The sequence below is a fragment of the Actinomadura sp. 9N407 genome, from assembly GCF_044326315.1.
Taxonomy (GTDB): Bacteria; Actinomycetota; Actinomycetes; order Streptosporangiales; family Streptosporangiaceae; genus Spirillospora.
In genome coordinates, this window is sequence record NZ_JBIRAW010000008.1 from 225,214 (window position 1) to 335,062 (window position 109,849).

The 109,849-nt window shown below is 70.8% G+C and carries 120 protein-coding genes, 2 tRNA genes, 1 pseudogene and 1 riboswitch (2 of these 124 running past the window's edge); of the genes and pseudogenes, 72 read left to right on the plus strand and 51 right to left on the minus strand.

The window, feature by feature from the left end; genetic code table 11:
* Together ACH34Q_RS15340 and ACH34Q_RS15345 are read right to left on the minus strand one after the other, a co-directional pair.
* On the minus strand, positions 1-187 hold the 5' end (the start) of the coding sequence (locus tag ACH34Q_RS15340) for a TetR/AcrR family transcriptional regulator (RefSeq protein WP_395983583.1). 428 nt of this gene lie to the left of the window's left edge; the window shows 187 of its 615 coding nt (coding positions 1-187); it begins with the start codon at positions 185-187; the stop codon falls past the left edge of the window.
* Between the two features lie 53 nt (positions 188-240).
* Positions 241-1,062 carry an SAM-dependent methyltransferase gene (locus tag ACH34Q_RS15345; protein WP_395983584.1) on the minus strand — a complete coding sequence of 274 codons (822 nt, stop codon included), beginning with the start codon at positions 1,060-1,062 and terminating at the stop codon, positions 241-243.
* A gap of 220 nt (positions 1,063-1,282) precedes the next feature.
* Between ACH34Q_RS15345 and ACH34Q_RS15350 the strand changes: the two genes are divergently transcribed.
* Together ACH34Q_RS15350 and ACH34Q_RS15355 are read left to right on the plus strand one after the other, a co-directional pair.
* Positions 1,283-3,892 carry a BTAD domain-containing putative transcriptional regulator gene (locus tag ACH34Q_RS15350; RefSeq protein WP_395983585.1) on the plus strand — a complete coding sequence of 870 codons (2,610 nt, stop codon included), beginning with the start codon at positions 1,283-1,285 and terminating at the stop codon, positions 3,890-3,892.
* A 74-nt stretch (positions 3,893-3,966) separates the two neighbouring features.
* Positions 3,967-4,605: a TetR family transcriptional regulator gene (locus tag ACH34Q_RS15355; protein WP_395983586.1), complete on the plus strand. Its 639-nt coding sequence runs from the start codon at positions 3,967-3,969 to the stop codon at positions 4,603-4,605.
* 9 nt (positions 4,606-4,614) lie between these two features.
* Here the strand turns inward: ACH34Q_RS15355 and ACH34Q_RS15360 are convergent, their stop codons facing one another.
* Positions 4,615-5,430, minus strand: a complete 816-nt coding sequence (locus tag ACH34Q_RS15360; protein WP_395983587.1) for a serine hydrolase — start codon at positions 5,428-5,430, stop codon at positions 4,615-4,617.
* Between the two features lie 653 nt (positions 5,431-6,083).
* On the opposite strand from ACH34Q_RS15360, the gene ACH34Q_RS15365 reads away from it, so the two are divergent.
* The gene (locus ACH34Q_RS15365; RefSeq protein WP_395983588.1) at positions 6,084-6,914 is read left to right on the plus strand and encodes an STAS domain-containing protein; all 831 of its coding nucleotides are present in this window, start codon (positions 6,084-6,086) and stop codon (positions 6,912-6,914) included.
* Between the two features lie 33 nt (positions 6,915-6,947).
* A complete protein-coding gene (locus ACH34Q_RS15370) occupies positions 6,948-8,195 on the plus strand; it encodes a PP2C family protein-serine/threonine phosphatase (protein WP_395983589.1) in 1,248 nt (415 codons plus the stop codon).
* Between the two features lie 178 nt (positions 8,196-8,373).
* On the opposite strand, the gene ACH34Q_RS15375 is transcribed toward ACH34Q_RS15370, so the two are convergent.
* Entirely contained in the window at positions 8,374-8,601 is a 228-nt protein-coding gene (locus ACH34Q_RS15375; protein ID WP_395983590.1) for a hypothetical protein, read from the minus strand.
* A 34-nt stretch (positions 8,602-8,635) separates the two neighbouring features.
* Positions 8,636-9,559 carry a LysR family transcriptional regulator gene (locus tag ACH34Q_RS15380; RefSeq protein WP_395983591.1) on the minus strand — a complete coding sequence of 308 codons (924 nt, stop codon included), beginning with the start codon at positions 9,557-9,559 and terminating at the stop codon, positions 8,636-8,638.
* A 99-nt stretch (positions 9,560-9,658) separates the two neighbouring features.
* Here ACH34Q_RS15380 and ACH34Q_RS15385 point away from each other — a divergent pair, with 99 nt between their 5' ends.
* Together ACH34Q_RS15385 and ACH34Q_RS15390 are read left to right on the plus strand one after the other, a co-directional pair.
* Positions 9,659-10,111: a nuclear transport factor 2 family protein gene (locus ACH34Q_RS15385; RefSeq protein ID WP_395983593.1), complete on the plus strand. Its 453-nt coding sequence runs from the start codon at positions 9,659-9,661 to the stop codon at positions 10,109-10,111.
* 8 nt (positions 10,112-10,119) lie between these two features.
* Positions 10,120-10,788 carry an SDR family oxidoreductase gene (locus ACH34Q_RS15390; RefSeq protein ID WP_395983594.1) on the plus strand — a complete coding sequence of 223 codons (669 nt, stop codon included), beginning with the start codon at positions 10,120-10,122 and terminating at the stop codon, positions 10,786-10,788.
* 115 nt (positions 10,789-10,903) lie between these two features.
* On the opposite strand, the gene ACH34Q_RS15395 is transcribed toward ACH34Q_RS15390, so the two are convergent.
* From ACH34Q_RS15395 to ACH34Q_RS15405, 3 genes are all read right to left on the minus strand, one after another.
* Positions 10,904-11,131 carry a hypothetical protein gene (locus ACH34Q_RS15395; RefSeq protein WP_395983595.1) on the minus strand — a complete coding sequence of 76 codons (228 nt, stop codon included), beginning with the start codon at positions 11,129-11,131 and terminating at the stop codon, positions 10,904-10,906.
* 247 nt (positions 11,132-11,378) lie between these two features.
* Complete coding sequence (locus ACH34Q_RS15400) at positions 11,379-12,224, minus strand: SAM-dependent methyltransferase (RefSeq protein WP_395983596.1); 846 nt, start codon at positions 12,222-12,224, stop codon at positions 11,379-11,381.
* 217 nt (positions 12,225-12,441) lie between these two features.
* Positions 12,442-12,514 (minus strand) — tRNA-Arg (locus ACH34Q_RS15405).
* 294 nt (positions 12,515-12,808) lie between these two features.
* On the opposite strand from ACH34Q_RS15405, the gene ACH34Q_RS15410 reads away from it, so the two are divergent.
* The gene (locus tag ACH34Q_RS15410; protein WP_395983597.1) at positions 12,809-13,156 is read left to right on the plus strand and encodes a hypothetical protein; all 348 of its coding nucleotides are present in this window, start codon (positions 12,809-12,811) and stop codon (positions 13,154-13,156) included.
* A 66-nt stretch (positions 13,157-13,222) separates the two neighbouring features.
* A complete protein-coding gene (locus ACH34Q_RS15415; protein WP_395983598.1) occupies positions 13,223-14,245 on the plus strand; it encodes a D-alanyl-D-alanine carboxypeptidase family protein in 1,023 nt (340 codons plus the stop codon).
* 175 nt (positions 14,246-14,420) lie between these two features.
* Here the strand turns inward: ACH34Q_RS15415 and mscL are convergent, their stop codons facing one another.
* The 4 genes from mscL to ACH34Q_RS15435 all read right to left on the minus strand — a co-directional run bounded on the left by mscL (position 14,421) and on the right by ACH34Q_RS15435 (position 18,785).
* The gene (gene mscL, locus ACH34Q_RS15420; RefSeq protein WP_395983599.1) at positions 14,421-14,825 is read right to left on the minus strand and encodes a large conductance mechanosensitive channel protein MscL; all 405 of its coding nucleotides are present in this window, start codon (positions 14,823-14,825) and stop codon (positions 14,421-14,423) included.
* A gap of 45 nt (positions 14,826-14,870) precedes the next feature.
* Positions 14,871-15,422, minus strand: coding sequence for an SAF domain-containing protein (locus tag ACH34Q_RS15425; protein WP_395983600.1), 552 nt, complete (start codon positions 15,420-15,422; stop codon positions 14,871-14,873).
* A gap of 167 nt (positions 15,423-15,589) precedes the next feature.
* Positions 15,590-16,417: an S-methyl-5'-thioadenosine phosphorylase gene (locus ACH34Q_RS15430; protein ID WP_395983601.1), complete on the minus strand. Its 828-nt coding sequence runs from the start codon at positions 16,415-16,417 to the stop codon at positions 15,590-15,592.
* Between the two features lie 232 nt (positions 16,418-16,649).
* On the minus strand, positions 16,650-18,785 hold the full coding sequence (locus ACH34Q_RS15435) for an MMPL family transporter (protein WP_395983602.1): 2,136 nt from the start codon (positions 18,783-18,785) through the stop codon (positions 16,650-16,652).
* Positions 18,786-19,112: 327 nt separating this feature from the next.
* Between ACH34Q_RS15435 and ACH34Q_RS15440 the strand changes: the two genes are divergently transcribed.
* Both ACH34Q_RS15440 and ACH34Q_RS15445 read left to right on the plus strand, forming a co-directional pair.
* Positions 19,113-19,727 carry a nitrate reductase molybdenum cofactor assembly chaperone gene (locus ACH34Q_RS15440; protein ID WP_395983603.1) on the plus strand — a complete coding sequence of 205 codons (615 nt, stop codon included), beginning with the start codon at positions 19,113-19,115 and terminating at the stop codon, positions 19,725-19,727.
* Positions 19,724-20,032, plus strand: a complete 309-nt coding sequence (locus ACH34Q_RS15445; protein ID WP_395983716.1) for a hypothetical protein — start codon at positions 19,724-19,726, stop codon at positions 20,030-20,032. Before ACH34Q_RS15440 ends, ACH34Q_RS15445 begins: the two co-directional genes overlap by 4 nt.
* Positions 20,033-20,046: 14 nt before the next feature.
* Here ACH34Q_RS15445 and ACH34Q_RS15450 read toward each other — a convergent pair.
* The 4 genes and pseudogenes from ACH34Q_RS15450 to ACH34Q_RS15465 all read right to left on the minus strand — a co-directional run.
* Positions 20,047-20,187, minus strand: a pseudogene (locus ACH34Q_RS15450) (FmdB family zinc ribbon protein); the annotation flags it as partial.
* A 157-nt stretch (positions 20,188-20,344) separates the two neighbouring features.
* Positions 20,345-21,829: a potassium/proton antiporter gene (locus ACH34Q_RS15455; protein WP_395983604.1), complete on the minus strand. Its 1,485-nt coding sequence runs from the start codon at positions 21,827-21,829 to the stop codon at positions 20,345-20,347.
* A gap of 104 nt (positions 21,830-21,933) precedes the next feature.
* Positions 21,934-22,941, minus strand: a complete 1,008-nt coding sequence (locus tag ACH34Q_RS15460) for an NAD(P)-dependent oxidoreductase (protein WP_395983605.1) — start codon at positions 22,939-22,941, stop codon at positions 21,934-21,936.
* Positions 22,942-22,964: 23 nt separating this feature from the next.
* Positions 22,965-23,546, minus strand: a complete 582-nt coding sequence (locus tag ACH34Q_RS15465; protein WP_395983606.1) for a 5-formyltetrahydrofolate cyclo-ligase — start codon at positions 23,544-23,546, stop codon at positions 22,965-22,967.
* Between the two features lie 33 nt (positions 23,547-23,579).
* Here ACH34Q_RS15465 and galU point away from each other — a divergent pair, with 33 nt between their 5' ends.
* From galU to ACH34Q_RS15485, 4 genes are read left to right on the plus strand one after another with little or no spacing between them, the layout of a single operon-like run.
* Positions 23,580-24,515 (plus strand): UTP--glucose-1-phosphate uridylyltransferase GalU, encoded by a 936-nt coding sequence (galU, locus tag ACH34Q_RS15470; protein ID WP_395983607.1) that lies wholly within the window; start codon positions 23,580-23,582, stop codon positions 24,513-24,515.
* Positions 24,512-25,720 (plus strand): gephyrin-like molybdotransferase Glp, encoded by a 1,209-nt coding sequence (gene glp, locus ACH34Q_RS15475; protein ID WP_395983608.1) that lies wholly within the window; start codon positions 24,512-24,514, stop codon positions 25,718-25,720. Before galU ends, glp begins: the two co-directional genes overlap by 4 nt.
* Before the next feature lie 2 nt (positions 25,721-25,722).
* A complete protein-coding gene (gene moaC, locus ACH34Q_RS15480) occupies positions 25,723-26,199 on the plus strand; it encodes a cyclic pyranopterin monophosphate synthase MoaC (RefSeq protein ID WP_395983710.1) in 477 nt (158 codons plus the stop codon).
* 34 nt (positions 26,200-26,233) lie between these two features.
* Complete coding sequence (locus ACH34Q_RS15485; protein ID WP_395983711.1) at positions 26,234-26,707, plus strand: molybdenum cofactor biosynthesis protein B; 474 nt, start codon at positions 26,234-26,236, stop codon at positions 26,705-26,707.
* 23 nt (positions 26,708-26,730) lie between these two features.
* Here ACH34Q_RS15485 and ACH34Q_RS15490 read toward each other — a convergent pair whose 3' ends face one another.
* Genes ACH34Q_RS15490 through ACH34Q_RS15500 form a run of 3 tightly spaced genes read right to left on the minus strand, consistent with a single transcriptional unit; the run spans position 26,731 to position 29,776 of the window.
* A complete protein-coding gene (locus tag ACH34Q_RS15490) occupies positions 26,731-27,792 on the minus strand; it encodes a gluconokinase, GntK/IdnK-type (protein WP_395983609.1) in 1,062 nt (353 codons plus the stop codon).
* A gap of 1 nt (position 27,793) precedes the next feature.
* Entirely contained in the window at positions 27,794-28,372 is a 579-nt protein-coding gene (locus tag ACH34Q_RS15495) for an isochorismatase family protein (protein ID WP_395983610.1), read from the minus strand.
* 51 nt (positions 28,373-28,423) lie between these two features.
* Positions 28,424-29,776 carry a nicotinate phosphoribosyltransferase gene (locus ACH34Q_RS15500; protein ID WP_395983611.1) on the minus strand — a complete coding sequence of 451 codons (1,353 nt, stop codon included), beginning with the start codon at positions 29,774-29,776 and terminating at the stop codon, positions 28,424-28,426.
* Positions 29,777-29,879: 103 nt separating this feature from the next.
* Between ACH34Q_RS15500 and clpS the strand changes: the two genes are divergently transcribed.
* From clpS to ACH34Q_RS15555, 11 genes are all read left to right on the plus strand, one after another.
* Complete coding sequence (clpS, locus tag ACH34Q_RS15505; RefSeq protein WP_395983612.1) at positions 29,880-30,176, plus strand: ATP-dependent Clp protease adapter ClpS; 297 nt, start codon at positions 29,880-29,882, stop codon at positions 30,174-30,176.
* A gap of 25 nt (positions 30,177-30,201) precedes the next feature.
* Positions 30,202-30,744, plus strand: coding sequence for a DUF2017 domain-containing protein (locus tag ACH34Q_RS15510; RefSeq protein WP_395983614.1), 543 nt, complete (start codon positions 30,202-30,204; stop codon positions 30,742-30,744).
* Positions 30,745-30,867: 123 nt separating this feature from the next.
* Positions 30,868-31,770, plus strand: a complete 903-nt coding sequence (locus ACH34Q_RS15515; RefSeq protein WP_395983615.1) for an MEDS domain-containing protein — start codon at positions 30,868-30,870, stop codon at positions 31,768-31,770.
* Positions 31,771-31,905: 135 nt separating this feature from the next.
* A complete protein-coding gene (locus ACH34Q_RS15520) occupies positions 31,906-32,886 on the plus strand; it encodes an MEDS domain-containing protein (RefSeq protein WP_395983616.1) in 981 nt (326 codons plus the stop codon).
* Positions 32,883-33,959, plus strand: a complete 1,077-nt coding sequence (locus tag ACH34Q_RS15525) for an anti-sigma factor RsbA family regulatory protein (protein WP_395983617.1) — start codon at positions 32,883-32,885, stop codon at positions 33,957-33,959. Before ACH34Q_RS15520 ends, ACH34Q_RS15525 begins: the two co-directional genes overlap by 4 nt.
* Before the next feature lie 10 nt (positions 33,960-33,969).
* Positions 33,970-34,386, plus strand: a complete 417-nt coding sequence (locus ACH34Q_RS15530; protein WP_395983618.1) for a Mov34/MPN/PAD-1 family protein — start codon at positions 33,970-33,972, stop codon at positions 34,384-34,386.
* Positions 34,387-34,648: 262 nt separating this feature from the next.
* Positions 34,649-34,921 (plus strand): MoaD/ThiS family protein, encoded by a 273-nt coding sequence (locus ACH34Q_RS15535; protein ID WP_395983712.1) that lies wholly within the window; start codon positions 34,649-34,651, stop codon positions 34,919-34,921.
* Between the two features lie 15 nt (positions 34,922-34,936).
* The gene (locus tag ACH34Q_RS15540) at positions 34,937-35,884 is read left to right on the plus strand and encodes a PLP-dependent cysteine synthase family protein (protein ID WP_395983619.1); all 948 of its coding nucleotides are present in this window, start codon (positions 34,937-34,939) and stop codon (positions 35,882-35,884) included.
* A 127-nt stretch (positions 35,885-36,011) separates the two neighbouring features.
* Complete coding sequence (locus ACH34Q_RS15545) at positions 36,012-36,809, plus strand: thioesterase family protein (protein WP_395983620.1); 798 nt, start codon at positions 36,012-36,014, stop codon at positions 36,807-36,809.
* Positions 36,810-36,980: 171 nt separating this feature from the next.
* Positions 36,981-37,889: a glutamate racemase gene (gene murI, locus ACH34Q_RS15550; protein WP_395983622.1), complete on the plus strand. Its 909-nt coding sequence runs from the start codon at positions 36,981-36,983 to the stop codon at positions 37,887-37,889.
* A 42-nt stretch (positions 37,890-37,931) separates the two neighbouring features.
* Entirely contained in the window at positions 37,932-38,681 is a 750-nt protein-coding gene (locus tag ACH34Q_RS15555) for an MBL fold metallo-hydrolase (RefSeq protein ID WP_395983623.1), read from the plus strand.
* Here ACH34Q_RS15555 and ACH34Q_RS15560 read toward each other — a convergent pair.
* Positions 38,669-39,379 (minus strand): aquaporin, encoded by a 711-nt coding sequence (locus ACH34Q_RS15560; RefSeq protein WP_395983624.1) that lies wholly within the window; start codon positions 39,377-39,379, stop codon positions 38,669-38,671. The two genes, ACH34Q_RS15555 and ACH34Q_RS15560, sit on opposite strands and share 13 nt — an antisense overlap.
* Before the next feature lie 151 nt (positions 39,380-39,530).
* Here ACH34Q_RS15560 and rph point away from each other — a divergent pair, with 151 nt between their 5' ends.
* The 5 genes from rph (at position 39,531) to ACH34Q_RS15585 (ending at position 42,549) form a co-directional block, all read left to right on the plus strand.
* Positions 39,531-40,250, plus strand: a complete 720-nt coding sequence (rph, locus tag ACH34Q_RS15565; protein ID WP_395983625.1) for a ribonuclease PH — start codon at positions 39,531-39,533, stop codon at positions 40,248-40,250.
* On the plus strand, positions 40,247-40,891 hold the full coding sequence (rdgB, locus tag ACH34Q_RS15570; RefSeq protein ID WP_395983626.1) for an RdgB/HAM1 family non-canonical purine NTP pyrophosphatase: 645 nt from the start codon (positions 40,247-40,249) through the stop codon (positions 40,889-40,891). The genes rph and rdgB overlap by 4 nt, the downstream gene beginning before the upstream one ends.
* A gap of 120 nt (positions 40,892-41,011) precedes the next feature.
* A complete protein-coding gene (locus tag ACH34Q_RS15575; protein WP_395983627.1) occupies positions 41,012-41,563 on the plus strand; it encodes a hypothetical protein in 552 nt (183 codons plus the stop codon).
* 22 nt (positions 41,564-41,585) lie between these two features.
* Entirely contained in the window at positions 41,586-42,107 is a 522-nt protein-coding gene (locus ACH34Q_RS15580; RefSeq protein ID WP_395983628.1) for a SigE family RNA polymerase sigma factor, read from the plus strand.
* Positions 42,097-42,549 (plus strand): hypothetical protein, encoded by a 453-nt coding sequence (locus tag ACH34Q_RS15585; RefSeq protein WP_395983629.1) that lies wholly within the window; start codon positions 42,097-42,099, stop codon positions 42,547-42,549. The genes ACH34Q_RS15580 and ACH34Q_RS15585 overlap by 11 nt, the downstream gene beginning before the upstream one ends.
* Positions 42,550-42,554: 5 nt before the next feature.
* Here ACH34Q_RS15585 and ACH34Q_RS15590 read toward each other — a convergent pair whose 3' ends face one another.
* The 4 genes from ACH34Q_RS15590 to ACH34Q_RS15605 are packed head-to-tail and all read right to left on the minus strand — an operon-like array spanning position 42,555 to position 46,416.
* A complete protein-coding gene (locus ACH34Q_RS15590; RefSeq protein WP_395983630.1) occupies positions 42,555-43,451 on the minus strand; it encodes an MEDS domain-containing protein in 897 nt (298 codons plus the stop codon).
* A gap of 15 nt (positions 43,452-43,466) precedes the next feature.
* Complete coding sequence (locus ACH34Q_RS15595; RefSeq protein ID WP_395983631.1) at positions 43,467-44,405, minus strand: anti-sigma factor RsbA family regulatory protein; 939 nt, start codon at positions 44,403-44,405, stop codon at positions 43,467-43,469.
* Entirely contained in the window at positions 44,402-45,409 is a 1,008-nt protein-coding gene (locus ACH34Q_RS15600; RefSeq protein WP_395983632.1) for an MEDS domain-containing protein, read from the minus strand. The genes ACH34Q_RS15595 and ACH34Q_RS15600 overlap by 4 nt, the downstream gene beginning before the upstream one ends.
* A gap of 20 nt (positions 45,410-45,429) precedes the next feature.
* Positions 45,430-46,416, minus strand: coding sequence for an anti-sigma factor RsbA family regulatory protein (locus ACH34Q_RS15605; protein WP_395983634.1), 987 nt, complete (start codon positions 46,414-46,416; stop codon positions 45,430-45,432).
* Positions 46,417-46,625: 209 nt separating this feature from the next.
* On the opposite strand from ACH34Q_RS15605, the gene ACH34Q_RS15610 reads away from it, so the two are divergent.
* Positions 46,626-46,710 (plus strand) — tRNA-Leu (locus tag ACH34Q_RS15610).
* A gap of 27 nt (positions 46,711-46,737) precedes the next feature.
* Here the strand turns inward: ACH34Q_RS15610 and bcp are convergent.
* Positions 46,738-47,205, minus strand: coding sequence for a thioredoxin-dependent thiol peroxidase (gene bcp, locus ACH34Q_RS15615; RefSeq protein ID WP_395983635.1), 468 nt, complete (start codon positions 47,203-47,205; stop codon positions 46,738-46,740).
* A gap of 138 nt (positions 47,206-47,343) precedes the next feature.
* Between bcp and ACH34Q_RS15620 the strand changes: the two genes are divergently transcribed.
* Entirely contained in the window at positions 47,344-47,655 is a 312-nt protein-coding gene (locus ACH34Q_RS15620; RefSeq protein ID WP_395983636.1) for a DUF3618 domain-containing protein, read from the plus strand.
* Here the strand turns inward: ACH34Q_RS15620 and ACH34Q_RS15625 are convergent.
* The 7 genes from ACH34Q_RS15625 to ACH34Q_RS15655 all read right to left on the minus strand — a co-directional run bounded on the left by ACH34Q_RS15625 (position 47,612) and on the right by ACH34Q_RS15655 (position 54,524).
* Positions 47,612-47,878: a zf-HC2 domain-containing protein gene (locus ACH34Q_RS15625; protein WP_395983637.1), complete on the minus strand. Its 267-nt coding sequence runs from the start codon at positions 47,876-47,878 to the stop codon at positions 47,612-47,614. The two genes, ACH34Q_RS15620 and ACH34Q_RS15625, sit on opposite strands and share 44 nt — an antisense overlap.
* Before the next feature lie 60 nt (positions 47,879-47,938).
* Entirely contained in the window at positions 47,939-49,252 is a 1,314-nt protein-coding gene (locus ACH34Q_RS15630) for a glycoside hydrolase family 4 (RefSeq protein ID WP_395983638.1), read from the minus strand.
* A 2-nt stretch (positions 49,253-49,254) separates the two neighbouring features.
* Complete coding sequence (locus ACH34Q_RS15635) at positions 49,255-50,394, minus strand: carbohydrate kinase family protein (RefSeq protein WP_395983639.1); 1,140 nt, start codon at positions 50,392-50,394, stop codon at positions 49,255-49,257.
* A 14-nt stretch (positions 50,395-50,408) separates the two neighbouring features.
* Positions 50,409-51,080 carry an SIMPL domain-containing protein gene (locus tag ACH34Q_RS15640; RefSeq protein ID WP_395983640.1) on the minus strand — a complete coding sequence of 224 codons (672 nt, stop codon included), beginning with the start codon at positions 51,078-51,080 and terminating at the stop codon, positions 50,409-50,411.
* A gap of 136 nt (positions 51,081-51,216) precedes the next feature.
* The gene (locus tag ACH34Q_RS15645) at positions 51,217-52,401 is read right to left on the minus strand and encodes an amino acid deaminase/aldolase (RefSeq protein ID WP_395983641.1); all 1,185 of its coding nucleotides are present in this window, start codon (positions 52,399-52,401) and stop codon (positions 51,217-51,219) included.
* A gap of 66 nt (positions 52,402-52,467) precedes the next feature.
* Entirely contained in the window at positions 52,468-53,424 is a 957-nt protein-coding gene (locus ACH34Q_RS15650; RefSeq protein ID WP_395983642.1) for an alpha/beta hydrolase family esterase, read from the minus strand.
* Positions 53,397-54,524 carry an LLM class flavin-dependent oxidoreductase gene (locus ACH34Q_RS15655; RefSeq protein WP_395983643.1) on the minus strand — a complete coding sequence of 376 codons (1,128 nt, stop codon included), beginning with the start codon at positions 54,522-54,524 and terminating at the stop codon, positions 53,397-53,399. Before ACH34Q_RS15655 ends, ACH34Q_RS15650 begins: the two co-directional genes overlap by 28 nt.
* A 142-nt stretch (positions 54,525-54,666) precedes the next feature.
* Between ACH34Q_RS15655 and purU the strand changes: the two genes are divergently transcribed.
* From purU to ACH34Q_RS15740, 17 genes are all read left to right on the plus strand, one after another.
* Entirely contained in the window at positions 54,667-55,515 is an 849-nt protein-coding gene (gene purU / locus ACH34Q_RS15660) for a formyltetrahydrofolate deformylase (protein ID WP_395983644.1), read from the plus strand.
* A gap of 160 nt (positions 55,516-55,675) precedes the next feature.
* A complete protein-coding gene (locus ACH34Q_RS15665) occupies positions 55,676-56,296 on the plus strand; it encodes a DUF6286 domain-containing protein (protein ID WP_395983645.1) in 621 nt (206 codons plus the stop codon).
* Positions 56,297-56,311: 15 nt separating this feature from the next.
* A complete protein-coding gene (locus ACH34Q_RS15670; protein WP_395983646.1) occupies positions 56,312-56,872 on the plus strand; it encodes a hypothetical protein in 561 nt (186 codons plus the stop codon).
* Positions 56,873-57,286: 414 nt separating this feature from the next.
* The gene (locus ACH34Q_RS15675) at positions 57,287-59,053 is read left to right on the plus strand and encodes an ATP-binding protein (protein WP_395983647.1); all 1,767 of its coding nucleotides are present in this window, start codon (positions 57,287-57,289) and stop codon (positions 59,051-59,053) included.
* Positions 59,050-59,727, plus strand: a complete 678-nt coding sequence (locus ACH34Q_RS15680; RefSeq protein ID WP_395983648.1) for a response regulator — start codon at positions 59,050-59,052, stop codon at positions 59,725-59,727. The genes ACH34Q_RS15675 and ACH34Q_RS15680 overlap by 4 nt, the downstream gene beginning before the upstream one ends.
* 136 nt (positions 59,728-59,863) lie before the next feature.
* Positions 59,864-60,436, plus strand: coding sequence for an Asp23/Gls24 family envelope stress response protein (locus ACH34Q_RS15685; RefSeq protein ID WP_395983649.1), 573 nt, complete (start codon positions 59,864-59,866; stop codon positions 60,434-60,436).
* Positions 60,433-60,768 carry a hypothetical protein gene (locus ACH34Q_RS15690; protein WP_395983650.1) on the plus strand — a complete coding sequence of 112 codons (336 nt, stop codon included), beginning with the start codon at positions 60,433-60,435 and terminating at the stop codon, positions 60,766-60,768. The genes ACH34Q_RS15685 and ACH34Q_RS15690 overlap by 4 nt, the downstream gene beginning before the upstream one ends.
* A complete protein-coding gene (locus tag ACH34Q_RS15695; RefSeq protein ID WP_395983651.1) occupies positions 60,768-61,010 on the plus strand; it encodes a hypothetical protein in 243 nt (80 codons plus the stop codon). Before ACH34Q_RS15690 ends, ACH34Q_RS15695 begins: the two co-directional genes overlap by 1 nt.
* A gap of 90 nt (positions 61,011-61,100) precedes the next feature.
* Positions 61,101-61,304 carry a hypothetical protein gene (locus tag ACH34Q_RS15700; protein WP_395983652.1) on the plus strand — a complete coding sequence of 68 codons (204 nt, stop codon included), beginning with the start codon at positions 61,101-61,103 and terminating at the stop codon, positions 61,302-61,304.
* Positions 61,301-61,783 carry an Asp23/Gls24 family envelope stress response protein gene (locus ACH34Q_RS15705; protein ID WP_395983653.1) on the plus strand — a complete coding sequence of 161 codons (483 nt, stop codon included), beginning with the start codon at positions 61,301-61,303 and terminating at the stop codon, positions 61,781-61,783. Before ACH34Q_RS15700 ends, ACH34Q_RS15705 begins: the two co-directional genes overlap by 4 nt.
* A complete protein-coding gene (locus ACH34Q_RS15710) occupies positions 61,780-62,445 on the plus strand; it encodes a DUF6286 domain-containing protein (protein ID WP_395983654.1) in 666 nt (221 codons plus the stop codon). Before ACH34Q_RS15705 ends, ACH34Q_RS15710 begins: the two co-directional genes overlap by 4 nt.
* 13 nt (positions 62,446-62,458) lie before the next feature.
* Complete coding sequence (gene amaP / locus ACH34Q_RS15715; RefSeq protein ID WP_395983655.1) at positions 62,459-63,037, plus strand: alkaline shock response membrane anchor protein AmaP; 579 nt, start codon at positions 62,459-62,461, stop codon at positions 63,035-63,037.
* 55 nt (positions 63,038-63,092) lie between these two features.
* Positions 63,093-63,920, plus strand: coding sequence for a maleylpyruvate isomerase family mycothiol-dependent enzyme (locus tag ACH34Q_RS15720; RefSeq protein WP_395983657.1), 828 nt, complete (start codon positions 63,093-63,095; stop codon positions 63,918-63,920).
* A gap of 356 nt (positions 63,921-64,276) precedes the next feature.
* Positions 64,277-65,680 (plus strand): MFS transporter, encoded by a 1,404-nt coding sequence (locus tag ACH34Q_RS15725; protein WP_395983658.1) that lies wholly within the window; start codon positions 64,277-64,279, stop codon positions 65,678-65,680.
* Positions 65,681-65,690: 10 nt separating this feature from the next.
* Positions 65,691-66,143, plus strand: a complete 453-nt coding sequence (locus ACH34Q_RS15730) for a winged helix-turn-helix transcriptional regulator (RefSeq protein ID WP_395983659.1) — start codon at positions 65,691-65,693, stop codon at positions 66,141-66,143.
* Positions 66,144-66,169: 26 nt separating this feature from the next.
* Complete coding sequence (locus ACH34Q_RS15735) at positions 66,170-66,796, plus strand: class I SAM-dependent DNA methyltransferase (protein WP_395983660.1); 627 nt, start codon at positions 66,170-66,172, stop codon at positions 66,794-66,796.
* The gene (locus ACH34Q_RS15740; RefSeq protein ID WP_395983661.1) at positions 66,793-67,329 is read left to right on the plus strand and encodes a hypothetical protein; all 537 of its coding nucleotides are present in this window, start codon (positions 66,793-66,795) and stop codon (positions 67,327-67,329) included. The genes ACH34Q_RS15735 and ACH34Q_RS15740 overlap by 4 nt, the downstream gene beginning before the upstream one ends.
* Here ACH34Q_RS15740 and ACH34Q_RS15745 read toward each other — a convergent pair.
* Both ACH34Q_RS15745 and ACH34Q_RS15750 read right to left on the minus strand, forming a co-directional pair.
* A complete protein-coding gene (locus ACH34Q_RS15745) occupies positions 67,326-67,841 on the minus strand; it encodes a GNAT family N-acetyltransferase (protein WP_395983713.1) in 516 nt (171 codons plus the stop codon). The two genes, ACH34Q_RS15740 and ACH34Q_RS15745, sit on opposite strands and share 4 nt — an antisense overlap.
* Before the next feature lie 423 nt (positions 67,842-68,264).
* Positions 68,265-68,639 (minus strand): nitroreductase family deazaflavin-dependent oxidoreductase, encoded by a 375-nt coding sequence (locus tag ACH34Q_RS15750; protein WP_395983662.1) that lies wholly within the window; start codon positions 68,637-68,639, stop codon positions 68,265-68,267.
* Positions 68,640-68,855: 216 nt separating this feature from the next.
* Here ACH34Q_RS15750 and ACH34Q_RS15755 point away from each other — a divergent pair, with 216 nt between their 5' ends.
* The 3 genes from ACH34Q_RS15755 (at position 68,856) to ACH34Q_RS15765 (ending at position 70,989) form a co-directional block, all read left to right on the plus strand.
* Complete coding sequence (locus ACH34Q_RS15755; RefSeq protein WP_395983663.1) at positions 68,856-69,491, plus strand: TetR/AcrR family transcriptional regulator; 636 nt, start codon at positions 68,856-68,858, stop codon at positions 69,489-69,491.
* 47 nt (positions 69,492-69,538) lie between these two features.
* Positions 69,539-70,021: an NUDIX domain-containing protein gene (locus tag ACH34Q_RS15760; protein WP_395983664.1), complete on the plus strand. Its 483-nt coding sequence runs from the start codon at positions 69,539-69,541 to the stop codon at positions 70,019-70,021.
* A gap of 218 nt (positions 70,022-70,239) precedes the next feature.
* Positions 70,240-70,989 carry an ankyrin repeat domain-containing protein gene (locus ACH34Q_RS15765; protein WP_395983665.1) on the plus strand — a complete coding sequence of 250 codons (750 nt, stop codon included), beginning with the start codon at positions 70,240-70,242 and terminating at the stop codon, positions 70,987-70,989.
* 148 nt (positions 70,990-71,137) lie between these two features.
* Here the strand turns inward: ACH34Q_RS15765 and ACH34Q_RS15770 are convergent, their stop codons facing one another.
* The gene (locus ACH34Q_RS15770) at positions 71,138-71,713 is read right to left on the minus strand and encodes a TetR/AcrR family transcriptional regulator (RefSeq protein ID WP_395983666.1); all 576 of its coding nucleotides are present in this window, start codon (positions 71,711-71,713) and stop codon (positions 71,138-71,140) included.
* A gap of 82 nt (positions 71,714-71,795) precedes the next feature.
* Between ACH34Q_RS15770 and ACH34Q_RS15775 the strand changes: the two genes are divergently transcribed.
* Both ACH34Q_RS15775 and ACH34Q_RS15780 read left to right on the plus strand, forming a co-directional pair.
* Complete coding sequence (locus tag ACH34Q_RS15775; RefSeq protein ID WP_395983667.1) at positions 71,796-72,200, plus strand: nuclear transport factor 2 family protein; 405 nt, start codon at positions 71,796-71,798, stop codon at positions 72,198-72,200.
* Complete coding sequence (locus ACH34Q_RS15780) at positions 72,197-73,030, plus strand: NAD(P)H-binding protein (protein ID WP_395983668.1); 834 nt, start codon at positions 72,197-72,199, stop codon at positions 73,028-73,030. The genes ACH34Q_RS15775 and ACH34Q_RS15780 overlap by 4 nt, the downstream gene beginning before the upstream one ends.
* A 345-nt stretch (positions 73,031-73,375) precedes the next feature.
* Here ACH34Q_RS15780 and ACH34Q_RS15785 read toward each other — a convergent pair whose 3' ends face one another.
* The 5 genes from ACH34Q_RS15785 to gcvT all read right to left on the minus strand — a co-directional run bounded on the left by ACH34Q_RS15785 (position 73,376) and on the right by gcvT (position 80,179).
* Positions 73,376-75,019 (minus strand): DUF222 domain-containing protein, encoded by a 1,644-nt coding sequence (locus ACH34Q_RS15785; protein ID WP_395983714.1) that lies wholly within the window; start codon positions 75,017-75,019, stop codon positions 73,376-73,378.
* Positions 75,020-75,777: 758 nt separating this feature from the next.
* The gene (locus ACH34Q_RS15790; RefSeq protein WP_395983669.1) at positions 75,778-77,151 is read right to left on the minus strand and encodes an L-serine ammonia-lyase; all 1,374 of its coding nucleotides are present in this window, start codon (positions 77,149-77,151) and stop codon (positions 75,778-75,780) included.
* A 208-nt stretch (positions 77,152-77,359) separates the two neighbouring features.
* The gene (glyA, locus tag ACH34Q_RS15795) at positions 77,360-78,616 is read right to left on the minus strand and encodes a serine hydroxymethyltransferase (RefSeq protein ID WP_395983670.1); all 1,257 of its coding nucleotides are present in this window, start codon (positions 78,614-78,616) and stop codon (positions 77,360-77,362) included.
* A 2-nt stretch (positions 78,617-78,618) separates the two neighbouring features.
* Positions 78,619-79,011, minus strand: coding sequence for a glycine cleavage system protein GcvH (gcvH, locus tag ACH34Q_RS15800; protein WP_395983671.1), 393 nt, complete (start codon positions 79,009-79,011; stop codon positions 78,619-78,621).
* A gap of 19 nt (positions 79,012-79,030) precedes the next feature.
* Positions 79,031-80,179 (minus strand): glycine cleavage system aminomethyltransferase GcvT, encoded by a 1,149-nt coding sequence (gcvT, locus tag ACH34Q_RS15805; RefSeq protein ID WP_395983672.1) that lies wholly within the window; start codon positions 80,177-80,179, stop codon positions 79,031-79,033.
* Between the two features lie 174 nt (positions 80,180-80,353).
* A riboswitch (glycine riboswitch) is annotated at positions 80,354-80,449 on the minus strand.
* Positions 80,450-80,636: 187 nt separating this feature from the next.
* Here gcvT and ACH34Q_RS15810 point away from each other — a divergent pair.
* Positions 80,637-81,929 carry a M50 family metallopeptidase gene (locus tag ACH34Q_RS15810; protein ID WP_395983673.1) on the plus strand — a complete coding sequence of 431 codons (1,293 nt, stop codon included), beginning with the start codon at positions 80,637-80,639 and terminating at the stop codon, positions 81,927-81,929.
* Here ACH34Q_RS15810 and ACH34Q_RS15815 read toward each other — a convergent pair.
* Entirely contained in the window at positions 81,904-83,028 is a 1,125-nt protein-coding gene (locus ACH34Q_RS15815) for a PLP-dependent cysteine synthase family protein (RefSeq protein ID WP_395983674.1), read from the minus strand. The genes ACH34Q_RS15810 and ACH34Q_RS15815 overlap by 26 nt on opposite strands.
* A gap of 70 nt (positions 83,029-83,098) precedes the next feature.
* Between ACH34Q_RS15815 and ACH34Q_RS15820 the strand changes: the two genes are divergently transcribed.
* Complete coding sequence (locus tag ACH34Q_RS15820; RefSeq protein ID WP_395983675.1) at positions 83,099-83,992, plus strand: hypothetical protein; 894 nt, start codon at positions 83,099-83,101, stop codon at positions 83,990-83,992.
* Positions 83,993-84,080: 88 nt separating this feature from the next.
* On the opposite strand, the gene ACH34Q_RS15825 is transcribed toward ACH34Q_RS15820, so the two are convergent.
* Positions 84,081-85,682, minus strand: a complete 1,602-nt coding sequence (locus ACH34Q_RS15825; protein WP_395983676.1) for an ATP-dependent DNA ligase — start codon at positions 85,680-85,682, stop codon at positions 84,081-84,083.
* A 183-nt stretch (positions 85,683-85,865) separates the two neighbouring features.
* On the opposite strand from ACH34Q_RS15825, the gene ACH34Q_RS15830 reads away from it, so the two are divergent.
* Together ACH34Q_RS15830 and ACH34Q_RS15835 are read left to right on the plus strand one after the other, a co-directional pair.
* On the plus strand, positions 85,866-86,636 hold the full coding sequence (locus ACH34Q_RS15830) for a hypothetical protein (RefSeq protein WP_395983677.1): 771 nt from the start codon (positions 85,866-85,868) through the stop codon (positions 86,634-86,636).
* 352 nt (positions 86,637-86,988) lie between these two features.
* Complete coding sequence (locus ACH34Q_RS15835) at positions 86,989-87,741, plus strand: 4'-phosphopantetheinyl transferase family protein (protein WP_395983678.1); 753 nt, start codon at positions 86,989-86,991, stop codon at positions 87,739-87,741.
* On the opposite strand, the gene ACH34Q_RS15840 is transcribed toward ACH34Q_RS15835, so the two are convergent.
* From ACH34Q_RS15840 to ACH34Q_RS15850, 3 genes are all read right to left on the minus strand, one after another.
* The gene (locus tag ACH34Q_RS15840; RefSeq protein ID WP_395983679.1) at positions 87,715-88,695 is read right to left on the minus strand and encodes a diiron oxygenase; all 981 of its coding nucleotides are present in this window, start codon (positions 88,693-88,695) and stop codon (positions 87,715-87,717) included. The two genes, ACH34Q_RS15835 and ACH34Q_RS15840, sit on opposite strands and share 27 nt — an antisense overlap.
* A 31-nt stretch (positions 88,696-88,726) precedes the next feature.
* The gene (locus ACH34Q_RS15845) at positions 88,727-89,590 is read right to left on the minus strand and encodes an SDR family NAD(P)-dependent oxidoreductase (RefSeq protein WP_395983680.1); all 864 of its coding nucleotides are present in this window, start codon (positions 89,588-89,590) and stop codon (positions 88,727-88,729) included.
* A gap of 173 nt (positions 89,591-89,763) precedes the next feature.
* Positions 89,764-90,870, minus strand: coding sequence for a ferritin-like domain-containing protein (locus ACH34Q_RS15850; RefSeq protein WP_395983681.1), 1,107 nt, complete (start codon positions 90,868-90,870; stop codon positions 89,764-89,766).
* A 130-nt stretch (positions 90,871-91,000) separates the two neighbouring features.
* Between ACH34Q_RS15850 and ACH34Q_RS15855 the strand changes: the two genes are divergently transcribed.
* A complete protein-coding gene (locus ACH34Q_RS15855) occupies positions 91,001-91,699 on the plus strand; it encodes a TetR/AcrR family transcriptional regulator (RefSeq protein ID WP_395983682.1) in 699 nt (232 codons plus the stop codon).
* 123 nt (positions 91,700-91,822) lie between these two features.
* On the opposite strand, the gene ACH34Q_RS15860 is transcribed toward ACH34Q_RS15855, so the two are convergent.
* The gene (locus ACH34Q_RS15860; RefSeq protein ID WP_395983683.1) at positions 91,823-92,440 is read right to left on the minus strand and encodes a TetR/AcrR family transcriptional regulator; all 618 of its coding nucleotides are present in this window, start codon (positions 92,438-92,440) and stop codon (positions 91,823-91,825) included.
* Between the two features lie 96 nt (positions 92,441-92,536).
* Here ACH34Q_RS15860 and ACH34Q_RS15865 point away from each other — a divergent pair, with 96 nt between their 5' ends.
* Positions 92,537-94,009 carry a flavin-containing monooxygenase gene (locus tag ACH34Q_RS15865; RefSeq protein ID WP_395983684.1) on the plus strand — a complete coding sequence of 491 codons (1,473 nt, stop codon included), beginning with the start codon at positions 92,537-92,539 and terminating at the stop codon, positions 94,007-94,009.
* Between the two features lie 73 nt (positions 94,010-94,082).
* On the opposite strand, the gene ACH34Q_RS15870 is transcribed toward ACH34Q_RS15865, so the two are convergent.
* The 4 genes from ACH34Q_RS15870 to ACH34Q_RS15885 all read right to left on the minus strand — a co-directional run bounded on the left by ACH34Q_RS15870 (position 94,083) and on the right by ACH34Q_RS15885 (position 97,035).
* The gene (locus ACH34Q_RS15870; RefSeq protein ID WP_395983685.1) at positions 94,083-94,733 is read right to left on the minus strand and encodes a TetR/AcrR family transcriptional regulator; all 651 of its coding nucleotides are present in this window, start codon (positions 94,731-94,733) and stop codon (positions 94,083-94,085) included.
* Between the two features lie 62 nt (positions 94,734-94,795).
* Positions 94,796-95,497 (minus strand): TetR/AcrR family transcriptional regulator, encoded by a 702-nt coding sequence (locus ACH34Q_RS15875; RefSeq protein WP_395983686.1) that lies wholly within the window; start codon positions 95,495-95,497, stop codon positions 94,796-94,798.
* Positions 95,498-95,535: 38 nt separating this feature from the next.
* A complete protein-coding gene (locus tag ACH34Q_RS15880; protein ID WP_395983687.1) occupies positions 95,536-96,168 on the minus strand; it encodes a lytic transglycosylase domain-containing protein in 633 nt (210 codons plus the stop codon).
* A gap of 330 nt (positions 96,169-96,498) precedes the next feature.
* Complete coding sequence (locus tag ACH34Q_RS15885; protein WP_395983688.1) at positions 96,499-97,035, minus strand: MarR family winged helix-turn-helix transcriptional regulator; 537 nt, start codon at positions 97,033-97,035, stop codon at positions 96,499-96,501.
* 283 nt (positions 97,036-97,318) lie between these two features.
* On the opposite strand from ACH34Q_RS15885, the gene ACH34Q_RS15890 reads away from it, so the two are divergent.
* The 10 genes from ACH34Q_RS15890 to ACH34Q_RS15935 all read left to right on the plus strand — a co-directional run bounded on the left by ACH34Q_RS15890 (position 97,319) and on the right by ACH34Q_RS15935 (position 107,254).
* Positions 97,319-98,122: an MlaE family ABC transporter permease gene (locus ACH34Q_RS15890; RefSeq protein WP_395983689.1), complete on the plus strand. Its 804-nt coding sequence runs from the start codon at positions 97,319-97,321 to the stop codon at positions 98,120-98,122.
* Positions 98,122-98,976, plus strand: a complete 855-nt coding sequence (locus ACH34Q_RS15895; protein WP_395983690.1) for an ABC transporter permease — start codon at positions 98,122-98,124, stop codon at positions 98,974-98,976. Before ACH34Q_RS15890 ends, ACH34Q_RS15895 begins: the two co-directional genes overlap by 1 nt.
* Before the next feature lie 43 nt (positions 98,977-99,019).
* On the plus strand, positions 99,020-100,078 hold the full coding sequence (locus ACH34Q_RS15900; protein ID WP_395983691.1) for an MCE family protein: 1,059 nt from the start codon (positions 99,020-99,022) through the stop codon (positions 100,076-100,078).
* Positions 100,075-101,139, plus strand: a complete 1,065-nt coding sequence (locus tag ACH34Q_RS15905) for an MCE family protein (protein ID WP_395983692.1) — start codon at positions 100,075-100,077, stop codon at positions 101,137-101,139. Before ACH34Q_RS15900 ends, ACH34Q_RS15905 begins: the two co-directional genes overlap by 4 nt.
* Positions 101,139-102,170, plus strand: coding sequence for an MlaD family protein (locus ACH34Q_RS15910; protein ID WP_395983693.1), 1,032 nt, complete (start codon positions 101,139-101,141; stop codon positions 102,168-102,170). The genes ACH34Q_RS15905 and ACH34Q_RS15910 overlap by 1 nt, the downstream gene beginning before the upstream one ends.
* A complete protein-coding gene (locus tag ACH34Q_RS15915) occupies positions 102,170-103,264 on the plus strand; it encodes an MCE family protein (RefSeq protein ID WP_395983694.1) in 1,095 nt (364 codons plus the stop codon). The genes ACH34Q_RS15910 and ACH34Q_RS15915 overlap by 1 nt, the downstream gene beginning before the upstream one ends.
* Entirely contained in the window at positions 103,264-104,367 is a 1,104-nt protein-coding gene (locus ACH34Q_RS15920; protein ID WP_395983695.1) for an MlaD family protein, read from the plus strand. The genes ACH34Q_RS15915 and ACH34Q_RS15920 overlap by 1 nt, the downstream gene beginning before the upstream one ends.
* Positions 104,364-105,662 carry an MCE family protein gene (locus tag ACH34Q_RS15925; RefSeq protein ID WP_395983696.1) on the plus strand — a complete coding sequence of 433 codons (1,299 nt, stop codon included), beginning with the start codon at positions 104,364-104,366 and terminating at the stop codon, positions 105,660-105,662. Before ACH34Q_RS15920 ends, ACH34Q_RS15925 begins: the two co-directional genes overlap by 4 nt.
* 25 nt (positions 105,663-105,687) lie before the next feature.
* A complete protein-coding gene (locus ACH34Q_RS15930; protein ID WP_395983697.1) occupies positions 105,688-106,704 on the plus strand; it encodes a hypothetical protein in 1,017 nt (338 codons plus the stop codon).
* Between the two features lie 76 nt (positions 106,705-106,780).
* On the plus strand, positions 106,781-107,254 hold the full coding sequence (locus ACH34Q_RS15935) for a MarR family winged helix-turn-helix transcriptional regulator (RefSeq protein WP_395983698.1): 474 nt from the start codon (positions 106,781-106,783) through the stop codon (positions 107,252-107,254).
* A gap of 29 nt (positions 107,255-107,283) precedes the next feature.
* Here the strand turns inward: ACH34Q_RS15935 and rpsD are convergent, their stop codons facing one another.
* Positions 107,284-107,889, minus strand: a complete 606-nt coding sequence (gene rpsD / locus ACH34Q_RS15940) for a 30S ribosomal protein S4 (RefSeq protein WP_395983699.1) — start codon at positions 107,887-107,889, stop codon at positions 107,284-107,286.
* Positions 107,890-107,982: 93 nt separating this feature from the next.
* Between rpsD and ACH34Q_RS15945 the strand changes: the two genes are divergently transcribed.
* On the plus strand, positions 107,983-108,816 hold the full coding sequence (locus ACH34Q_RS15945; protein ID WP_395983700.1) for a DUF2470 domain-containing protein: 834 nt from the start codon (positions 107,983-107,985) through the stop codon (positions 108,814-108,816).
* 291 nt (positions 108,817-109,107) lie between these two features.
* Positions 109,108-109,849, plus strand: partial view of a trans-sulfuration enzyme family protein gene (locus ACH34Q_RS15950; RefSeq protein ID WP_395983701.1) — the 5' portion only. Its footprint extends 452 nt past the window's final position; only the first 742 of its 1,194 coding nucleotides appear in the window; its start codon is at positions 109,108-109,110; its stop codon lies beyond the right edge, outside the window.

A 109,849-nucleotide genomic window follows, 5' to 3' on the forward strand; every position in this document is an offset into this window, starting at 1 on the left:
TCGCGTGCCCGAGCAGTTCGGCCTTGGTGCCGTAGTTGGAGTAGATGGCGCCCACCGACAGCCCGGCCCGGCGCGCGATCTCGCCGGTGCTCGCGCCCTCGTACCCGCGCTCGTGGAAGACCTCGGCGGCCGCGGCGAGCAGCCGCTCCCGGACGACCTGCGAGCTGACTCCGGCGACGCGTCCCATCGCAAAAAAATAACACCCACTCTTTTCCCTGCCAACCCCGGGAGGGCGGCGGGTCAGTGGGGAGAGTGCTGCTTCTGCAGGCCGATGCCGGCGTACATGAGGGAGGGGCCCGGTGGCCAGGCACCGCCGTTCGGGCGCCAGAGCGAGAGGGGTGCCAGGCCCGGGCCGGCCGGGGTGAGGTCGCCGAAGAACGGCATGATCCCGGCCCGGTCGCGCAGCACGAGCGGCGCGGAGCAGCCGGCGCTGTAGATCCGGGCGGCCTCGGCCAGCGTCTCGGGGGCGAAGTCGGCGGTCGCGTGCGAGATCACCAGGGCGCTGCCGGGAGCGAGCGCCGCGCGCAGTTCCGCGACGGCCTCGTACGGGCGGTCGGCGGCGGTGAGGAAGTGCAGGACCGAGGTCAGCAGCACCGCCACCGGACGGTCCCGGTCGATCAGCCCGCACGCGTCCACGCCGGCCAGCAGCCCGGCCGGGTCCCGCAGGTCGGCGTGGACGGCGGCGACATCGCCGCACGCGGCCAGCAGCGCCCGCGCGTGCGCCAGCACGATCGGATCGTGGTCGACGTACACGACCCGGCAGCCCGGATCCTGTCCCGACGCGATCCGGTGGACGTTCTCGCCGCCGGGCAGGCCGCAGCCGATGTCGAGGAACTGCCGGATCCCGCGCCGGGCGAGCGTGCCGACCGCCCGGTACAGGAACGCCCGGCCCTCCCGGGCGGCCGTGTCCAGATGCGGTAGGACCCGCAGCAGCTCGTCCACCAGGTCGCGGTCGGCGGCGTAGTTGTCCTTGCCGCCGAGCAGGTAGTCGGAGACGCGCGCGGGGCTGGCGGTGGCGGGGGAGCGGACGAGCGTGTTGAAGGTCTCGTGCGTGGATGTCATCCCGTCCCCGTTCCGGTGACTGCGCTGCTGCCCGCGCACTCTAGGGAGAGAAGGTCAGCCAAAGGTCAGTGCGGCACGGTCAGCGCGGCGCGGTCGGTGCGTCAAAGTCCTTGCATCGCTTTGATCGCCCTGGCGTGCGGCCGAAATAGGCCTGCTGTTCCGGGTGCATTCTCCATTACCGTGGCACTCCACTCGTTCCCCGGCTCCCGTTTGAGAGGTCATGGAATTCCACCTTCTCGGCCGGCTGATCGTGCGTTCCGACGGCGGGGAGCCGATCACGGTCTCGCAGCCGCTGCTGCGCTCGGCGATCTGCGTCCTGGTGCTCAAGGCGGACCGCCCGCTCACCTCCGCCGAGCTGGAGGAGCTGCTCTGGGACCAGGACGCGGGCCTCAAGTCCGGCGCGCTCAAGACCGGGCTCAGCGAGGTGCGGCGGCTGCTGACCACGGCGCGGCTGCCGCCGGGGCACGGCGGCTATCAGCTGCGCCTGCATGACGGAGACTCGCTCGACCTGCGGGAATTCCGCGCACTGGCGGTACGGGCACGCGGAGCGGCCGAACGCGGCGAGGCGCCGCTCGCCGCCGGTCTCTACGAGCGCGCGCTCGCCCGATGGCGGGATCCACCCCTGGAGGATCTGCCCAAGACGCTGGCGATGTCCGGCATCACCACCGCGCTACTCGCAGAACGGCGCCTGGCCCGCGAGGAACTCGCCGAGGCGCGGCTCGAATCGGGACGGCATCGCGAATTGCTTCCCGAACTGCGTTCCTGGCTGGCCGAAGAGCCACTGAACGAGCACTTCTGGTCCCGATTGCTGCTCGCCCTCTACCGTTCAGGACACAAAGCGGAGGCGTTGCGGACCTACGGAGAAGCACAGGACGTGCTGGTCAGGGAGACCGGTGCGGAACCCGGCCCCGAACTGCTGCGGATATGGCATCGAATCAAGGCCGATGACCCCGGCCTGGCGTTCCGTACGAGCCAAGTGGCGGCGGTCGCGATGCCGCTGGCGCGCCAGCTCCCGCCCGACATCCGCGACTTCACCGGCCGCGAGGACGAGTGCGAGCGGCTCCGCCGGGTGCTGTCGCTGGCACCTTCCGCGCCGGCGCCGCCCATCGTCTCCATCACCGGCGCGCCCGGCCTGGGCAAGACCGCCCTCGCCGTACACGTCGCACACACCGCGGCGGCCTCGTTCCCCGACGGCCAGCTCTACCTCCAGCTCGCCGGTGCCACCGCCAGCCCGCGCGACCCCGCCGTGGTGCTCGACGAGGTGCTGCGCGCAATTGGGGCGGCTCCGTCCGACATTCCCGACACGCTGGCGGAACGGTCCGCGATGTTCCGCTCGCGCCTCGCCGGCCGGCGCGTCCTGGTCGTGGCCGACGACGCGGCGAGCCCGGAGCAGATCAGGCCGCTGCTGCCCGGCGCCCCCGGCTGCGCGGTCATCGTCACCAGCCGGATCCGCTCGCCGAGCCTGGACGGCGCCCATCTGGTCGATCTCGAACGGCTGCCGCCGCCGGACGCCGTCCGGATGCTCACCAGGATCATCGGCCGGGACCGGATCGCGTCCGACCGCGCCGCCGTGGACCGCATCGTCGCCGCCTGCGACGGCTTCCCGCTGGCCGTACGGATCGCGGGCGCGCGGCTCGCGGCCCGCCCCTCCTGGCCGCCGGCCCATCTGGCGAAGCTGCTCCTCGGCGAGGGCCGCAGGCTGGACCACCTCACCGGCGTGCGCGCCCACATCGCGGACGCGTACGACTCGCTCGACGAACCGGCGCGCCGGACGTTCCGGATGCTCGCGCTGACCGGCCCGCACGACGTCGCGCCGTGGGTCATCGAGGTGCTGCTCGGCGATCCCGCCGCCGCCGAGGTGGTCGACGGCCTCGCGGACCGGTCCCTGCTGACCACGGCCGGGATCGACCGGGCCGGCCAGCCCCGCTACCGGCTGCACGACCTGCTGCGCGAGTTCGCCGCCGAACGCCTCGCCGGCGACCCGGAGCGCGAGCCGGCCCTGGAACGCCTGACGCTCGGCTGGCTGGAACTGGTCGACGCCGCCGACGCCCGCGTCCCGCGCGACCCGTACTTCCCGGCACCGGCCCGCTTCGAGCCGCGGGTCGTCATCGGCGACGACCTGATCGCCCGGCTGATCGAGCCCGATCCGGGCGCCTGGCTGGACAGCGAGACGGCCAACCTCCGTACCGCCGTCGAGACCGCCTGCGCGGGCGGCCGGTTCAGGCTGGCCACCGGGCTGGTCCTGCGGATGGCCGCCTCCCTGCGCCTGCGCCGCCGGCACGACGAGGCCGAGCATCTGTGGCGGACGGTGATCGCCGCCGCCGACCGGCAGGGCGACGCCCGCGTCGCCGCCCACGCCCGGCTCCGCGCCGGTACGGTCCTCGCCGCCGATCGCGGCAGGCCGGCCGAGGCCGTCCCCCTGCTCGACGCGTGCATCGAGGTGCTGGAGCCCGAACCGTACGCCGAGGACCTCGCCCGTGCCCTCGCCTTGCGCGCGTACAGCGCCCAGATACTCGGCGACCCCGAACCCGCCCGCCGCGACGCCGAACGCGGCCTCGCACTGGCCCGTGACAACGACGACCACCACGCCGCGTTCACGTGCCTGCGCGTCCTCGGCCTGGTGTCCAGCGAGTCGGGCGACCACGAACGCGCGGTGCGGTGGGCCGCCGAATGCCTTGAGGTCGCGCGCCGCGCCGGTACGGAGGCGTCGCAGGACATCGCCCTCCACGTCCTCGTACGGGTCAAGCTCGCGGCGGGCCGGTTCGACGAGATCCCGGCCCTGTACCGCCGCGTACGGCGACTACGGGCCGCGCTGCCCGAAGAACCCTGACGGAGGGCCCCGGCCGCCGTAATCTGGGCTGGACGGAGAACTCCGCCATATCGCGTGCCCAAAGGGAGAGTACGGTGCCTACGCAGGCGGAACGTTCGGCGACGACCCATCGGCGACTGCTGGAAGCCGCCGTCGAGCTGTTCGCCACCAAGGGGTATCAGAGCACGACCGTGGCCGAGATCGGGGCCCGCGTCGGGCAGAGCCGCGGAGCCGTGACGCTGCACTTCGGCTCCAAGGACGGGCTGCTGTCGGCCATCGTCGAGATCCTCAAGGACGAGTGGGAAGAGGGAACGTTCCTACCGCACCTGGAGGCGCGCGGCGGCAGCATCGAGGAGGCGGTGGACGCCGCGTTGCAGGCCCACCGCCAGGCGTTAGAGGAGGACCCCACCTTCTTCGCGCTCTACGACGCGCTGCTGTACGAGGCCGTCGGCCCGTCCTCGGCGATCCGCTCGGACTTCGCCGCCCTGCACCGGCGGCTGCGCGAGCGGATCGCGATCCACGTGGAGTCGGGCCAGAAGGCCGGACTGATCCAGCCGGACGTGGACCCCGAGGGCCTGGCGATCTGGCTGCTCGGCTCGCTGCGCGGCATCGTCCACCAGTACCTGATCGAGTCCAAGGCGCTGGACCTGGACGCGGCGTACGCGGAGCTGAAGCGCGCCACGCTGGCCCGCCTGGTCATCGCGGCGGCCGAATCGGCCGAGTCGGCGGGGTGAGCGCCGGCATCAGCGCGTGCCGGCGTCATCGCCGGCGCGCGCTAGAGCGCTGACCACGGTCGCGCCGGCATGCTCGACCGCCTCCACCCCTTCGGCCATCGAGGCGTGGTGGTCGGACACGACGGCGATCAGGTAGTCGTGGCCGCCGTCGTGGATGCGTCCGATGCTGTTGACCGTCCAGGCGCCGCCGTCCGCGACGCGCGGGAGCCAGCCGTTCTTCAGCGCGACCTCGGCACCGTCACCGGCGGCGGCGCTCACTCCCCAGGCCTGCTCAGGCACCACGTTCCGCATCAGGCCGAGGACGTGGTGGCGGTCGCGCGAGCTGAGCGGGCCGCCCGCCGAAGTGAGCGCCGCCAGGAGTCGTACTTGGTCGGTGGCGCTGGTCGTGGTCGCACCCCAGGCCGTCCCCTGGCCGGGCTCGGTGTGCTTCAACCCGAGCCTTCTCCCGGCCTCGGCCAGCCCCGCGCCGCCGCCGATCGCGCGCCAGAGCGCGGTGGCCGCGTCGTTGTCGCTGACCACGATCGCCCGTTCGGCCAGGTCCCGCTCGTCCGAGGTGAGCATGCGCTCCTCGCGCCGCGCCTGGAGCAGCAGCGCCATGACGATCTGCACCTTGACGATGCTGGCCGTCCCCGGCCGCAGCTTCGTGCCGTGCGCGTACGAGAGTCCGGTGGCCAGGTCGCGTACCGCCACCGACACCCGTCCGGGGCGTTCGGCCAGATAGCGGTTCAGGGAACGGCGGAGCCCGGAACGGTCGAACGCGGCGCGCCGCGTTACCCCGCCGTTCGCTCCGCCAACCGTGCCCGCCCGTCCCGCGTCAACCGCCATAACGGTGGAATTGCCGAGCGACGACACAAGTATGGTCGTCTTTTTCATCGGCACGCTCTTTTCCTTGCCCGGTTCGGGTAGGTCCTTTCAAAGTTCAAGGTTCCTCCGGCGCCTTCGACGCCCCGGAGGACGGGAGCCCGATGTGTGATTCGGCTCGAGGGATCCGGCCAGAGTGTCGCGATCCGGCTCGAGTGATCCGGCTCGAATGTGATCGGAGGGGGCAGTGGACCGTGAGGCAGTGCAGCATCAGGCAATGCCGGTGCCGGTCGGGGGAACGCGCGAGGTCCTGGTGGCGGGCCTGCACGCCGACTTCGCCGAGATGCCCGTCGAGACCGTGCGCCGCTGCATAGAGGATATCTGGAGCTGCTGCGTCCATCTCGGAATCCGGCCGGAAGCGGAGACGATAGAAGGTCTCGCGCTGTCCCGCCTCACCGGAATGGCCATGGGTGCCAAGAACTCGGGTGCCAAGCGCTCGGGCGCCAAGCGCTCGGGTGCCAAGAGTCCGGGCACCAAGAGTCCGGCTGGAAAGAGTCCCGGCGCGCCGGCCGGGCGGACGCCCCCGCCGACATCTCGCGCGCGTTCCGTCCCCCTCTCGTCCCGGCTCCAGGGAGCCGATGCCATGGCCGTATCCGCGTCGACAAGAGAAATGACCGATGAAAAAGACTTCCGTGCAAGGTCTGCGGACCAGGACCGTTCAAGGCTTCGCCGTGCTCACGCTGCCACCGGAAACGGGGTGGCACAACTACGCGGCGATCCGGGAGGCCCTGTGCGAGGCGTTGACCACGGAGTCGGGACGCGGCCGGTCGGGGCTGGTGGTCGACTTCAGTGACACCGTCCTGCTGGACGCGGCGGGCCTCGTCCTGCTGGCCCGTACCCAGACCAGGGCGAACCTGCTCGGCCGTACGCTGCGGATCGTGGTGCCGACGCTGGCCCTGCGCACCCGGCACGCGCTGCATGTCACCGGGCTCGCCCGGCTGGTGCCGCTGTACCCGCACATCGAGTCCGCGACCGTACCGCCGCCGGCCCGGCCGCACCGCCGCCGAGCCGCGGCCGACGGCACGCATGTGCTCGACGCGATCCGGGCGCTGTACCCGGAGGACACCCGGCTGTCGCTCTATCTGCCGGACGCCGAATTAACGATCACGACGGCGCCGGTCCCCGACGACGACCATCTGCTGGTCCAGGTCGCCGGCGTACTGGACGAGATCACGACCAGCCAGCTCGGCGAGGCGCTCACCTCGATGATCGAGAAGAACACGCACCATCTGATGCTGAAGATGCACGACCGGATCCGGGTCCGCTGCGATCCGTTCCCCGTCCTGCTCGGCATCCGCTGGCGGGCCAGCGCCGAGGGCGGCTGCCTGTCGCTGGCCGGGGTACCGCCGCGGCTGCGGCAGATCATCGACCGCGAGGGGCTGCGGTCGGCGTTCCAGTCCTGCCGCCGCCTCGCCGCACCGGTCCCGAGCACCGTCACGGCGCTCTGACTCCCGCGTACCCGGGGAGGGGAGGCCACCGGGATGGGCGGTCCGTCGGGGCGCGAGCGGATGCTCGCCGGGCTGGTGAGGGCCGGCCATCTGATCACGTTCGAGCAGCTGCCGGACGCGGTGGTCGAGCACGCCGCCGAGGCCGCCCTGACCGATGTGCTGGTGTACCTGGTGGACCTCCAGGAGGAGATCCTCTTCCTGCTCACCGGGCACGGCATCGACGCCAACGAGGAGTCCGGCGAACGCCCGGCCGACATGCCGGTCGAGGGCACGGTGCCGGGTCGCGCCTTCCAGCACGGGGAGATCGTGCCGGGGTCACCGGGCGAGCCGGGTCCCGCGCGGTGGTGGGTCCCGCTGCTGAACGGCACGGAGCGGCTGGGCGTCCTGCGCGTCACCACCCGGACGGCCGACGACCCGCCCTTCGAGGGCATGCGGGAACTGGCCGCCGTCGTCGCGCTGCTCGTGGTGACCAAGCGCGGGGTGAGCGACGCGCACGCCCGGCTGGTCCGGCGCCGGCAGATGAACGTGGCGGCCGAGATGCAGTGGCGGCTGATCCCGCCCCGGACCTGCGCGACCGACCAGGTGATGATCAGCGCCGTGCTGGAACCCGCGTACGAGATCTCCGGCGACGCCTTCGACTACGCGTTCAGCGGCGGGACCGTCCATCTGAGCATCTTCGACGCGATGGGCCACGACGCCGCGTCCGGCCTCACCGCCAACCTCGCCGTCGCCGCCTGCCGCAACCACCGCCGCCAGCATGAAGGCCTGAACGGCATCGCCGAGCGGATCGAGGAGATGGTGCAGGAGCAGTTCCCCGACGCCCGGTTCGTCACCGGCATCATGGCCGAGCTGGACGTGGTGAGCGGGACGCTGACCTGGATCAGCCGCGGCCACCATCCGCCCGTGATCATCCGCAGGCGCCGCACGCTGCCGCTGGAATGCCCGCCCGCGCCCCCGATGGGCCTGGGGCTCGGGGTCACGGCCACCGTCTGCCACCAACAGCTCGAACCCGGCGACCGCCTGCTGCTCTACACCGACGGCATCACCGAGGCCCGCAGCCCCGAGGGCCGCGAGTTCGGTCTCGACCGCTTCACCGACTTCATCATCCGGCACGACGCCGACGGGCTACCGGTACCCGAGACCCTGCGCCGCCTCATCCGCCACCACCTGAACTACCACGACGGACAGCTCAGCGACGACGCCACGGTCCTGCTCCTCGAATGGCACGGCCCCGCCCCGTTCCACACCGGCGAAGCCGAAGCCCTGGTCGGCCTCCCCTGACCGGACGCGTGTTCCTAAGACCCGGCCCACGCTGCTCGCCTGGCGGCTCGCACCGTGACCGGTTCTTGTGCGAGCGCGGCATCGCTTCGCGATCTGGCCGGTGAGGCTCGCCTTCGGCTTTGCCTCCCCGGCCAGGTAATGCGCTCGCGCGGTGGCTGAGGCCACTTTGAGACAGTCCCTAGGCGAGGCGCTGCTTGAGGAACTGCTTGCCCTGCTCGGCGCCCTTGCGGCTTTCGCCCTGGGCGCGTTTGAAGAACTCGGCCAGTTCGGTGTCGCCGTCGCGCTTGGCGTCCGCGATGTAGGTCTCCAGGCGTAGCGCGTTGCTGAGGCACGCCTCGACGAACCAGATGATGTTGTAGTCCTTGTCCTTGGTACCCGTGACCTGACCGGTCTCCTGGGTCGACATGGAACCTCCCCTTGTTCGGCTGGTTTCCGGGCGCCTACCCCTGCATCGGCGGATGAACCGAACCGGCCGCAGATCGTTCGGGCTGGGGGAGCGCTTCGATGAAGGAGCGGATCGCGGGACGGTGGTCGCCGGGATTCCAGGCGATGGCGAGTTCGCTGGGGGACAGGCCGGAGACGGGGATGGCCTGGATTCCCGTCCGCTTGTAGATGGCGGCGTTGCCGGACGCGAGCAGCGCGACGCCGCTGCCCTCCTCGATGGCGGTGAACGTCTCGTCGGCATTGGTGACCGTGCCCGCGATGGTGGCGGGACGGCCGCCGCGATGGTCGAGGGCGAGCCAGTGGTCGCGCAATGGCCCGGCGCTCTCGGGCAGGGCCAGGAACGGCTCGTCCAGCAGTTCAGCGAAGTCGACCTCGCGGCGCCCGGCGAGCCAGTGGTCGTCCCGGAACGCGATCCAGCGGGGCTCCTCGGCCACCACCCGCAGGTTGAAGGCGTCCTGGCGCGGGATGGGGAGCCAGACGAACGCCAGGTCGACCTCACCGTTCGCGAGTCCCGCGGTGGCGTCGTCCCAGTTGATCTGGCGCAACTTGAGCCGCCAGGTGGGACACCGTTCCTCGAAACGGGCCCGTACCGCGGACATCAGGCCCCGGCCCACACTGGTGGACAGCCCGACGGTGAGGACGGCGGACTCGGCGGCGGCAGCGTCGCTGACCGCCCGCTGCGCCTCGTCCCAGGTACGCAGCAGCTCCTGCGCGGCCGTCAGCAGCGCTCGCCCGGGTGCGGTCAGGGTCACGGCACGCCGGTCGCGGTCGAGGAGCTTGACCCGCATGGCCTCCTCGAGCCGGCCGATCTGCTTGCTGAGGGCCGGCTGGGAGACGTACAGCCGTTCGGCGGCGCGGGTGAAGCTCAGCTCCTCGGCCACGGCGCAGAAATACCGAAGATCCCGCAGATGGGCGTCCATAACCGATGGTTATCACGGCTTCTATTGGACGCGCCACGCCCGCACCAGCATGATCGACATGCCCGGGCAGAGCGCCGGGGCAGCGAGGGGAAATGCGACATGGCCACTGCCGAGGACCGCCTGGACGTCATCGAGACCTGCACGCGGATGGGATGGCATGCCGACCGGCGCGAATGGGACCTGCTCGCCACCGTCTTCGCCGGGAAGGTCCTGCTCGACTACACCAGCCTCAACGGCGGCGAGCCCGTCACGCTGACGCCCGAGCAGATCGTCGCGGGCTGGACCGGCGTGCTCGGCGGTTTCGACGCCACCCAGCACCTGATCACCGGCCACCTGGTCACCGTGGACGGGGACACCGCCGTCTGCACCGCCTCGTTCCAGGCCACGCACCGGCTGGCGAACCCGTTCGGCTCGCCGCTGTGGACGCTCGGCGGCACCTACCGCTTCGACCTGGTCCGCGACGGCGGCTGGAAGATCAGCGGCGTGGTGATGACCGCCACCTGGGCCGACGGCAACCGGGATCTGATGGCCCTGGCCGCGGGCACGCCATGATCGCGCTGGTGACCGGCGCGAACCGGGGCATCGGCCGCGACGTCTGCCGCCGGCTCGCCGCCCTCGGGCACACCGTCCTGCTCACCGCCCGTTCCCCGGAGGCGGCCAAGACCGCCGCCACCGAGCTGGGCCCGAACGTCCACCCCCTGCACCTGGACGTCACGTCCGACGACGACGCCACCCGGGTGGCCGCGGAGGTCGCCGAACGGTTCGGGACGCTGGACGTGCTGGTCAACAACGCCGCCATCACGTACGACACATGGCAGCGCGCCGCCACCGCCGACCTCGACATCGTCCGGGAGGCGGCCGAGACCAACCTGTACGGCCCGTGGCGCCTGGTGCAGGCCTTCCTTCCCCTGCTGCGCGAGAGCGCCCACCCGCGGATCGTGAACGTCTCCAGCGAGGCGGCCTCGCTGACCAACATGGGCGGCGGTACCCCCGCGTACAACGCCTCGAAGGTCGCGCTCAACGCCTTGACCCGGATGCTGGCCGCCGAGCTGCGTACCGACCGCATCCTGGTCAACGCCGTGTGCCCGGGCTGGGTCGCCACCGACATGGGCGGACCGGGCGGCAGGCCCGTGTCCGAGGGCGCCGCGAGCGTGGTGTGGGCGGTCACCCTGCCCGGCGACGGCCCCACCGGCGGCTTCTTCCGCGACGGCCGCCCCCTTCCCTGGTGAACGGAGGATTCGCCGAGCTGCGCCGCCTGCGTCACCCGCTCATGAGCGACCCGCCATGCGACTCGACGTAACGTCCCATCACGCTGTGCGCTTGATCGGAATCCCGGCGGCCGCCTCACCGCCGTCGTCCGGGCTCCTCGTCGAGCGCGGGATCGAAGACGCCCGCGACGCTCATCACCAGGAGGGCCAGGGTGACGGTGCCCGCGAACGCGGTGCCCCCGGTGAGGATGGCCTGCGGTACGGAGTTCCCGGCGGCTCCGGTGAGAATTCCCGCCACGAGGGCGACGATGACGCCGAGCAGTATGGCGATCAGGATGAACAGGAATCTGATCCTGCGGTCCATGAAGGCCCCCTTCCCTGCGGACGCACTGATGGGGATGTGCCACCACCGGAAGGACAAAATCTACCCAGGGAAAGACCCGTCGCTTTGTGTGACTACCCGGGCCTCGGTAAACGTAACCCCCGAGTCCTGATTGGGTAGATCTCTCCTGAGACGGCGGGACACCGCCCCTGATTTCCCGAATGGAAATGCCCCCGCTCCAAAAGCGAAGCGGGGGCGGACCGGCACATTCGACGGTTTCCGGCGGCTGTCAGGACTTGCGGAGCAGGCCGCCGTATTCGTAAACGGAGGGATCCAGGGCCGAGCGGCCCACGTACTTCTGGAGTTCGGCGGGCACCGGGTCCAGCGCGGGCTGGCCGGGATCGGGGCGCCAGTCCTTGACGTTCACGAGGCCGGGCTCCACCCGCTCCAGCGCGGGCAGCATCTCGGCGACCTCCTCCGGGGAACGCATCCGCATCTGCAGTCCGGCGCCGTTGAACCGGGCGTTCATGTCCACGCGCTGAGGGGTCCGGTCGCAGACCATCTGGCTGAACGCCAAGTGGCTGCCGGGGGCGGCCCGTCCGATGATCTCACCGAGGACCCGGGCGGGATCGTCCTCGTCCATCAGGTGATGGCCGACCGACAGGAACAGCATGCCCACCGGCTCGTCGAAGTCGATCAGCCGCTGCAGCGCCGGCTCCGCCAGCAGCGCCTCCTGCTCGCGGAAATCGGCCTGGATCATCGTGGTGCTCTCGTCGGTCGTCAGCAGGGCGCGCCCGTGCGCGAGGACGATCGGATCGTTGTCCACGTACACGACACGGGACTCGGGCGCGAGCGCCTGGGCGACCTGGTGCACATTGTTATTGGTCGGCAGCCCGCAGCCCATGTCGATGAACTGCCGGATGCCCCCATCGCTCACCATGTGCCGAACGGCCCGGTAGAGGAACCGGCGATTCTCCCGGGTGATGTCCACGCCGGCGTGGAACTCCTCCAGCATTCCGATGGTGAACTGCCGGTCCACCTCGAAATTGTCCTTGCCACCCAGCATCCACCCGTACGTGCGCGCCGAGGTCGGCACGTCCTCCGGAATATGAACCTGCCCGTAACCGTCGGTCATCGCTTTTCCTCCCGGGTGAGGAGGACAGTCTAGAACGATCTTCGGGTGAAAATAGGGTGATTTCTCCCGGCCGCGAGACGGCGTCCATCAGGCCGATGGCGCCTTGGGATCCGATGCGCCTGGATCCGGACGGCGGGACGCTCGCGGGGACTGCCGGGGGACAGTCGGGGGACCGCCGGAGGCCGGTCGCGATCCCGGGACCGGCCTCTGACCTGGGCGCCCCCGGCAGGATTCGAACCTGCGGCACCCGCTTTAGGAGAGCGGTGCTCTATCCCCTGAGCTACGGAGGCATGTCGTCGCTCGCCGGATGAGCGTAGCGGACGGCACCTCACAGGGTAAGGGAACGCGGGCGCGGACGCTCCTTCTTATGGAGTGGGATGGGCCATGCCGGGCTGGCGTGGGCGGAGTGGGATGGGCCATGCCGGGCTGGAGTGCGCCAGGGGGGCGGAGCGGGACAGCCGAGTCCGGGTGCAAGCGGACGGTTCAAGTCCGGGTGCAGGTGCAGGGGGCCATGTCCGGTTGTAGTGGGATGGGGGATGTCCGGTATTAGGTCCAATGGCGGGTGGGTCGGTACGCTACGGTCCGTGCGGGTGAAGTGGGTGTACGTGATCGGCGGGGCGGTCGCCGTGATCGTGCTCGCTCTGGTCGTGGTGGGAGTACGGGGCGGCGGTGGATCCGAGCCCGTGGCGGGGCCGCGGAACGTTGATGTGCGGCCCAGTACGCCGCAGGCGCCCGAGACCCATCCGACGCAGGGTGAGTACGTACCGCCGCGGCCGGTGCCGAAGACGCGGGCGCCGGAACGGGTGGTGCCCACCAAGAGCCGTCCGAAGCCGCGGCCCGAGCGGCGGTACCGTGGTGACTGCCCGAGGAAATGGGCAGGGATCCCGTTCCTCAGGAAGTGGTGCGAACGGAACGGTTACCGGACTCGGTGAAGTCGTCTGTGAACATGTAGTAACGTTCCTGCCGCTGTCGTGCTTTTGGGCATCAGGAGGAACACTGTGCCAATCCCCCGGTCGGCGGTGCTGACCGCGGTCTTCCTGGTGATGGTCGTCGGACTGCCGGGCGTGGCCACCGCGCGCGAGGATCCGGTCAAGCAGCTGCGGAGCGCGGCTTCGAAGGCGCGGGCCGAACTGGAGAAGGCGACCGGGCAGATGGAGAAGCGCAAGAAGGATCTTGCGAGCTCCCAGGACAAGCTGCGGGCCACGCTCAAGGACCTGGCCAAGGCCGAGGCGGATCTCAACCGGATCCGCGGGCCGCTGGCCCGGCTCGCGAACGCCTCGTACCAGCAGCCCGGGGCGGCCGGTTCGATGTCGATCTTCGGCGGCGGGGACGCGGGCCAGGCGCTGCGGGCGACGGCCGATGTCACCCATCTGGCCAACGGGCAGCAGACGCTGGTGCGGCAGGCGGACGAGCTGCAGGCGCGCCGGCAGCGGCTGACGTCGACGGCGCAGGAGCTGCAGTCGCGGAACGCCGTGGAGCAGACGAAGCTGCAGCAGGACATCGACGGGCTGAAGAGCAGGTCGGAGGGGCTCACCAAGGAGCTCAGCGCCATGCTCAAGAAGGTGGAGTCCGACCGGGAGCGGCGGCTGCTGGCCAAGTGCGACCGGGACGGGGCGGCGAACGCCAAGAACTTCCCTAATGGGCTGATCCCGAACAAGTACCTGTGCCCGCTGCCCCAGCAGGGCGAGCAGCTGCGGGCCGACGCGGCGATCGCCTTCTACAAGCTGAACGCCGCGTACAAGCGCAGGTTCAGCCGCGACATGTGCGTCACGGACTCCTACCGCAGCCTGCCCGACCAGCAGCGGGTGTACTCGCAGCGGCCCGGGTTCGCGGCGGTGCCGGGCAGCAGCAACCACGGCAAGGGGCAGGCCCTCGACCTGTGCGGGGGGATCGAGAACGCCAGCAGCGCCCAGTTCAACTGGCTGGAGGCCAACTCGAAGAAGTACGGGTGGTTCCACCCCGCGTGGGCCTACAGCAACCCGTACGAGCCCTGGCACTGGGAGTACGGGACCGAGGGCTAGGGGGCTTGTCTCAAAGTGGCCTCAGCCACCGCGCGAGCGCGTTACCTGGCCGGTGAGGCGATGCCGGAGGCGAGCGTCATCGGGCAGATCGCGGAGCGATGTCGCGCTCGCACAAGAACCGGTCACGGTGCGAGCCGCCAGGCGAGCACCGTGGGCCGGGACTTTGAGACACAGGCTAGTGCGCGCCGATGGTCAGCTCCGAGGTACAGAACCGGCAGCGGCTCGCCTTGATCGGGATGTCGCTGAGGCAGTGCGGGCAGGGCTTCTCGGTGGCCTCTTCGGCCTTGACCAGCCGTTCCAGCAGCTTGGACATCGGCAGCACGACCATGAAGTAGATGACGGTCGCGACGATCAGGAACGAGATCAGCGCCGTGACGAAGAGCCCGTACGGGAAGACGGTGCCGCCGAGCGTGAAGGACAGGCGGTCGAAGTCCGGCTCGCCGCCGATCAGGGCGATCAGCGGGCCGATGAAGGACTTCACGAACGACGTGACCAGGCCGCTGAAGGCCGCGCCGACGACGACCGCGACGGCCAGCTCCACCAGGTTGCCGCGGAAAAGGAACTTCTTGAAGCCGCTCATGGATCCTTCTGTGACTTATGGTGATGGACGGGTCGCGCAAAGACACTACCAACTCCTCGTCATGCTCACGGCCAGGTGGGAGCCTGCGCCCGCGAGCGCGGCCGCCTGCGGGCGGGTGGTGGCGAGCACGATGAGGGCGCCCTGGCCGGGGCTCCGGCGGGGGATCGCCACGATCGGGACCGCGGCGGCCACGAGAGTGCCGGCGGGCGGCCGTACCGCCAGCACGTCGACGCGGTCGCCGATGTGGAGCAGTTTCACCGTGGCGGCGTCGGCGATGCGGACGGGTGCGGCGACGGTGTCCCTGCCGTAGCCCTCCAGGAGGTCGTCGGACGTGATCCGGGCGTCGGTGAGGGGTTCGCCACGTCTCATCGGCCCGTTGAGCGGACGGTCGGGTCGGGCGCGCAGGGCCCCGGCGGGGATGGCGGAGGACGGCAGCGTCGTGCTGCGCACGTCTCCTGGACGGAGCGTGGCCCCGGCCGGGAGATCGCGGGCTGCGACCAGGACCTCGGTGCCGGGAGTCTGAACGGCCAGCAGCGCGCAGCCCGTGCCGGTGGCCGCGGTCAGAGCTGCGAGGGGTCTGCGGAATCTGACTTTCAACGCGATCTCCTCACGGGCAGGGGAAACGCATGTCCGGGCGGGGCAGGGCCTCACAGGCAGGCTGTGCGACCACGGCTGTACGGGCAGGGTCGTACGGGCACCGCTGTACGGGCAGGGCTGTGACGCGGGCCCGCGTGGAACGCGGGTGCCGCTCGGTGTACGGGGCGCTAGGGAAGTTCGATAGGGGGCTTCATGCCGTCCAGGGAACGGGAGCAGGGGCAGGTGCGGTCGGCGGGAAGGGATGTGATCACGTCGGCGACCAGGGTGCGGAGGCGTTCGATGTTCTCGCCGAAGACGCGGAAGACCTCGTCCATCGTGACGCCCTCGCCCTGCTCGATGCCGGCGTCGAGATCGGTGACCAGGCACAGCGGGGTGTAGCAGAGGGCGAGCTCGCGGGCCAGGACGGCCTCGGGGTGGCCGGTCATGCCGACCAGCGTCCAGCCCTGCGCCGCGTACCACCGCGACTCGGCGCGGGTGGAGAAGCGCGGGCCCTCGATGACGACGAGGGTGCCGCCGTCGACCGGGGACCAGCCCGCCTCGCGGGCGGCGGACACGGCGATCTCCCGCCCGGCGGGGCAGTAGGGGTCGGCGAACGAGAGGTGGATCGCGGCACCCTCGTCGTAGTAGGTCTGCGCGCGGCCGGAGGTGCGGTCGACGAGCTGGTCGGGGATCGCGAGCGTGCCCGGGCCGTACCGGGTGGTCAGGGAGCCGACGGCGCTGGGGGCCAGCACCTGGCGGACGCCGAGCGAGCGCAGCGCCCAGAGGTTGGCCCGGTACGGGATCTTGTGCGGCGGGTGGCGGTGGTCGCGCCCGTGCCGGGGGACGAAGGCGACCCGCCGCCCGGCCAGCATGCCGATCGCGATCCGGTCGCTGGGCGGGCCGTACGGGGTGTCGATCTGCACCTCCTCGACGGAGTCGAGGAACGAGTAGAAGCCGGAGCCGCCGATCACCCCGAGATCGGCGGCGGACTGGGACGCGGAAGGCGGTCGAGACATGGCGCCGACACTAACGAGGCCTCGCGAGGCGGCGGGAGGGGGCGCACAGATTGTGGATAACCCGGGTGGATAACTCGGGTGGACGAGCGCGCGGGTGGACGAGCGCGGGGCAGCCCAGCGAAGTGACTTCAGGCCCCGCCGTCCTGGGGGCACCAGGACGGCGGGGCCTGAAGGGTCGGCGGGCCGGCTCACCAAGGACCTCAGGTCACGAGGAGGTCAGGTCACGAAGAGGTCAGCTGACCAGGACCTTCGGGCGTTCGGCCGGGACCGGCGGCTGGTCGGCCTTGGCCAGGCCGCTCGGGGCCCAGATGCGGCGGCCGATGTCGAACGACAGGGCCGGCAGCAGCAGCGACCGGACGATGATCGTGTCCAGCAGCACTCCGAAGGCGACGACGAAGCCCATTTCGGCCATGCTCACCAGCGGCAGCGTGGCGAGCGCGGCGAAGGTGGCGGCCAGCACCAGACCGGCCGAGGTGATCACGCCGCCGGTGACGGTCAGCCCGCGGACCACGCCGCGGCGGGTGCCGAGGGCCTGCGATTCCTCCCGGACGCGGTGCATCAGGAAGATGTTGTAGTCGACGCCGAGGGCGACCAGGAAGATGAACGCCAGCAGCGGGAAGCCCGCGTCGGTGCCCTCGAAGCCGAACACGTGCTTGAAGATCAGCGCGCAGGCGCCCAGCGAGGCCAGGAACGACAGCACGACCGAGCCCATCATCAGCAGCGGTGCCACCAGCGCCCGCAGCAGGGCCACCAGGATGAGGAAGACCACGATCAGCACGATCGGGATGATGACCCAGTTGTCGCGCTCGGAGGCACGGGTGATGTCGAGGGTGGTGGCGGTGGTGCCGCCGACCTTGGCCTCGGCGCCGGGTACGGCGTGCACGGCCGTGCGCAGCCGGTCGATGGTGCCCTGCGCGGCCTTGCTGTCGGCCGGATCGCGCAGCGTCGCCTCGAACTGGACGAGGCCGGCGGCGGTGACCGGTTCGCTCACCTTGGCGATGCCGTCGGTGCCGCTGACGGCGGCGGCGACCGGGCCGGCGGCCGGGGCCTGGGCGATGATGACGGCGGGCGCGCCGGAACCGGCCGGGAAGTGCCGGCCGAGGATCTCGGCTCCTGCGATGGAATCGGGCTTGTCGACGAACTGGCCGGCGTCCGACAACCCGTTGGCGTTCAGCGAGCCGAGCCCCAGGGTCATCACGACCAGGCCGATGGAGGTGGCCGCCCAGATGAGCCGCGGGCGGGCGCTGACCAGCCGCGCGACCCGGCTCCAGATGCCGTGCTCGGCCTCGTACGCCTCGGGCTCGAGGTACTTGGCGTCGTGCCGGGGGACCAGCGGCCAGAAGATCCAGCGGCCGAAGATGACCAGCAGCGCGGGCAGCAGGGTGGTCATGGCGGCCAGCGCGGTGATGACGCCGGCGGCGGCGACCGGGCCCATCCCGGCGGTGGAGTTCATGTCGGCGAACAGCAGGCACAGCAGGCCGACGGCGACGGTGGCGGCGGAGGCGATGATCGCGGGACCGGCGCGGTGCAGCGCGTACGCCATCGCCTCGTGCCGGTCGTGGTGGCGGTGCAGTTCCTCGCGATAGCGGGCGACGAGCAGGAGGGCGTAGTCGGTGGCCACGCCGAACACCAGGACCGTCAGGATGCCCGCGCTCTGCCCGTTGACGGTCAGGTCGGCGTTCTTGGCCAGCAGGTAGACCACGGACTGGGCGAGGCCGAGGGCGAACACCGCGCTCAGCACCGGGACGAACCACAGCAGCGGGCTGCGATAGATGAACAGGAGCAGGATGATCACGACGCTGCCGGCGGCCGCCAGCAGGAAGCCGTCGATGGTCTCGAAGACCTTGAACATGTCGGCGCCGCCACCCGCGGGCCCGGTGACATGCGCGGTCAGTCCGGGCGGGCCGCGCTCGACCAGGGCGCGGGCGTCGTCGACGGCCTTGACGAGGTCGGCGTCGGTCAGCGGTACGAGCGTCTGCAGCGCCTTGCCGTCCGTGGACGGGAACGGGCCCTGCGGCCGCTGCGCGCCGGGCAGCTGGGCCAGCTCGGCGACGTCGGCCTTGGCCTTGGCCTGGTCGGCCGGGGTGATGCCGCCGGAACGCTCGTAGACGACCATCGCGAGCATGGTCTCGTCCTGGCGGAACCGTTCCTGCAACTCGACGACCTGGGTGGACTCGGCCCCGCTGGGCAGCCACGCGGCGGCGTCGTTCTCCTCGACGTCGCCGAGCTTGCCGGCCAGGGGACCGAGGGTGGCCAGCAGGATCACCCAGAAGGCCAGTACGGCCCATTTGGTGCGGCGGCCGGAGACCATGGCGGCGAGGCGGTAAGCCCGTGTTCGCGGCGGCGGGGCCGGACTTGGTGTGCTCATGTGGTCTGCTCCCAGCGGATCATTTCGAGATATGTCGCAACAAGGAGGCTTCAGAGTCTCTCGCTCATCGAGAGTTGTCAAGTACTATCGCGTTTCCCGGGAAGGTGCCGGAATTCTGCCCGCTCTGTTCGCCCTGTTCTCCTCGTGCGGTCTCATCGTCGCCGGGGGAAGGGGTCCGGCGCGTCCGGCGGAAGGTGTGAGCGGTACTACGCCTCCCGGCTCATGGGGCACGGCCCGGCTACTGCCAGAGAAGTAGGGAACGGCGATCGGCGCGCGGCCGTCCAACCCTGCGATCACTGACCGACCGCTCGGGGTAACGGGGGACCGGTGGACTTCGTGGTATGGCGGGCGGCGTCGCTGCTGCTCGTGTTTCCCGACCAGCGCTTTTACGACCGGCGGCCGATGCTGCGGGCCGCCGTCGCCGACCTGCCCGACGGGGTGGCGCGGCGCTGCCTGGACGCCTTTCTCGACCATGTCGACCGGACGCCGCCGATCCGCATGCTCGCCCACTACCTGGAGATATGTCGCGAGGGCCGGCTCCTCCTCACACAGGATGACGACGACGCGCGACGTCGTTCCGTGCGGGCGCGCCTCGCCGGGCTCTACCGGGACGCGGACTGGGATTTCGAGGACGGGCCCGAGGATTCGCTGCCGAGCATGCTGGAGTACGCGGCGCTCTGCGCGGACGACTGGCTGCTCCGGGAGCACCGGGCCGCACTCGAACGGCTGCACCGGACCCTGGAGGCGGACGGGACGCCCTATGCCGTCCCAGTGGAGGCCGTACGCGCCACGCTGGCACCGCACCTAGCGCCCCCGGCGCCACCACTGCCGGCCCCGCAAGGACCGGCATCGCCCGTACCGCAGCCGGAGCCTGTACGGCGCTCCGCGCGAACCCTCACGGCACACCGGCATGACGAAGGCCGGAGGATCATCAACGTGTGATCCTCCGGCCCCGACGGTGCTGGTGGTACGGGCCGTGCTGGTGGAACGGGGGTCAGGCGACCTTCTCGGAGGACGAGCTCGACGAGGAGGACGAGGAGCCCGACGACTCCGACTTGGAGGCCGAGCCAGAGGAACCCGAGCCAGAGGAACCCGAACCCGAGTCCGAACCCGAGTCCGAAGACGAGGAAGAAGACGACGAGGAGTCGGAGCCGCCGGAGTCACCCGAGCCGCCCGATTCGCTCGACGACGCCGAGGTCGAAGATCCGTTGGTCGACTTGCCCGAGCCGCGGCTGTCCGTCCGGTAGAAGCCGGAACCCTTGAAGATGATCCCGGCGGCGGAGAAGACCTTGCGGAGGCGGCCGGTGCACGCCGGGCATTCGGTCAGCGTCTCGTCGCTGAACTTCTGCACGACTTCCAAGGGCTGCTCGCACTCGGTGCAAACGTACTGATACGTCGGCACGGTTCCTCCTCGCTGACTCCGCCAGGCCGATCCCGGCTGGTCGGGTTGTTCCGGCTGGCAGTCCTACCGAACGACTGCTAAATGGTACCCGGATCTAGGAACAGGTTGCGTCGCGGGGATGTTCCCACGGCGTTCGGACGACGGTCCCACGGTGTGATCACGTACCGGTCTCGCCGAACCACCCGGCGAGCTTGCCGCGCCGGCTGACCGCCCGCAGCCGCCGCTCGGCCGCGCTCCGCGCCTTGTCGGTGGTGACCACCAGCAGGGTGTCGCCGCCGCGCAGCGGGGTCGTGGTCTCCGGTACGAAACTGGAGCCGTCCCGGACGACGAGGGTGATCGAGGCGCCCTGCGGCAGCCGCAGCTCGAAGATCTCCACGCCGTTCAGCTGGGAGTCCGGCGGGACGCGGATCTCCAGCAGGTCGGCGTGCAGCTCCTCCAGTGGCGCGGCCTCCACGTTCAGCTCGCGGGCCTCCTCGTCGGACTTCAGCCGGCACCAGCGGGCGACCAGCGGCAGCGTGGGGCCCTGCAGCGCGGTGAACAGCACGACGATGTTGAAGACGATCGAGAACAGCTCTTCGGAGCCGGGCACCTGCGCCACCATCGGAATGGTGGCCAGGACGATCGGCACGGCTCCGCGCAGCCCCGCCCACGAGGCGAACAGCTTCTCGCCCAGCGTCAGCCGGAAGCCGATCGTGGCCAGCAGCACCGACGCCGGCCGGGCCACCAGCAGCAGGACGAACCCGATGACCAGGGCGGGCAGGATGTGGTTCGGCAGCTCACTCGGGGAGGCCAGCAGCCCCAGCATCACGAACACGCCGATCTGGGCCAGCCAGGCGATGCCCTCGGCGAAGCCGCGGGTGGCGGGACGGTGCGGCAGCCGGGAGTTGCCGAGGACGAGCGCGCTCACGTACACCGCGAGGAAGCCGCTGGAGTGCGCCATCGCCGCCGCGCCGTACGAGCCGACCGCCAGCGACAGCACCGCGATGGGGTAGAGGCCGGAGGCGGGCAGCGCCATCCGGCGCAGCGCGGCCGCGCCGAGCCAGCCGATCAGGATCCCGATCAGGCCGCCCGCGACCAGCTCGTACACCATCACGGCGGCCAGCTCGCCCAGGTTCGGCATCCCCGCGTGCGCGCTGAGCGTGATCACCACGATCACGACGGGCGCGTCGTTGAAGCCGGACTCGGCCTCCAGCAGCCCGCTCAGCCGGGACGGCAGCGGCAGCCGGCGCAGCACGGAGAAGACCGCGGCCGCGTCGGTCGGTGCCAGCACGGCGGCCAGCAGGAACGCCAGCCGCCAGTCCATGCCGAGCAGCCAGCCGGCGGCCCCGGCGACGATCCCGATGCTGATCAGCGTGCCGAGGGTGGACACGGCGAGCGCGGCGGGCACCGAGGGGCGGACGTGCCGCCAGTTGGTGGTGATCCCGCCTTCGGCGAGGATCAGGACGAGCGCGGCCAGCCCGAGCGTCTCGGCGAGCTGGGCGTTGTCGAAGTTGAGATGGAACGGGCCGCCCTCGCCGATGAAGAGCCCGATGCCCATGTACGCCAGCAGGGTCGGAAGGCCCGCGCGATGCGAGATGCGCACGGCGACGATCGCGCAGAGTACAAGAGTCGCCCCGCCGAGTAGCCAGATGTCGAGATGCACATCCCACCCTTCGGGCCGCGGAAAACTGATCGTTTAGGGATCCTACAGATACGTGCGGGCTTCACATAATTTTGGTTGAGTGTCCGCGGCCCGCCGGGACCGGCTCAGTGCCGCCTGACCTGCGGGTCCAGACCGTTCACCACGTTCGTCACAGCGCGCCCCTGCACGGCCGCACCGATGTTGTCCCGGACCGTCGAGATGATGTTGAGCTGTGCCTGCCCGGTGGCCCCGGCCGCATGCGGCGACAGCAGCACGTTCTCGTGCGAGCGCAGCGGATGGTCGGCGGCCGGCGGCTCCTCCTCGAAGACGTCCAGCGCCGCGCCCGCCAGCCGGCCCGACTCCAGCGCCTGCAGGACGGCGGCGTCCGACACGATCCCGCCGCGCGCCACGTTCACCAGCAGCGCGTTCGGCGGCAGCAGGTCCAGCCGCCCGCCGTCCAGCAGCCCGGCGGTCTCGGCCGTCAGCGGGACGGCGAGCACGAGGATGTCGGACGTGCCGAGCAGGTCGTCCAGTTCCCGGTACGTCGCGGACGCCTCGGGACGGCGGCGCCGCGACCAGTACGACACCGGGCTGCCCAGCGCCTCGAACAGCCGGGCCGCCTCCGCGCCGATCGCGCCGTACCCGATGATGCCGACGCGCTGGGTGTGGATCTCACGGGTGCCACGGGCGATCAGTTCGTGCTGCGGCCACTTGCCCGCCCGCACGCCCCGGTCGCCCCAGACCAGATGGCGGCAGAGCGCGAAGGCGGCGCCGACCGCCCACTCCGCGACCGCGCGGGCGTTGGCGCCCGCCGTGTTGGCCACCGGAACGCCCGCCGCCGTCAGGGCGTCGACATCGAGGCTGTCGAACCCGACGCCCGGCATCTGGACGAACGCCAGGTTGGGTGCCGCCGCCACGGCCTCGGCGTCCAGCGCCAGCAGCGCGGTGAAGTCGCCGATGACCAGTTCGGCGTCCCCGAGCGCGGCGTGCAGCCCGTCCCGGTCACGGGTGGCCGGGAAGTCCAGCGCGACGGCGTCGCCCAGCGGCGCGAACAGCCCGCTCACCATGTCCTTGCCGAGAGGGGAAAGGGTCAGGATCCGCCACGGCGCCCGCATCGGGAAATCTGCCGCCATCGAGATACCTCCTGAAGATCGGCCTAGGGAAGCCGCACGAAGCCGCCTGACGGGGTCACGGCGGCCCGAACGTGCTGGTCGTGCGGCTCGAAAGGTAGCTCGTCGATCAGTTCGTCGTCATATATCAGACCAACGGTGAGAATCGCCGGACCGACTCTGGCCAGCGCCCGGTCGTACGATCCGCCACCGCGCCCGAGCCGTACACCCCTGCGGTCCACGGCCAGTGCCGGTGCGATCACCACGTCCGCGCTCGCGATCGCTCCGGTGCCCCGCGCGGGCTCGGTCGGCTCCAGCAGGCCGCGCGGCCCCGGGGCGAGCGAGTCGGGTCCCTCGTACGACGCCCAGTCGAGGTCGCCGTCCGGCAGCAGGCGCGGGAGCAGCACGTACGTGCCCCGCTTCCACATCGCGAACAGCAGTCCCCGGGTGTCGGGCTCGGCCCCGATCGCCACGTACGCCGCGACCGTCCCGGCCATCTCCAGCTCCGGTACGCCGAGCAGCGCGTCGCGGATCGCCCGCGCCGCCGCCGATCGATCCTGCGGTGCCATCGCCGACCGCCTGGCCAGCAGTTCCGCACGGTGGCCGGTCTTAGAGCCGATGTCCTGCACGCTGTGGACCTCCCGGATGGCTAGGGTCTCTACATGACCGACTTTGAACCTGTCCTCAAGGCGGTCGTCCCGGCGGCCGGCCTCGGTACCCGATTCTTGCCCGCCACCAAGGCGACTCCCAAGGAAATGCTCCCGATCGTCGACAAACCGGCGATCCAGTACGTCGTCGAAGAGGCCGTCGCCGCCGGCCTCACCGATGTGCTGATGATCACCGGCCGGAGCAAGCGATCCATCGAGGACCACTTCGACCGGGCCTACGAGCTGGAGGAGGCGCTGCGAGCCAAGGATGACGAGAAGCGCCTGGCCGCCGTCCGGGAGTCCAGCGACCTCGCCATCATGCACTACGTCCGGCAGGGCGAGCCGCGCGGTCTCGGTCATGCCGTGCACTGCGCCCGCCAGCATGTGGGCAACGAGCCGTTCGCGGTGCTGCTCGGCGACGACATGATCGACGCCAGGGACGCGCTGCTCACCCGCATGATCGACGTACGGCAGCGGCTGGGCGGCAGCGTGGTGGCGCTGATGGAGGTCCCGCCCGACCAGGTCTCGGCGTACGGCTGCGCCGCGATCGAGGCCACCGGCGAGGACGACATCGTGCGGATCACCGACCTGGTGGAGAAGCCGCCGGCCGGCGAGGCGCCGAGCAACTGGATCATCATCGGCCGGTACGTGTGCGACCCCGCGGTGTTCGACGTGCTGGAGAAGACGCCGCCGGGACGCGGCGGCGAGATCCAGTTGACCGACGCGCTGCGCACCCTGGCCGACATGCCGCGCGAGGACGGCGGCACGGTGTACGGGGTGAAGTTCCGCGGCCGCCGCTACGACACCGGCAACAAGATGGAGTACCTGCGTACCGTCGTGCAGTTCGCCTCCGAGCGTCCCGACCTGGCCGAGGAGTTCATGGCCTGGCTGCGGGAGTTCGTCCGCAAGCATGACGAGCAGGCCCACGAGGGCGAGCCCGCCGGATCATGAAGTCGGTCGACGAGCATCTCGCGGGCATCCTGGCCGCCGTACCGCTGCTGCCACCGCTGGAGCAGGCGCTGCTGGAGGCGGCGGGCGGGGTCCTGGCCGAACGGGTCGAGGCCCCGGTCCCGCTGCCGCCGTTCGACAACTCCGCCATGGACGGGTACGCGGTCGTCGCGGCGGACGTCGCGGCCGCCACCGAGGACAAGCCGGTCACGTTGCCCGTCATCGGCGACATCGCCGCGGGCGACTCCGGGATGTCGGCGCTCCGTCCCGGCCTGACCGCCCGCATCATGACGGGCGCGGCCATGCCGGCCGGAGCCGACGCGGTCATCCCGGTGGAGTGGACCGACGGCGGCACCGCCACGGTACGGATCACGCGTTCCGCCCCTCCCGGCCACTACATCAGGCGGGCCGGGGAGGACGTACGCGCCGGACAGGTCGTGGTGGCCGAGGGCACCAGGCTGGGAGCACCCCAGCTCGGCATGCTCGCCGCTGTGGGCCGTTCCCACGTTCTCGTACGGCCGCGCCCGCGCGTCGTCGTGCTGTCCACCGGCAGCGAGTTGCGTGCCCCCGGGACACAGCTCGCTCCCGGCCAGATCTGGGACTCCAACAGCTTCATGCTGACCACCGCCGTCATGGAGGCGGGCGCCAAGGGCTACCGGCAGGCGACCGTCGGCGACGAGGCGGAGGAGGTCCGCACGACGCTGATGGACCAGCTCGTCCGGGCCGACGCGATCATCACCTCGGGCGGCGTCTCGATGGGCGCCCGCGACGTGATCAAGGAGATCTTCGAGCGGGACGGGGAGATCGAGTTCGGCAAGGTCGCGATGCGGCCGGGCAAGCCGCAGGGCTTCGGGCTGCTGGAGGGCGTCCCGGTCTTCACGCTGCCCGGCAACCCGGTCAGCGCCTACGTCTCGTTCCAGGTGTTCGTCCGGCCCGCGCTGCGCGCCATGCAGGGGCTCCCGCCCGACCACCTGCCCACGCTGAGCGCCGTGCTCACCGAGGACGTCACGTCCCCGGACGGGCTCCGGCACTTCCTGCGCGGACGGCTGACGTCCGATCGCGGCGAGCACTCGGTCGCCCCGGCCGAAGGCCAGGGATCGCACCAGCTGCAGTCGCTGTCGTCGGCCGACTCGCTCATCGTCCTGCCGGAGGACGCGACGCGGGTCCCGGCCGGTTCCAGAGTCGACGTGATGAGGTTGCCATCGTGAGCATGGGCTCGGAGTTCACCCATCTGGACTCGTCGGGCGCCGCCCGGATGGTGGACGTCTCCGCCAAGAACGTCTCCGCCCGTACGGCCAGGGCCAGCGGCTTCGTCCGGCTGTCGGCCCGTACGGTCGAGATCATCCGGTCCGGCGAGGTCCCCAAGGGCGACGCGATCGCGGTGGCCAGGATCGCCGGGATCATGGCGGCCAAGCGCACCCCCGACCTGGTCCCGCTGTGCCACCCGATCGCCGTGCACGGCGTCGAGGTGGATCTGCAGATCGAGGACGGCGGGGTCGCCATCACCGCGCAGGTCCGTACCGCCGACCGTACGGGCGTGGAGATGGAGGCGCTCACCTCGGTGATGGTCACGGCACTGGCGCTGATCGACATGGTCAAGTCCGCCGATCCCGCCGCCGTGGTGACCGACGTCCGGGTCGAGGAGAAGACCGGCGGCAAGACGGGAACGTGGACCCGTGGGTCATAGCGAGGAGCCCGAGGTGCGCAGGCTGATCCGGGCGATGGCGGTCACGATCTCCAACCGCGCGGCGGCCGGGGTCTACGCCGACACGTCGGGGCCGGTGCTGGTGGAGATGCTGGAGGACCTCGGCTGCCAGGTGGACGGCCCGGTCGTCGTCCCGGACGGCGAGCCGGTCGCCGGGGTCCTGCGCGACGCGGTCGAGCAGGGGTACGACGTCGTGGTGACCTCCGGCGGGACCGGCCTGACCCCGACCGACGAGACGCCCGAGATGACCCGCCGGGTGATCGAACGGGAGGTCCCCGGCATCGCGGACGCGATCCGGCTGGAGGGCCGCGACAAGGTACCGGCGGCGATCCTGTCGCGCGGGCTCGCCGGGGTCGCGGGCCGCACGCTCATCGTCAACCTGCCCGGCTCGAAGGGCGGCGTCCGGGACGGGATGACCGTGCTGGGCCGGGTGCTCGCGCACGCCGTCGACCAGATCGGCGGCGGCGACCACCCCCGTACCGAGGACTAGAGCCGGCCGGGAGAGGGCCCGGTTCAGCCGCCGGTGGTGCCGTCGATCCGCTCGCGCAGCAGGTCGGCGTGGCCGTTGTGGCGGGCGTACTCCTCGATCATGTGCAGGTACAGCCAGCGCAGCGAGCGCACGCCGTCCCGGAACGTGAACGTGGCGTCCAGCGACGCGCCGCTCGCGGCCTCGTCGGCCAGCCGGCACTCCTCGATGAACCGGGCCAGCTCGGCCGGGGCCCGCTCGGAGGACAGATCCTCGAAGTCGGCGTCCCGCCAGCCGGGCGTGGAGTAGGCGTTCTCGACGGGCTGGCCCGCGAACCGGATGCGGTACCAGATCCGTTCGACGTAGGTCATGTGCCGGACCAGCCCGAGCAGCGTCAGGTTGGACGGCGGCGCGGACTCCTGGACGAGCTGCTCGCCCGTCAGCCCGGTGCACTTGCGCAGCAGCGTCGCCCGGTGCGAGTCGAGCAGGCCCTGCAGCATGGGCCGCTCGGGGCCGTCCATCGGCTCGCGGGTCCGCTCGAACTCGGGGGCGGTCCAGCCGGCGAGGTCCAGGGACGGGTCGCCGGGAACGAGGCCGAGGCGGTCCAGGATCAGCGTGACGGTCTCGTCCGGGGTACCGGTGATCGGGACGACCACGCCCCGCTCGCCCGGTTCGGCCGGCTCGAAGGCCTTCAGCTGGCCGTCCAGCATCGAGGACTTGAAGAAGTGCCCCAGCCGATCGGCCATCCGGTCGGCGATCAGCGCGCGGTCGCCGTCCAGGAAGATCAGCCGTACCTCGGGACGCCCGCCGGTCAGGATCTCGCGGTACGAGCGCTTGAGCGCCGAACTGCTGGCCACGCCGGGGACGCCGGCCCGGACCCGTCCCTCGACCCAGCCCGCGATGGCGCGCAGCCAGGGCCCGCGGTCCTCGTCGGTGAGCGGGGTCCCGGTGCGCATCTTCTCGACGTTGGCGGGCGGATGGAAGTCGTCGGCCTCGGCGTAGTCCCAGCCCAGCCGCCTGGCCAGCCCCTCGCCGATGGTCGTCTTGCCGCTTCCGGACACACCGACGACGAGCAGGACGGTCGGCGGGTTCGCGGGCGGCGTGTCCACGTCAGCCGTTCACCACCGGGGTGCCGGCGAGCGTGACGCCCTCGGCCCTGAGCGTGTCGAGGGCGCGGTCGGTGGTCTCCTTGGCCACGCCCGCCGTGAGGCCGAGCAGGACGGTCGTGTCCAGGCCCTCCCGTACGGCGTCCACCGCCGTCGCGCGGACGCAGTGGTCGGTGGCGATGCCGACGACGTCGACGGTGTCCACCCCGCGCTCGCGCAGCCAGTCGCCCAGCGGCACGTCCTGGTCGGACACGCCCTCGAAGCCGCTGTACGCGGCGGTCTCGCGGCCCTTGCTGAAGACCACTTCGATCGGCGCCAGCGCCAGGTCCGGATGGAAGTCGGCGCCCTCGGTGCCGATCACGCAGTGCGGTGGCCAGGTGTCCACGAAGTCGGGAGCCGCGGAGAAGTGCGCGCCCGGGTCCAGATGGAAGTCCCGGGTCGCCACGATGTGCGCGTACGCGGACCGGTTGGCGGCGACGTATCCGGAGATGGCCGCAGCCACCCCCGCACCGCCACCGACGGCCAGCGAGCCGCCCTCGCAGAAGTCGTTCTGTACGTCCACGATGATCAGAGCCTTGCCCATGACTGGGACGCTACCCCAGGGGAACCCTTGCAGCCGCCCCCAAGGCGCGCCTTATGGTCGCGGGCCGCCCTCGACGAACTCGGTGGGGATGGCCGCCGACCCGTTGGACAGCTGCAGCGCCGTCGGCGGCAGTTCGCGGATCACGCGCTCGTGCCGTTCCCTGGCCGCGTCCAGAGGCTCGCGGCCGACCACGGTGCCGGCGCGCATCAGCGGTACGTGCAGGACCCGGTCGCGGGGGCCCGGGGTGGGCTCGCCGGTGCTGACGATCTCGGCGTACGCGGTGCCGTGCCCGTCGACCCGGCGGACGGCCGACTTGCGGCCGCCGCGCGTGGGCTTGCCCGTGGAGCGCTTGGCGACCGGCCGCATCGGCGCGTCGTCGTCGGGGCCGTCGGCGCGCGCGACGAGCTTGTAGACCAGCGAGGCCGTCGGGGCACCCGAGCCGGTGACCAGGGACGTGCCGACGCCATAGCCGTCCACGGGTGCGGCGGCCAGTGCCGCGATCCCGTACTCGTCCAGGTCGCCGGTCACCACGATGCGGGTGTCGTGGGCACCGAGCGAGTCGAGCTGGGCGCGTACCTGCCGCGCCATCACGCCGAGGTCGCCGCTGTCGATCCGTACCGCGCCGAGCGAGGGACCGGCCAGCTCCACGGCCGTACGGACGGCGCGTTCGACGTCGTAGGTGTCCACCAGCAGCGTCGTGCTCTCGCCGAACGCTTCGAGTTGCGCGCGGAAGGCGTGCCGCTCGCTGTCGTGCAGCAGCGTGAACGAGTGCGCGCTCGTCCCGGCCGTCGGTACCCCGTACCGGCGGCCCGCCTCCAGGTTGGACGTGGTGGCGAAGCCGGTGATGTGCGCGGCCCGGGCGGCGGCGACGGCGGCCATCTCGTGGGTACGGCGCGAGCCCATCTCGATCAGCGGCCGGCCCTGGGCGGCCTGCACCATCCGGGACGACGCCGAGGCGATCGCGCAGTCATGGTTGAGGATCGACAGGGCCAGCGTCTCCAGCAGGACGGCCTCGGCGAACGTGCCTTCGACCACCAGAAGCGGCGAGTCCGGGAAGTAGCACTCGCCTTCCGGATATCCCCAGATGTCTCCGGAGAACCGGTACTTCTCCAGCCATTGCGCCGTGGCCTCGTTCACCACCCCGCGCGAGGTCAGGAACTCCAGCTCGGGCCCGGCGAACGTGAAGGACTCGATCGCGTCCAGCAGCCGCCCCGTACCGGCGACCACGCCGTACCGCCGCCCGGGCGGGAGCTGCCGCGCGAACACCTCGAAGACCGCCCGGCGGTCGGCGGTTCCGCTGCTCAGGGCCGCCTGGAGCATGGTCAACTCGTACTGGTCGGTCAGCAGCGCCGTGCCTACACCAAGGTCCACAAGTGGAACCCTACGACCCCGCGAGGGCACCATGGACGCAGGCCACCACACTCCGGACGCCCGGGGCGAATAGCATCAGGGGAATTGGCGGACGGACTCTGCGGGGAAAGGGACGGTCGCGGGAGATGAGCGGGAGATGAGCAGCGCACCCGCGCCGGTCGAGCTCGACCGGCCGGACATCGAGGAGGACCAGAGCGCCGACCGGCCGTGGCTGGCCATCGTCTGGAACGACCCGATCAACCTGATGTCGTACGTCACGTACGTCTTCCAGAGCGTGTTCGGCTACTCCAAGGCCAAGGCCGAGAAGCTCATGCTGGACGTGCACCACAAGGGCCGGGCCGTCGTGTCCAGCGGGACCCGCGAGGAGATGGAGCGCGACGTGGAGATCCTGCACTCCTACGGCCTGTGGGCCACCGTGAAACGCGACGACTGATCCGGATCCGGGGGACCTGAGAGCCATGAGCATTGTCGAGAAGGCGAAGAAGGGCGTCCGGCTGCGGCTGGAGCCCGAGGAGGCCGCGCTGATGCGCGCCCTGATGGAGCAGTTGCTGGAGCTCATGGGCGACGGGCCGGGCAAGGACGACCTGCTGGGCGCGGTGGGCATCTCCGCCGGCGCGACCAAGCCCGACGACCCGGTGCTGGCGCGGCTGTTCCCCGACGCGTACGGCGACGAGGACGGCGAGGCGGCCGGGGAGTTCCGCCGCTACACCGAGATGGGCCTGCGGGACGGCAAGCGCGAGGCCGCCGACACGGTGCTGGGCTCGCTGCGGCCCGAGGCCGTCGGCGGTGGCGTCGACACGGTGATCGACGACGGGCAGGCGCAGGCGTGGCTGCGCGCGCTCAACGACGTGCGGCTGGCGCTCGGGACGCGGCTGGACATTACCGAGGAGCGCTACGAGGAGGCCGCGCTGCTCGATCCGGACGATCCCCGCGCGGTGATGTTCGAGGCGTACGACTGGCTGACCATGCTGCAGGAGAGCCTCGTCCGTACCATCTGGTGAATCCGGACAATTACCCAAAGTCCCGCGATGATCACGTTGTGTGTTGTTATGTTGGCGGCGACGAGGTCCTTCGTCTGAAGAGCTTCGTCTCCCGATGTCTTCCAGCACCCCCTGGAGACCCGCATGACGACTCCCACGCAGGGCAAGGCGGTCGGCCGGATGGAGTTCGGCGACCATCTCTGCCTCTCCTACGACAACGCCGACGAGCGGCAGGCGATCCTGCTGTCCTACATCCGGGACGGGCTGGCCGCCGACCACAAGATCGTCTACCTGTCCGACGAGGATCCGCCGGAGACCGTGGTCGACTGGCTGGGCTCGGCCCCCGAGGCGGCCGGCCTCGACCTGGCCGGGGCGCTCGACAGCGGCGCCCTGGTCGTCCGGACCGCCGAGGAGGCCTACATGGCCACCGGCCGGTTCGACCCCGATGAGATCATCGGCCTGTTCGGCACCGAGATCGAGCTGGCCCTGACGCAGGGCTACAAGGGCGTCCGGGTGACCGGCGAGGAGACCTTCTCGCTGCGCGGCTGGCCCGGCACCGAGCGGTTCGCCGAGTTCGAGCGCAAGATCGACGAGGTCTTCCGCACCTCCCAGGTCAACGCGATGGCGATCTGCCAGTACGACCGGCGCTGGTTCGACGCCGCCCGGCTGGCCGAGCTGGAGTCGTACCACGTCGGCCGGGTCAGGGCCGACGACCTGCACGACGACGGGACGCTGCGGATCACGCCGGCCTTCGGGCCGCCCGGGCTGGTGCTGGCCGGAGTCGTCGACGCCGCCGCCCGGCCCGCCCTCACCACGGCGCTGGCCACGCTGCCCGCGCGCGCAGGGCTGGTCTGCCTCGATCTGTCGACCGTCGACGGCTGCGACGAGGACGGCCTGCGCGGCATGCTCGAGGCCGCCCGCGACGGCGGTGGCGGACGGCGGCGGCACGTCCTGCTGCGCGGCGTTCCGGAGAAGGCCGCCGTGCTGCTCCGCGACACCGGACTCCTGGCGATGCCAGGGATATCCGTGGAGAACGGCACCCCCTGACCACGGGCTCTCCTCAACGCAAGGCGGCGACGGCCCGCCGCCCGGTTGGTACCGTGACATCACGCTGACAGCGGGAGGGCGTGCTCCGTCAGGAAACCTGCGTTCCTTGGGGAGGGCGCGAGTTGGGAGGGCGCGATGTCCCACGGCTCCCAGGGGATGTCCCAGGACGCGACAGTGATCGCCGTCGGGGCGATGACGTTCGGTGACCATCTGTGCCTGGCCTACAGCGGTGACGAGGAACGCGACGCCGTCCTCGCGTCCTATGTCCGGGGCGGCCTGCTGTCGCGGCACCGGTTCGTCCATGTGACCGACCTGCCCGTGACCGACGTGCCCCTGACCGACCTCCCCGCGACCGGCCTGCACTCGACCGGCCTGCACTCGACCGGCCCGGACGCGGGTGATGCCGGGCGGGATCCCGCCGTCGAGTATCCGCCGGCCCTGGAGGCCGCGGCCTACCTGGGGCATGTGGTGACCGCCCCGCTCGGCCGGTTCCTCGACCCGGAGGCCGGCCGCGCCGCGCTGGAGGAGGAGGTCGACGCGGAGATCGCGCGCGCCCTCGCCCTGGGCTACGAAGGCGTCCGCTTCACCTGCGAGATGTCCTACTCCTGGGGCGGCTGGCCCGGTACCGAGCCGTTCGCCGTGTACGAGGACGCCTGCCGGCGGGTGTTCGAGCGGCCGGGCTCGCGGGCGATGGCGCTCTGCCAGTACGACGGCCGCTGGTTCGGGCCCGAGCAGCTGCGGCACCTGGACGCCCGGCACGCTGGCCGGGTCCGGGTCGACGACCTGTACGACGACGGCGTGCTGCGGATCACGCCCACGTACACCCCGCCCGGGCTCAGGCTGACCGGAGCGATCGACGAGTCGACGCTGCCGGCCGTGGAGTGGGCGCTGCTGGAGGTGGCCGGCCGCGGCGGGCACTTCTGCCTCGACCTGGCCGGCCTGGACTTCTGCGACATGGCGGGGCTGCGGGCGCTGGTCGGCTCGGGCCGCGGCGGCGACGGGCTCGAACGCCAGGTCATCATCCGCGACCCGCCCGGCTACCTGCACCTGATGATGCGGATCGCGGGCTGGGACGCGCCCCCACCGGGGGTGTACCTGGTCAGGGAGCCCTCGTGAGCTCCCACGGCTCCGGGTCGTTCGGGCTCACCGCGTCCCCGGCCGGCATCCTGAGCGGCCGCGACGAGACGGCCCACCAGGCCCTCGTGTACGCGACGCACCGCGAGTTCGCGGCGGCGGCCGTTCCGCACCTGCGCGAAGGGCTGCTGGGCGGGGACGCCGTCGTCGCCATCGTCGGGCCCGGTGCCGAACGCCTGCTGCGGCAGCAGCTCGGAGCCGACGCGGCGCGCTCGGTCGAGTTCGTGGAGGCGTCGGCCTGGTTCACCGGGCCGATGAGCACGCTGGCGGCCTACCACGACCGGACCCGCCGCGACTGGTGGCCGCGCGGTCGGCTGCGGCTGCTGGCCGAGCCGGTGTGGAACGGGCGTACCCCGCTGGAGGTCTGCGAGTGGAAGCGGCACGAGGCGCTGCTCAACGTCGCCTTCGCCGGTACGCCCACCCTGCTCATGTGCGCGTACGACGCCGCCGCCTTACCGGCGCACGTCCTCACCGACGCGGCCCGTACCCATCCCGAGGTGGTGAACGACCGGGGCCCGCGGCCGAGCGGCCAGTACGTCGATCCCGCCGTGTTCTACGCCGAGTGCAACGCCCGCCCGCTGGCGGCCCCGCCGAAGCGCGCCGCATGGAAGGCGTTCGCCGGGGGAAAGCTGCCCGCCCTGCGCGAGTTCCTCGCCGCCGAGGCCGCCCGGCTCGGGCTGCCCGCCGACCGGTCGCTGCCGTTCGTACTGGCGGTGAACGAGGTCGCCACCACCGTCGTCCGGCAGGGCGGCGGGCGGGGACTGCTGTGGGTGTGGGCCCAGGACGGCGAGCTGCTGTGCGACGTCGGCGACCCCGAGGGCCGGATGGAGGACCGCTTCCTCGGCTGCTTCCCGCCGCATCACCACAAGCCGGGCGAGGCCGCGATGTGGGCGGTACGTCGGCTGTGCCACATCGTGGAGATCCGTTCGGGGCCCGGCGGGACCCGCGTCCGCATGCACCTCAAGCTGGACGATGAGCCGCGGGACGAGCCGGTGCGGGAGGGGGACGCCGGGCCTGGTGACGCCCCGGTGGGCCCGGCCGGACGTGCCGGGTAGCCTTCGGATCATGCTGACGATCGAGCGTGCCCTGGTTGACCGGATCGTCGCGCACGCGCGCGCCGACCACCCCGACGAGGCCTGCGGCGTGATCGCCGGGCCGCTCGGGTCCGACCGGCCGGTCCGCTTCATCCCGATGGTCAACGCCGAGCGCTCCCCGACGTTCTACCGCTTCGACTCGCTCGAGCAGCTCAAGGTGTGGCGCGAGATGGACGACCGGGACGAGGAGCCAGTGGTGATCTACCACTCGCACACCTCCACCGAGGCGTACCCGTCGCGTACCGACATCTCCTACGCGGCGGAGCCCAACGCCCACTACGTGCTGGTGTCCACGGGCGACCCCGAGACGTTCGAGTTCCGCTCGTACCGGATCCTGGACGGCGAGGTCACCGAGGAGGAGGTCAGCATCGTGGAGGCCGCCGGGTGAGCCTGCGGGACCACCGGCCCGGTAAGCTGGCGCCCATGTGGACGAGTGAGCAGCACGCGGGCGGTCGCCCGCTCGCCGCCGCCACGCCGCCGCCCGTGCAGAGCTTCCTCTTCGGGCACTCGCGCGCCGAAGTCGTCTACGACTGTCGCTGACGCGCAAGGGAACTGAACCAAACCCGCGGAATTCCCCCCTGCCCCGCCCTGTTGTGATGCCTGAGACGGCCGCGGCGGGGCGCCCGTACGACCTGAAGGAGATCTTCGCGATGGCGATCGAGGTCCGGATCCCCACGATCCTGCGTAACCTCACCGACGGCGCCAAGGCCGTCGACGGCAAGGGCGGCACGCTCGACCAGCTGTTCTCGGACCTGGACGAGCGGCACCCCGGCCTGCGCGGCCGGCTGGTGGACGACAAGGGCCTGCGCAGGTTCGTCAACGTCTACCTCAACGACGAGGACGTGCGCTTCCTGAACGGCCTGGAGACCGAGCTGTCCGATGGTGACAGCGTCACCATCCTCCCGGCCGTCGCCGGCGGCTGAGCGAGGCCCGTGCCGATGCGCTTCGAATCCCTGCTGGACTCCCTCGGGGGCACGCCCCTGGTGGGCCTGCCCCGGCTGTCGCCGAGCCCCGAGGTACGGCTGTGGGCCAAGCTGGAGGACCGCAACCCCACCGGTTCGGTGAAGGACCGGCCCGCCTTCTACATGATCGAGAAGGCGGAGAAGGAGGGGCTGCTCACTCCCGGCTGCACGATCCTGGAGCCCACCTCCGGCAACACCGGCATCTCGCTGGCCATGGTCGCCAAGCTGCGCGGCTACTCGATGGTCTGCGTGATGCCGGAGAACACCTCGTCCGAACGCCGCCAGCTGCTGGAGATGTGGGGGGCCGAGATCATCTCCTCGCCGGCCGCCGGCGGCTCCAACGAGGCGGTCCGGGTGGCCAAGCGGCTGGCCGGGGAGAACCCCGACTGGGTGATGCTCTACCAGTACGGCAACGAGGCGAACGCGCTGGCGCACTACGAGACGACCGGTCCCGAGCTGCTGGCCGACCTGCCGACCCTGACGCATTTCGTGGCCGGGCTCGGGACGACCGGGACGCTGATGGGCGTCGGCCGCTACCTGCGCGAGCAGTTGCCGGACGTCAAGATCGTGGCGGCCGAGCCCCGGTACGGCGAGCTGGTGTACGGGCTGCGCAACATCGACGAGGGCTTCATCCCCGAGCTGTACGACGACTCGGTGCTGACCACCCGCTTCTCGGTCGGCTCGCGGGACGCGCTGCGCCGTACCCGCGAGCTGCTGGAGCAGGAGGGCATCTTCGCCGGGATCTCCACCGGCGGGGCCCTGCACGCCGCGCTGGGCATGGCGGCCAAGGCGGTCAAGGCCGGTGAACGGGCCGACATCGCGTTCGTCGTGGCCGACGGCGGCTGGAAGTACCTGTCCACCGGTGCCTACGGCGGCACCCTGGAGGAGGCCGAGGCCCGGCTCGAAGGCCAGCTCTGGGCCTGAGCCCATCCTGTAGCCCCCCGACGGCCCCCCTGGACCGCACCCTCGGGTGGGGCCGCATTGCGAGATCGCGCAGGCGGGCGGCATACTCGAACGCGATTCTAGTAATGGCTCCGGAGGTCATCCAGGCATGAGCAGGTTCGGTGAGGCGACGGCGGTCGAGAAGGTCGCGGACGGACGGTACGCGGCCGTACTCGACGAGGGGTTCGGCTTCGCCGAGGCGCTCAACGGCGGGTACCTGATGGCGGTCCTCGGCCGGGCGGCGGTGGACGCCTCGCCGCACGAGCACCCGCTGTCGACCGCGGCCAACTTCCTGCGGGTGGCCAAGCCGGGCCCCGCCGAGATCCTGGTCGACGTCCGCAAGGCGGGCCGTACCGCCGCCACGGCGCGGGTCAGCCTGGTCCAGAACGACCAGGCGCTGGTGGAGGCGCTGATCACCACCGGCACCCTGGACGCCGCGTCCGAGCCCGACTGGGCCGGCGCGCCGCCCACGCCGGAGCTGCCGCCGATCGACGAGTGCACCGGCTTCCCCCGGGTCGAGGAGCGCAGCCGCGGCTTCGCCGACCGGGTCCACATGCGCTTCGACCCGGTCACGATGGGCTGGATGGACGGCCGGCCGAGCGGCCGCCCGGAGGTCCGGGCCTGGTTCGAGCTCGCCGACGGCTACCCGGCCGACGCGTACTCGCTCGCGCTGGCCGTCGACGCGCTGCCCCCGGTCGCGCTCAACCTGGGCGCCAAGGGCTGGGCCCCCACCGTCGAGCTGACCTGGCACATGCGCGCCGTCCCCACGCCCGGCCCGCTGGCCGTGTACGGCGACGCGCGGCTGCTGTCCGGCGGCTGGTTCGACGAGGAGGTCGAGGTCTGGGACACGGCCGGCCGCCTGGTCGCCCAGAGCCGCCAGATCGCCCGCGTCGGCCGCACGAGCTGATCGAGACCCCCCGGAACTCCCCGTCCCCAGGAATCCGCGGCACGCCCGGGGGCCCGCATCGGTGGAGTCGGTCACATCCGGCCGAATCCACGCGGGTTTCGGCTGTGTGACCATGTGATGTACGACGCATGACGCGCCTGAGGGACCCGTTCTCGCCTAGCCTTGTACACCATGTCCGATCGCATCTGGGGGGACGTCCCCCCAGGCCCCCCAGTGCCCGGTACGGGCGGCGGGCTCCGTCCAGCGGAGGCCCGCTCCGGCGGCCTTCAGGGGTCACGGGCGATCGGGATCTTCGACAGCGGGTTCGGGGGCCTCACCGTGGCCCGCGCGATCCTCGACCAGCTGCCCAACGAGCCGCTGGTCTACCTGGGTGACTCGGCCCGCCAGCCGTACGGCCCGCGGCCGATCGCCCAGGTCCGCGCGTTCGCCCTGGAGATGCTGGACCAGCTGGTCGACGAGGGCGTCAAGATGCTGGTGATCGCCTGCAACAGCGCCAGCTCGGCGATGCTGCGCGACGCCCGCGAGCGCTACGACGTCCCGGTGGTCGAGGTGATCAACCCGGCCACCCGCCGGGCCGTCCGCGCCACCGGCAACGGCCGGGTGGGGCTGATCGCCACCGAGGCCACCGTGACGAGCCGCGCCTACGAGGACGCGTTCGCCGCCGCCCCGCACATCGAGCTGACCGCCGCCGCGTGCCCGCGCTTCGTGGAGTACGTGGAGGACGGCGTCACGATGGGGGACGAGCTACTGGAGACCGCCGGCGGCTACCTCCGCCCGATCATCGACGCGGGGTGCGACACCCTCATCCTCGGGTGCACGCACTACCCATTGCTAACCGGTGTCATCTCGTATGTCGTCGGTGACGGGGTCACACTGGTCTCTAGTGCCGATGAAACCGCCAAGGACGTCTATCGAGTGCTGCACGACCAGGGGCTGGCCCGCGCGGAGGCGTCGCCCCCGCCCGAGCACCGGTTCCGCGCCACCGGTGACCCCGCCGTGTTCGCCGCGCTCGGCCGCCGCTTCCTGGGGCCGGAGATCGGTGTGGTGGAGACGGCCGAGAGTAAGGCTCTGTCCACCTGATTCCTTGGGGAAAGCTCGGGGAAAGCAAGAGGAGGAGTGAGCGTGCGGGTCACAGTGATCGGCTGCGCCGGCAGCTTTCCGGGGCCGGACAGCCCCGCGTCCTGCTATCTGATCCAGGCCGAGGGGTTCTCCCTGCTGCTGGACCTGGGCAACGGAGCGCTCGGCTCGCTGCAGCGCTTCCAGCCGCTGTACGACATCGACGCGATCTGCCTGTCGCATCTGCACGCCGATCACTGCCTCGATCTGTGCGGGTACTGGGTGGCGCGCACCTACTGTCCGGACGGCCCGCTGCCGAGCATCCCGGTGCACGGCCCCGCCGACACCCCGCGCCGGATGGCCGCCGCCTACGATCTGGAGCCCGACCCGGGCATGTCCGGAACGTTCGACTTCCACACGCTGCGCCGCGGCCCGTACGAGATCGGCCCGTTCCGGGTGACGACCGCGCAGATGCCGCATCCGGTCGAGGCGTTCGCGTTCCGGATCGAGCACGGCGGCAGCGTGCTGGCCTACTCCGGCGACACCGGCCCGTCCGATGATCTGGTCGAGCTGTCGCGCGGCGCCGACCTGTTCCTGTGCGAGGCCTCGTTCCTCGACCAGCCCGGACACCCCGAGGACCTGCATCTCACCGCGCGCGAGGCGGCCGAGCACGCGGCGCTGGCGGAGGTCGACCGGCTGGTCCTCACCCACCTCGTACCGTGGAACGATGCGCAGCGCTCCCTGATGGAGGCCAAGGCCAGCGACTTCCGGGGCGCCATCGAGCTCGCCGCCGTGGGCGCCGTCTACGAGCTCTGACCCCCTGGAACGTGCGGCTCGTTCGGCTCGTTCGGTGTGCGGGCAGTGCTCGCCCGCAGGTACGGCTCGGCCAGGGCGGCCAGCACGCCGCCGATCAGCGGGGCGATGATGAACAGCCACAGCTGCGCCATCGAGTGCCAGCCGCCGAACAGCGCGGGCCCGATCGACCGGGCCGGGTTGACCGAGGTGCCGGTGAGCGGGATGCCCACCAGGTGCACCAGGGCCAGCGTCAGGCCGATCGCCAGCCCGTCGAAGCCGTAGACGTCGTTGCGGCGGGTCACCATCAGCACGACCAGGACCAGCATGAAGGTCAGCACGACCTCCAGGATGAACGCGCCGCCCGCGTTGATCTTCTCCCCGTAGCTGTTGGCGCCGTTCACCTGCATGGTGGTGTTGCCCAGCCCCGCGATCAGCCGGATCACCGCCATCCCCACGATGCCGCCGACGACCTGCGCGACGATGTAGACGCCCGCCTCGACCGGCGTGATCCGCTTGGCCAGCAGCATGCCGACCGTGACCGCCGGGTTCACATGCGAGCCCGACACCGGGCCGATCGCGTACGCCAGCGCCAGCAGCACCAGCCCGAACGCCAGCGCGACCCCGAGCGTGCCGATCTCGGCCAGCCCGAACACGGCGCTGCCGACCGCGAAGAACACCAGCAAGGCGGTTCCGGCCGCCTCGGCCATATATCTGTTCATCCCCGTCCCCCCAGTATGACTCAGGGTCATTAATTGCCACCGAACGTGAGATCAACCGGCTTTCCGCCAGGTTCCGGAAAGGGCCCGGCCGGGCTCGGCGGGGGCTCGGCCGGGTCCGGGACGGGCGGGGCCGGGCATTAGGGTGGTCCCCATGGCCCGTCCAGATGATCGTGCGTCCGACCAGCTCCGGCCCATCCGCTTCGAACGCGGCTGGCTCGACCATGCCGAGGGCTCGGTCCTGATCGAGTTCGGCGGCACCCGGGTGCTGTGCGCCGCCTCGGTCAAGGACTCGGTGCCGCGCTGGCGGCGCGACAGCGGGCTCGGCTGGGTGACCGCCGAGTACGCGATGCTGCCGCGCGCCACCAACACCCGCAATGACCGCGAGTCGGTCAAGGGCAAGCTGGGCGGCCGTACCCAGGAGATCTCCCGGCTCATCGGCCGGTCGATCCGGGCGAGCCTGGACTACAAGGCGCTCGGCGAGAACACGATCCAGCTCGACTGCGACGTGCTGCAGGCCGACGGCGGTACCCGTACGGCCGCGATCACCGGTGCGTACGTCGCGCTGGCCGACGCGGTGGCGTGGATGCGCAAGCGCGGGATGTGCAAGGGCGACCCGCTGATCAACTCGGTGTCCGCGGTCAGCGTCGGCGTGGTCGCCGGCGAGCCCCGGCTCGACCTCTGCTACGAGGAGGACGTGGCCGCCGAGACCGACATGAACGTCGTGTGCACCGGCGACGGGCGCTTCGTGGAGGTCCAGGGCACCGCCGAGGGCGCCCCGTTCGACCGCTCGGAGCTGGACGCGCTGCTCGACCTGGCCGCCGGCGGCTGCGCCGAGCTGACCCGGTTGCAGAACGAGGTTCTCGGCCGGTGAACAGGATCGTGCTCGCCACCCGCAACCGGGGCAAGATCGTCGAGCTGGAGCGGATCCTGGGCGACCTGGGCGCCGCGATGGCCGGGCTGGAGGTGGCCGGGCTGGAGGCGTTCCCGGACGCCCCCGACGTCCCCGAGACCGAGCCGACCTTCGAGGGCAACGCCCTGCTGAAGGCGCGCGCGATCGCGGCCCACACCGGGCTGCCCGCCGTGGCCGACGACTCGGGGCTGTGCGTGGACGCACTGAACGGCATGCCCGGCGTGCTGTCGGCCCGCTGGTCGGGCCGGTTCGGCGACGCCGCCGCCTCCGGCAAGGACCGCGCCAACCTGGACCTGGTGCTCGACCAGCTCGCCGATGTCGCCGACGAGCTGCGCGGCGGCCACTTCGTCTGCGCGGCCGCACTCGTCGTTCCCGGTGGCGCCGAGCATGTCGTCGAGGGCCGGATGCACGGCCGGATCATCCGCGCGCCGCGCGGTTCCGGTGGCTTCGGCTACGACCCGGTGTTCGTCCCGGACGACGACACCCGGACGACCGCCGAGCTGGCACCGGACGAGAAGGACGCGATCAGCCATCGCGGCCGCGCCTTCCGCGCGCTGGCCGAGCTGCTGCCCGACGCACTGGCCACCGCGCGCACGCGCTGAGAGGGAAGGCCCGCGCCGGAGAACGGCCCGCGCCGGAGAAAAATCCGCGGGCATGACAACCGCGGGCGCTCCCGAGGGGGTTGGAGAGGTGTACGGAAACGTCCCCCTCCGAGGAGCGAAATGATCGTCAAGGGTTCGAAGCGCCGCCGCGTGCTGCTGCTCGCGGGGACCGGCGCCGGTGCCGGCGCGCTGGCGGCCGGGATCTGGTTCTCCACCGCGGGCGCGTCGCCCGTCCAGACCCGGCCGGCCGCCGCGCAGAAGCCGGTGCCGTGTCCCACGCTCCCGTCCGAGCCGGCGCCCGCACCGCCCTCGGTGGCGGAACCGGAGCCCACTTCGGAACCCAGGTCGCGACCGTCCTCGCGGCCGCCGTCGGTCGAGCCCACGCCCGTTCCGTCCGCGCCCACCCCGGTCCCGTCCGCGCCCACCCCCGTTCCGTCCGCGCCCGCCGCCACCACGGAGCCGACGCGCGCAGACGATTGCCCGCCGAGCGAGCCCCGGCCCGCGCCGACGAGCGTTCCACCGACGCCCTCCCGGCCGAGCGAGGCTCAGCCCGGCGTGCCGCAGCCGTCGCCGACGAGCGTTCCGCCGACCAGGCGGCCCGTACCGTCGCCCACGGCCGCGCCTCCGAGGGAGTCCGCCGAACCCGTGCCGGCGCCGCCGCGGCAGCCGTGACGGGAGCCGTGCCCTGTTCACGATGAGCGCGCGGGAGGCCCGCGGGGCGGAGATCACGTTCGAGGAGTTCGTGGCCGCCACCGCGGGCCGGTTGCTGCGTACCGCCGTCTTCCTGGTGTACGACCGGCACCTCGCCGAGGACCTGCTCCAGGTCGCCTACGAGCGCGTCGCGCGGCGCTGGAAGAGGGTCGCCGCCGGCGAGCCCGAGGCGTACGCCCGCAAGATCCTGGTCAACCTGGCGATCGACGAGCACCGGCGCAGGTCCCGGCGCCGCGATTTCCCGGTCGGCTCGCCCGCCGACGTGGAGCGGCTGGCAGCGGTGTCCGCCGACGGGCCCGCCCTGGGGAGCGACCTGGACGAGATCCTGCGCGCGCTGCCGGTCAAGCAGCGCGCGGTGGTGGTGCTGCGGTACTGGTGCGACCTCAGCGAGCAGGAGATCGCCGAGGCCCTCGGCATCTCCCGGGGGACGGTCAAGAGCCACACCGCGCGGGCGATGACCGCCCTGCGGCGGCACATGGAGGAGGTGCGGGCGCATGAGCGATGAGCTCGAGACGCTGCTGCGCGAGCACTACCGCCGGGGCGCCGACCGGATCCAGCCGGACGGCGCGCTGCTGCACCGGCTCAGGAACGCTGCGGACCCTGCCCACGGAGCGAGCCCGGGCAGGATCCGCCGCCGGTTCCGGCCCCGGGCCGGTCTGTGGGCCGTGCCGGTCCTGGCCGCCGCGGTCGTGATCGCGCTGGTGCTGCTGTGGCCGGGCGGGGAACGCCCGGCGCGGCCGGAGCCGCTGAGCCCGCCGGGCCCGACGCCCAGCCAGAGCGTGACGCCGCCCGTACCGAAGCCCACGCACTCGCCCACACGGTCGCCCACGAACAGGCCTCCGCGATCGCCCGCAAGCGAGATGCCCATCCCCGCCCCGACCAGCGAGCCGAGTCCCCCGTCCCCGTCGCGCGTCCCGGGGCCGGCAGGGACACCCCCAGGGCACTGAGCGGCTCAGGGGCTCGGGCGATCGGGACCCAGGCGCAGGCCGGGGAGCATGTGCCAGCCGACCGTCTCCATGACGGTACGGAGCTGCGGTGACATGCGGTCCAGCACCAGGGCACCGCAGCCGGCCGTCCGCGCGGCCGCGTCGGCGAGGATGTTGAGCGCGCCCAGATCGATGAATCCCAGCCCGGCGAGATCGAGATGGACCTCGCGGTCGACGGCGTCCGCCGTCACGGTGCTGAGGGCCTGGACGAGGACGGCGTGCCGCGAGGCGTCCAGCTCGCCGACCAGTGCCAGGCCGAGCGGCTTGAACATCCGCTCGATCAGCAGCACGGAGTCCTCGAACAACGGGTCGGGGGCGACCGCGACCCCGTGCGATTCGCCGAGGGCCTCCAGCTCGGCGGCCGTACAGCGGGAGCGGTCGAACTGGCACAGCGCGATCGCCCGGGTGCTGGGACCGATCGCCTGGTCGATCCGGCGCTCGCAGCCGAGCAGCAGCTCGAGCCCGCTGGGGCGGCGGACGGCCCAGGTCATGTCGGTCGCGATCCGGATGCCTCGGTGCCCCTGGTCCTCGGCCCGGCCGATCGCCTCGGCCACCGTACGGACGAGCGCGCCCGGATCGAAGTGCCCGGCCCGGTGACCGGTGCTGTGGCCGGTGCTGTGGTCGGCGTGCCGCTCGGCGCGGTCGAGGGAGACGACGTTCAGCAGCTCATGGGCGGGCAGCCGGGGAACGGTGACCGGGGCCGCGCCCGCCAGGTAGATGACCTTCTCGCCGGCGGCCAGCCCGGCCCGGATGAACGCGCCGGCGACATGGTGCTGCTCCTCCTGGCTCCCGTACGCCAGCCAGGCATGGTCACCGGGGCGCAGCTCGCACACCGGCCGGCGGACGGACCAGAGGGTCTCCATGACGCCCCCATCGCATCAGCGGCACAGGCGCAGCCGGACGAACGTGCCGTCCCAGCCGGCCCTGACCTCGACCAGATCGACCAGCAGCCGTACCGTCCACAGTCCGAAGCCGCGCTGCAGCGCCGAGTCGGGCGGGATGAACCCGACCAGCGCGCCGGGCGCGGGCCGCCACAGGCCGTTGTCGCCGATCTCGCAGACCAGCTCGGCGCCCTCGGACCACAGCCACAGGCCGGCCGGCGGCGCGCCGTGCTGCAGCGCGTTGGCGGCCACCTCGTTGGCGGCGGTCACGAAGTTCTGCGCGGACTGCCGGTCGAGGCCGTGCGCGGCCGCCCGCTCGGCGACGAACGCGCGCAGCCGGTGCAGGTCGTCGGACTCGACGGGCATGTAGAGGGCATCGCGCGGGCGCTCGAAGCGGAGCGTGCGGTCGCAGCCCGCGCCGAAGTCGCCCGGCCGGACGTAGTCGTGGTTGCCGACCGTGGCCGAGCCCTGGGCGAGCAGCGGATGGGTACGGCGGGCATGGTCGATGATCTCGGCCGGGAGGGTGGCCTCGTCGTACGGGCAGAGCGCGCGCGCTCCCGAGCCGCTGAAGACGATGTTGATGAGCGACTCGTACCGGGCCCATTCGAGGGTCTCGCGCGGGCTCCAGCCCTGCCAGACCGGCTCGGCCAGGGCACGGACCGAACGGGGCGCCTTGGCGTTGACCAGCTCCTGGTAGCTCTTCAGCGTCCGTACCGGATGGCGGTAGAACTCCTCGGAGGGATAGAACTCGATCGTTCCCGCGCGGTCGCCGAGGGACTCGCGCAGCGGCTCGATGGCGGCCCGCCGGACGACCGCGACGACGGCCTCGTCGGCATCGAGCCCGGCGGCCAGGAACGGCACGGTCACCGACAGGAAGTCGTCGGTGCCGCGGTACAGGAACGCCCGGTGCTCCAGCCTCTTCTCGGTACTCGTCATGAGGTACGGCCTTCCGCGGAGAGGGCGTCGCGTTCTCGCCCGCGCGACAGCCCGGGGAGCCGGTGCCAGCCGACCAGCTCGATGAGGTTCTCCGTGTTGGGAGGAAGATGGTCGAGGACGAGCTCCCGGTCGCCGTCCAGCCGGGTGGCGTGCTGCGCCAGCAGGGTGAGACCGCTCAGGTCGATGAAGCCCAGCTCGGCGAAGTCGAGATGGATCTCCCGGCGGGTGCGGGCGAGGGCGGCCTTGGTGAGCGCCTCGCTGAACCGGGCGTGCCGCACGTCGTCGAGCTCGCCCTCCAGCCGGAGCCCGTGCGGCTCGAAGGTGCGCACGATCTTGAGGATCCCGTCGTCGAACTCGGGATCGACCTCGATCAGCACCTCATGCGTCGCGCGCAGCGCGGCCAGCTCGCCGGGCGGGCAGGCCTGCCGCGCGATCTGGCAGATGGCCATCGCCATCGTGCTCGGCGACACCGCGTCGCCGAACCGGTGCTCGCAGCCGAGCATCCGCCCGAGGTCGTACCGGCCGGGCCGGTTGATCATCCGGCTGTGGTCGGTGGTGAGGCGGGCGGCGCGGAAGCCCTGGCCGAACGTCAGGTCGACCTCGCGGCCGAGTGTCTCCAGCAACTTGTCGGGCACGAAGGCGCCGCGCGAGTCGAGGCAGGCCACCTCGAGCGGGATCACCTTCAGCTGCTGGGACGAGAGGTAGGAGCTCACATCGAGCGAGGTCCGCTTGGCCATCCCCGGCAGCTCGTCCGGTGGCGTGTCGGTGACGTACACGACCTTCTCGCCGGTGCGCAGCCCCTCCTCGATGAAGGTGCCGATCACCAGGTCGCGCTCCTCCGCGCCGGAATAGGCCAGCCAGCCGTGGTCGCCTGGCCGGACACTGCTGACGGGACGCTTGGCGAACCAGCTGGTCTCCATGGCCTGCCCATCGAGGTCGTCGGGGTCGTGTCCAGGGTACGCCGCCTGGCGGAAATCGGAAGCCCAACGCACGGACTCGCTCACGCTGTGTGCTGTGCGTTCACTCATGAAGCATGCCCCACCGGGCGGACCGTACCTGCGGGGACGGCGGGGAACCGGAGCCGCAGCCGCACCGTGGTGCCCTGCTCTCCGGTACGGATCTGGACGATGGAGCAGAGCAGCCGGACCGCCCACAGCCCGAACCGGCCGGGCCCCGCGGGCCGCGGCGGGACCAGCCCGTACCCGTGCCGTTCCCCGCCGGACGTCCAGCTGCCGCCGTCGGTGACCTGGCAGACCAGCGAGCGGTCCTCGGGATCGGCCCACATCGTCAGGGCCATCGGGGGACCGCCGTGCCGGGTCGCGTTGGTCACCACCTCGGTCACCGCGACCAGCAGCCGCTGCAGGTCCTCGGCCGGCAGCGGGGTACGGGCGGCGAAGTCGCCGACGTACGCGCGCAGCCAGTACAGGTCCGGACGGTCGAGGGGGATCGACTCGGCGTGCGGCGGCGGTGGCGGCAGCGGCGCGCTGTCGCACTGGGCGCTGTAGGCCCACGGGTCCATGTAACCGGGGTTGGGCATCGCGGTCAGGCCCTTGAGGGTCTCCGGATGCGTGCGCCGGGCCGAGGCGACCACGCCCGCCGGCAGCGTCCTGGCGTACGGGCACAGGATCGCGGTCCCGGTGCCGGCGAACGCGACGTTCACCAGCGCCTCGATCCGCTGCCATTCGAGGACCTCGAGCGGCGAGCGGGTGGTCCAGGTGGGTTCGCCCATGATCCGCAGCCGGCGTCCCCGCCAGGCCGCCTCGTCCGCGTGGCCCAGGCATTCGGCCAGCGTGCGCGCGGGATGGGCGTACCAGGCCGCGGGATCGTAGAAGTCCACCCCGGCGGCGGCGGGGCCGAGCTCGCCGCGCAGCAGCAGCTCGCTGGCCAGCGGCGCCACCGCCAGCACCCGGTCACCGGCGTCGACGCCCTCGCGCAGGAACGGCAGCGTCCCGGCGAGATAGTCGTCCATCCCGTCGTACGGAAGCACGCGATGGAAGAAGGGTTCGCTCACGATGCCCACCTGCGTCTGGGTGTCTGCTGACCGCGGCCGGTCCCGGCCACCGCCGCCCGTCGAAGGGGCGGAAACCGGGACCCGTCCAGACTAGGCCGGGTTCGTCCTCTTGCCGAGGGCGATTTTCACCAACTGAGAATTCCGCTCAGGGCCCGCGAGCAGGGCGCTAAGCTGGCCTGGCGCCTCCGGGTACGGCACCGGAGGCACCGGCGGACGTGGCGAAATCAGGTATACGCGGCAGGTTTAGGTCCTGTTGGTGGCGACACCGTGGGGGTTCGAATCCCCCCGTCCGCACAGGGGTTGGCTAGCACAAGGGAACTACTACAGCTCTAGATCCCGGCGCAGCCGCTCGACATGGCCGGTGGCCTTCACGTTGTAGTACGCCTTCTCGATCTTGCCCTCGGCGTCGATGATGAAGGTCGAGCGGATCACCCCGACGACGACCTTGCCGTAGAGCTTCTTCTCGCCGTACGCGCCGTACGCGCGCAGGGTCTCGGTGTCGGGGTCCGACAGTAGCGGGAAGGTCAGCCCTTCCTTCTCCCGGAACTTCGCCAGCTTGGCGGGCTTGTCGGGGGAGACGCCCACGACCGTGACGCCGGCCGGCTCCAGCTCGGCCAGGCTGCCCTGGAAGTCGACGGACTCCTTGGTGCAGCCGGGGGTCATCGCCGCCGGGTAGAAGAACAGGATCACCCGCTTGCCGCGCATGGACGCGAGCGTGACGGGCGCGCCGTCGGCGTCCTGAAGCTCGAATTCGGGGGCGACATCGCCGGGCTCCAACCGCTCTGACACGGTACCTGCCTCTCTGGGGTGATCGGCTGCGGACTGTCAGGCCCACCGTATCGGCTGGGGCGGCGCGGGCGTTTCGCGGACAGACCTGCGACACTGTTCGGATCATGCGTCCTGAGGCTCGAACGAGAAGGAACAGGCATGGCTGACAGGTCCCGCGACCCGGCTGCGTTGGAGCGGCAGATAGAGCGCGCTCGCCTGGAGCTCGCGCAGACGATCGACGAGCTCGCGGACCGGGTCAGCCCGCGGAACGTGGCTCACCGCGGCGCCGAGCGCTTGAAGGAAGAGGCCGGCCAGGTGGCCAGGGTCGTCAACGCGATGTTCACGCCGGCCGACGGCAAGGACGACGAAGAGACCGGCGGGGTCGACCGCCGGCTGCTGCTGGCCGGGGCCGGCGCGGCCGCCGCGGTCACCGCCCTGGTGATCTGGCGGCGCAGGCGCCGCCGCCGCTGAACAGCAGGAACGAGGCGCCGGCCCGTGCGCGAGCGCGGGGACCGGCGCCTCTTCGCGTCCGGTCCAGGAGATCGACCACGCCGCGCAGCTCGGCCAGCTCGCCGCGGCAGCGCCCGCAGCCGGCCAGATGGTCGCGCAGCTCGTCGGCCTCGGTCCCCGCCAGCCGCCCGAGGGCGTAGACGCCGAGACCGATCCGGTAGTCGCCGCAGTCGGTTGCTCCCACACCTTGAGTACGCGCGAACCGGCAAGCGCGTTCAGGGGAACCCGCCCCGGGACCCCCGATTCACGAGAACTGCGGCAGGTGCCCCCGATGTGCGGCCAGCCCCTCGTCCAGGATCTTCTCGGCCGTGTGCTTGCTCCCCACGAACGGATGCGCCATCAGGGCCTGCAGGGCCGTACGGCGCGATCCGGTCACGGCGGCGTCGGCGGCCAGCCGCTCGTACTCGTGGATGGCCTGGGTCAACCCCCGTACGGGACGGGGCAGCGGCCCCATCGTCAGCGCTACCGGCCCGGACCGTCCGACCAGGGCCGGAACCTCGACGATCGCGTCCGGTTCGAGGGACGTGATCGCGCCGTTGTTGCGGGTGTTGACGATCATCCGGCGGCCCTCGTCGCGGTGCAGCGCGCAGATCGCGTCCACCGCGAACTCGCCGTGCTCGCCGCCGCCGCGCTCCCGGCTGGGATCGGGGTCGGCCTTGCCCGCCTCGCCCCGGATCTGCTCGTAGTACGCGGGCAGCATCGCCTGGATGTCCTCGGCACGGGTGCGGCCCTTCTCACGCAGCTCCCGTACGACGTCGTCATGGAAGAAGTAGTACTTGGAGTAGGAGTTGGGCAGGAAGCCCAGCGTCTTGGCGAGCTCCACCATGCGGGTCGGGTCGCGCCACGGGGTCGCGCCGCCGCCCGGGATCTCCAGGCCGTCGAGCAGCGCGGGCAGATCGAGCTCCGCGCCGTCGAGCCGGAGCCGTTCGGCCCAGGTGGCGTGGTTGAGCCCGATCCAGTCGGCCTCCAGCCGGTCGGCCGGCAGGCCGAGCAGGTCCGCCCACATCTCGGTGTCGCCGACGTGCTGGTCGCACAGGCCGATGATGCGCGCGCCGGAGTGGCGCGCGACGGCGTCGGTGACGACGTTGGTGGGGTTGGTGTAGTTGACGATCCAGGCGCCGGGATCGGCGGCCGCCGCGATCTCCATCAGCACCGGTACGGACCGGCACGCCATCAGGAAGCCGCCGGGTCCGGCCGTCTCCTGCCCCACGACCCCGTACTTCAGCGGGATCGACTCGTCCAGGTGGCGGCCCGCCATGCCGCCCGGCCTGAACGTGGTGAAGACGTACGCGGCGCCGTCCAGCGCGGACTTCAGCCCCGAGGGCCCGGCATGCGTGGTGACCGTGAACGCCGCGCCCCGGGCCGCGAACATCCGCCGCGCCAGCCCGGCCATCAGCTCCAGATGGCCGGCGTCGATGTCGTGGCAGGCCAGCTCGGCGCCCGCCAGGTCGTCCGCCCGATGCAGCAGCCCCCGGATCACCCCGGGCATGTAGCCGCTGCCCGCCCCCACGATCGCGATCTTCAGCGTGCTGTCACTCGCCGTACCGCCCTTCGCCATGCTCAGAACGCCCCCTGCCGCAGCGTCGGCTCGGCCCGGGTGACCGAGTCGGCGCCGCTCTCCAGTTCGGTCTCGGGAATGTAGGGGACGACGAACGCGTACTGCTCCAGGACCTCGGGCGGTACCTCGCCGGTCTCGCCGAACGCGGCGATCTCGCCCCAGCAGGGCGCGCCGAGCGAGCCGCTGCGATGCCGTACCGACAGGCCCGCGCAGAGGTTGGCGAAGCGCAGCCGGTGGTCGAGCGGCCAGTCGGCGAGCGTGCCGAACACGAATCCGGCGGCGAACACGTCGCCCGCGCCGGTCGGGTCGAGCGCCGTGACCGGCAGCGCCGGCGCGGACGCGCGGGTGCCGGTGGACGAGTCGATCGCGATCGCGCCGCGCGGGCCCTGCTTGACCACCACGACCGGGACGCGTTCGGCCAGCGCGGTGAGGGCCTCCTCGGCGGTACGGGTGCGCGTGTACGCCATCGCCTCGACGGCGTTGGGCAGGAAGACGTCGACGTTCTCCAGCCGGTCGAGGACGTCGGTGGACCACGTCTCGGTCGGGTCCCAGCCGAGGTCGGCGAACACCAGTGCCCCGGCCTCGCGCATCGCCAGCGCCCAGTCAGGTACGGGGCGGTCGATGTCGACGAAGCAGGTGGCGGCGCGGGGCGGCGACTCGACCAGGTCGTCGGCGGGCAGCGGCAGCGGCCGGGTGTAGGTGACCATGCTGCGGTCGGCGGCGTAGGCCAGCGACACCGTCACCGGGGTGGACCAGCCGCCCACGCGCCGGGCCCAGCGCAGGTCGACGTCCTCCTGTTCCGACAGCGTCCGCCACAGGTAGGCACCGAACATGTCGTCGCCGAACGCGGCGGCCAGCCCGGTGCGCAGCCCGAGCCGGCTCATCGCGACCGCGATGTTGGCGACCCCGCCGGGCGCCGAGCCGAGCCCGTCGGTGACCAGCTCGGTACCGGGCGGCGGCAGCCCGGGCAGCCCGGTGAAGATCATGTCCATGAAGACCTGGCCGGTGAGGAAGACGTCCAGCTCGCGCGCCGCCGTCCCGGGGTGCCGGTGCCGGTGCAGCAGCTCCCCGGCGGGCCCCCGTTCGGTGCAGGGGTCCGTCAGCGACGGCTGCGGCGGCGTCCCCTGCTCTGCTGCGGTCATTTCGCGAACACGCTCTAACCCAGGTCGGGGGCGGTGGCGGTGAAGCGGGCCTCCACGGCGGCCCGGACGATCTGCGTGGCGGGCTCCAGGTCGATCGCGGGCGGCTCGGCGCTCTCCGCGCCCGCGGACGCGCCGTACGCCATCATGGCGACCGGCTCGGCACCGCCGCGCGTATCGCTGGTGAGCCCCTCGTCGGCCAGCTCGACCAGCCCGGTCAGGCTGGCGCCCAGCGCCTCGGCATAGCTGCGGGCGCGCTCGACCGCCTCGTTCGCGGCCTGCCGCGCGGCCTGCTTGTAGACATCGCTGTCGCGGCGCAGCCCCCAGTCGGGGCCGTGCACGTAGGTGCGCTCGACGTCGCCGAGCCGGGTCACCAGCTCGCCCAGCACCGCGAAGTCGGCGATGACCAGCCGGATCCAGACCGTGCCCTGGTAGGCGCGGATGTCGCCCTCGCGCCGCCGGTACTTCAGCTGCGGCGTGATCGACAGCCCGCCGGTCTCCAGCTTCTCGACCGCCTCCCCGTACGACCTGATCAGCTCGAGCACCTGCTGGTTGCGCTCGACCAGCCGGTCGAGGGCGGCGCGCCGCTCGCGTTCCTGCGACTGGACGTGCACCGACAGCCGCGCGATCTCCGGCTCGACCTCCAGCATGGCCTCACCGCGGACGCTGATCAGTGGAGCGTTGGTCATACCGGCCAACGTAGCCGGTCAGGGTGACACTGGAACAACGGAAAACGGGGGGAGGGGAAAGTGAGGGCGGCGGAGAGCCGGCCCTGGATACAGGGTCGCGGAAACCCGGCGCTGAAAACTCAGCTCAGAGGCTGAGCTAAAGGAACGTGGCGCCCTCGCCGCGGTAGGTCGGGACGGTCCGTACCGTGCGGCCGTCCTCGATGAGGTGCAGGGCGTCGAAGCGCTCGCACAGCTCGCCGGCCTTGGTGTGCCGGAACCAGACGCGGTCGCCGACGCTCAGCAGATCGGCGGTGGAACCCAGCAGCGGCGTCTGGACCTCGCCCGCGCCCTCGTCGGAGTCGTACGACAGCCCGGTCGGCAGGTAGGGCTGGGGGAGCCGCAGCGCGTCGGCCGGGCCGGAGGCGAGGTAGCCGCCGCCCAGGCAGGTGACGACGCCGGGGCCGGGCCGCCGGACGACGGGCAGCGCGAACATCGCGGCCGGGCGCCCGCCGAAGTTGGAGTAGTTGTCGAACAGGTGCGGCTGGTAGAGCCCGGAACCCGCGGCGACCTCGGTGACGGCGCGCTCGCGGGCGGTCTTCTCGACGCTGCCGGTGCCGCCGCCGTTGACGAACTCCAGATCGGCCAGCTCCCGTACGGCGGCGGCGATCCCCGCGCGCCGCCGGGCCAGCTCCATCCGCGAGCGGCGCTGCATGGTCTGGATCGCGCGGGCCCGCGCCGGCCGTCCGGGCGGGACGTCGCCGACACCGGCGATCTGCGACTCGTACGCCATCAGCCCGACCAGCCGCAGTCCCGGCCGCCGCACGATCTCCTCGGCCATCCCGCGCACGTCGGCGACGGTGTGCAGCGGGGAGCGGCGGGCACCGAACCGCACCCGCCCGCCCAGCGGCCGGTACGAGGCGTCGATGTCCACGCAGACCCGGATCGGGCGGCCGCCGGCGGCCTTCTCGATGAGGTCGAGGTGGTCGGTGGAGTCGACCATGAGCGTCACGGTGGCGGCGGCGCGCTCGTCGGCGGCCAGCGCGGTGATCGCGGTGCGGTCGGTGGTCGGGTAGGCGACCAGGATGTCGTCGCTGGTGCCGTGCCCGGCCAGCCAGAGCGCCTCGGGCAGCGTGAACGCCATGATCCCGGCGAACCCGTCCAGGGCCAGGACGTCGTCCAGCAGCGCCCGGCAGCGCACCGACTTGCTGGCCACGCGGATCGGCTTGCCGGCGGCGCGGCGGGCCAGTTCGGCGGCGTTGGCGTGGAAGGCCCGCAGGTCGACGACGGCGAACGGCGCCTCGAACGCGGCGGTGGCGGCGTCGTAACGGTCCCGGAGGTTCATCCCGCCACAGTGCCACAGAAATCGCGAATGTGAAAACGATTCATGAATTGCCGGACCGCCTGGTCGTCAGCCTACCCGGGGATGCTTCTCGAAGAAGTTCCACAGCATCGTGCTCGCCCCGGTGGGCCAGCGATGGGTACCGCCCTCGATCTTGCAGAACGTCACCTCGGCGCCGCCCTGCCCCTTGCCCGTACCGGCGCAGTCGGCGCCGTTGCTCAGCCCGCGCAGCGTCCTGGTCGGCTCGGGCAGCTTGCCGACCCGGCGCCAGAAGTCCACCGCGTCCTTGACCGGCGGGTACGGGCGGCCGTCGTTGAAGTCGCGCCGGCCGCCGCCGTTGAACGGGACGCTGCGGTCGGCGGTGCCGTGCACGATCATCGCGGAGACCGGCCGGCCCGGATCGCAGTCGGTCACCAGCGCGCCCTCGACGACCCCGATCCCGGCGATCTTCCCGGGCCGCTCGCAGGCCATCCGGTACGCCATCCCGGCGCCGTTGGAGAACCCCGTCACGTACACCCGGGCGGGATCGGCCAGTCCCGCGCCGGTCAGTTCGTCGATCAGCTTGGACAGGAAGCCCACGTCGTCGATGTCGCCGAGCTTCGAGGCGCCGCAGCAGTCGCCCGCGTTCCAGGTCGTCATGAACCCGTCCGGATAGGCGACCAGGAAGCCCTGGTCGTCGGCGATCCGGTCGTACCCGGTCAGCTTCCGCATCTGCCCCATGTTGGCGAGCCCGCCGTGCAGGGCCAGCACCACGGGCATCGGCTTGGCGGGCTTGCCGTCGCGCCACTCGCCCTCGGTCAGCTTGGGCGGGACGTGCAGCAGGTACTCGCGGTGGCCGGGGCCGCCGACGTCGAGTTTCCGCTTGTGCGTGCCCGCGTCCGTGGGGATGCCCTTGACGGTCTCGGGCCGCTTTCCGGACGCGCCGGGAGGCTCGGTCTTCTTGCCGCCGTCCCCTTCCTTCGGGCCGTCGCTACAGCCCGCCAGCACGACGGTGAGGGTCAGGAGGAGGGCGAGGAGGCGGCGCATGCGAGCGAATCTAACCCGAGTGGCCCACCCGAAACTACTCGCTGGTAGGAATCGCCGCCCGATCCACTCGGCCCATACAGCCCACTCGCCCGGCTCGGCCCGCTCGCTCCGTCCAGCCCGGCGAGCCGCCGGTGCGATTCCAGCCGCGCCGCCCGGTCATGGGTGCTGGTGTGCACCAGGTACTCGTCGGCCCCGCTGCGTTCGACCAGCTCCTCCAGGGCCTCGGCCACCTCGTCCTCGGTCCCGTACAGGTGCCCGCGCAGGGCCTCGTCGAAGTAGCGCTTCTCCCGCTCGCTCATGTCCATCGCCAGGATCCGTTCCGCCGGGACGAGCGGCGGGAACTCGCCGTGAACGCGGGAGTAGGCGTTCGACCAGGCCTCCGGTACGAGCATCCGCCATGCCTCGTCGCGGGTGTCGGCGATCGCGATCGTCCCGGAGACGACCACGTACGGCTCGTGCCCCCACAAGGTGGTCCGGAAGCCCTTCCGGTAGCGCTCGATCGCCTCCAGCATCCGCTCCGGGCTCCGTACGGCGGCGATCACCAGCGGCAGCCCGAACGAGGCCGCGATGTCCGCGCCGGACCCGGTGGCCAGGATGAATGCCGGCACCCGCAGCCCTTCCGCCGGCCATGCGTGCACGCCCGGATACTCCTGCTGATCACCGGTGAAGTAGCCGAGCAGCTCCGCCAGCCGGGGCGCGAAGTCGTCCGCGTCCTGCCGGTCGTGGCCGAGCGCGCGCCGTACACCGCCGGTGAACCCGACCGAACGCCCCAGCCCCATGTCGATACGCCCGGGATACAGCGACTCCAGCACGCCGAACTGCTCCGCCACGACCAGGGGCTGATGGTTCGGCAGCATGACGCCGCCCGTTCCCACCCGGATCCGGGACGTCGCGGCCGCGACCGACGCCGCCAGTACGGTCGGCGCCGGACCGGCCACGCCAGGGACGCCGTGGTGCTCCGACACCCAGAACCGGTGGTAGCCCAGGTTCTCCGCCTGCCGGGCGAACTCGACCGTGTCCCGCAGCGCGCGCGGATGGCCCTCGCCCTCCCTTGTCCGGGAGCGGTCCAGGATCGAGAAGCGGATCGTACGTAGGCTCACACTCTCCTCAACATTCCGCGCGCGGCGGCATTCCGCTCCCGAGCTCCTGACTTCCTGACCTCCTGGAACGGAATCGCCGCGTAAGCTCTGCTTCCATCGGCGTACCGCCACCCGGAATCCGACACTCAGCGGAAGTGACACCGTGTCCGAATACGTGCTGACGCTCTCGTGCCCCGACCGTCCCGGCATCGTCGCCGCCGTCTCGGGACTGCTCGCTGAACGCGGTTGCAACATCCTCGAGAGCCAGCAGTTCGGCGACCGCGATACCGGCCGGTTCTTTATGCGGGTGCAATTCGCCGGGCTCGCGGACACCGACCCCGGCGAGTTGCGCGGCGCGTTCGCGGCGCTGGCGGCCGAGCTGGGCCTGGAGTGGAGCCTGACCGACACCGCCGAGCGGCAGCGCGTACTGATCATGGTGTCCAAGGGCGGGCACTGCCTGAACGACCTGCTCTACCGGCAGCGGTCCGGGCTGCTCGACATCGAGATCGTCGCGGTCGTGTCCAACCATCCCGACCTGCGCCCGCTCACCCAGTCGTACGGCATCGACTACCACCACCTGCCCGTGGCCGCGGCCGCCAGGGCGGCCCAGGAGACCGAGGTGCTCACGCTGGTCGAGCACTACCGCGCCGACGTGGTGGTCCTGGCCCGCTACATGCAGATCCTGTCCGACGACTTCTGCGGCAAGCTGCCCGGCCGAGTGATCAACATCCACCACTCGTTCCTGCCGGGCTTCAAGGGCGCTCGCCCGTACCACCAGGCGCACGCGCGCGGGGTGAAGCTGATCGGCGCCACCGCGCACTACGTGACCGCCGCGCTCGACGAGGGCCCGATCATCGAGCAGGAGGTCGCGCGGGTCGACCACACCCACAGCCCCGAGGACCTGATGGCGGTCGGCCGCGACATGGAGTGCCTCGCCCTCGCCCGTGCCGTCCGCTGGCACGCCGAACACCGCGTACTCCTGAACGGCGACCGCACGGTCGTCTTCCGCTGACCTGGATCATCCGCCCGCCCCGGGGACGCGGGTGAACGCTGCGCAGGGGTGATCGTTTCCCCTGGTCCCGGGCCTTGCAGCGCGCCGGGTTTCACTGGCTGTCATCTTCCATCACCATGGGTGAGGTGTATCTGCGCACCTCGGGGGTGGTGATGTGGTGATGAGCGACACGCTGGTCGTGGAGACGGCGACCGGCGACGCTGAGACCGGACAGCGGGCCCGGCGGCTGGCCGCGCGGGAGTTCCGGCCGCGCCGGGCGGCGGCGGGACTGGCCGCCGCGCTGCTGTTGCTGGTGGCGGGCGGGCTCGCCTCGATCGAGGTGGTGAGCGTCCTGGTGGGACGGCCGGCCGGGCTGATCCCGGCCGACCGGTGGGCGGCGGCGCTGCACCGGACGTCCTGGGACGACCCGCGCGCGCTTGGCGCGGCGGCGGGGGTGGCCGTCGCGGGGCTCGTGCTGCTGCTCAGCCTGCTCCCGGCCCGCCGGCCGCGGATGGTGCCGCTGCACGGCGCCGACCCGCACATGGCCGCCGCGATCAGCCGCAGGGCGCTGCAGCGCTCGCTGGTCTCGGCGGCGCTGAGCGTGCCCGGCATCGTCAAGGTCCGGGTCCGGATCAAGGGCGGCCGGTTCCGGCGGCGGGTGGCGGTCCGGGCCGTGACCCGCTACCGCAACCCCGCCAACCTCACCGACCTGGTCCGGGCCGCGCTCGCGGCCCGGCTGTCGGAGATGGACCTGATGGATCCGCGGCGGGTGCGCGTCCGGCTGCGCTGGCGGAAGGACTGAGATGGGGGGCCGACGATGAGTGGAACGAGAGCCGCGATCCTGCTGACCGGGCTGGCCCTGCTGGCCGCCGGCGTCTGCGGGCTGCTGCTGGGGCTGGGCGCGTTCGGTGCCGGGAGCGCCGGGCGTCCCATGCTCACCTCCGAGATGGCGCGGTACGCGGGGGAGCACGAATGGTTCTGGCCGGTCGCGGGCGGTGTCGCGGAGACCATGGCGCTGGCCGGGCTGATGTGGCTCTACGTCCAGGTGCGGTCGATCATGCTCACCCGGCGGGCCGCCCTGGACACGCCGACCCGGCATCTGGCCGGGGTGGCGGCGGGCGAGCTGCTGCGCGAGACGCGCCACGTACCGGGGGTACGGGACGCGCGGATCCGGCTCACCGGCAGCAGGCTGCGGCCGCGGCTGCTGGTGACCGTGATCTGCGCTCCGGACGCGGCGCCCGCCGAGATCCACACCGACCTGAGCAACGGCCCGGTCGAGCGCTACCGCGCCGCGATGGACCTGGACGGCCTGATCGTGGTCATCCGCTTCCAGATGCAGGAGCCCGTCCCGACGGCTCCAGAGGTCGTGTCCGCATAGAGCAGCCTGTGCCCGCCTAGGGAAGGTCGTGTCGGCTCAGGAAACCCGTAGTACCCGCCTAGTCACCCGCCTGGCCCCCGGCTCGGGCACGTGGGAGCTCGAGCCCGAACCGGGGGCGGCAGGTCAGCAGGACCTTGCGGTGCCGGCCCGGCACCGTGAGGTCACCCGGTCCGATGACGTCCCTGGCTTCGAGCGGGGGGAAGCCAGGGACGTCGACCAGGGGCCCTCATCGGATGGGCCGGCGTCCGCGCGGATCACATGTCTGCACGGTGACTATGCGCGGGACCCTGGGCCGGGTCACCCTTGTGTACATTTCGTTCACGACCGCGGCGACGCGCGGCCGGTCCGGTGAGTCCGAAACCTCCCGGAATCGGCGGTGGCGGCTGGTGGAACGGGTTCAGGGATGTGCTCGGAATGCGGCGTACAGGGATGATGGCGGGCTCCGGCAAGGGCTGGAGCATGGCCCGGCAGCTGCTCGTGCTGCAGGCCGCGATCGTGGGACTGCTGGTGGTCGCCGGTGCGGTGCTGGCGTACATGGACTCGCAGCGCGCGGCGGACGTCCAGGCCAGGCACACCGTGACGGTGGTGGCGCTGACGCTGGCGGACGCGCCGAGCGTGCGCGGGGCGCTGTCGTCGCCGGATCCGAGCAAGGCCCTGCAGCCGTACGCCGAACGGGTCCGGCACGACACCGATGTGGACTTCATCACGATCATGAATCCGCAGGGGATCCGCTACACCCATCCCAACCCGAGCCGGATCGGCCAGCACTTCGTCGGCAACATGGCACCGGCGCTGGCCGGGCGGACGTTCAGCGAGACCTACACCGGGACGCTCGGGCCCTCGGTCCGTACCGTGACGCCGGTCTTCGACGATGCCGACCGGGTGGTCGCGCTGGTCGCGGTCGGGATCACGATCCGGACGATCTCCGCCGAGCTGCGCGAGCGCCTGGTGCCGCTGATCGCGGTCGCGCTGGCCGTGCTGGCCCTCGGGATCGGCGGAAGCTCGCTGGTCAGCGCGCGGCTGCGGCGCCAGACCCGGGGCGTGGCGCCGGGCGAGCTGCGCGGGATGTTCGACTACTACGAGGCCATCCTGCACGCCGTACGGGAAGGGCTGGTGCTGCTCGACGGCGACGGCCGGGTCGTGCTGTGCAACGACGCCGCCCGGGAGCTGCTCGATCTGCGCGGGGAGCCGCAGGGCGAGGAGGCCGGCCGGCTGGGCCTGCCCGCGGAACTGGTCGGCGCCATGAACTCCGCCGATCCGCGTTCCGACGAGATCCATGTGGGGGACACGCGGGTGCTGGTGGTCAACACCGCACCGGTACGGTCCAGGGATCGTGCCATGGGAAACGTCGTGACTCTGCGTGACCACACCGAGCTGCAGGCCCTGCTCGGTGAGCTGGACACGGTCCGGGGCTTCGCCGAATCGCTGCGCTCGCAGGCGCACGAGGCCGCCAACCGGCTGCACACGGTCGTGTCGCTGGTGGAGCTGGACCGTCCGGACCAGGCGGTCGAGTTCGCCACCGCCGAGCTGCGGACGGCGCAGCGGCTCACCGACCGGGTGGTGGGCGCCGTACGCGAGCCGGTGCTGGCGGCGCTGCTGCTGGGCAAGTCGACCGAGGCCGCCGAGCGCGGGGTGGACCTGGCGGTCGCCGACGACATCACGATCGAGGGGGCCGAGGGCGCTATCGAGCCCCGCGATCTGGTCACCATCCTCGGCAACCTGATCGACAACGCCGTGGACGCGGCGATCGAGGGCGCTGCGATCGAGGGTGCGGGGACTGAGGGCGCGGGGAAGCAGGGCACAGCGATCGAGGGCACCGCCGAGGACCGGCCGCCGAGGGTCACGGTCACCGCCCGGACGGGCGCGGGCGAGCTGGTGATCGAGGTGAGCGACACCGGCCCCGGCCTGGATCCCGCCCGCGCGCAGGAGATGTTCCGGCGCGGCTGGACGACCAAGACCGCCGAAGGCCCGGCCGGTCCGCGCGGGCTGGGGCTGGCGCTGGTCGGCCAGGCCGTCCGGCGCTACCGGGGAACGATCGAGGTCGAGCGGGACGGTGGCGCGCTGCTGCGGGTCCGGCTGCCCGTCGTCGTTGATCCGGAAGGCGCCGGCGAGCCGTACAACGCAGGGGAACCCAAGGGCCGGCAGACCGGGGGCCGAGGGAAGGGCAGAACCGGCTTGTGATCAAGGTCTTGGTGGTGGAGGACGATCAGCTGGCCGCCGAGGCCCACCGGCAGTACGTGGAGCGGCTGGCGGGCTTCACGGTGGCCGGCGTGGTGCACTCGGGCGCCGACGCGCTGCGGTTCTGCGAGCGCGAGGCCGTGGACGTCGTGCTGCTGGACTTCTACCTTCCCGACACGCACGGGCTCACCGTGTGCCGGGCGCTGCGCGCGGGCGGCCTGGCGGTGGACGTGATCGCGGTGACCTCGGCCCGGGACCTGACGGTGGTCCGCTCGGCCGTGTCGGTCGGGGTCGTCCAGTACCTGCTCAAGCCGTTCACGTTCGCCTCGCTGCGCGACAAGCTGGAGGGGTACGAGCGGTTCCGGCAGCGCGCCGAGCGTCCGGGCGAGGTCAGCGGGCAGGCCGACGTGGACGGGATCCTCGCCGCGCTCCGTACCGGCGACCAGCGGTCACTGCCGAAGGGGATGAGCGGCGCGACGCTGGAGGCGATCACCGAAGTGCTGACGGAGGCGCCCGGCGGCCTGTCGGCGGCCGCCGCCGCCGCGCTCACCGGCGTGTCCCGGGTGACGGCGCGCCGCTATCTGGAGTATCTCGCCGACAACGGCCTCGCCCAGCGCCGTCCCAGCTACGGCCAGGTAGGACGGCCCGAGGTGCGCTTCTATCCCGTGCCGGGATAGTCCGGCGGACCAGTAGTCAGCGGTCCCGCAGTCCGGCGGTCGAGGAATTGACCTGCTTATTGTCACCCATGGTGGTTTCCCGTCGCGCGTGGTGAGTATGAATTTCACACCATCGGCGCACCGGGGGGATGCCGTCATGAGTGAGGGAAACGTACGCGGCTCGACAACGGACCGGCCGTCCGGGGCATCGCTGCCCGGCCAGTCGCGGGGATCGGAACAGCCGCGGGGATCGGAACGCGAGCGGAGCGGGCGGTCGCCGGGCGGCGGCCTGGACAAGGCGTCCGGCGGCGAGCGGGGCGACCTGGTCACCCCGAACGGCCGTACCAAGATCGCCGACTCGGTGGTCGCGAAGGTCGCGGGGATGGCCGCGCGCGAGATCGGCGGCGTGCACGACATGGGCGCCGGGATGTCCCGTACCCTCGGCTCGGTCAAGGAGCGGCTGCCCGGCGGGATGGGCAAGCAGAACGCGACGCAGGGCGTCGCGGTGCAGGTCGGCGAGCGGCAGGCCGCCATCGACATCGATCTGATCGTGGAGTACGGGACGTCCATTCCCGACCTGGCCGCGGCCGTGCGCGACAACGTGATCGACGAGGTCGAGCACATGTGCGGGCTGGACGTCGTCGAGGTCAACATCGAGGTGGCCGACATCCATCTGCCCGGCGAGGAGGCGGAGGAGGAGTCGCAGCCGTCCGAGCCGCGGGTGCGATGAAGGGAACCCAGGCCCTGACCGGCCGGGCCGCGGCCGCCTCCGAGCGCGAGCGGCTCGCCGAGCGGATCGGCGCGGCCGTGACCGGCCTTCCTGACGTGGCCGGCCTGACCGCCGGGCCGCGCGCGCATGTGGTCACCTACCGGGTCGGCCCCCCGTACGGCGGCGTCGCCGTACGGGACGGCGAGATCGAGGTGGGCGTCGTCGCCCGCCCCGGCCGGCCGCTGGCGGAGATCGCCGAGACGGTACGGCAGGCCGTCCTTCCGCTGGCCGGGGGCCTTCCGGTGAACGTGCTGATCGGCGACATCGACGACGGTGCCAGGGGTAATGGCTGATGGCGCGGACGACGGCGGCCGAGCGGGAGCGGGCGGAGTTCCGGGCCTGGGTACGGGCCCACCATCCGGATGTGGGCGGCGACCCGGCGGAGTTCGCCGACGGCCTGCGGCGCATCCGGGGGTCTCTGTCTCCGGCGTCCCCGGCCCGGGGCACGGTCGTCGCGGTACGGCGCCGCCGCTGGCCGGTCCGCCGGCTGGCTCGATGGCGGGAGCGCCGCCAACGAGCACGGCTCCTGCTGTGAGCGGGACCTGAAGAGGGTTCTGTGAGGGCTTGAGTGAAATCTGAGAGAGGGCTGCGAGGGAACCGGACCGGCCTCTGAGAGGGAACTGACATGGACGCAAAGATGATGTGGTCGGCGATCGGGCTGGCCTTCGGTACGGCGCTCGGGTTCGCCGGCGCGTTCGGCGGGTTCGGGACCTTCGTGATCGTGCTGCTGCTCGGCCTGCTGGGACTGGTGGTCGGGCGCGTCGTCGCCGGCCAGGTGGACCTGGGCGAGCTGCTCTCCTCGTTCGGTACGCGGAAGGGCTCGTCGTGACCTCGGCGAGCCTGTCGCCCCAGGCGGACCTGCCGCCCACGGTCGAGCCGCCGCCCCGGCCCGGGCGCTCGCCGGACGCGGGCGATCCGTACCGGGGAGAGCGCGGCCATACGAAGATCGCGGAGAAGGCGGTCGCCCGGATCGTCACCCGCGCCGTGGGCGAGACCGAGGACGCGGGCGGGCTCGGCAGGAAGAAGGGCCAGGGCCGTGCCGCTCGTACCGACGTGGACGTGGCGGGCACCGTGGTCACCGCGCGCGTGCGGATGTCGGTGGTCTATCCCGAGCCGGTACGCGAGGTGAGCGAACGGGTACGGGAGCACGTTCGCGAGCGGGTCGAGGCCCTGACCGGCTTCACGGTCCGCCAGGTGGACATCGAGGTGGCCGAGCTTGAACGACCTCCGGCCCCACGATCCCGGCGCGGCCGTCGCGACGCACCCGTTCCGCATGCTCCGCACGTTCCGCGACAGGGGGGCGAATGACCACGAGCGTCGGGCGGCTGCCGCCCGCTCCGGCCGGGGAACGGGCCGAGGGAGAGCAGGCGAAGGGAGCGCAGGCCAGGGGAGGCAGGCCCGGTCCGTCCCGCGCCGCCGACCGTGCCGCGCGCCGCGCGTTCCACTCCCGGCGGATCCTGCCCGCGCTGCTGGCGGCCCTGCTGGTCACCGCGGCGGGGCTGCTCACCGCGATCGAGGCGATCTCGGCGCTGACCGGGGATCCCGCGCGCCTCGTCCCGTACGACCGGGTGACGTCGTGGGCGTGGGGGACGTCGTGGAAGGAGGCGGCCGGGCTGCTGGCCGCCGCGGTGACGACCCTGGTCGGCCTGTTCTTCCTGGTGGCCGGGCTGCGTCGCGGTCGCGGGCGGCTGATCCCGCTGCACGGCGACGATCCCGACGTGATGGTCGCGATCACCCGGCGCGGCCTGCGCGGCATCGCCGGCTCCGCCGCCCGGGACGTCGCGGGCGTGACGGACGTCGGCCGGGTGAAGGTACGGCGGCGCAAGGTGAAACTGACCGCCGGTACCGCGATGCGTGATCCGGGAGACCTGCGCTCCCGGGTGGAGACCGCCGTACGGGAACGCCTCGACGAGGCCGGGCCGCTGCCCAGGCGAGGCGTCGCGGTCCGGATTCGCAAGCCAAAGGAATAGGGACTGATCGCCCATGGACCGTCACGCGTCGCGCATCAACCATGTGGGCCTCACCCTGCTCGGCCTCGTCCTGACGGCGGCCGGGGCGATGGCGCTCGCCCGCGGGCTGGGCGCGTTCGGCCAGGGCCCGGCGTCCGATGCGCTGATCACCGGCCAGATGCGCCGGTACGCGGCGGAGCAGGGCTGGTTCTGGCCCGTCGTGGCCGCGAGCGGCGTCGTCCTGACCCTGCTCGGGCTGGCCTGGCTGCTCGCCCAGGCGCGTTCGGAACGGCTGCCCGGCCTGGCGCTGGGCTCCGAGACCTCCGATGGTACGACCCGGCTGACCGGCAAGGCCGTCACCCAGGCCCTGGAGGAGGAGGTCGGGGAGTACCCGGGCGTCCAGGGCGTTCAGGCGCGGCTGCTCGGCAGTTCCCGGAAACCGCGCCTGCGGCTGAACGTCGCGTACCGGCGCAACACCGACCTGGCCGACCTCCGCGACCACATCGAGCATGAGGCCGTCGCCCACCTCCGGACCGCGCTCGAACGCGATTCGCTGCCCGCCATGGTCAAGCTGCGCCCGGTCTCCGGCGAGCAGAAGCGCACGGTGGCCTGACTCCCTGGGTCACGGGATCTTGTGGGAAGTGCGCGGATCGTGCCACTTTCAACCCATGACTTCGGAGATGCAGGCGAACATCGCCGCGTTCGAGCAGACCCTGAGATCCACGATCGCGCTCGGGGAGGCGTTCTCTCCGGAGGACTGGAAGCGGCCCACCGACTGCCCCGGATGGTCCGTACAGGACGTCGCGGCGCACCTGGTGGGCACGGAGCTGCTCCTGCTGGGCGAGGACCCCGCCGCCGGTCATGTGATGGCCGAGGAGCCGCCGCACGTACGCAACGACCTGGGCCGGCTGGTGGAGCCCGGGGTGGACGCCCGGCGCGGCCGGCCGGGCGCCGACGTCCTGGCCGAGCTCAGGGACGTGCTTGACCGGAGGCTGGCGGCGCTCGGCGAGACCGACTCCGAGCAGCCCACGGTCGCCCCGACGGGCCGTATGGTGCCGTACCGGGAGTTCATGGTCTTCCGGGCGTTCGACTGCTACATCCACGAGCACGACATCCGCCGTGCGGTCGGCCGTCCCGGCAATCTGGACGCCCCCGCCGCTTTCTGCGCCCGCACGATCATGGAGTCCGGACTCCCCATGATCGTGGGCAAGCGCTCGGGCGCGGGCACGAACCGGACGGTCGTCTTCGAGGTCTCCGAGCCCGTACCGTTCACCTCCCGGATCCGGATCGGCGAGGACGGCCGCGCCCGCCCTGATTCAGGCTCCGGGGCCGTCTCCGTCTCCGGTGATGTTGCCGACGTCACGCTGCGGATGGACTGGGAGACGTTCATGCGCCTGGCCGCGGGCCGCTGTGCCCCCACCGACGTCAAGGTCGGCATCGACGGCGATGCCGACCTGGCGGGACGGATCCTGGCGAACATGGTGCTCACCCCCTAGGTAATGTCATGGCGGCTTTGACGGATTTTGAGGCCTTCGATCCGTAAATCCGCTGGTAGCTGGGCTAGTGTCCGAAGAAATCGGCGTCGAGGGGATGGAGGGTTCAGCTTGCAGGACGTTCCAGCACAGGCCGGCTCCACTATGGAGCCCTTCGACGTACGGGGGGATATCACGGACGACTCCGCGGGCCCCTTCCACTGAGCGGCCCGTCGTTTCGGGGGTCGTGGCCGAGCGCCACGGCCCCCGAACGCTTTCCGGTAGTGGGTTGTGTTTTCCAACTAACTGGATTAGCGTCCCGGGGAAGTTGTCTTTTCCAACGGACAGTGTCGACCGAACCACGTCCCCATGGAGCCGCCATGCCCAGGCCAGGTCTCGTCTTCGCCGCCGTCGCCGCAGGCGTCGCGATGTCCAACCTCGATCTGTTCATCGTCAACGTCGCGCTGCCCGAGGTCGGGGCCCACTTCGCCGGCTCCGGGCTGGACGACCTGTCCTGGGTGCTCAACGCCTACGCGGTCGTCTTCGCGGCCCTCCTCGTACCGGCCGGGAACCTCGCCGACCGCATCAGCCCGCGCCGCGCGTACCTGATCGGCGTCGCCGTCTTCACCCTCGCCTCGGCCTTGTGCGCCCTGGCTCCCACCGTCTGGACCCTGGTCGGCGCCCGTACGCTCCAGGCCGCCGGCGCCGCCCTCCTCATCCCCGCGTCCCTCGGCCTGCTGCTGGCCGCCGCACCGCCCGAACGCCGCGTACCGGCCGTTCGCGCCTGGACGGCCATCGGCGGCGTCGCAGCGGCCCTCGGCCCTGTCGTGGGCGGCATCCTCACCGGCTTCGACTGGCGCTGGGCCTTCCTGGTGAACATCCCCGTCGGCCTGGCCATCCTCATCGCGGGCCCCCGCGTGCTGCCGGCCGTCCCCGCCCGTACGGACGCGCCGCGGCCGGACCTGCTCGGCGCCGCCGTCCTCACGACCGCCATCGCGGCCCTCGCCCTCGGCCTGGTCAAGAGCGAGGACTGGGGCTGGGGATCGCCCGAGGTCATCGGCTCGCTCGCCGCCGCCGTCGCCCTCCTCCTCGCCTTCGTGCTCCGATCGTCCCGGCACCGGGTGCCCGTGCTGCCGCTGTCCCTGTTCCGGCTGCCGTCCTTCGGCCCCGCCACGCTCGCCAACGTCCTGTTCGCCGTCGCGTTCGCAGCGATGCTGCTGTCGGCCGTCCTGTGGTGCCAGCAGGTCTGGGACTGGGGGCCGCTCCGTACCGGCCTCGCCATCGCCCCGGGCCCGCTCATGGTTCCCGCCCTGGCCGTCGGCGCCGGGCCGCTCGTCCGCCGGATCGGCAACGGAGGCGTCGCAGCCCTCGGCTGCGTGGCGTTCGCTGCGGGCATCACCTGGTGGTACGCGTGGCTCGACGCCGGTTACGCCGCCGGGATGCTGCCCGGCATGATCCTCACCGGGATCGGCGTTGGCCTCACCCTTCCCACCCTGATCGGCGCGGCCGTCGGGGCCCTGCCGCCGCAGAGCTTCTCCACCGGCTCAGCCGTGGTCTCCATGGCCCGCCAGATCGGGACCGTCCTCGGCATCGCCCTGCTCGTCGCCGCCCTCGGCTCGACCGAGGCGCCCGCTTTCGGCGACGGATGGCTCCTCATCCTCGCCGCGACCGTCGCCACCGCGGCGGCCTGCCTCCTCCTGGACACCCGCCTTCGCCCCCGCCCCCGCACCGTGGGGGCGGCGCCTTCGCCATCGGCCACACCGGCGGCCGTCGACCGTTCCTAAAATGAGGGCCATGCCTAAGGACGCCGAACCGCGGCCCTGTTCCATCGCCGACACGCTCGACATCATCGGCGAGCGCTGGACGATCCTCGCCGTCCGCGAGCTCTTCCACGGCGTACGGCGCTTCGACGGCATCGCCCGCAACACCGGCGCCTCCCGCGACATCCTCACGACCCGCCTGCGCAAGCTGGAGTCGGCCGGCATCATCCGCCGCGAGCGCTACAGCGATCACCCGCCCCGCTTCGAGTACCACCTGACGCCCTCGGGACGGGAACTGGGCGAGGTCCTGATCACGCTCATGAAGTGGGGCGACCGCCACCTGAACCCCGATGACCCGCCCGTACGCTGGCACCATTCGTGCGGCGAGATCCTCGACCCCGACCTCGTCTGCGCCCACTGCGGCGGCCCCGCCCTCTCCGGCGCCCACACCCCCGTGGGGCGGGGCGTGCAAACCGGGACAACCTAAACAATCATGTGATTTCATGGCCGACCGTGACCGAGTACTTCCGTAACACCCGGGCCGGCTACGACGCCATGGCCGCCGACTACTGCGCGCACTTCCCGGACGATCTCGATGCCAAGCCGCTGGACCGCGCGATGATCGCCGCGTTCGCCGAGGCCGCCTCAGGTCCCGTCGCCGACGTCGGTTCGGGTCCCGGGGATGTGACGGCACGGCTGCACGCGCACGGGCTGGACGTCTTCGGCGTCGACCTGTCACCCGGGATGCTCGCGCACGCGCGCCGGTCCCACCCCGGCCTGCGCTTCGACGAGGGCACGATGACGGCCCTGGACGTACCGGACGGCCACCTCGGCGGCCTCGTCGCCCACTACTCGATCATCCACCTGCCTCCGGCGGAGGTCCCCGCGGCCTTCGCCGAGTTCCACCGTGCCCTGTCCGCCGGAGGCCACCTGCTGCTCGCCTTCCAGGTCGGCGATGAGCCCAACCACTACTCCGAGGCGTTCGGTCACACCGTCGACCTCGACTTCCACCGCCTGTCTCCCGACCACACCATGGAACTGCTGCGCAAGACCGGGTTCGACGTGGTCGCCCACCTGGTCCGCGAGGCCCGCGAGAACGAGATCACCCCGCAGGCCTACATCCTGGCGCGCAAGGCATGAACGGCATCAGCGCCAAGCTGGACCTGCTCCGCCGCACCGAATCGGAGCACCGCTTCGGCGTCACCATCGACGCGCCCAGAGAACTCGAACCCATCCCGGAACTGCCGGCCGGTGTCACCGACGTCTTCCGCACGTTCCACGAGCTGGGCGGGGACTTCTTCGTCTTCCGCCAGCCCGAGGAGATCGCGAACCCCCGTGCCTGGGCCGAACGACCGGAACTCCCGGGCTGCCCGCTCGGCCACCCCCTGGAGATCGGCTACGAGCGCTACGACACACCCGAGGGCATCGTCGGCGCCCCCATCAGGCTGGACCTCCAGGACGGCAGCGTCTACTACTGCGACCCGGACGACTACGTCTTCTTCTACAAGAACGTCGACGTGGAGATCGAGACCGTCGAATTCGCGCCGGACATCGTCACGTTCTTCGACCACAACGTCCTCGGGCCGGGCTATCCGGAACTCGTCGAAGCCGTTGTCGGGCGCCGCCGCGACGACAACTGGCAGAAGCTCCTCAAAGCAGCCGGCCTGGTCTAATAACGCGTCATCGACCAGGTACGCGGACCGCCGTCCGGCAGGTCGTACTCGGCGGTGACCTCGAAGCCCAGCCGCTGGTAGAACGGCACGTTCCGGGCCACCGAGGTCTCCAGGAACGCGGGCACGCCCTCCCGTTCGGCGGCCTCGAGCCCCGGCCGGATCACCGCACCGCCCAGCCCGCCGCCCTGCCGCGCCGGGTCGACCCCGACCACGCCGAGGAACCACGACGGCCCCTGCGGCCGGTGGGCCGCCATCACGGACTCGGCCGCCTCGTACGCCTCCAGCCGGTCCCCGGCCAGCTCCGCGAACCGCGGCGCCAGTTCGGCGAAGATCTCACCGGACGTCCGCGGCGTCGTCCACACGGCCACCGCGCCGACACCGTCCTCGACCCAGACCCGCCCCTGTTCAAGGCCGATCCGCCCGACGAACAATCCCTGGAACCGTTCCAGTCGCTCCAGATGGTCGTCGGCGGCGATCACATGCCGGGTGAACACATTGTCGGCGAACGCCATACGCAACGTCCGTGCCGCCCGTGCCGCATCCGCGTCGGTAGCGGCACGCACGACGATCTCGTTCGAGGTCAAGACCTGCTCACTCCAGACTGTCGTGGCTTCGAGAAGCCTCCAGGCTAGCCCGGCGACAGAATGATCCTTCCGGGTGCTCCTACGCCTCCTCTACACATCTTCTGCGCCCCGCTCGCGCCTCCTCTGGGTCTCTTCTATGCCTCCTCGGCCGGCTCAGATGCCAGGAGCAGCGCGCTCAGTCCGGCCGTGGTCGCCATTAGTGGAGCTGCGATAAAGAACGTCTGCCAATGAGCACTCAGCATGCTTCCGGCTTTACCCGATGGACGATCACTTGATCTCAGCCCACACGATCCTTCCGCCGACGACGTCCGGTGTACAGCCCCACTCGTCCGAGTACGCCTCGACTGGTCGTCAGTGTGCGGCCAGGTCCATGCGGAGGAACTCGGTGATGCGGAGAACCCTGGGTGGGCGTGCCACTTCATCGGAGAGGGCCTGGAACGCCTCCTCTTTCCCGATCAGACGCGGGGCGGCGAGTTCCATCTCCTGGCCGGCGGCCCGGAGTCGCGCCCTGTCGGCCGCCAGGATGTTCTGCACCCAGTCCGAGCCCGACCCGTACACCAGAATGAACAGATAGCCGCCGTCGACCGGATGTGCGTCGAGTGGGGTGTGGTACGTCGTGCCGGAGGTGCGGCCGACGTGGGTCAGTACCGGGTACTTCCCGCCCGCGATCGCGCGAGGGTTGAACACCCGCTTGTTGATGTGTCCCCACCACAGCGGCATCGGCATCGGGTTCTCCTTCTGTCGCCCCGGTGGGGCACGTCGAGGGTCGGACGTCCGCCGAGCTGCCGACTGGTCCTGCCCGGAAATGACTTACGCTCGTAAGGTGACTTACATTCGTAAGGGTGACTTACGCCTGTAAGCTTGTCAATACGTCCGTCCCCTGGAGTCGTCTTGCCGCCATCACCACAGCCAGCGCCTCGGCAACCGCTCAGCAGAGGCCGCGTGCTCGAAGCCGCGATCCGGGTCGCCGATCGCGGCGGCGTGGAGGCGATCACGATGCGGCGGGTGGCGCAGGAACTGGGCGTGGAGGCGATGTCGCTCTACCACCACGTCCCGAACAAGGACGCGATCCTCGACGGCGTGGTCGACGTGGTGTTCGCGGCGATCGAGCTACCCGGTGCCGGATGCGGCGACTGGCGCGAAGCGATCCGTGTGCGCGCTTGCTCTGCGCGTGCCGTCCTGTCGCAGCACAGTTGGGCCCTGGGCCTCATCGACTCTCGCCGCAACCCGGGGCCGGCGACGCTCCGCCATCACGACGCCGTCCTCGGTGTCCTCAGAACGGCGGGGTTCACGCTGCCGATGGCCGCGCACGCCGTGTCGCTCATCGACAGCTACATCGACGGGTTCGTCATCCAAGAGGTGAGCCTGCCGCTGACGACGCCGGACGATGTCGAGGACGTGGCCGGCGGCATCCTCGAGCACCTGCCGGCGGACGAGCTGCCGTACCTCACGGAGATGATCGTCGACCACGCCCTGCGGCCGGGCTACGACTACTCCAGCGAGTTCGGCTACGGCCTGGACCTGATCCTGGACGCGCTCGAAGCCCGCCGGTGCCAGAGCCCCGATACCGCCACCTGAGGCGATCGGATGGAGCTCTCATGTCCACCCCTGGTTAGTCTGGCCGGATGTCTGAGAGCGAGAGCCGCTACATCGCGGAGGTTGCGGCCCGACGCGCGGTAAGGCCCAGTGTCCGCTCGCTCATCGTCCAGGAAGGTCGTGTGCTGGTTCAGCGGCCTTCGGATTCGGAACCGGGTCACCACTACGGCTTCATCGGCGGCGGGTACGAGATAGGCGACACATTCGAGTCCCGGCTGCGAAAGGAGATCGAGGAGGAGACCAACGCCCGGCTGGTCGACTGGGAGTATCTCTTCGTCGTCGAGAACCGCTTCGTCGACGCCGGACGGCGGGTCCACGCCGTCGAGCATTATCTGCTGGCCACGATCGACCGTACCGACGTCGTCAGCCGCGAAGCGCACCTCGTTCAAGAATGGATTCCGCTCTCCGCACTGGCGGCCACGGACGTGCGCCCGCACGCCGTCCGGGACGTGCTGGCCACAGGACGCCACCACGAGATCCGGCACCTCACGGTCAACGCCTGGCCGGAGTGATCAGGGCTCTCCGCGCAGCGGCAGCCGTCGTGCTCGACCTGCTGGTACGGGTCGCACAATGGACTGATGCGTTCTTTCACCATCACTATCGAAGAGACAGTGTTGGACGACCTGCGGGACCGGCTGGCGCGGACAGGGTTCCGGGCGGACCTGCCGGGCGAGGACTGTCACTGGCGTGCGCCACCATCGTTCTGCTTCCGTCTCGAAGGAGTTTCGTGGTGACTGCCGATGGATGGTCCGAGGGGCTTACCGCGCTCTGGCATGCGGTGTTCGAGAACCGTCCCGACGACGCGCGAGCCCTGGCCGCCGCCAGCGCCGACCCGTGGCGCCCGATGATGGCGGGCTGGTCGCCCGGACGGCTGAGCCTGGCCGGGGCCACCCCTGACCTGTTCGGTGCGCCTCCCGCCGGTATCGCGCTGTCCACCGCCGAGGCCGCCGCCGTGGCGGAAGCGTCCCGCTTGATCGCGGCGCTCGGCGACTTCCATTACAACGGCACCGGACTGGCGTGTGTCGCGGGCATCAGTGCCGAGGAGGCCGCACGGCGGCTGGCGGCGACCCCGGCGGAGGGGCCGGAAGAGGACGAGCCGCATGACCTGTACGACCTGGACGACGACCTCGTCGGCGCGACCGATGTTCCTGGGGGATGCGTCCTCACCCAGCCCTGGGGATACGCGCCCCAGACGTCGGAGGTCATGGTGCCGCTGTCGGCGGGCACCTTCGCGTACGGGCTCTACGCCAATCCCAGCAGCGGGAACCAGGGGAGCATCGCCCGTGACGGCATCATCGAAGGCTGGGATCTGCACCCGGGAGGAGGCGCTGCGGGGCCCGGCGATTCCGCCGCTGACATCCTCGCCGCCTACCTCTATCAGCATGCAGCCGTGGCGTACTGCTGCGCGTACGCGGGCCTGCGCCTGACCGACGCCCAGGCGATCGTCGGCCCACCCGACATCTGGCTGTCCCTTCCCTGAACGGGTCGTCCCGGTGCCACCGGCGCCGGTCACTTCACCAGGTGCGCGATGGCCGTCGTATTTCCTAAAACGATCAAGTCGGACGACGGCGGCGGTCCGCCGCCAAGGCGATCTCGACCAGGTGCTCGCTTCGGTCCGTACCCTCTGATCAGCGTTTTCCCAGGACCTTCGCGGTGAAGGTCATCAGCTGGGCCATCATCCGCTCCGGGTCGGAGTCCTGCTCACCGGCGAGATGCTCGACGAGGTCGGCGCGGGTGGCGGCCAGCAGCGCGTGCGCGGTGAAGTCGCCGTCGTCGGTGATCTCGTTCAGCGCGCCCCGCAGAATGCGGTGCCACCACGTGTAGTGGGGGGCCTGGTACGGGCTGCCGCCTCCGGTGTCCTCCAGCGCCAGCGACAGATGGCGGTTGTCGAGCTTGAAGCGCAGGATGGCCGCCAGCAGGGCCGGGACGCGCTCGTACGGCGGGGTCGTGGGGCCGAGCGGTGCCGGCCCGGACTCCACCGCGTCGCGCAAGGGCGCGATCCGTGCCTCGGCCAATGTGTGGACGAGACCCGTACGGTCGCCGAACCGGCGGAACAGCGTGCCCTTGCCGACGCCCGCCGCCGCCGCGATGTCGTCCATCGAGACGCTGCCGGGGCTCTCGCTGCGGGCGAAGAGCTCATCGGCCGCGGCCAGTACGGACTCCCGGTTGCGCAGGGCGTCGGCGCGCTCCTTGCGTGGGCTCACGGGGTCCTCCAGTTGCTAAGCGGACCGTCGGTCCGTATTGTTAAGCGGACTGCTGGTCCACATCCTATCGAAAGGCGCCCCCATGACTCCCGAGGACCTGTTCCACCAAGGGCTGCGGCTCCTGCTGGACAAGGACATCGACGGCTGGGTCGCCCTGTGCGACGAGAACGTCGTCATCGAGTTTCCCTTCGCGCCGGACGGCTACCCCAGCCGGCTGGAAGGCCGGGCGGCGGTCGCCGACTACATGAGCGACTACCCCGACCACATCGACCTCCAGGACTTCCCGTACCTGGAGATCCATCGAACCGGTGACCCGGAGACCGTCATCACCGAAATGCGCGCCACCGCCCGCGTCGTCTCCACCGGCACACCGATCGAGATCCCCTACATCGTCGTGATGACGGCCCGGAACGATCGGATCGTGCGCTACCGCGACTACTGGAACCCGCTCGCCATGCCCGCGTCCATGAGCGACGCGAAGTCATGAGCACCATCCTGGTCACCGGAGCCACCGGTACCACCGGCAGCCGGATAGTGCCCCGGCTCACCGCCCTCGGCCACACCGTCAAGGCCGCCGCGCGCCGTCCCACCGCACCCGCCGGAGCCCGACCCGTACGGTTCGACTGGTACGACCCCGCCACGTTCGACGAGGCCCTGCGAGGCACCGACCGGATCTACCTCGTACCGCCGATCGGCTCCCCGGATCCGGCCGCCGTCATGCTGCCGTTCCTGGAACGGGCCCGCGCCGCCGGTGTACGCCGCGCGGTCCTCCTCAGCTCCTCGGCCATCCCCGCCGGAGGCCCGGCAGTAGGGCAGGTCCACGCGGCACTCGCCGACGTGATCGACGAATGGGCGGTGCTACGGCCGTCCTGGTTCATGCAGAACTTCACCGACCAGCACCTGCACGCGGACAGCATCCGCAAAGAAGGCACCATCATGACCGCCACCGGCACGGGCCGCGTCGGTTTCGTCGACGCCGACGACATTGCCGCAGTGGCCGTCCACGCCCTCACCGACGCGACGGCGCCCGGCCCCGACCTGGTCATCACAGGACCCCAGGCGCTGAGCTACGACGACATCGCCGCCACGATCTCCCAGGTCATGGGACGTCCCGTACGGCACCGGGTGCTCACCTACGAGCAGATGCGCGACCGCCTGGCCACCGAGATACCCGAAGAATTCGCCGCGCTCCTCGCCCGCCTCGACCGTTCCATCGCCGAAGGCGCCGAAGACCGCGTCACCCGTACCGTCGAGCGCGTCACCGGCCGCCCACCTCGTACCTTCAGCGATTTCGCCAGAGCAGCCTTCACCCCCTGACGGCATGCGCGAGAACCGATCGAGTGGCTCCGCATCTGCGGCCATTACCTGGACTCGGCCGGACCAGGAGCCTGCGTTCGGCGAACGCGCTGCTCTGCTGGTTGAACGGCAGCGGCATCGAGAGGGAAATGTCCTGCCTGGGGTGGGTGCTGGCGGCAGTGTTGAGCAGGACGCGTCTTTCCACGCCCCCGCCGTAGTGGTGGTGGCGGCCACGGCGTGCTTGAACACCATGCTCGATCGGCTCAGGTGAGTACTCGTGAGCCATCGCAGTGTCCTTTTTGGGCGCCGTCTGGTTTCTCCTGGCATCGGGTTCTCCTGGCACCGGTTCGGTCGGACTCCCCGACATCATTCCGGTCGCACGATGTGCCAGGTGCCCGCAGGCGTGATCCAGATCAACAGTCCAGGCCAGGGCTGAAAGAGGTGCCAGCCGGGAGTCTGTTTCGTGATGTGGTGGTGCCGACATACAGGCGCGAGGTTGCAGGCGCAGGTGGGGCCATGCCTGTCGTAGGCAAGGGTGTGGTCGAGGTCGCACAGGTCTGAACGGCGATTGCAGGTGGGGAACACGCAGACGGGATGCCGCGCCTCGATCATGCGTCGGAGTGCGGCCGGAGGCCGGTAACCGGGATGACCGTGCCGTCCGTGCTCGTCGGTCTCGCACCAGGAGTCGCGGAACGGCGTGAGGCTTTCATGGAGGCCGTTCACGGCTCGTACCACGCACGCGGCCAACTCGGGCAGTCGGCCGGTGAGCGCGAGATGGCCACGCACCTGTGAGAGCCGCTGTTCAGCGTCGTGGGCGAGCGTCTCGATGAGTTCGCTCTCGCCCTGCCGCTCCCAAGGTGCGGGCACCCGACGCTGCGACGGCACCGGGTGGTCTCGTCCACCGTCCAATCGTCTTTCCCCGGTCTGTGGACCTTCCGGCTCCGATTCCGCGCAGCCCGGTCCATCAAGGAGTGGATCCGTCCCCTGATCCTCTTGGGGTCGCCCGCTGCCGGGCCGATCGACCGCACCGTGATGGGTGCAGTGCTGTCTGATGCCTGGCGGGTCGTCCTGCGGGCCGGTTCGGGGCGACCGTTCGCTCTTGGGCGAGTCGGCTTCCGGTTGGCCGTCAGGCTGTCCGACGTGCGGGGCTGTCTCGGGAAGTGGCTGGTCAAGTAGCTGCGCGACGGCGTCGGGAAGGGCGTGGCCGCGCAGTAGAACGAGGGCCAGGTCGGTACGGATCTGGTTGACGGTACGGGAGTCACCGTCGGCCTTCAGCGCTTGCGCGACCGCGCTGATCTTGTTGTGAATGGCGTGGGCGTCCTCCGCGTGGATGTCGAGCAACGCCAGCGCGGCGGTGCCGGTGGCGTTGTCCCACACCTCCATCCGCCGCTGCCGGACGCTCTGCCGGGTGTGCTCGTCGAAGCTGTCGGGGGCCAGCCGGCGGGCCAGGGTGGTGACCCGGCGGCGCAGCTGGCCGGTGGTCTGACGCGCGGCCCGTTCCAAGGCCGCTTGCTCCAGCCGTGCGGCCACGTGGTCGGGCAGTCCTTCGGCGGCGTCGCAGATCACCCGGGCTTTCGCCAGATCGATCCGACCCGCGGCGAGGGCGGCGCGCGTTCCGGGCAGAGACCGGGCCAGCCGCTCGGCGATGTGCATCAGAGTGGCGGCGGCGTTCCCGGTCACCGTCAACGCGGCCGCGATCTCCTCGATGAGCGATTCACCGGCGGAAAGGATCCGGTAATCGTCATCGTCGCGCCGGTCCCGCTCCTGACGGCGAGCCACCAGTTCGGCGATCGCGGTGAGCTCGCGTGCCTGCGTCCATGCGGTCTGCCGGCGCGCGGCCGCGATCACTTCGATCAGCTCGACATCGCTCAAGCCGTCCAGCCGTTCCTCACTGAGGAGAATCGCAAGGGAGGGCCCTGGGGGAAACCAGCCACGGCCCTCCCATTCGGATGCCGCAGCAATGTGTCCTGTGGTCAACAAGGCATCTACCATCGACCGGCCTCCCTCCATCACCACGAACCATTTTAGTCGAACGCACTGGCGAACAGCAATTCAGGAACCGCTATCCCAGACTGGAAATGCTGATACTGGTGATAGTTTGTCCGCTTTGTTTTGGCTATCCCAACAGTAATAAGGTGGTGGCGTCGCTGCCCCTGGGCTCAGGTCATCCTCATCCAGCGGTGTGCTGTTCAGTTGAGGTGGGTCCGGTCGTTTTACCGGCCTGGGGTGGCTGAGCAGGCAGCCCTGTTGAGCCGAGTGGTGCGGGAGGGTGCGTTTCTCATGCCGTGCCGTTGGGTGAGCGTCACTTTGGCTGGGGTGGTGAGCAGACGGATGGATGCGGAGGATGTACGCCGCCGTCCAGCGCAAGCCGGTGCCGCGCCGGTTGCGGCTTGGTGCAGTACGCCAGCAAGGCTGTGAGTTGAGGTAGGCCAACAACAGCTGCCAAGCAATCGTCGCGTGCTGTGTGCAAGGCGGCAGAGGCGCAATGTCGCGCGATCCCACGCTGGCAGTCCCGGCGCCGACCGAAAAGAATCACATCGAACATGAACCGGCTACAGCAACCAACGTGACGCTGACCGGACGCCAGGCGCAACATGATCGCTCGCATTCAGGTGCCACCCCAAGTGGTCGCCAGGCGCGCCCAAGTGATTCGAGAGACAAAAGGCCTCAGCCACCTGACCGGAGCCATTCAGCGCGACGGGCTGCAGTTGCGGGACGGACCGCTCAAGAGACCCGTGGTGACCAGGGCATGAGGACGAGGCCGGGCGTCAGCATTCGATGACGTTGACGGCCAGGCCGCCGCGGCTTGTCTCCTTGTACTTGTCGAGCATGTCGCGGCCGGTGTCCTTCATGGTCTTGATGGCGCGGTCGAGGGAGACGAAGTGCTTGCCGTCGCCGCGCAACGCGATGCGCGTGGCGCTGATCGACTTGATGGCGCCGACCGCGTTGCGTTCGATGCAGGGGACCTGGACGAGGCCGCCGACCGGATCGCAGGTGAGGCCGAGGTTGTGCTCGATGCCGATCTCGGCGGCGTTCTCCACCTGCTCGGGGGTACCGCCGAGGACTTCGGTGAGGCCGGCGGCGGCCATCGAGCAGGCGGAGCCGACCTCGCCCTGGCAGCCGACCTCGGCGCCGGAGATCGAGGCGTTCTGCTTGAACAGGGCACCGATGGCGCCCGCGGTCAGCAGGAACCGGACGGCGCCGTCGTCGGACGCACCGGGGACGAACTTGGCGTAGTAGTGCAGGACGGCCGGGACGATGCCGGCGGCGCCGTTGGTGGGGGCCGTGACGATGCGGCCGCCGGCGGCGTTCTCCTCGTTGACGGCCAGGGCGAAGAGGGTGACCCAGTCCATGGCGTGGAGCGGGTCGGAGTCCTTCTCGGTGATGAGCTGGCGGTGCAGTTGGGGCGCGCGGCGGCGGACCTTGAGGCCGCCGGGCAGCAGGCCCTCGCGGCTATAGCCGCGATCGACGCAGGCGCGCATGACCTCCCAGAGGTCCAGCAGGCCGGTACGGATCTCCGCTTCGGTACGGCCGAACGCCTTCTCGTTCTCCATCATCAGGGCGGAGATCGACAGACCCGTCTCGCGGCAGTGGTCGAGGAGCTCGACGGCGGTGTCGAAGCGGTACGGCAGGACGGTGTCGTCGGGCTTGATCCGGTCGGCGCCGGTGGCGTTCTCATCCAGGATGAAGCCGCCGCCGACCGAGTAGTAGACCTTGGAACGGAGCTCGTCCCCGTCGGCGGTGTACGCGGTGAAGCGCATCCCGTTGGGGTGGCCGGGGAGCGACTGCTTGCGTTCGAAGATCAGGTGCTCGCCGACCACGAACGGGATGTCGTGCGAGTCGAAGAGCCGCAGGGCACCGCGCGAGCGGATGTCGGCCATCCGGGAGTCGACGGTGTCGACGTCGACGAGTTCGGGCTTGTCGCCCTCCAGCCCCAGGATGACGGCCTTGTCGCTGCCGTGGCCCTTGCCGGTGAGACCGAGCGAGCCGTACAGGATCGCCTGGACGGAGGCGGTCTTCTCCAGCAGGCCGTCGCGGTGCAGCCCGCGCGCGAAGCGGTGCGCGGCGGCCATCGGGCCGCCGGTGTGGGAGGAGGAGGGGCCGATGCCGATTTTGAAAAGGTCGAACACGCTGATCGCCATGAGTGCCTCCTCGATATTCCCGCGCTGAGGCTTCCGCCTTCTGCTGCCTCGCTTGCCTAGCTCTGTGGAGCCCCCGCGCTGTGACTCCCGCGCTGTGGCTCCCGCGCTGTGGCTCCCGCCTTCTGCCGCCTCGCTCCGTGGTGCCCCCGCTCCGTTCGCCCTAGGGAAATCCGTTCCCCTAGGAAGAGAGAGCGGGGACCACGGATCTCTACAGGCCGGGGTAGAGCGGGTGCTTGTCTGCCAGTGCCCGTACACGGGCGGCCAATGCGTCCTGGTCGAAAACCGGCTGCAGAGCCAGCGCGATGATGTCGGACACCTCGGTGAAGTCCGCGGCGGTGAAGCCCCGGGTGGCCAGGGCCGGCGTACCGATCCGCAGGCCGGAGGTGACCATCGGCGGGCGCGGGTCGTTGGGGACCGCGTTCCGGTTGACGGTGATGCCGATCTCGTGCAGCCGGTCCTCGGCGTCCCGGCCGGTGAGTTCGGAGTCGACCAGGTCGACCAGGACCAGGTGGACGTCGGTGCCGCCGGTCAGGACCCGTACACCGGCCTTGGCCGAGTCCTCGGCCGTGAGGCGCTCGGCGAGGATCCGGGCGCCCTCGACGGTACGGCGCTGCCGCTCGGCGAACTCCTCCGAGGCGGCGATCTTCAGCGCGACCGCCTTGGCGGCGATCACGTGCTCCAGCGGGCCGCCCTGCATACCGGGGAAGACCGCGGAGTTGATCTTCTTGCCGTACTCCTCGCGGGCCAGGATCAGCCCGCCGCGCGGACCGCCCAGCGTCTTGTGCGTGGTGGTCGTGACGATGTCGGCGTACGGGACGGGCGAGGGGTGCAGGCCCGCCGCGACCAGCCCGGCGAAGTGCGCCATGTCCACCATGAGCAGCGCGCCCACCGAGTCGGCGATCTCGCGGAACGCGGGGAAGTCCAGCTGCCGCGGGTACGCCGACCAGCCCGCCACGATCATCTTGGGCCGGTGCTCGGCGGCCAGCGCGGCGACCTCGTCCATGTCGACCAGGCCGTCCTCCGCGCGGACGTGGTAGGGCACCACGTTCAGCATCTTGCCGGAGTAGTTGAGCCGCATGCCGTGGGTGAGGTGCCCGCCGTGCGCCAGGTCCAGGCCGAGGATCGTGTCGCCCGGCTGCAGCAGCGCGAAGTACACCGCGGTGTTGGCCTGCGCGCCCGAGTGCGGCTGGACGTTCGCGTGCTCGGCGCCGAACAGCTCCTTGGCACGGTCGATCGCCAGCTGCTCGGTGACGTCGACGAACTCGCAGCCGCCGTAGTAGCGCCTGCCCGGGTAGCCCTCGGCGTACTTGTTGGTCAGGACCGAGCCCTGCGCCTCCAGTACGGAGACCGGGGCGAAGTTCTCGGAGGCGATCATCTCGAGCGTGGACTGCTGCCGGTCCAGCTCGGCGGCCACGGCCTCGGCCACCTCAGGGTCGGCCTCGGCCAGGGAGTCGTACAGGCCCACGATCAGCTCTCCTCGATCAGCTTGGTGTAGGCCGCGGAGTCCAGCAGATCGCCGGGCTCGTCCGCGATCCGTACCTTGAAGATCCAGCCTTCGCCGTACGGGTCGTCGTTGATGACCTTGGGCTCGTCGACCACCGAGGCGTTGATCGCGGTGATCTCGCCGGTGACGGGGGAGTACAGGTCGCTGACCGACTTGGTGGACTCCACCTCGCCGCAGGGCTCGCCAGCCTCGACCGTGTCGCCCTCGCCGGGCTGCAGCTCAAGGAAGACGATCTCGCCGAGCGCGTCGGCGGCGTGTGCGGTGATGCCGACGGTGACGATGCCGTCCCCGGCCTCGCCGAGACCCGACACCCATTCGTGCTCTTCGCTGTAGCGGAGCTGCTCCGGAACGCTCACGATGCTTTCTCTCCAGATCTCAGGAACGCTTGTAGAAGGGAAGGTCGACCACGTCGACCCGCTCCCGCCGGCCACGGACGTCGACGGCGAGCCCGGTCTCGGCGCCCGGCTCGGTGGACAGGGCGCAGTCCACGTACGCCAAGGCGATCGGCCTGCCCAGTGTGGGCGACGGGGCGCCGCTCGTCACCACCCCGCACGGCGTGCCGTCGGACGTGACGACCTCGTACCCCTTGCGGGGTGCCCGGCGGCCGTGCGCGACCAGCCCCACGAGCCTACGGCCTGGCGGAGTCTGTGCCTGCGCGGCCAGGGTGGCCTTCCCCACGAAATCTCCGGGCTTGTCCAGCTTGACCACGCGGCCGAGGCCCGCCTCGTACGGGTTCGTCTCGCTCGTCAGCTCGTTGCCGTACAGCGGCATGCCCGCCTCGAGCCGCAGCGTGTCGCGCGCCGAGAGCCCGGCCGGGACGACGCCCTCGACGGCCGCCAGCTCCTGCCACAGGCGCACCGCGTCCTCGGCGGACACGAACAGCTCGAAGCCGTCCTCGCCGGTGTAGCCGGTACGGGCCAGCAGGGCATCGACGCCCGCGACCTCGTCGGCGGTGATCGCGTAGTACTTCACGTCGGGCAGCGGGGCGGCGGTGAAGCGCGCCAGGATCCCCTCCGCGTCCGGGCCCTGCAGGGCGATCAGGGCGTACGCGTCGGAACGGTCGTCCACCACCGTCTCGAAGCCCGCCGCCCGCTCGACCAGGGCCTCCCGTACGGTCACGGCGTTGGAGGCGTTGGCGACGACCATGAACGTCTCGTCGGCCAGCCGGTAGACGATCAGGTCGTCCAGCACGCCGCCGTCCGGGGCGCAGATCATCGTGTACCGGGCCTTGCCGACGGCCATCGGCGACAGCTTGCCGACCAGGGCGTAGTCCAGCGCGGCGCCGGCGCCCGGCCCGTTCAGGAAGATCTCCCCCATATGGGAGAGGTCGAACAGCCCGGCTCCGGTACGGACGGCGCGGTGCTCGGCGGTCTCGCTGGCGTACCGCAGCGGCATCAGGTAGCCGGCGAAGTCCACGAGGTTGGCGCCGAGCTCCCGGTGCACGTCGTACAGCGGCGTCTTCTTGGCGGGAGATGTCGCGGCGGACGCGGGCTTGTCGTCGGGCGCGGGCTTGTCGGCTGACACGGGTCGGCTCCTTCGTCACGGGCGCGTGGTCCAATCGTCCCACTCGCACCGGGCGTGGTCGGGCCTCCCCCTCTGTCATCGGCGCCTGAGAGCTTCACCCGTCCGGATGGATCTCCCGGGACGGGCTTTCACCTTCGGCGGGGGACACGGAGGTCCCCGCTTTCCAGAGGTCGCCTGGTCCGTGCGGTCCGTGGGCCTGAGAGGTTCCGGGGAGGATTTGCTCCTTCGGCGTCCCTGGCCGGCTGCAAGGGACTCTCCCGCACGGGATCAGCGGCTGCCCGCCAGGCTAGCAGCGCCCGAGTTCCCCTGCACGTTCCCCTGCACGCGCGCGTAGTTTCCTACCACCCCTGCCCGCGCGCGTATTCCCCCGTCATACGCGTGTATTCGTACGCGGTTCGGCGCCCGTTGAATCACGTACGCTTGTCCAGTCATCGAGATCACGGAGAACGGGGCGCGCATGGGCTGGTTGGCGGGAGTCTTGATCCTGTTCTTCGGCCTGATGGCGTCGATCGCGCTGCATGAGCTGGGCCATTTCTCGTTCGCCAAGCTCTTCCGGGTACGGACCACGCAGTTCATGGTGGGTTTCGGGCCGACGCTGTGGTCGCGGCACAAGGGCGAGACCGAGTACGGGATCAAGTGGATCCCGCTCGGCGGCTACATCCGGATGATCGGCATGCTGCCGCCCCGCAAGGGCGACAAGCCGGGCCAGGCCAGGCGGATGAGCACCGGACCGTGGCAGGGACTGATCGAGTCGGCCCGGGGCGCGGCGCTGGAGGAGGTCCGGCCGGGCGACGAGGACCGGGTCTTCTACGCCAAGAAGTGGTGGCAGAAGCTGGCGATCATGTTCGCCGGGCCCGCGATGAACCTCATCCTCGCGGTGATCTTCTTCGCGATCCTGCTGATGGGCATCGGTACCCCGACCCCGCAGCCGGTGATCTCCTCGGTGGCCAAGTGCGCGATCCCGGCGAACTCGCAGCTGACCGACTGCCCGCAGGGCTACACCCCGACGCCGGCCGCGGCGGTGCAGCTCAAGGCCGGTGACCGGATCGTCTCGTACAACGGCGAGAAGATCACCACGTACGACCAGCTGCAGGGCCTGATCCGCGACTCCGCCGGCCGTACGGTCACGATGAACGTCGAGCGCGACGGCAAGACGACGCCCTTCCAGGTACCGATCGCCCGCAACCAGATGGCGGACCTCAAGGACAGGGAGAAGGTCGTCACCGTCGGCTTCCTCGGCATCACGCCGCTGCAGGAGCGCGAGCGGCAGGGGCCGATCGCGGTCGCCGACTACATGGGCGAGCTGACCGTGCACACCGCCGGGGCGCTGATCCGGCTGCCGCAGAAGATGGTCGGTGTCTGGCAGGCCGCGTTCGGCGACGAGAAGCGCGATCCCAACGGTCCCGTCGGCGTGGTCGGCGTCAGCCGGCTGGGTGGCGAGATCGCCGCCTCGGAGTGGCCGGTGACCGAGAAGGTGGCGATGTTCATCGCCCTGCTCGGCTCGCTCAACCTGGCCGTCGGGCTGTTCAACCTGGTCCCGCTGCTGCCGCTGGACGGCGGGCACATGGCCGGGGCGCTGCTGGAGGCGATCAAGAAGTTCTTCGCCCGGCTGCGCGGCCGTCCCGACCCCGGCTACGTGGACGTGGCCAAGGCCCTGCCGGTGACATACGTGATGGCCGTGGTGCTGATCGTGATGGGCGGTCTGCTGATCTACGCCGACCTGGTCAATCCGATCCGCTTCGCGGGCTGACGCGAGGCTCCGCCGGCATCTCGCCGGTCTTGTGGAAGGCCCGCAGTGCCGCGTCGTACGGCCCGATCACGAGCCCCTGCTCGGCCAGCCAGGCGTCCGACCCGTAGGTGTGCGCGTACCGTTCGCCGCCGTCGCAGATCAGCGTGACCACGCTGCCGCGCTCGCCGCGGGCCAGCATCTCGGCGATCAACTCTGCCGCGCCCCACATGTTGGTGCCGGTCGAGCCGCCCACGTTGCGCCCCGTCACCTCGCTGGTCCAGCGCATCGCCGCGATCGACGCCGCGTCCGGTACCTGGATCATCCGGTCGATCACGGTGGGCAGGAACGACGGCTCGACCCGGGGCCGGCCGATGCCCTCGATCCGGGAGCCGGCCGCCGTACGGTCGAGGTCCCCGTCCTGGAACGCGCCGTAGAACGCCGAGCCCTCCGGGTCCACCACGGCCACGCGGGTCTGGAACCGCCGGTAGCGGGCGTACCTGCCGATGGTGGCCGAGGTCCCGCCGGTCCCGGCGCCGACCACGATCCAGGACGGCTCGGGGAACCGTTCCAGCCGCAGCTGCTCGAAGATCGACTCGGCGATGTTGTTGTTGCCGCGCCAGTCCGTGGCCCGCTCGGCGTAGGTGAACTGGTCCATGAAGTGCCCGCCGCACTCGCGCGCCAGCCGCCGCGACTCGGCGTAGATCGTCGTCGGGTCGGCCACCAGGTGGCACCGGCCGCCGTAGAACTCGATCAGCCCGATCTTCTCCGGGCTGGTGCGTTCGGGCATCACCGCCACGAACGGCAGCCCGACCAGCCGGGCGAAGTACGCCTCGCTCACGGCCGTGGAGCCGCTGGACGCCTCGATGATCGTGGTGTCCTCCCGGATCCAGCCGTTGGCCAGCCCGTACAGGAACAGTGACCGCGCCAGCCGGTGCTTCAGCGACCCGGTGGGGTGGACGGACTCGTCCTTGAGGTAGAGGTCGATGCCCCACTCGGGCGGCAGCGGGAACACGTGCAGATGCGTGTCGGCGCTGCGGTTGGCATCGGCCTCCACCAGCCGGATCGCCTCGGAACTCCACGCCCGCCGATCCGGATCGCAACGGTCCACGGCACGGCTCATGCCGGCCCCCCTTCGTCCCCGGACACCATATCCGCGCATGTCACCGGGCATTATGGTGCGCGGGGGGTCCATGTCAGAGTTCTTCGGGCTGCGCATCGTCGACGCGGGCCGGTCGCCGCTGCTCGGTTTCTTCGTGGCCTTCATCGTCACGTTCCTGTTCACGCGGGTGAACGTCCGGCTGATCCGGGCCGACGTCCGCTGGTGGTTCCGCAACGTCAAGGCCGGTGACCTGCACATCCACCATGTCGTCTTCGGTGTGGTGCTGATGCTGGTCGGCGGGGTGGCCGGCTTCGCCATCCCCGACGAGTACGGCGGATTCGTCGTCGCGGCGGCGGTGGTGTTCGGCATGGGGTCGGCCCTGGTGCTGGACGAGTTCGCGCTGATCCTGCACCTCAGCGACGTCTACTGGACGGAGAAGGGCCGCGCCAGCGTGGACGCCGTCTTCGTGGCGATCGCGGTCACCGGCCTGCTGCTGCTGCTGGGCGTCCGCCCAGTCGGCTTCGAGGGCCTGGAACCCGATCTGACCGGTGACCTCGGCCGCCCGTTCGTGATCGGCGTGTACGTGGGCTCGTTGATCATCAATCTGGTACTGGCCGTCCTCACCCTGCTCAAGGGCAAGATCTGGACCGGCATGATCGGGCTGTTCATCCCGGTGCTGCTGGTGATCGGCGTGTTCCGGGTGGCCCGTCCGGGCTCGCCCTGGGCCCGCTGGCGGTACGCGCCGGGCTCGCGCAAGCACCGCCGTGCCCTCTGGCACGAGGTGCGCTTCCGCCGGCCGCTGATCCGCGCCAAGATCTGGGTCCAGGAGTTCATCGCCGGCCGGCACGACCTCATCCCGCCCGAACGGCGCCACCGCCGGGCCCAGGAACGCCGCGACCGCGTCAACCGCCGCCGCCCGTTCGACCGTTCCCTGCACCGCCGCAAGACCGAACCCCCCGCCGGCCGCCCCACTCGCCACAACTAGCGGCGAGCGTCGCGGTCTCGCGTCGACTCGTGGCGAGTTCGCCTCCAAGGGCGACGCCAGGGGCGAACACGCCACAAGTCAACGGGGATCAGTCGAAGGCGGGGGCTACGGCGCGGACGGTGTCGATGGTGTCGGCCTCGGCGGCGGTCTTGTCGGGGCGGTAGCGCAGGACGCGGGCGAAGCGGAGCGCGATGCCGCCGGGGTAGCGGGTGCTGCGCTGGACGCCGTCGAACGCGATCTCGACCACGAGCTCGGGCCGGACGTGGACCGTCCAGTCGTCCTCGCGTACGGCCAGCGCGCGGAGCGCCTCGGTCTGCCAGGCCAGCAGCTTGTCGGTCAGGCCCTTGAACGTCTTGCCCAGCATCACGAAGCCGCCGGTTTCGGGATCGCGGGCGCCCAGATGCAGGTTGGACAGCAGGCCCTGGCGGCGGCCGCTGCCCCACTCGACGGCCAGGACCACCAGGTCGAGGGTGTGCCGGGGCTTGACCTTGATCCAGCCCGCGCCGCGGCGGCCCGCGGTGTACGGGGTGGCGGGCGACTTGATCAGCACGCCCTCGTGGCCGAGGGCGACCGCCTCGTCGAGGAAGGCCTTGGCCTCGGCCGGGTCGGCGGTGAGGACGCGGGGCATCCGCAGCTTCTCCGGGACGGCCCGTACGAGCGCCGCGTTCCGCTCCGTGCCGGGACGGTCGAGCAGGTCCTCGCCGTCGAGATGCAGGACGTCGAACAGGAACACCGACAGCGGCACCTGCTCGGGGCCGGCCTGGCGGGTACGGGTGGCGGTACGGGCCGCGGTGATCTGGAACGGGTGCGGCCGCCCGTCCGGGCGCAGCGCGATCACTTCGCCGTCGAACACCGCGTCGCGGACCGGAAGCCCGCGCAGCACCTCGACGACCTCGGGCAGCCGGTCGGTGATGTCGTCGAGGGTGCGGGTGAAGATCGCGATGCGCGGGAGTTCCGCTGCATCCCCTGCTTCCTCCCCTGGCTTCTCGGGTGAAGGCCGGCTGACATGGATCTGGGCGCGGATGCCGTCGAGCTTCCACTCCACCGCGGCCTCGGTCCCGGTCTTGTCGCCCTTCTTGAGGTCGCTCTTCTCGTACGCCTCGTCCACGGAAGGGGCGGCGGCCGCGAGCATTGGCTTGATCGGGCGGCCCACCTCCAGCGTGAACGCGCGGAGGGCGTCGACACCGTCGGACAGGGCCGCGGAGGCGACCGGGCCGAGGGCGCCACGCAGCATGACGGCCCGGCGTACCTCGGTGGCGGGGACCTTGGCCGCGGATGCGATGCCCTCGGCCATCACCCCCTCCAGCGCGCCCTGGCGCAGCTCGCCGGACAGCAGCCGGATGAGGAAGTCCTGCTCGACGTGCGTGGCCCGGGCCAGGAGCGCGGACAGCAGCTCGCGTCGGCGGATCACCGATCCCTTGCCGGACACCGCGCCGATCTCGCTGAACGCGGCGTCCACCTCGGGGACGGTCAGGGCGGGCTCGGCGGCGGGTGGCGGGACGTCGCGCAGCGAGGCGTACCCCACGCCGATCTGGCGCTGCGGGAGCTCACCGGAGAGATAGGCGACCACGAAGGGCGCCTCGGCGGGGCCGGCGGCGCGCAGGCAGCCGGCCAGTAGTTCGATCTTGGCCTTGCGGGCCGAGGTCTTGGCGACCGCGCCCGAAGTATGAGCGATCTCCACGAGCAACACGTGTCCATTGTGCCTTCGCGAGCTGCGCTCCTCGCCTGGGGGCTCGTCGCCTGGGTCCGTTCCACCTGGACAGGCGGGCCGGGGTCACCGGACGCCACTAACACCTGCCTTCCCGAAAGCTGGCCAGCCTGGCTTGGGGGCGATTACCGTGCGAGTGACATGGGGCGACCAAGGGAGTCGGGAGTGGGCCTTCCGCGTCCGCCGGAACCCTTCCAGAGGGTGTACTCGCCGCCGGAGCCGCCGTCACCGGCGCGGCGGCCGCGGCTGCTGGTGATCCTCATCGCGGTGGTCTCCTTCGCGCTGGCGGCGGGAGCGGTGTTCGTGCTCGTCCCGGACGGGGACGACCGGATCGTTCCGGCGTCCATGCCGCCAGGCGATTCCAAGGGGGAGGGGGCGCAGGCGTCCTCCAGCGCGTCGCCGTCCGGTACGGCGCCGCCGAGCGCGCGGCCCGCGCCGGTGGAGCCGATCACCACGCTCCCGCCGCCGTGCGGGACGGTCGCGGCCGGCACGGTGCAGAGCCTGATCCCGCAGCCGGAGCGGCGCGAGAGCTCCAACCAGACGCTGACCACGTGCACCTACTCGTCCGGTGGGGACGACTTCCGCTGGCTGCGGGTCGAGGCGCACCTGTACGCGCCCGCCCACACCGCGACGCCTGTGGATGACGCCAAGAGCTACTTCGGGGCGCAGTGGACGCAGGCCCACAACGCCACTCTGGAACGGACGGTGAGCCTGCACCGCCAGTCCGGGATGGGGGACGAGGCGTACCGCTGGTTCAAGGCCGACCGGGGGCAGCCGACGGTCGTCGGTCAGGTCACCGTACGGGTCCGCAACGCGGTGATAACGGTCAGCTACAGCGAGCAGACGGGCGATGAGAGCGCGGCCGACGCGCGCGAGCGGGACTGCCTGGCCAATGCGACCCGGGTCGCCAGGGAAGTGCTGGGCGGCTTCCGTTAAATCGTTTCCGATCCGAACCGGCCGATCATGGCATATTCGCATTACCATGCTTATAAGCTGTTCCGATAAAGGGAGGGGCGGCGCCGCGTACCCGCCAGGTGATCGGGGCGGTACGGCGTGGCATGTTCGGGGAGGAGGAGGTCGGCGACGTGGCCGCACAGCCGGATGGAGTGTCCTGGGTCAGGTGACTCCCGAGTTGAGAGCCAAGGCTCCGAGTCGACGGGCCGCGGGATGGACCATCATCCCGCGGCCTTTATCGTGGGCGTGACGAACCAATGGCATCGAGTGATGAATAGCGAACATGCCATCGGTTAATGTGACGGTCCCCGGCCCCGCGAAGAATGGAGCGAAAGTGGAACCGGTTACCGTTTGGTGGGCGGCCCGAAACGATGCGCGGCCCGGGCTGATCGGTCTCCTCGATCCGGCCGAGCGGGGCCGCCGGGGGCGCTATCTGCGCGAGGCCGACCGCGACCGGTTCACGCTCGGGGTGGCGATCACCCGGCTGGTGGCCGGGGCCCGGCTCGGGATTCCGGCAGAACGTGTTCCGCTCACCCGCGCCTGCGCCGACTGCGACCAGCCGCACGGCCCGCCCGTGATCGCCGGCGGCCCAGCCCTGTTGCCCGCAGACCCGGCGGCCACCCACCTGTCGGTCTCACAGCCGTCCGTCCCGCACCTGTCGGTGTCGCACTCTGGCGACTTGGTCGCTGTGGCCGTGTCGCCGTACGGGCCGCTCGGGGTGGACGTGGAGGAGGACAGCGGCCGGATCGGCGACGACATCGCCGGCCATCTGCTGGCCCCTGGCGAGGACGCGGGCGGTCCCGCCGGCCTGCTGGCGTACTGGACGCGCAAGGAGGCGCTCCTGAAGGCCACCGGTGACGGCCTGCGGGTCCCGATGGGAGACCTGCGCGTCTCCGCGCCGGACGAGCCGCCCCGGCTGCTGTCCTGGGAGGGACGTCCCGGGCTGGACGGGCGGATCGCCATGCACGGCCTCGCGCCCCGTACGGGGTACGCGGCCTGCTTGGCCCTCCTGGACCACCCTGACGAGGTGCCCGTCCAGGAGCGATCTGCCGCCGGGATGCTAGCCGAGGGAGTCCTTCGCCAGTAGGCCTGATTTGCGCCAGACGTCGCCGGCGCGGCCGTCCAGGAAGCCGACCTCGTCGAAGAAGCCGGTGCACTTGCGGAAGGCCCACTCGAGCGTGGCGCGGCGGTGCGGGCTGCGGGCGGCCACCCGGCGGGCGAGCTTCGGGTCGAGCCCCACCGCCTCGTAGCAGGACGGGTGGATGACCTGCGTGGCCATCACGCGCGTCGCCTGGGCCAGGCCGTACGCGGCCATCCGGCGCCGGACCGGATGCGCCTTCGCCACCAGCCGCTTGAGCTCCTCGCGGGCGTACTTGATGTGCCGGGCCTCCTCGATCACATGGATCCGGGTGACCTGGCGGACCATCGGCTGGATGTCCTCGTCGGGGAACGTGAGCCGCTGGAACGCGTCGGTGAACTCCTCGACGACCAGCGTGCCGGCGAACATCGGCATCGGGTCGTACACCGCGCCGGCCAGCTTGCCCGTCTGGAACTCCAGGGCGCGGGGGCGGTGTGTGCGCAGGCCGCAGGTACGGACCATCCGGGCGAACATCCGGGAGTGCCGGCACTCGTCGGCGATCTCGGTCAGCGCGTACCCGACATGGTCGCTGTCGTAGCGGCCCCGGTAGGCGTGCATGATGAGCGACTGCATCAGCATCAGCTCGGACCAGATGCCGAACGAGGCGATGCTGCACATCTCCTGCTTGCTCAGCTCGACCCGCTGCCGGTGGGTGAGCGCGTCCCACAGCGGCGTCTCGTACAGGGACACCAGCTGCGGGGGCGTGTAGAAGCGGTCCGGATCCTGCGGCGCGTCCCAGTCGATGTCGGTGTCGGGGTCGTACGAGTGCTTGCGGGACGTGCGCAGCAGGCGTTCGGCGACGAGTTCGCGGTCGGTGAGCTCCAGCGTGTGGTCGCCGTCGCGGCACCGGATCCGGGCCTTCCAGGTGCGGGGACGGTCGTTCGGTGGGGCGGGGGCGGTCATGGGGCCGGCTCCTCTCCTCCCCCGGGACGGGTCAGCGCAGCGGGGCGGGCCCCCGTGCGAGCAGGCGCATCGAGCCGGGAGAGATCCTCGACAGCGCGTGGATGAGATGGGCCTCGAAGTTGACGGGGACCAGGGGCTTGTTCTTGACGATGGCCTCGACGATCCGTTCGGCGACCTTCTCCGGCGGGTAGCGGCGGGCCTTGAGCGCCCGCTCGCCGAGCCCGCGCAGGCGCTCGCGCTCGGCGTCCTCCATCCCGACGAACGTGGCGTTGCGGAAGATGTTCGTCCCGGAGAAGCCCGGGCAGACGGCGGTGACGCCGATGCGCAGCCCGGCCAGCTCGCCGCGCAGGCAGTCGCTCAGCATCACCACGGCCGCCTTGGTGGTGCAGTACGCGGGCATCACGCGGGACGGGCCGTAGGCGGCGGCCGAGGCGATGTTGACGATGTGGCCGCCGAAGTTGGGCTTGTCCGGCTTGGCGGGCAGGGCCCGGACCCGTTCGGCCATCTGGTTGCCGAACAGCCGGGAGCCGTGGATCACGCCCCACAGGTTGACGCCGATGACGCGTTCCCAGTCCTCGACGCCGGTGTCGAGGAAGGAACCGGCGACCGCGATGCCGGCGTTGTTGACGACGATGTCGGGGACGCGGTGGACCTCGCGCACCTCCGCCGCGAAGCCCTCCATCGCCGCCGCGTCGGACACGTCGACCTGGTAGGCGGTGCCGGCCGCGCCGAGCGCCTTCGCCAGGGTGACGGTGCGCTCGGCGGCGGGCAGGTCGATGTCGGCGGCGATGACCGTGGCACCGCGCTCGGCGAGGGCGAGCGTGGTGGCGCGGCCGATGCCGCTGCCGGCTCCGGTGACGACGGCGAGAGCGCCGTCGAAGTGCGTGAGGGGCATGGTGCCTGCCTCCGGTGGTGGGGGACGTCCGGGCGTGCCTGAGATCGTCCGGCGCCCGGGCGCCACCCGTCAACCGTTCGGCGCCGAACCGTTCAGCCCGGCAGGGTCATCAGGTCGTCAGGCCGGTGGCCCTCCAGGTCGTCAAACCGTCGGGCCGCCGGGCCGTCGAACCGTCAGCCGCTCAGTTCGGCGGCGATGACCTCGTCGACCTCGGCCTTGCGGTCGGCCTCCTCGGCGGCGAACCGCTCGGCGTCCAGCTTCTCGGCGATCTCCTCGTCCTGGTGCATCAGCGCGTCGAGGTCGGCCTTGGACGCCTCCAGCACGCCCATCTCCTCGAACGTGCCCTGGATCCGCTCGCTCCACAGCCCGATGTCCTTGACGCACGGAACGATCCGGCTGAACAGCAGGCCCTGGAACATCCGCATGTACGGGGAGTTCTCCACCATCTCGTCGACCTCGGCGGGGTCGATCCCGAAGTTCGTCCAGATCTCCCGGCCGCGGATGCGGTCGCGCATCAGGTGGCAGCCCTCGATGACGAACTCCTCGCGCTCCTTGAGTTCGGGGGCCGACAGCTGCCCGTAGTACTCGCGCAGCGCCATCCGGCCGAACGCGACGTGCCGGGCCTCGTCCTGCATCACGTACGCGAGGATCTGCTTGGGCAGCGGCTTGGTGCTGATGTCGCGGATGACGCCGAACGCGGCCAGCGCCAGGCCCTCGATGAGCACCTGCATGCCGAGGTAGGGCATGTCCCAGCGGGAGTCGCTCAGTGTCTCGTCCAGTAGCTCCTGCAGCTTGGTGTTGATCGGGTAGACCATCCCGATCTTGTCCTGCAGGAACTTGGCGAACAGCTCGACGTGCCGGGCCTCGTCCATGGTCTGGGTGGCGGAGTAGAACTTGGCGTCCAGATCGGGCACCGTCTCCACGATCCGCGCCGCGGTGACCATCGCGCCCTGCTCGCCGTGCACGAACTGGGAGAACTGCCAGGACGCCTGGTGCTGGCGCAGCTCACCGCGCTCCTTGAGGCTGAGCATGTCCCAGTACTTGGTGCCGTAGATGGCCAGCGACTGGTCGGGGACGCCCATCACGTTGTGCGGGTCGACCTCGAGATCCCAGTCGATCCGCTTGGTGGAGTCCCACTGCTTGTCCTTGCCCTTCTGGTAGAGGGCGAGGAGGCGTTCGCGGCCGTCGTCGTACTCCCAGGTGAACCGGGTATCGCCGGCCAGCGGGATGTCGTAGGTGGACGTGGAGACGGGGTGGGTGTAGAGGTCATGAGTCGACACGGGCGGCTCCTTCGCGGACCCCACGTACGCTGTACGCGCGTGCGCTGCCTGTCAAACGTACAATGTACGTACCGTGTCACGCGGTACTTACGGGTGTCAACGGTGGCCGGGGCAGTGAGAGGAACGGGCGATGGCGAAGAGGATCCACCCGCCGGAGGTGCGGCCCGCGCTCTCCAGGGAACGCATCGTCCAGGCCGCCGTGGAACTGATCGAGCGCGAGGGCAGCGACGGGCTGTCGATGCGCGCCGTGGCCGCCGAACTGGGCGTCGCTGTCATGTCGCTCTACAACCACGTACCCAACAAGGCGGCCCTCCTGGAGGGCGTCGCGGAGCACGTCGTCGCGCGGATGGACCTCGGCGACCCGGGTGACGCCGGCGGGCCGGGCGAGCCCGGCGGCCAAGGCGAGGACTGGAAGGAATGGGCGCGCGCGCTGGTGCGCGCCTTCCGCAAGGTCGCGCACGACTACCCGCGCTGCATGACGATCGTGCTGACCCACAAGATCGACACCCCGGTCGCGCTGCGGCCGGCCGAGCGGGCGCTGGCGCTGGCCGACGCCGCCGGGTTCGACGGGCCGACCTCCGTCCGGGCCATGCGGGCGCTGCTGGCGTACGCGCTGGGCGCGCAGATGCGCGAGGTCGGCGCGGTCAAGATGCTCGACCATCTGGAGCACGCCTCGGTCGCCACCTTCGCCCGGCTCGACCCGGAACGGTTCCCGCACGTGATCGCGCTGGCGCCGGAGCTGGCCCGGCAGGATCCGGAGACCGACTTCGAGTTCGGCCTCGACCTGCTCATCCAGTCCCTGGACGGACTGCCCCGCCGGGTCTCCTAGCGCGGTGCCACCGGCGTGCCCAGGTTGACTCGTGGCATGTTCGCCTCAGAACGCCAGGGCCATAGGCGAACACGCCACGAGTCAACGGAAGCAGCGGCGTGGCGAAGGATCGTGGTCACCGCACTAGATATCGAGTTCCCTCAGGTACGGGCTGAGGCCGTTCCAGCAGAAGTCGGTCATGTAGCGGGCGGTCTCCTCGACCGTCACGTCGGGACGGCGGGTGCGCCATAGGGACAGCCGCTCGGAGGCACCGATGATGATCTCGGTGTACGCCTCGACGGCATCGGCCGGAGCGTCCGCGGCGAAGGTGGCCAGCACGCCCGCGATCAGTGCGGTCTGCTGCCGGCGGATGCCCTCGATCGCCTCCGGCGTCTCCGGCGGCCCGCCGAACGGCTGCTGGGCCAGCATCGCGAACGACCGGCTGTGCGAGTCGATGAACGAGAAGTAGGCGACCATCCCGCGCCAGAGGACGTCCTGCGGGGTGGTGGCCCCGGCGATGGCCTTCTGCGTGACCTCGTGCAGTTCGGCCTGCGAACGGGAGACGCAGGCCAGCAGCAGCCCGTCCTTGGACCCGAAGTACTCGTACAGCATCGGCTTGGAGACGCCGCACCGCTCGGCGATCTCGTCCATCGACGTGGCGCGGTAGCCGCGCTCGCCGAAGATCTCCTCGGCCACGTCCAGCATCTGGCGCTCCCGCTCGGCGCGCGACATCCGGCGTCTCGGGGGTGTGGCGGCGCTCACAGGAAAATCCTCTCGGCCGATCTGGTCCATTGGACCTGGTGTCAGTAACCTACCCGTAGTAACTTACTCAGAGTAGGTTAACGTGGAAGGGACGGCATGAGCGAGCACTCGACGCGATCGGGCCACGGGATCGTCATCATCGGCTCCGGCTTCGCCGGGCTGGGCATGGCCATCCGGCTGAAGAAGAACGGCTTCGACGACTTCGTGATCCTGGAGAAGAGCGAAGCCCTCGGCGGCACCTGGCACGACAACACCTATCCCGGGTGCGCCTGCGACGTTCCGTCCCACATGTACTCGTTCTCGTTCGAGCTCAACCCCGGCTGGACGCGGATGTTCGCGCCGCAGCCGGAGATCCGCGCGTACATGGAACGGACCGCCGACAAGTACGGGGTCCGCGAGCACATCCGGTTCGGCAGCGCCGTGGACGCGATGGAGTACGACGAGGACGCGCGCCGCTGGAACGTGACGCTCGCCGACGGGGAGGTGCTGACGTCCCGCGCGGTGGTCTCGGGCGTGGGCGCGCTGCACATCCCCTCCTTCCCGGACCTGCCGGGCATCGAGCGGTTCCAGGGCACGGCGTTCCACTCCGCCGAGTGGGACCACTCCTACGATTTCACCGGCAAGCGGGTCGCCGTCGTCGGTACCGGCGCCTCGGCGATCCAGTTCGTTCCGCAGCTGGTCGGCAAGGTGGACGAGCTGGTGCTGTTCCAGCGGACCCCGCCGTGGATCCAGCCCAAGCCGGACCGGAAGATCCCGGCCCCGATCCGCAAGACGTTCGAGAAGGTACCCGGTACGGCCCGGACGTTCCGCGACCTCATCTACTGGACGCTGGAGGCCCGTGCCGTCGGCTTCACCATCGACCCGCGGCTGGCCGCCCCCCAGGAGAAGCTGGCCCGCTGGCAGATCAAGCGGCAGATCTCCGATCCGGAGCTGCGCGCCAAGGTCACACCCGACTACACGCTCGGCTGCAAGCGCGTGCTGCTGTCCAACGACTACTATCCCGCCCTCGCCCGGCCCAACGTCGAGGTCGAGACCAGCGCGGTGGCCGAGGTGCGCGAGCACTCGATCGTCACCAAGGACGGCCGAGAGTACGAGGTCGACGCGATCGTCTACGGCACCGGCTTCAAGGTCGTGGACGCCATGTCCGAGTGGCGGGTCATCGGCCGGGACGGGGTGAAGATCCAGGAGGCGTGGGCGGACGGCATCGAGGCGCATCACGGCACCACCATCCCCGGCTTCCCGAACTTCTTCATGATGCTCGGCCCCAACACCGGGCTCGGCCACAACTCGGTCGTCTTCATGATCGAGACCCAGATCCAGCACGTGCTGAGCCTGCTGCGGCAGATGCAGGAGCGCGGCGCCGAGACCGTCGAGCCCAGGCCCGAGGCGACGCGCTCGTACAACGACCGGATGCAGCGCCGGCTGCGCAAGGCCGTGTGGAACGAGGGCGGCTGCGACAGCTGGTACCTCGACGACCAGGGCGTCAACCGCAGCCTGTGGCCGGGGCACACCTTCGAGTTCTGGGCCGGTGCCCGCAAGGCCAGGCCAGGGGAGTACATCTTCGCCTAAGGGTCTGTCGTTGCCCAAGGCTCCAGCGTTGCCCAAGGCTCCGTGGTTCTCTGGGGCTCCATCTCGCTAAGGGTCATTCCGGCAGCGGGGCGAACATGGGCCGGAAGCCGGCGATCAGCTGCCGGATCACCGGCCGCTGCTCCGCCGGCGTACGGCCGCGCAGTCCCAGCACCGGGTCGAGCCCGTCGTAGTACGGCGACAGCGCGAGGAACGGCAGCGTCACGAGCAGCAGCGTCGCCAGGACGTCGAGATCGGCGTCCTGGCGGATGTCGCCCCGCTCCTGCCACAGCTGCAGCGAGGGATGGATGACCGACAGGTAGTGCTGGTTGGCGGTGTCGCGCACCACCGACCGGACGTTGTTGTCCAGCTCGAAGTTGGTGGCCGCCGTCACCGCCCGTTCCAGCGGGTACTCGGCCATGAACTCGCTCCACTCGCAGAAGACATCGAACAGCCAGCCCTCGAAGGGCTGGTCGAAGTCCATCCGCGCGATCCGGCGCTCCATCTCCTCGCGGATGCGGCGGGACGCCTCGTCGCAGACGAAGGCGAAGAACTCCAGCTTGTCGCTGAAGTACTGGAACAGCGATCCCTTGGCGATGCCGGCCTCGCGGGCGATGGTGTTCAGGCTGCCGGTGGAGTAGCCGTGGTCCCCGAACTCGCGCATCGCCACCTCGAGCACGCGTTCACGCTTGGCGACGTTGAGGCGGAACCACGTGGAGGTCGGCATGGAACCTCTGCTCTCTGGTCTCTCCGGTCGCTGACCGAGGGGGGCGGGCGGGGAGCCGGCGATCAGCGGGCGAGCCGGACCAGGATCCGGCACACCTCGTCAATGATCTCATGGGCCTCCACGGCGTCGGGGGCGAGCGCGATCTCCCGTCCCGCCTCGCCGATCACGGTGGTCAGCACCATGCTCAGTACCTGCGTCGAGCGGTCGCCGTCGTGGCCGCGCAGCAGCCGGGTGTTCTGGCCGATCCACTGCCGCGCCCGCGTCCGGCGCATCAGCGAGAAGCCCGAGGGGCCCTCGCCGCTGTGGAACAGCCGCGCCGCCGCCCTGCGGTCCCAGCAGACCTCCAGGTACGCGCGCGAACCCTCGACGAACAGCGCGATCGGGTCGCGCTCGCCGGCCTTGCGGGCGGCGGACACGGCGCTGGCGGCCTGGGCGTCCTGCTCGTCGCTGAGCTCCTCCCACAGCGCCAGGTACAGGCCCGCCTTGCCGCCGTAGTGGTGGTAGAGGCTGCCGACGCTGATCCCGGAACGCTCGACGATCTCGGCGATGCCCGCGTCGGAGTAGCCGCGGTCGGCGAAGACCTGCTGGGCGGCGTCCAGCAACGCCTGGCGGGTGGCGTCCGCGCGGGCCCACTGCCGGCTCCCGCCCGCCTCGCCCACGCCCTTGGTCTGCCGCTCTCTGCCGGTCTCCCGATCTCTGCCGGTCCGCTGCTCTCTACCGGTCTCCCGATCGCTGCCGGTCTCCCGACCTCTGCTCGTGCGCACGCCCACATGGTATTGCCCGCCGCCCGCCGGACCCGGCGTCAATACCAGTTGTGCGACTGCCAGAACGCCCACGCCTTGCAGGGGTCCTTGTACCGCGCCTTGATGTAGCCGAGTCCCCAGGCGATCTGCGTGGGGGAGCTGGTACGCCAGTCGGAGCCGGCGCTGGCCAGCTTGGACGCCGGCAGCGCCTGCGGGATGCCGTACGCCCCGCTGGAGGGGTTCTCGGCGCGCTCGTTCCAGTCGCTCTCGTGATCCCAGAGCGTCTCCAGCGACGGCCAGCATTCGGACCACCCCTTGAGGGCGTTCATCTTCTTGCCGTACGCCTTGTTCTGGTCGGCGCTCGGGTTGGACTTGGCGAGGCGGTCACGCTCCTGCGCCGCCTTCAGCTTCGCGCGCGCCTTCGCGTCGCGCTCGGCCTTCACCTTCAGTTCCGCGAGGTCGCGCTGGTGCTCCTCGTACGCCCGCTTCTTGGCGGCGGCGATCCCGGCGGCGGCGACCGGGTCCATGTCGGGCGTGGCCATCATCGCCAGCATGTCGTTGGCCGACAGGTTCTCGCTGCCGGGCGGCGGCTTGCTCTTCTCGCCGCTCAGCGACTCCAGGTCGACCATGACCACCGCCGTCGCGATCGCGCCGAGCGCGACGGCGGTGATGGTGACGTTGCTGGTGAGCACGCGCCGCAGCCGCCCCGGCCCACGCTCCTTGTGCGGTGGCTCCGGGGTGCGGGTGCCTTCCCCGTAGGGGCCTTCCTCGTCCGGGCCGTATCGCCCGTACGCGTCGTACGGATCGGGCGGCGGTGGTGCCGACCGCGGACCGCGCTCGTGTCGTCGCCGCTGCCGGGACCGCCCCTGCTTCCGGGAGGAAGGGGACCGTCTGCGCGTGCCGTGACCCTGTGGCATGGAAGTAGATTGCCCTATCGCCCGTGAGCTGTCGCCGTCGATGACGCAGTACGCAGGCGATGTCACCGATGGTTCAGGGCGTTTCGGGACCGCGTTCCGGACTTCTCAGAGTTCCTTGTCGTCCGGACGCGAGAAGTCCATGTCGCCCGCCACCTCGCGGGCGGGCTGCAGCGACTCGAAGATGTCGCGGTGGTAGTCGCCGAACGGAGCCAGCGCGCTGCCGGGCAGGTCGAGCGCCTCGTTCACCTCGCCGGCCCGTTCGCGGCCCTTGTCGGTGACGTGGACCAGGGTCGCGCGCCGGTCGTGCGGGTGCGGGCTGCGGGTCACCAGGCCGACCGCTTCCAGCTGGTCGACCGTGAGCTTCACCGAGGTGGGATGCATCATCACCACCCGGCCGAGCGTGCTGAGCCGGGCGCGGCCGTGCGTGGTCAGCGCCAATGTCGTGAGGATGTAGTAGGCGGGCTTGCTGAGCTGGAACTTCTTCAGCTCGATGTCCAAAGCCTTCTGCAGGAACTGGTGGAGGCGGCCGACCGCGCAGATGGACATGAACGGCCACGGGCTGCCCGCGAGTTCATGGCCGTCCCAGCGGTCGTGGATGCCTGCGACCAGAGGGTCTACGCAGCCGTGCGTGGAAGTTGACACCCCAGGATCGTAACTTCAGACGAATAGTGATGTAAGTACTCGCTTCTTAGAACATCTTCCAATAGAGTGCTCCAGATCACAGACGGTACCGGTGGGTATATGTCACCCTCGTGTCTCCGGTGTGTGACGCCGATCTCACCGCATGACCGCAGGGGCGCGACCTCGGTCGCGCCTCCCCGCGGGGACGGAGAGACCGGTGATTTCGGATGAGCGCCGACGTCCGATTACGTAAGGAGGCTGGAATGACCCTTCCCCCTGCCCCTGATGGGGAGGGCTCCGGCTGATGGCCCTGAGCCTTTCCAAGGCACCGGACCTCGCCCGCCAGCGCATCGACCGGACCCTCGACGAGACCGGCCTGCTGTGCGTCACCTTCCTCGAAGGCATCCGACGCACCTGGGACCTGCGCCAGTGGTGGGGTGAGTTCATCGAGCAGTGCTGGTTCCTGGCGCGGGTGACGAGCGTCCCCGTGATGCTCATCGCCGTACCCCTGGGCGCCACCATCTCGCTCCAGGTCGGCGACATCGCCCGCCAGCTGGGCGCGCAGTCCGGTACCGGTGCGCTGCTCGTCGCCGCGATGATCCAGCAGGTGGCCCCTTTGGCCGCCGCGCTGCTGGTCTCCGGCGTCGGCGGTTCCGCCATCACCTCCGACATGGGAGCCCGCAACATCCGCGACGAGCTCTCGGCCATGGAGGTCATGGGCATCAACCCCATCCACCGCCTGGTGACCCCAAGGCTGTGGGCGGCGAGCACGGTGTCGGTGATGCTGTGCTCGGTGGTGATCCTCGCCGGAGTGCTCGGCGGCTACTACTTCAACGTCATCCAGCAGGGTGTGAGCCCGGGCGCCTTCTTCGACGGCGCGACCACCCTGCTGCAGTTCTCGGACCTGCTGATCACCCTGTTCAAGGCCTGGACGTTCGGGTTCATCGCTGCCGCGGTGGCCTGCTACATGGGCATGAACTGCGACTACGGCCCCGTCGGGGTCGGCCGCGCGGTCAACCGCGCGGTGGTGGTCACGTCGATCGTGGTGTTCGCGGCGAACTACGTGCTCACCATGCTCTACCAGGTCCTTTTCCCCCCGAGGTTCTGATGGTCGCGATCCCCCCCGTACGCAAGCTGGGCCGGGCGGTGCAGGGCCGCACCGCCGGCCTGGTCGGCTCGCTCAATCTGCCGATCTTCCTCGGCCGGGTGCTCTACCACCTGCTGTTCGACATCATCCTGCGGCGCAAGTACGGCCGGACGCTGGCCAAGCAGGTCAGCGACATCACGGTCGGCGTGGGCGCGCTGGTCATCGGCGGCGGCATGATCTTCGTGATCGCCACCATGTCGCTGGCCACCGGCGCGATGGTCGGCCTGCAGGGCTACCCCGGACTGGAACGGATCGGAGCGGAGGCCTTCACCGGCCTCGTCGCCAGCTACTCCAACGTCCGCGAGGTCACCCCGATCATCGCCGGGGTGGCGCTGGTCGCCCAGGTCGGCACCGGTTTCACCGCCGAGATCGGTGCGATGCGGATCTCCGAGGAGATCGACGCCCTGGAGGTCATGGGCATCAACTCGCTCGCCTACCTGGTCTGCACCCGGGTGGCGGCCGGTGTGATCGCCCTGGTGCCGCTCTATTTGGTGTCGCTCTTCATGGCCTTCTTCGCCACCCGGTTCATCACCACCCAGTACTTCGGGTTGTCACCCGGCATCTACGACTACTACTTCCACCTGTACCTCCCACCGATCGACGTGTTCTACAGCGTCATCAAGGTGGCGGTGTTCGCGTTCATCGTGATGTTCATCCATTGCTACCGGGGCTACTACGCCTCCGGCGGCCCGGTGGGCGTGGGCGTCGCGGCGGGCCGCGCCATCCGCGAGTCCACCATCCTGATGATCCTGATGAACCTGGTCCTGTCGTACATCTTCTGGGGTCACGGCAGCACAGTGAGGTTGACCGGATGAACAAGCGCGTTTCCAAGGGACAGACGCAGGGGGTGACCACCCCATGAGCGACGAACCGCTCTCGGCACGTTCCCGCACCATGTTCGGCCTGGTGGGGATGGCCGTCATCGCCGCCGCCGCGACCCTCGTGGCGCTGGGCTCGACCCAGGACCACGGGGGCTCCACCTACTTCGACGCCTCGTTCGGCCGGGCCGGCCAGGGCCTGGACGCCGGCAAGTCCGACGTCAAGATCCGCGGCATCACGGTCGGCACGGTGGACTCGCTCGACCTGGAGCGCAGCGGCAGGGTCAAGGTCCGGCTGCGGCTGGACGAGGGCTACCGGGTACCGAAGTCGACGACCGCACGGGTCGAGCCGGTGTCGGTGTTCGGGCCCAAGGACGTCCTGCTGGACCTCGGTGAGGGTGAACTGCGCGGCCCGTACCTGGCCGACGGCGCCCGGATCACCAAGACGCAGGACCCGCAGGACCTCGCCGAGACCGCCTGGCCCGCCTACCGGCTCACCCAGGCGATCAATCCCGACGAGCTGACCACGATCCTGCGCTCGCTCTCCTCGGGACTGGAGGGCCAGGGCCCGGCGCTGCGCCGGACGCTGGTCAACGGCTCCACGGTGATCGACGCCACCCATGACAACCGGGCGGTGATCCAGAGCCTGATCAGCGACATCAACGGGCTGTCGGGCACGCTCGGTTCCCGCGGTGACACGATCAACGGGACGATCCGCGACCTGAACCGGCTCTCGCCGGTGATCAGCGACCGGCCGGACAAGGTGAGCCAGCTGCTCGACCAGGGCGGCAAGCTCGCCGACACGGTCGGCGGCACGCTGGCCCGGCAGGGCGGCAACATCGGCAGCATCATCGACGGCGCGGGCGACATGCTCGCGGTGACCGCACAGGAGCGCCGCAACATCCCGGTCCTGCTGGACAGCCTGAACGGGTTCTTCTCGCTGCTGGCGCAGATCATCCGGATCCCCGGGCCGGAGAACACCCTGATCGCCCAGGCCAAGGCCACGCTGCCGCTCGACATCTGCAAGACGATCATCGACGTCTGCCCGGAGCCCGCGCAGGGCGCGTCCGCCGGCCCGCGGATGGAGGTGAAGCCGTGAGCCTCAACGCGCGAGGTCCCTCGACCGCCACGACGCTGAAGTTCGTGGCCTTCATCGCGGTGACCGGGGTGCTGACGTTCTTCATCGGGCAGCAGATCCTGGCCACCAGCTTCGCGGCCCGCTACAAGCTGACCGCGACGTTCGACGACGTCACCGGGCTGCTGGAGGGCGACGTCGTCAAGGTGTCGGGTACCCCGGTCGGCCAGGTCAAGGGCATCGAGGTCCGGCAGGGCAAGGCCGTGGTGAAGATGGAGGTCGACAAGGGCGTCACCATCCCCGACGACTCCACCGCCGCGGTCCGCTGGCGGAACGTGATGGGCCAGCGGGTCATCTACCTGGAGCCCGGCCGCAGCCAGAGCAAGCTGCGCGACGGCGCCCGGGTCCCGCACACCCGGTCGGTGGTCGACCTGGGCGAGATCGTCAACAGCCTCGGGCCGCTGACCCGCAACCTGGACCCGAACGCGATCAACAAGATCCTGTTCGCGTTCACCCAGACGCTGGACGGCAACGAGCAGAACATCAACCTGCTGATCCAGAACTTCGACGTGCTGCTGCAGACGTTCTCCACCCGGCGCAAGACGATCGAGCAGATGATCGAGGACTACTCGACCGTCAGCGGGGCGGTGGCGACCCGCGACAAGCAGATCGCCGCCAGCGTCGACAACCTCAAGGAGCTGACGCAGGTGTTCGCCGGCAACCACCGGCTGCTGGAGAACGCGGTGGTCGAGGTCGCCGGGGTGACGACCAACCTGAACCAGGTGCTCGGCGGCAACGACGCGCAGCTGTCCCGGATCATCGACAACCTCGGCAAGTTCAGCGAGACGTTCCGGCTGAACGTGGACGAGCTGGAGAAGATGGTCCAGCGGCTGCCGCTCACCCTGCGCAGCCTGTTCGCGTCCGCCAACGGCGGGCACTTCCTGCGCACCAACGCGCTGTGCCTGAACATCGTCCAGGGACCGTGCCCGTTCCCGATGGAGCTGCCGCGGTCGCCGGGGGCGCAGAAGGAGCCGACACCGGCGGAACTGGCCAAGCTCAAGTCCATCCTTGGGGGTGGTGGGTGATGGCGTTGAAGTCGCTGCGCGATGTCAACCACAAGATCGTCGCGATCGTCACGCTGGCCGCGATCGGTGCCGGCTGCGCGTTCGCGTTCGCGGTCGGCCAGCTGCACCTGTTCGACAAGGGCTACTCGATGAGCGGGGTGTTCGCCGAGACGGCCGGCCTGAAGAAGGGCCAGGACGTGCGGGTGGCGGGCGTGAAGGCGGGCCGGATCACCTCGGTCGAGCCGGACTTCTCCACCGGTACGGTCATCGCGACCTGGCATGTCGACGAGGGCATCGACCTCGGCCCGGCCACCCGGGCCGAGATCCAGACGACCACCCTGATGGGCGGCCGCTACCTGCGGCTGACCGGGCCGGTCGCCAAGCCGTACATGGCGGACGTGGCCGAGACGCGGCGCCGGGTCCCGCTGCAGCGCACGACGGTGCCGTTCACGGTGCCCGAGGCGCTGGAGGGCGCGCAGAACATCGTCGGCAAGCTCGACCAGAAGAGCATCGACACGCTGCTGACCCAGATCAACAATCTGGAGTCGCCCGGCGCGGTCAAGCTCAAGCGGATCCTGGTCAACCTGCGCCAGCTCTCGCAGACGCTGAACGACTCGTTCCCCGAGATCGAGAAGCTGATCGCCAGCAGCAAGACGATCACCGGCACGCTGGCCGCCAAGGACAAGGAGCTCAAGGCGATCATCGACTCCAGCCAGGTGCTGCTGCAGAGCCTGGTGCAGCGCCGCAACGAGCTGGCGGCGACGATCGGGCAGGGCAGCAGGACGGTGCGGACACTGTCCAACGTGATCTCCAGGAACCAGAAGGAGATCGACACGCTGATGGACAACCTGCACCTGCTGACCACCCGGCTGGCCCCGAACCTGGACGCGATGAACACCGACTTCTCGCTGCTCGGGCCGACGTTCACCCAGGTGGCCAACCTCAAGGGGAACGGCAACTACATCGAGGGCCTGCTCACCGGCCTCGGGCCGCTGCAGCCGCCCGGCCCGATCTCCACCCGGCGTCCGCCGGCGGGTCAAGGAGGCAACTGATGACGCCGACCAAGCTGCGGGGCCGTGCGGTGACGCTGCGGCGGCTGATGATGCCGACCAGGCGAGCCCGTACGGCGACCCTTGGGGCCGGCCTGTGCGTGGTGCTGACGGCCGGAGTCGGGTGCTCGGTGCTGCCCGACACCGGCGGCAAGCGGACGATGACCGTGGAGTTCGCGAAGGCCCGCTCGTTCTATCCCGAGTCCAAGGTCAAGGTGATGGGCGCGGACGTGGGCCTGGTCGACAAGGTCGAGAAGGCGGGCGACCGGATCAAGGTCACCTTCCATGTGGACGACGACGTCCCGCTGCCCAAGGGCGTGCAGGCGTCGATCGTGCCGCTCAACCTGGTCGGCGAGCGCAACCTGGTGCTGCATCCGGCGTGGAAGCCGGGCCAGCCCAAGGAGACCTCCCCGGACATCCCGCTCGAGCGCACGCACGTTCCGGTCGAGGTGGACGAGGCGCTCACCTCGTTCACCAACCTGGCCGGCGCGCTCGATCCCACCAAGATGCAGAAGGCGCTCGGGACGGCCGCCGACACCGTCAACGGCAACGGCAAGGAGTTCAACGCCACGCTGGAGCAGAGCGGCCGGCTGGTGGAGAACATCGCCGGCCAGGACAAGGAGCTGATGGAGGTCGCGCGCAACCTGCAGCGGCTCTCGGGCGTGGTGCGCGGCCGCGAGCAGGTGCTCGGCCACATGATCCGCAACTTCGGTGAGGCCACCCGGGTCCTGAGCGCCGAGCGCGGCGAGCTGCAGGATCTCGTCCGCGGGATCCTGGAGCTGTCCAAGAACGGCGGCAAGCTGCTCAAGAAGTACAAGGGGCAGCTGCCGGCGGACCTGGCCATCCTCACCCGGGTCGCGCTCATCCTGAAGGGCAACTCCAAGTCGCTGGCCCAGCTGCTGGACGCGCTGCCCGGCATCGGCGACGCGCTCATCGGGGCCTACAACCCGGAGAACAAGTCGCTGCAGATCCGGTTCGCGACCGACGCGTTCCTGCGCACCTGGCTCAAGGGCCTGCAGAACTCCGACGACGTCGACTGCCCGCTGCCCGCGCCCAACTCCAACTGTCCGTGGATGGCGAACGGAGGCGGGAACTGATGGCGATGGGAAGGTTGACGGCCGTCGCGCTGGTCGCCGTGCTGGTGGCCGCGCTGACGGGCTGCTCGATCCGTACCGCGGGCGCCCCGCAGGGCGACCTGAAGCTGACCGCCACGTTCGAGGACGTGCAGGGCCTGGTCGTCGGGCACAGCGTGCAGATGTCGGACGTCAAGGTCGGCAGCGTCACCGATATCAAGCTGGACCCGAAGACGTACAAGACCACCGCCACGCTGTCGATCATCGACGGGCATCCGATCCCGGCCGGCACCACCGCCGAGATCAAGGTGACCTCGCTGCTCGGCGAGAACTTCGTCGACCTGATGCTGCCTCCGGGCGGCAGCATGGACAGGGGCCCGTTCCTGCCCAGCGGCGGCGCCATCGCCAAGACCAGCGTCCAGCCGGCGTTCGAGCAGGTCGTCGGGCAGGCCGGGCCACTGCTGCAGGCGCTGGCCGGCAACGACATCGCCACCATCGTCAACACCGGCGCCGGGGCACTGGACGGCAACGGCCAGCGGCTGAACGTGGCGATCGCCAAGTCCAGCGACCTGCTGAAGATCTTCACGGCGCAGCGCGCCGAGCTGATCCACTCGGTCGACCAGTTCGCCAAGCTGGGCAACTCGCTGGCCAAGGGCAGCGACGAGCTGGCCAAGGCGCCCGGCGAGCTGGAGCGCACCACCAAGCTGCTCAACGAGAACAAGTACAAGATCCTGGCCACGGTCAAGAAGCTCACCCGGATGTCCAAGGAGCTCAACGACAAGGTGCTCGAGGGGCGGGTACTGCGGCTGCGCAAGCTGCTGACCGACCTCGACCCGGTGATCGCCCAGCTGGGCGGCAACCGGGAGCGGCTGACCAACCTGGTGAACGGCCTGGTGTCGTTCTCCACCAAGTTGCCGAAGGCCAGCTATGACGGCCAGCTGCTGCTGTACCCGCTCGTGAAGGTCACCTGGCCGGACGGCACACCGCTGCTGCCCGAGTCGAACGGCGGCCAGGCCGGCGCCAAGGACGACAAGAACAAGAACGCGCAGAAGCAGGGGCCCAAGCTGCCCAAGGGGCTGGAAGACGCGCTGCCGGATCTCGACAATCTGCTGGAGCCGCCGCGATGACCAGCCGTGTACTGATCAACCTCGTGACGTTCGGCACCCTGGCCGTCGTCATGACGGTATGGGCGCTGACCAGCATCATCCGGTTCGACTTCATCGACAACCCGTACAACATCACCGTGGAGTTCGAGTCCTCGCCCGGCCTGCACCCCAACTTCGAGGTGGACTACCTGGGGATGCGGATCGGGAAGATCGACTCGGTCCGGCTGGAGAAGAACAAGGTCGTCGTCAAGCTCGACATCGACGACGGCGTGTCGATCCCCGCGGGCGTCACGGCCGCCGCGGCGCGCAAGTCCGCGGTCGGCGAGCCGGTGGTCGAGCTGTCCCCGCCGAAGACCGGCACCGCCGGTCCGGAGATGAAGGCCGGCGCGGTCATCCCGGTGTCGAAGACCTCGGTGCCGCCGAAGTACGGCGACCTGTTCGGCGCGGTCATCGACTCGCTCAAGGCCATCGACCCCAACGACGCCCGGGTGCTCACACACGAGCTGTCGGCGGGGCTGTCCGGCCGCGAGGACTCGATCCGCAAGATCATCAACGGTGGTGACCAGCTCACCGCCACGTTCGCCGAGAACAGCGAGCTGCTGGACGGGCTCACCAAGGACCTCGGCAAGATCACCGGCGTGCTCAACCAGAACCGCGACAACCTCGGTGCGGGGGTCGACAACCTGGCCGCCCTCACCGGCGCCCTGTCGCAGGTCCGCGGCGAGCTGAAGCAGCTGCGCGACGACGGCCCCGGCCTGCTGGCCGAGGTGAACGGGCTGCTGGACAAGACGGGCCCGGACTTCGAATGTACGGTGGACTCGCTGGGTAACCTGGGGCTTACCGGTCACAACCCGAACATCCTGGCCGACCTGCGCAAGACCCTGGCGCGGGCGCCGGAGCTGAAGGTCGTTCTCGACAACGTCATCGGGATGGACCAGGGCAAGCCGGTCCTCAACGTGGTCTTCCTGCTCACGACGAAGAGGCTGGCGACGCTGGAGTACAAGTACCCGCTGCCGCAGCCGGCCACGAACAAGATCCCGGCCTGCCGGGACGGCCGCAACCCGGGCACGGCCCAGCAGAAGCCGTACAAGGCCAAGGAGCCCGGAGACACGATCCCCACCCACGATCCGTCGATCCAGGGTCCGGACACCAGGGCCCAGAAAGCGGCCGGGACCTCGGAAGACTCTTCCGGCGGGCCGCCGATGTGGCTAGTGTACGTCCCCCCTGTGCTGGCGCTGCTGGTGCTCATCCGGGTGATGGCGGGCTCGGTTCCCGCGATGTCCCGGCTGCGCTTGCGGCGGCGGCGCAAGGACTGATCCCGACCCCCGAGGAGTACCTCAAGTGACAGGCAAGACCCCCAAGGACGTCCCCGAGAGCCACGAGGACGCCGCGGACGTCGACGCCGTCGAGACGCAGGACGCCACGGCCGAGGAGGTCGAGACGCCCGGCGAGGACACGGCGAAGCCGGTGCGCCGGAAGCGACGGGTCAGGGTCATCGAGGTACTCGATGACGAGGATCTCGACGAGGTCCTCGACGCGATGGACGCCGAGGACGAGGCGGAGGAGGCCGGCGAGCCCAAGGCGGCCAAGGCCAAGTCGGCACCGCCCAAGGCGGCCAAGGCCGCGGCTATGGCGAAGGAGGACGACGAGGTCGAGGAGGACGACGTTCCCGCGCCCCTGGCGGCGGAGCGTTCCAGGCCTCGGATCAAGCCCGCCGCCACGCCCGCCGGCAGGGCCGCCGCGGTCTCGCTCGACAAGGGCGAGGGGCGGACGTTCCTCGGGATGGGCTCGACCGCGGCCATCGTGGTGATCATTCTGATCGCGCTGCTGGCGACGCTGGCCATCTGGCAGTGGCGGACGGCCAGCGGGCTGTCGAGCGAGGCGGACGAGCGCGCGGCGGTCTCCAAGGTCGCCTCGGAGTACGGTGACGTGGCGCTGAACTACAACGCGTCCAACTACCAGGAGCAGATGAAGAAGGCCCAGGGGCTCATGGGCGGCGACCTGCTGGAGAGCTTCAAGGCCAGCACGCTGCCCAGCCTGGGCAACACGTTCAAGCAGAACCCGGAACTCGTGCTGACCTCGAAGACCAACCAGGTGTTCGTGGGCGACATCGACGACCGGTTCGCCGCGGCGACCATCGCGGTGGACGTGAGCGTCAAGACGGCCCAGGGCACGCACGACGCGCCCGCGACGCTGATCCGGCTCGCCATCGCCAAGACCGACGGCGCGTGGAAGGTCACCAAGATGTACGCCTCGGGTGCCAACGACAAGACCCCGGCGAACAACGCGATCCCGAACGTCCCGACCAGCCCCTCGCCGAGCGAGAAGCCCAAGGCCAAGGAGACCGAGAAGCCCTAGGCTTCACTCCGGACCCTTCGCGCCCCGTACGGCGAGACCGTACGGGGCGCGACGCGTTCGCCGAGAGGGGGCATCGATGACGACGGCGCCGGAGCCGGAGGGGATCGTCCAGGAGTTCGGGGCGCTGCTGGCCGCGACCGCGCTGCTGGAACGGATCGCGGCGCGCGAGCTGGAGCGCCGGTGCGGGATCCGGCATCCGGTGTTCGAGGTGCTGCTGCGGCTGTCGCGGGCGGGCGCGGACGGCGGTCACACGATGGGCTTCCTGGCCGGCGAGATGATCCTGACCAGCGGCGGGATGACCCGGCTGGTCGACCGGATGGAACGCGACGGATACGTCCGCCGCCGGGCCGCGTCCGGCGACCGGCGGCGCCATCTGGTCGAGCTGACCGAGGCCGGGCGCGACAAGCTCGCCGAGGCGCTGCGGGTGCACGCCGAGACCCTCGACCGCCACTTCGCCGCCCCGCTCAGCGACGAGGCGCGGCGGCACCTGGTCGCGGCGACGGTGACGCTGCGCGAGCACGCCCGCCGCGATCTGGGCGATCTGGGCTAGTCGGGGTCGGTGCGGGGGATTTCCCCTGGTCAGCGGGAGTAGTGCTCCACCACGAGCTGCTCGTCGCAGATGACCGGGATCTCCTTGCGCTCGGGCAGTCGCGACAGCCGCGCGGCGAAGGCGTCGGCCCGTACCTCCAGGTAGGGCGGCACCGCGTCGGTGTGCTCGCCCGTGGCGGCGATCTGGAACGGGACCATGGACTGGCTGCGCGGGGCGATGGTGATGACGTCGCCGGGCCGGAGCCGGTACGAGGGGCGGTCCACGCGGCGGCCGTTCACCAGCACGTGGCGGTGCACGACGAACTGCCGGGCCTGGTAGATCGTACGGGCGAACCCGGCCCGCAGCACGAGCGCGTCCAGCCGGCGCTCCAGGTCGATCAGCAGGGCCTCGCCGGTCTTGACGCCGGCCTTGGCCGCCTTGGTGAAGGCGTTGCGCAGCTGGGCCTCGCGGATGTTGTACTGCGCCCGCAGCCGCTGCTTCTCGCGCAGCCGCACCTTGTAGTCGGACTCGGTCTTGCGGGCCCGGCCGTGCACGCCCGGCGGGTACGGGCGGGCCTCGAAGTACTTCACGCTCTTGGGGGTCAGTGGGATTCCCAAAGCCCGGGACAGTTTGACCTTGGGACGGGGGTTGTTCATTGCCCTCCTTCGGTGGTTAGGTAAACCTTAGTTAGGTAAGCCTAACCTGTGCATTCCCGTCAAGCCCCGTCCCGATCAAGGAGGTTCCCCCGGATGAGCGAGGCGAGCGAAGCGGCGACCGCCCAGCGGCCCACGGCCGGAGAGCGCGCGCGGACCCTGTCCTACGGAGTTGCCGACGGCGTCCTGGCCGTACCCGGCGTCCCGTACGCGCCGGTCTCCGCGCACGCCACCGACATCGACGGCCGCCCGTTGCTGCTGCTGCCCGCCGAGTCGGCCGTGGTGGCGGCGCTGGCCGGCGAGCCCGACATCCCCGCCACGCTGCGGATCTCCGACGTGGCCCCGATCCCGCTGCCCGACCGGGTACGCGGCCGGGCCTGGCTGCACGGCTGGATCACCGAGGTCCCGGCGGACGAGCGCCGCGCTGCCGCGCTGCGGATCTCCCGGCTGCACCCGCGCCCCGAACTGCTGGAGGCCGGTGCCTCCGCCCAGGGCGGGCGGCGCTGGACGGTGCTCGCGCTGGAGGTCGCCGAGGTCGAGATCCACGACATGTGGGGGAGTGCCGCGCTGGAGCCCGAGGAGTACGCGGGGGCGGTGCCCGACCCGCTCGTGGCCGTCGAGGGCGGTATCCTCTCCCACCTCGACGAATGCCACCGCCCCGAACTGGTCACGATGCTGCGCCGGCTGAACAGTGCCGCGAACATCCCGAGTGCCCTGAATGCCAGGAGTGCCGCGAGTGTCCCGGCCGCGCGCGAAGGGCGGGATCCCGTCGTACGCGCGGTGGCGCTCGACCGCTACGGCATGTGGCTGCGCTACTCCGACGCGGTACGGGACGCGGTCGACCTCCGGGTCGTGTTCGGGGAGCCGGTCAGTGATATCCACGGTCTGCGCTGCGTGTACCGGCGGCTGTTCGAGGGGGCATCCTCCTAATTTGCGGGGTATTGCCGGTGAAATCCCGGATGTCCCGTAGTTGTCCCCTGGGGCATGCTCGTGGCTTCCGGCCGCGTCCGTTCCGCGACCGGGGCTCGCGCCGTCCGCCGCGGGCGCTCCCTGCGGGGTGGAGCGCCGGCGGCACGCTCCACCGGCACGGACCCGGGGACCCGGAGCGGCCGCGGACCGGCGGTGGTCCGGTGCCGCGTGCTGGGACAGGGGGGTCGCGGCCCGGGCCACTGGCGGGAATTGGCCCTACCCGTTCCGGGGACATTGCCGCAGGCTGGAAGCATGAACCACGATCACTCCCGGCCGCATCCGGAGACCCGCGCCGTTCACCCGCACGTGATCGAGCCCGTCGGCAGCCGCCCGATCGGCGTTCCGATCCACCAGGGGCACATCTTCGCCTTCGACGGCGCCGACGCGATGGCCGACGCGTTCGCGGGCCCCCGATCGGCGTTCTTCTACGGCCGCTTCGCCAACCCGACGGTCCGTTCCCTGGAGGAGGCCGTCGCCGATCTGGAGGGCGGTACCGCCGCGCTGGCGACCGGCTCCGGGATGGGCGCGATCAACGCCGTCCTGATGGGCCTGCTGCGCTCCGGCGACCACGTCATCGCCCAGTCCTGCCTGTACGGCGGTACGTACGCGCTGCTCGCCGGCCTCGCCGAACGCTGGGGCGTCGAGGTCACCCACGTGTCGGGCAACGACCCCGAAGAGGTGCGTGCGGCACTGCGCCCGCAGACCCGCCTCCTCTACCTGGAGACCATCGCCAATCCGACCACGCAGGTGGCCGACCTCCCCGCGCTCATCGCCGTGGCCCGCGACGCCGACGTGACGGCCGTGGTCGACAACACCTTCGCTCCCGTCCTGTGCCGTCCCTTCGAGCACGGCGCCGACATCGTGATCCACTCCGCCACCAAGTACATGGGCGGCCACGCCGACATCCTTGGCGGCGTGGCGGTGTTCGCGGACGACGTCAAGTATCAGCAGGTCTGGAAGCACTCCATCGAGCTCGGGGCCGCGCCCGACCCGT

Coding starts and splice junctions, on each gene's coding strand:
- ACH34Q_RS15345 (WP_395983584.1), bottom strand. CDS start 1,062: ATGACATCCACGCACGAGACCTTCAACACGCTCGTCCGCTCCCCCGCC.
- ACH34Q_RS15350 (WP_395983585.1), top strand. CDS start 1,283: ATGGAATTCCACCTTCTCGGCCGGCTGATCGTGCGTTCCGACGGCGGG.
- ACH34Q_RS15360 (WP_395983587.1), bottom strand. CDS start 5,430: ATGGCGGTTGACGCGGGACGGGCGGGCACGGTTGGCGGAGCGAACGGC.
- ACH34Q_RS15365 (WP_395983588.1), top strand. CDS start 6,084: ATGAAAAAGACTTCCGTGCAAGGTCTGCGGACCAGGACCGTTCAAGGC.
- ACH34Q_RS15370 (WP_395983589.1), top strand. CDS start 6,948: ATGGGCGGTCCGTCGGGGCGCGAGCGGATGCTCGCCGGGCTGGTGAGG.
- ACH34Q_RS15375 (WP_395983590.1), bottom strand. CDS start 8,601: ATGTCGACCCAGGAGACCGGTCAGGTCACGGGTACCAAGGACAAGGAC.
- ACH34Q_RS15380 (WP_395983591.1), bottom strand. CDS start 9,559: ATGGACGCCCATCTGCGGGATCTTCGGTATTTCTGCGCCGTGGCCGAG.
- ACH34Q_RS15385 (WP_395983593.1), top strand. CDS start 9,659: ATGGCCACTGCCGAGGACCGCCTGGACGTCATCGAGACCTGCACGCGG.
- ACH34Q_RS15395 (WP_395983595.1), bottom strand. CDS start 11,131: ATGGACCGCAGGATCAGATTCCTGTTCATCCTGATCGCCATACTGCTC.
- ACH34Q_RS15400 (WP_395983596.1), bottom strand. CDS start 12,224: ATGACCGACGGTTACGGGCAGGTTCATATTCCGGAGGACGTGCCGACC.
- mscL (WP_395983599.1), bottom strand. CDS start 14,825: ATGAGCGGCTTCAAGAAGTTCCTTTTCCGCGGCAACCTGGTGGAGCTG.
- ACH34Q_RS15430 (WP_395983601.1), bottom strand. CDS start 16,417: ATGTCTCGACCGCCTTCCGCGTCCCAGTCCGCCGCCGATCTCGGGGTG.
- ACH34Q_RS15435 (WP_395983602.1), bottom strand. CDS start 18,785: ATGAGCACACCAAGTCCGGCCCCGCCGCCGCGAACACGGGCTTACCGC.
- ACH34Q_RS15460 (WP_395983605.1), bottom strand. CDS start 22,941: ATGGCGGCAGATTTCCCGATGCGGGCGCCGTGGCGGATCCTGACCCTT.
- galU (WP_395983607.1), top strand. CDS start 23,580: ATGACCGACTTTGAACCTGTCCTCAAGGCGGTCGTCCCGGCGGCCGGC.
- glp (WP_395983608.1), top strand. CDS start 24,512: ATGAAGTCGGTCGACGAGCATCTCGCGGGCATCCTGGCCGCCGTACCG.
- moaC (WP_395983710.1), top strand. CDS start 25,723: ATGGGCTCGGAGTTCACCCATCTGGACTCGTCGGGCGCCGCCCGGATG.
- ACH34Q_RS15485 (WP_395983711.1), top strand. CDS start 26,234: ATGGCGGTCACGATCTCCAACCGCGCGGCGGCCGGGGTCTACGCCGAC.
- ACH34Q_RS15495 (WP_395983610.1), bottom strand. CDS start 28,372: ATGGGCAAGGCTCTGATCATCGTGGACGTACAGAACGACTTCTGCGAG.
- ACH34Q_RS15500 (WP_395983611.1), bottom strand. CDS start 29,776: ATGGTGCCCTCGCGGGGTCGTAGGGTTCCACTTGTGGACCTTGGTGTA.
- clpS (WP_395983612.1), top strand. CDS start 29,880: ATGAGCAGCGCACCCGCGCCGGTCGAGCTCGACCGGCCGGACATCGAG.
- ACH34Q_RS15510 (WP_395983614.1), top strand. CDS start 30,202: ATGAGCATTGTCGAGAAGGCGAAGAAGGGCGTCCGGCTGCGGCTGGAG.
- ACH34Q_RS15515 (WP_395983615.1), top strand. CDS start 30,868: ATGACGACTCCCACGCAGGGCAAGGCGGTCGGCCGGATGGAGTTCGGC.
- ACH34Q_RS15520 (WP_395983616.1), top strand. CDS start 31,906: ATGTCCCACGGCTCCCAGGGGATGTCCCAGGACGCGACAGTGATCGCC.
- ACH34Q_RS15530 (WP_395983618.1), top strand. CDS start 33,970: ATGCTGACGATCGAGCGTGCCCTGGTTGACCGGATCGTCGCGCACGCG.
- ACH34Q_RS15535 (WP_395983712.1), top strand. CDS start 34,649: ATGGCGATCGAGGTCCGGATCCCCACGATCCTGCGTAACCTCACCGAC.
- ACH34Q_RS15540 (WP_395983619.1), top strand. CDS start 34,937: ATGCGCTTCGAATCCCTGCTGGACTCCCTCGGGGGCACGCCCCTGGTG.
- ACH34Q_RS15545 (WP_395983620.1), top strand. CDS start 36,012: ATGAGCAGGTTCGGTGAGGCGACGGCGGTCGAGAAGGTCGCGGACGGA.
- murI (WP_395983622.1), top strand. CDS start 36,981: ATGTCCGATCGCATCTGGGGGGACGTCCCCCCAGGCCCCCCAGTGCCC.
- ACH34Q_RS15560 (WP_395983624.1), bottom strand. CDS start 39,379: ATGAACAGATATATGGCCGAGGCGGCCGGAACCGCCTTGCTGGTGTTC.
- rph (WP_395983625.1), top strand. CDS start 39,531: ATGGCCCGTCCAGATGATCGTGCGTCCGACCAGCTCCGGCCCATCCGC.
- ACH34Q_RS15575 (WP_395983627.1), top strand. CDS start 41,012: ATGATCGTCAAGGGTTCGAAGCGCCGCCGCGTGCTGCTGCTCGCGGGG.
- ACH34Q_RS15580 (WP_395983628.1), top strand. CDS start 41,586: ATGAGCGCGCGGGAGGCCCGCGGGGCGGAGATCACGTTCGAGGAGTTC.
- ACH34Q_RS15585 (WP_395983629.1), top strand. CDS start 42,097: ATGAGCGATGAGCTCGAGACGCTGCTGCGCGAGCACTACCGCCGGGGC.
- ACH34Q_RS15590 (WP_395983630.1), bottom strand. CDS start 43,451: ATGGAGACCCTCTGGTCCGTCCGCCGGCCGGTGTGCGAGCTGCGCCCC.
- ACH34Q_RS15595 (WP_395983631.1), bottom strand. CDS start 44,405: ATGACGAGTACCGAGAAGAGGCTGGAGCACCGGGCGTTCCTGTACCGC.
- ACH34Q_RS15620 (WP_395983636.1), top strand. CDS start 47,344: ATGGCTGACAGGTCCCGCGACCCGGCTGCGTTGGAGCGGCAGATAGAG.
- ACH34Q_RS15630 (WP_395983638.1), bottom strand. CDS start 49,252: ATGGCGAAGGGCGGTACGGCGAGTGACAGCACGCTGAAGATCGCGATC.
- ACH34Q_RS15635 (WP_395983639.1), bottom strand. CDS start 50,394: ATGACCGCAGCAGAGCAGGGGACGCCGCCGCAGCCGTCGCTGACGGAC.
- ACH34Q_RS15640 (WP_395983640.1), bottom strand. CDS start 51,080: ATGACCAACGCTCCACTGATCAGCGTCCGCGGTGAGGCCATGCTGGAG.
- ACH34Q_RS15645 (WP_395983641.1), bottom strand. CDS start 52,401: ATGAACCTCCGGGACCGTTACGACGCCGCCACCGCCGCGTTCGAGGCG.
- ACH34Q_RS15650 (WP_395983642.1), bottom strand. CDS start 53,424: ATGCGCCGCCTCCTCGCCCTCCTCCTGACCCTCACCGTCGTGCTGGCG.
- ACH34Q_RS15665 (WP_395983645.1), top strand. CDS start 55,676: ATGAGCGACACGCTGGTCGTGGAGACGGCGACCGGCGACGCTGAGACC.
- ACH34Q_RS15670 (WP_395983646.1), top strand. CDS start 56,312: ATGAGTGGAACGAGAGCCGCGATCCTGCTGACCGGGCTGGCCCTGCTG.
- ACH34Q_RS15675 (WP_395983647.1), top strand. CDS start 57,287: ATGCGGCGTACAGGGATGATGGCGGGCTCCGGCAAGGGCTGGAGCATG.
- ACH34Q_RS15685 (WP_395983649.1), top strand. CDS start 59,864: ATGAGTGAGGGAAACGTACGCGGCTCGACAACGGACCGGCCGTCCGGG.
- ACH34Q_RS15690 (WP_395983650.1), top strand. CDS start 60,433: ATGAAGGGAACCCAGGCCCTGACCGGCCGGGCCGCGGCCGCCTCCGAG.
- ACH34Q_RS15695 (WP_395983651.1), top strand. CDS start 60,768: ATGGCGCGGACGACGGCGGCCGAGCGGGAGCGGGCGGAGTTCCGGGCC.
- ACH34Q_RS15700 (WP_395983652.1), top strand. CDS start 61,101: ATGGACGCAAAGATGATGTGGTCGGCGATCGGGCTGGCCTTCGGTACG.
- ACH34Q_RS15710 (WP_395983654.1), top strand. CDS start 61,780: ATGACCACGAGCGTCGGGCGGCTGCCGCCCGCTCCGGCCGGGGAACGG.
- amaP (WP_395983655.1), top strand. CDS start 62,459: ATGGACCGTCACGCGTCGCGCATCAACCATGTGGGCCTCACCCTGCTC.
- ACH34Q_RS15720 (WP_395983657.1), top strand. CDS start 63,093: ATGACTTCGGAGATGCAGGCGAACATCGCCGCGTTCGAGCAGACCCTG.
- ACH34Q_RS15725 (WP_395983658.1), top strand. CDS start 64,277: ATGCCCAGGCCAGGTCTCGTCTTCGCCGCCGTCGCCGCAGGCGTCGCG.
- ACH34Q_RS15730 (WP_395983659.1), top strand. CDS start 65,691: ATGCCTAAGGACGCCGAACCGCGGCCCTGTTCCATCGCCGACACGCTC.
- ACH34Q_RS15740 (WP_395983661.1), top strand. CDS start 66,793: ATGAACGGCATCAGCGCCAAGCTGGACCTGCTCCGCCGCACCGAATCG.
- ACH34Q_RS15745 (WP_395983713.1), bottom strand. CDS start 67,841: ATGGCGTTCGCCGACAATGTGTTCACCCGGCATGTGATCGCCGCCGAC.
- ACH34Q_RS15750 (WP_395983662.1), bottom strand. CDS start 68,639: ATGCCGATGCCGCTGTGGTGGGGACACATCAACAAGCGGGTGTTCAAC.
- ACH34Q_RS15760 (WP_395983664.1), top strand. CDS start 69,539: ATGTCTGAGAGCGAGAGCCGCTACATCGCGGAGGTTGCGGCCCGACGC.
- ACH34Q_RS15775 (WP_395983667.1), top strand. CDS start 71,796: ATGACTCCCGAGGACCTGTTCCACCAAGGGCTGCGGCTCCTGCTGGAC.
- ACH34Q_RS15780 (WP_395983668.1), top strand. CDS start 72,197: ATGAGCACCATCCTGGTCACCGGAGCCACCGGTACCACCGGCAGCCGG.
- ACH34Q_RS15785 (WP_395983714.1), bottom strand. CDS start 75,019: ATGGAGGGAGGCCGGTCGATGGTAGATGCCTTGTTGACCACAGGACAC.
- ACH34Q_RS15790 (WP_395983669.1), bottom strand. CDS start 77,151: ATGGCGATCAGCGTGTTCGACCTTTTCAAAATCGGCATCGGCCCCTCC.
- ACH34Q_RS15810 (WP_395983673.1), top strand. CDS start 80,637: ATGGGCTGGTTGGCGGGAGTCTTGATCCTGTTCTTCGGCCTGATGGCG.
- ACH34Q_RS15815 (WP_395983674.1), bottom strand. CDS start 83,028: ATGAGCCGTGCCGTGGACCGTTGCGATCCGGATCGGCGGGCGTGGAGT.
- ACH34Q_RS15820 (WP_395983675.1), top strand. CDS start 83,099: ATGTCAGAGTTCTTCGGGCTGCGCATCGTCGACGCGGGCCGGTCGCCG.
- ACH34Q_RS15840 (WP_395983679.1), bottom strand. CDS start 88,695: ATGACCGCCCCCGCCCCACCGAACGACCGTCCCCGCACCTGGAAGGCC.
- ACH34Q_RS15845 (WP_395983680.1), bottom strand. CDS start 89,590: ATGCCCCTCACGCACTTCGACGGCGCTCTCGCCGTCGTCACCGGAGCC.
- ACH34Q_RS15855 (WP_395983682.1), top strand. CDS start 91,001: ATGGCGAAGAGGATCCACCCGCCGGAGGTGCGGCCCGCGCTCTCCAGG.
- ACH34Q_RS15865 (WP_395983684.1), top strand. CDS start 92,537: ATGAGCGAGCACTCGACGCGATCGGGCCACGGGATCGTCATCATCGGC.
- ACH34Q_RS15870 (WP_395983685.1), bottom strand. CDS start 94,733: ATGCCGACCTCCACGTGGTTCCGCCTCAACGTCGCCAAGCGTGAACGC.
- ACH34Q_RS15890 (WP_395983689.1), top strand. CDS start 97,319: ATGGCCCTGAGCCTTTCCAAGGCACCGGACCTCGCCCGCCAGCGCATC.
- ACH34Q_RS15895 (WP_395983690.1), top strand. CDS start 98,122: ATGGTCGCGATCCCCCCCGTACGCAAGCTGGGCCGGGCGGTGCAGGGC.
- ACH34Q_RS15900 (WP_395983691.1), top strand. CDS start 99,020: ATGAGCGACGAACCGCTCTCGGCACGTTCCCGCACCATGTTCGGCCTG.
- ACH34Q_RS15910 (WP_395983693.1), top strand. CDS start 101,139: ATGGCGTTGAAGTCGCTGCGCGATGTCAACCACAAGATCGTCGCGATC.
- ACH34Q_RS15915 (WP_395983694.1), top strand. CDS start 102,170: ATGACGCCGACCAAGCTGCGGGGCCGTGCGGTGACGCTGCGGCGGCTG.
- ACH34Q_RS15920 (WP_395983695.1), top strand. CDS start 103,264: ATGGCGATGGGAAGGTTGACGGCCGTCGCGCTGGTCGCCGTGCTGGTG.
- ACH34Q_RS15925 (WP_395983696.1), top strand. CDS start 104,364: ATGACCAGCCGTGTACTGATCAACCTCGTGACGTTCGGCACCCTGGCC.
- ACH34Q_RS15935 (WP_395983698.1), top strand. CDS start 106,781: ATGACGACGGCGCCGGAGCCGGAGGGGATCGTCCAGGAGTTCGGGGCG.
- rpsD (WP_395983699.1), bottom strand. CDS start 107,889: ATGAACAACCCCCGTCCCAAGGTCAAACTGTCCCGGGCTTTGGGAATC.
- ACH34Q_RS15945 (WP_395983700.1), top strand. CDS start 107,983: ATGAGCGAGGCGAGCGAAGCGGCGACCGCCCAGCGGCCCACGGCCGGA.